This is a genomic window from Bacteroides muris (ex Afrizal et al. 2022), assembly GCF_004793475.1.
Lineage (GTDB): Bacteria > Bacteroidota > Bacteroidia > Bacteroidales > Bacteroidaceae > Bacteroides > Bacteroides muris.
Map to the genome: position 1 here is coordinate 1 of NZ_SRYZ01000012.1, position 87,244 is coordinate 87,244.

An 87,244-nucleotide genomic window follows, 5' to 3' on the forward strand; every position below is an offset into this window, starting at 1 on the left:
GCGTCCGGCTTATAATCCAAAATTCGATGTTTTCAAATTTTTGTCATGTACTTAAGAAAAATTTAAAAGACAATGCAATGATGCAGGAAATGAGTTTGCAGGACATGAAGGATGTAAACGGTGGACTTGTAGGAGTAATTTTCGGTTTAATTATAACTGATATCATAATGAATCCCAATAGTGCATGTGAAGCTTTAAAAGCCGGTTGGAATTCTTGGACAAAATAAAATAAATATCAACTTTAAATTAACATACAATGATGACAGAATTATCCAACCTAGAATTACAAGAAATAAACGGTGGCGAATTAAACGAACTTACAGAAGGACTTCTCTACGGTATAGCAAGGACAGCAGCCTTTTCTGTTTTCGAACTAGCAACTTTGTGCTTATTAACCTACCATAGTCTATAAAAACCATGATGAAACTATCTGCATCAAATGATGCAGATAGTATTCACCTATTAAAACCAAAAAGTTGTATGAAATTTTCACCAATATTAAGTATCGCATTTACTGCAACAATCTGTTTTATTACTAATAATATAATCCAACCATATCTATTAAAATATGGCACAAATGATTACTATAGTACATCTTTTATCAGTGGATTCACATTTACCTTCTCATTCGATTCTATACTCATCTTAGTATATAAAAAGAAAATAACGAACAACAAAAAGTTGATTTCATTATTAATCCCTTGTCTTCTCTTTCATTTTCCATTCTTTGAGATTTCCACAAATAACCTCATTAAATTATTAGGATGTTCAATAGCTACCATTGTAATCTTCATTTTATATAAGAAATATCCTAAATATTGAGTATTCTTCATCTCATATTATAACTCACAATACGAGAATTTAAATTATTATCATAGGATTAACAATCCTATTTACCCAGAATCACTTTTTTACATTTCTAAAAATGATATTAAAATTAGGCACTAATATTAGGTATTTCTTTCTATACTTCATTATGATGATTATCACAATTCTCCACAAAAATAGATATAAAACATTCATCTCTCAATAAACCTCAATTTTAACCTACAACTAACATTCCCCTAACATATCTTCTTCCTTTATCGGCCTACCTTTGCTCCATCAACAAGAACAAAAGTATTAACTCTTAAAGCAAGAAGATATGTCACTTTTACCGAACGAATGGATAGAAAACAGCATTGAAGTCTACAACTATCAGCACACCACCAAATCACAAGCCATCTATTGGGTAGTATTGGCAGCCGTTACCGCCGCCCTCATCTCCCTCCCCTTTATCTATATAGACATCTCCGTACAAGGCAACGGAGTGATACGCCCAGTAACGGAAAAGACGGAAATCAAAGCAGCCGTCACCGAACTGGTAGATTCCGTATACGTCCGCGAAGGGCAGCAAGTAAACAAAGGGGATATTCTGCTGCGATTCCGCACCAGCAATCCCGATTACAAGATTACTTATCAGACCAACTGCCTGAACGACTATGAAGCGCATCTGGCAGACCTCACCTATCTGTCACGCGGAGAGGTTCCTGCAAATTTCCGTTCTCCGGTGCGCCGACAAGAGTACGCCTACTTCACCAAACGGAAAAACGAACTGGAAACATCCCTCACTAAAGCCAAGAAGGAATACGAACGCGAAAAGATTCTGTTCAACAAAAAGCTGATTTCGGAAGAAGAATATGACAGCTACTACTTTCAATATCAAAGCCATCAGAATGAACTTGCCTCACTGATACAAAGCCAAATCAGTACTTGGCAAGCAGACCTGAACAGCTATCGCAACCAGTGCAACGAAATGAGCACCACACTGAAACAAGAGCAGAAGGACAAGGACATGTACATTGTACGCAGCCCGGTGGCAGGTACCGTAGACCAGTTCTCGGGCATCTACAAGGGCAGCAGCATTCAGGCAGGCCAGTCGCTTGCAGTAATCAGCCCCGACTCCACGCTGTGTACAGAAGTCTACGTAGCCCCACGAAACATAGGGTTCATGAGCATAGGCATGCCGGTGCATGTGCAAGTGGAATCTTTCAACTACAACGAGTGGGGAACTCTGCCGGGAAAGGTGAAAGACATATCATCGGACTTCCTGACCGATGCCCAAGGCAACTCCTTCTACAAGGTGAAATGTGAAATGGAGCGCGATTACCTGAAACGGAAAAACGGACGGATAGGCCGGTTGAAGAAGGGAATGACAGTCAGCGCCCATTTCATAGTGACACGCCGTTCGCTCTTCGACCTGCTATACCAGAAGATGGACGACTGGGCAAATCCGCGACAATATGAAAGCGAAAACATGATGGCAAGAAACAATTAAAAAAGGAAACAATTATGAGACTCAGAAAAGGAATCAAAATCAAACAACACGACATTACGGACTGCGGGGCTGCCTGCCTCGCCTCGGTATGTGCCTACTACGGGCTGCAATTTCCCGTGGCACGCATCCGTCAATACGCCTTCACCGACCAGAAGGGAACCAATGTGCTGGGAATGATAGAAGCAGCCACCAAGCTGGGGCTGTCTGCCAAAGGCGTACGCGCCGAGTTCGATGCATTGAAGGTGGTGCCCAAGCCCGCCATTGCCCATGTCGTAGTGAAAAAGGAGCTGCAACACTTCATCGTAATCTACAAGGTGACGGACACGCACATAGTCTACATGGACCCCGGAGACGGACAGATGCACAAAATGGACCATGAGGACTTCCTGATAGAGTGGACGGGAGTGCTCATCCTGATGGAACCGGAAGCAACCTTCAAAACCGGAAATGAGAAAACCGGCATGACGAAGAAATTCCTTTCGCTGATGGCACCGCACAAAAGCGTAATGCTGCAAGCCGTCTTCGGAGCACTTATCTACAGTATTCCGGGACTATCCACTTCCATTTACGTTGGGAAAATCACCGACTATGTACTGGTGGACAGAAACCTGAACCTGCTCAACCTCATGGGGGTCATCATGCTCGTCCTGCTGTTGCTGCGCACGTTCATCGGCGCCATGAAAAGCATCCTTGCCCTGAAAATCGGACAAAGGATTGATGCGGCGCTGATACTGGGCTATTACAAGCACCTGCTGACACTGCCCCAGCAGTTCTTCGACACCATGCGGGTGGGCGAAATCATATCGCGCGTGAACGATGCCGTAAAAATCCGCAACTTCATCAACAACGTATCGCTCGACCTGCTGGTCAACGTCATGATACTGCTGTTTTCCGTATGCCTGATGTTCGTCTACTCGTGGAAGCTAGCACTAATTACCCTGCTGGCCGCGCCTCTGTTCCTGGTGATATTCTACAGCTTCAACAAGCTGAACCGCAAATACCAGCGCCACATCATGGAGAGCAGTGCCGACCTGGAGGCCCAACTGGTAGAATCTCTCAACTCCATCTCCACCATCAAGCGCTTCGGCATCGAGGAATATGCCAACCTGAAAACGGAAACGCGCTTCGTACATCTGCTGAAGAACACTTACCGCAGCATCTACGGTTCCATCATGGCGCAAGGAGGCATACAGTTCGTATCAACCGGAATCACAATCGCCATCCTGTGGCTGGGCAGTGTGCTGGTCATCGACCAGGAGTTTACGCCGGGCACGCTGATGGTATTCTACTCGCTGGTAGGATACGTCATATCGCCCATCGGTTCACTGATTTCTTCCAACCAGACCATACAAGACGCACTGATTGCCGCCGACCGCCTTTTCCAAATCATGGACCTGGAACGCGAACAGAACGAGGAGCAGAAGATAGAACTGACCGAGGAGATGGTAGGAGACATCAGCTTTGAAAATGTCTGCTTCAGGTATGGTTCGCGCAAGGACATCTTCTCTGCACTGAACCTGACGATAGAGAAGGGAAAGATGACAGCCATCGTGGGTGAAAGCGGTTCCGGAAAAACCACACTGATGTCACTGCTGCAACATATCTACCCCATTCAAGGAGGACATATCCGCATCGGCAAGCATGACATCGCCGAAATAGACAACCGGAGCCTGCGCCAACGCATCGGCACCGTGCCCCAGCACATCGAGCTTTTCTCCGGAACCATCGCCGAAAACATTGCCGTAGGCGAACTGCATCCCAAGATGATACGGATAAAGGCCTTGATGGAAATGCTCGGACTGGAAGAGTTCATCGAACGCCAGCCCAAAGGCTACCAGACCCAAATCGGTGAGCACGGCGTGAACCTCTCAGGCGGCGAACGGCAACGGATTGCCATAGCACGTGCCTTGTACAAGAATCCGGAGATTATTATTCTGGACGAAGCAACCTCTTCGCTGGACAACATAGCCGAAAATCAGGTGAAAATAGTGATGCAGGTGATGAAGGATGCAGGCAAGACAGTTATCGTCATTGCCCATAGGCTGAGCACCGTGAAGCATGCCGACCGGATTATTGTGCTGCACAATGGTGAAGTAAAAGAGGAAGGGACACACGAGGAACTTTCGCAGAAAGACGGTTTATACCGCAAACTCTGGAAAGAACAGTTCGAAGTTCTTAAATAAAAACAAAAAACACAGATGGGTCCTATACTGCAAAGTTCTGCATATTTTTTGCAGTCGCACTGCAGAGCTGTTGCAGCACCACTGCATATGTGTTGCAGTCGCGCTGCATATATATTTGCAGTGTCACTGCAACAGCTCTGCAGTGCTACTGCAAAATATATACAGCAGCTTTGCAGTAACGTGATTGATTTCACCCGGTTATTGTTGCCAATTCCAGCACCCCTTCCGGCAAATATCCGCTGCGTATGCGCCATTCCTGGGGATAAAGATTATTGGCACGGTTACCTATATTCTTGACAAATCCTAGAGGTATCTGTTTGTAGGTGAGCAAGACAATGCCGCGCGGAGCAGTCTCCGAAAGGACAACAGCCTCCTTGCGCAGGTAGTTGATGGCTTGCCCGCGGCCTATCTCTTCGCGGGCAAAGGCATACGGATTCAGCGCTATACTCATGGCGAGCCCATGAGCAGGCATCCAGTCTTTTCCTTTCAACTCGGCAACATCCACCCCGGTCTGCACGATGCGGAGTGATGAGCGCAAAGCCGACAACTCGGAGAGATATTCTTTAGGGAAAGCACTGACGTTGTTGCCATTGACGATAAATTCATAATTGTCCGGAGCCGCAAGCCACTCACGCAGTGCCGAAAGCTGTTCTTTGGAAACACCCGGAGTTTTCGCTCCTTTTCCTTGGGGTTTTCTTCCTTTTTCCCGGGATTTCACCTGCCCGGCCCAGGTATTCCCGTCACTCACGCCCGGTTTGCGGAGAACTGCCAAAAAGAATCCTTCCCCTTTCGTCCGATGGGGCAGGAAACGATAGGCGGGAAAGTCCTCTCCCGACAATAGATTACCCGTAATATTCCAGTCAGCAGAGATTTCCAACGGCAATACTTCCGCCCCGAATTCATCCCGTATCCAACGGATGTTCTCTTCGTTTTCCTTTGTATTATAGGTACAAGTACTGTAGATGAGAATGCCTCCGGGCTTCAAGCAAGGCCAGATATCCGTAACGATGCGACGCTGGCGCTGCCAGCAGATTTCCACATTCTCCCCACTCCACTCACTTACCGCAACGGGGTCTTTACGGAACATCCCCTCACCGGAACAGGGGACATCTGTCAATACAACATCGAAGAAATCCGTCAACGAAGAAAAATCTGCCGGATCATTATTAGTGACCACCACACCGGAATCCCCCCACTTCGTAAGATTCTCCGCCAATATCTGCGAGCGGTTGCGGATTACCTCATTGGCCACCAACAGACTACCTGCAGGCAATACGCTACGGGCATGCGTGGATTTTCCGCCGGGAGCCGCACAGAGGTCAAGCATCACCACCGGCTCTTCGCCCACATTCTGCCTCAAAGCCTGCCCCACAAACATGGACGAGGCTTCTTGCACATAGTAGCAGCCTGCATGAAACAGCGGGTCAAAAGTGAATGTCAGCCGCTTGTCCAGATAGTATCCTGCAGCAGACCAAGGGACATGCTCAAAAGAGGAGCGAAAATGACCGAATGAAGATTCGGACAACTTATCTTCATTCAGTCGTATACTGACCGGCTGCTCCCCTTCCAGGGCGGCAGCCAGCTTTTCATATTCTTCCACACCCAAGAGGGCGCGTGTATAATCGGTGAAAGATGAGGGTAATTCCATGCTCTGAACTGTTTTTGCGAGGGCAAAGATAAAAGACAATAAGACATTTTCATTAAAAATATCGCCTTATTTCCGGTTTTCTGAAAAAAAGATACTCTCTTTGCAACTTTATAAAGGTGACGATACGTCTAACCAACAAAGAAACAAATTAAAAAGACCATAGATTATGAAACGTATCATTTTGGGATTAATACTTGCCGTGATGTTCTGCACACTGGTGCAAGGCGCAAACAGAACCGTAACAGAGAACGACGGCCAAGGAAACAAGAAAAGAGTCATCGAATTGAGAGACACTGTCATCAATGGAGAAACCGTAACAGACACACTCAGTGTCATGACTTATGAAAACGGTGTCGACAGTAGCGACACCCCGGAAAAATGGAGAACCCACCACAGCAACGGTATCGACTGGAACGGGTTCGACCTCGGAAGCAAGACCTCGGAAACCGTGATTGCTGTAACAGCCATCGTCTTTATATTCGGACTGCCGCTGTTCATCATATTTGTAGTATTCTTCTTCCGCTATAAAAACCGGAAAGCCAAGTACCGCCTGGCGGAACAAGCCCTGGCCAGCGGACAGCAACTACCAGAAAACTTCTTCAAAGAAGCCGCAGCAACAGACATCCGCAGCAAAGGCATCAACAACATATTCGTCGGCATCGGCCTGTTCATCTTCCTTTGGGCCATCACCGGAGAATTCGGTCTCGGATGTATCGGCCTATTGATTATGTTTACCGGTTTCGGACAATTGGTAATCTACTACACCCAGCAGAGCAAAGACAACAGTCCCTTCATCCATGTAGAGTACGACAAGAATAGCGGAAAAAGAAACGTGAAGGCGGGAAACACTGAAATCAGCTACTCCCCAAAAGACAACGAGGAAGAATGAGCCAGATGGGGGACATTTCGTTAGTCGCACAGGTCGTGGTGTTTCACAACACCAGAGCCTTCGACCAGTTGGTTAGGAAATACCAGTCGCCCGTGCGGCGATTCTTCCTGCACCAGACCTGCGGCGACAGCGAATTGAGTGACGACTTGGCACAAGATACATTTATCAAAGCCTATACAAACATCGCTTCGTTCAAAAATCTGTCCAGCTTCTCAACCTGGCTTTACCGTATTGCTTATAATGTTTTTTATGATTATATTCGCAGCCGGAAGGAAACGGACGATTTGGATACGTACCGGGTGGACGCTCAATACAGCACACTGCAGCAGGACGTGGGACAGCACATGGACATTTACCATGCCTTGGCCACACTGAGGGAAATGGAACGCACCTGCATCACGCTCTTCTACCTGGAAGACCAAAGCATCGAAAAGATTGCAGGTATCACCGGATGTCCGGCGGGAACGGTAAAAAGCCACCTCTCGCGGGCGAAAGACAAGATGGCTTCCTACTTAAAACAAAATGGTTATGATGGAAAATGATGATAAACTCCTGACTTCATTCTTTGCCGAACACCGGCAGGAGATAGCCGATAACGGATTCAGCCGCCGCGTTCTACGACATCTGCCCGGCCGCAGCCGTCACTTGGCACAGATATGGACAACATTCTGCTTTACACTGACCCTCGTGCTGTTCGTCGTCCTCGACGGAGTGCAACTGATACTGGACACCTTGCGCGAAACCTTCGATACTTCCATCCGGAGCGGAGCTTCGGAACTTGACCCCAAATCGTTAATCATTGCCGGAGTGGTATTGCTCTATTTCGGTTACCGCAAGATTGCATCTATGGCATAAATATATATCCATGCCCGGAGAAAGACAACCTCTGCTCTTCTAATAAAGTGGCTCTTATCTAATAAGGTAAGGGCCACGGCTTTTTCGTTAAATGAAAGAGCCATTGGTAAGGACTAATTTTTTTTAAACGAACAAACATATATCAACAAGAAATTGTATCTTTGCTCGCTCGGAAAACTAAATAAGAGGAGAAAGTTTTGAGAAAGATACCATTCATCATATTATTCGTTTTTTCTATTGTAAATATCGGAGCGCAAACAACAAGCGATTCCATTGTCATGAATTACTTGAAGGAAATGGGCGCTCCCGTTACTTATAACAATGAAGTGAAATTACTGATGACCGGTCATGACAAGTTCGTTGACCTCTTCGAGAATATCCGCCATGCCCGGCACCATATCCATCTGGAATACTTCAACTTCCGCAACGACTCCATAGCCAATGCCTTGTTCAGCCTTCTGGCAGAGAAGGTCAAGGAAGGGGTTGAAGTCCGCGCCATGTTTGATGCTTTCGGCAACTGGTCCAACAACCAGCCATTGAAAGAACGCCATCTGAAATTCATCTGCGCCCAAGGCATCGAAATCGTCAAGTTCGATCCTATCACTTTTCCCTGGGTGAATCATGCCATACACCGCGATCATCGGAAAATAGTAGTGATTGATGGCAAGATAGGTTATACCGGCGGCATGAATATCGCCGACTACTACATCAACGGATTACCCAAAATCGGTAAATGGCACGATATGCACATACATCTTGAAGGAGATGCCGTACGCTATCTGCAGGGCATCTTCCTGACCATGTGGAACCGGGAGACGGGAGAACACGTTGGAGGTCCCGCCTATTTTCCGGACATTCCGCAACTGCCCGACAGCATTGCCGAAGAAATAGCCATCGTAGACCGCACGCCACGCGAAACACCACGTTCCATCAGCCATGCATACGCAGCTTCCATACAAGCCGCACAGAAGAGTATCCGAATCGTGAATCCTTATTTCGTTCCGACCAAATCAATCCGCAAAGCAATCAAGAACGCACTGAAAAAAGGTACTGAAGTGGAAATCATGATACCTGCCGTGTCCGACATAGCCTTCACGCCGGATGCCTCATTCTACATAGCACACAAGCTGATGAAGAAAGGAGCCAAGATATATCTCTTCAACGGCGGCTTCCACCATTCCAAGATAATGACGGTAGACAGCACTTTCTGCACGGTGGGTACTGCCAATCTTAATAGCCGCAGCCTGCGCTATGACTACGAGACAAACGCTTTCATCTTCGACCCCAAGACCACCAATGAGCTGAATGCCATGTTCGAACGGGACGTGCAAAACAGTACGCTACTCACTCCCGAAGTCTGGAAAAAACGTTCCGGATGGAAGAAATTTGTAGGCTGGGTGGGAAACTTGATGACCCCCTTCCTCTAATTTCTAATTATTAATTATTAATCTTTGATTAATTCCCCTACCTTTGCGTTGGGATAAAAACAGAACAACATCATGAAACAATATTTAGACCTGCTGAACCGCGTACTGACCGAAGGCGTAGAGAAAAGCGACCGTACGGGTACCGGCACCATCAGCGTATTCGGACACCAAATGCGTTTCAACATAGACGAAGGCTTCCCCTGCCTTACTACCAAGAAGCTACATCTGAAATCAATCATATACGAACTGCTATGGTTCCTCCAAGGAAACACCAATGTGAAATATCTTCAAGACAACGGCGTACGTATCTGGAACGAATGGGCAGACGAAAACGGCGACCTGGGACATATCTACGGGTATCAATGGCGCTCTTGGCCGGACTATAAAGGGGGATTCATCGACCAAATCAGTGAAGCGGTCGAAACAATCAAGCATCATCCCGACTCACGCCGGATTATTGTCAGTGCATGGAATGTAGGCGATTTGAACAATATGAACCTCCCTCCCTGCCATGCCTTCTTCCAGTTCTATGTAGCCAATGGAAAACTGAGCCTGCAACTGTACCAGCGTAGTGCGGACATTTTCTTAGGAGTGCCTTTCAACATTGCCTCCTATGCCCTGCTCCTGCAAATGATGGCACAAGTCACCGGACTGAAAGCCGGAGATTTCATCCATACTTTAGGAGACGCCCACATCTATCTGAACCATTTGGAACAGGTAAAGCTACAACTATCTCGTGAACCGCGGGATTTGCCGCAGATGAGAATTAATCCGGATGTGAAAGACATCTTCGACTTCAAGTTCGAGGATTTCAAGCTGGTCAACTATAACCCGCATCCGCATATTGCAGGGAAAGTATCAGTATAAATCCTATAACAAGATAGAAAGAGAAAGGAATTCTACAGAGATATGATTAATATTATTGCCGCAGTAGATAGAAAGAGAGGCATCGGTTATCAGAACCGGTTGCTATTCTGGCTTCCCAATGATTTGAAGCGTTTCAAAGCTCTCACCACGGGAAATACCATCATCATGGGCCGAAAAACCTTTGAATCTCTCCCCAAAGGCGCGCTTCCCAACCGCCGCAACATTGTTCTGTCCACTCAAAAAGATTTGTTCTGTCCCGGTGCAGAAGTTTTCTCCTCACTGGAAGAAGCACTGAACAGTTGCCGGCCCGACGAACACGTCTACATCATCGGCGGTGCAAGCGTTTATCGTCAGGCACTCCCCTTTGCAGATGCCCTCTGCCTAACTGAAGTAGATGCAGAAGCTCCTCAAGTAGACGCCTACTTTCCCGAAATCAATCCGACTATATGGCAAGAAAAAAGCAGGGAGTCCCATCCCGTAGATGAGAAGCATCCCTGCCCTTATGCATTTATCGATTATATCCGCCGGTAGAATCAATCTTCTTCTTCTACCGTTATAGGCATCTGCCGCTTGATGGCTTCGTGGAAAGAAATCAAGGTTTCCGTACGCGCCAATCCCAGCGGCTGCAACTTATCATGTATGATGCTCAACAAATGATGGTTGTTGCGGGCATAAAGCTTTATGAACATATCATACTTGCCCGTCGTAAAATGACATTCCACAATCTCAGGGATAGCTTCCAATGCCCTCGTCACAGCATCAAAAGAAGCTGGATCCTTTAGATAGATACCGATATAGGCACATGTTTCGTATCCTATCTTCTCCGGATCAATCACATATTCAGAACCTTTCAATATACCTAAGTTTGTCAGCTTTTGAATGCGCTGATGGATGGCTGCACCCGATACATTACAAGCCCTGGCCACTTCAAGAAAAGGAATGCGTGCATTATCGGCTATAAGTTTTAAAATCTGTTCGTCTAAAGTATCCAATTGATGATGTCCCATTTCAAATTCTAATGATTAATAAATTACTATATCTCCCGCATACCTATACGGCAACATGCAAAGTTAGATATTTTTTCGCCAATAAAAAATACGGCTTATAACTTTTCTTGCAAAAAAAGAATAATGCCACATATCAGACCTTTCAAAATGCATATGCAAAATTCCATCTCGCACGACTGGAAAATTGCAGATGAGCTTTAAAGATATTATCTTTGTCTCATCAATAATAATGAACCATTATGAAAAAGTATTCCTTATTCCTATTATGCTTGATGGCGACAATATCCTTGCATGCTCAACGCTTTGCCGATTATTTTGCGGATAAGACCCTACGTGTCGACTATATCTTTACCGGAAATGCAGCCAAACAAGAAATATGCCTGGATGGTTTGTCTTGTCTCCCCTCTTGGGCAGGGAGAAAACATCATTTGTCTGAACTCCCCCTGCAAGGAAACGGGCAAATCATTATGCGAGATGCAGCCAATGGCAACGTAATCTACAAGACATCCTTTTCTTCACTCTTCCAGGAGTGGCTGGAAACAGATGAGGCCAAAGCCGTGACCAAAGGACTCGAAAACACCTTTCTCCTTCCCCATCCCCTGCGTCCTGCAGAAATAGAAATAACTCTTTTTGACCCACGTAGAAATGTACGGGCAAGCATGAAGCATACAGTCAATCCCGACGATATCCTGATACATCAGAAAGGAACTGCCCACATCACGCCACACAAATATCTGCTGCAAAGCGGCAATACGGATAAATGCATCGATGTCGCCATCCTTGCAGAAGGGTATACACCCGAAGAAATGTCTGTGTTCTACGAAGACGCCGCCATTGCCTGCGAAAGCCTGTTTGCCCACGAACCCTTCCGGTCCATGAAGAAGCGTTTCAATATCGTAGCCGTAGCCAGCCCCTCAGAAGACAGTGGAGTGAGCGTACCACGCCTCGGAGAATGGAAACGGACAGCATTCAACTCTCACTTCAGCACGTTCTATTCAGACCGGTATCTGACGACCTCACGCGTGAAATCCATGCACGATGCCCTGGCGGGAATACCATACGAACATATCATCATCCTTGCCAATACGGAAGAATACGGTGGTGGCGGAATCTATAATTCCTATACTCTTACCACCGCCCATCATCCCATGTTCCGCCCCGTTGTGGTGCATGAGTTCGGACATAGCTTTGGAGGACTGGCTGATGAATACTTCTATGACGATGATGTGATGACAGACACCTATCCTTTAGATGTGGAACCTTGGGAACAGAATATCAGCACAAGAATCGATTTCAGTTCCAAATGGGAAGATATGCTCGCACAAAAAACTCCCGTTCCCACTCCCACCTCTGAAAGTAAAACATACCGCGTAGGCGTATACGAAGGAGCAGGTTATTCTGCCAAAGGCATATACCGTCCGGCAGATAATTGCCGTATGCGTACCAATGAATACCCTACTTTCTGCCCTGTCTGCGAACGGGCCATCCGCCGCGTCATTGAATTTTACACAGAATAGAAACAAACTAAACTTAAAAAAATCATGATTAAGCTTCAACGCATTACTACAGCTGACACAGACCTATACAGCTACATGGAGGAATTAATGATTCAATCGTTCCCCTCGAAAGAATATCGGGAACTGGAAGAACTGCGCAAGTATACGGATACCAAAACGCACTTCTATAACAATATTATCTTTCATAACAACATGCCGGTAGGTCTCATTACTTATTGGGATTTCGGACATTTCCATTATATAGAGCATTTTGCTATTGCTCCTACACTACGTAACGGTGGGCACGGAAAAAGCGTACTAAACCATTTGTGTCAACTTTTAAAACACCCCATTATCCTGGAAGTGGAAATACCTGAGGAAGAGATGGCACAACGCCGCATCAACTTCTATCAACGGCAAGGATTCTCTTTATGGGAAGAGCCCTACCAACAGCCACCATATAAAGTAGGAGACAACTATCTTCCCATGCTCCTCATGGCTTATGGAAACCTGGAATGCGAAAAGGATTTTGATTCTGTGAAAGAATGTATTTATCGAGAAGTATATAATGTGAAATAACAATTCAACTACTGTCCAAAACGCTGCTTGCAGATTTGTAATCTTATATGCAGGCTTATTCAATTTTTGCTATCATACCCTGCAACAACAATCAGAAAAGCTTTCGTATAAAGTTTCACTCTTAAACTTCAAGTTTCTCTAAACAGTTATAATTTTAAAGACTTATATACTGAAAACAATAAAGGTCGTTTCATTCATCGAAACGACCTTTATCATATTCATTTAATCAACTTCTTACTGACGCGGTTGCGCAGAGTAGTTAATTTTCAACGCATAAGCTTGACGAAGTGCCTCTTTGATATCTGTCACGATACCCATTTTTGTATCTTGGTCAACCTTCAACGACACAGTCATCTGCGGTTGATCTTCTTCCTTCATACTAGCACGTTCACCAATAACGTAATCCTGAATATCAGCCACTTCAGCATAGCTGTCGTTCAACTGAATACGGCTTTCGTTACCTAATTTCTTACGAAACTCAGCAGTAGGTTTTCCTACATAGATAAACGTAACCAAAGACTTCTTTTCAAGTTTTTCCAATTCAGTGGCTTGCGGAACCTTAAACTCAACCTTCAATGTTACCTCACGCATCGTTGTTACAATCATAAAGAAGAACAACAAGGTGAAGATAAGGTCAGGCAGAGAAGAAGTGTTCAACGCAGGCATGCCACGTTTACCAGTCTTATTAAATTTTCCCATTACTTCTTTTCTCCGTACTTTTTAGGTTCAGCCTCAGAAATTCTCTGAGGATAAATTTCACGAATTGCATCCTGCTGTTCTACATCCAAGTCTGCATAATTCTTCTGCCACTTTTCCTGAGCCAATTCATCACGCAACTCATTATATGCTGCCACCAACTCATTCTGAACGGCCATATATGCCTTGTATGAAGAGGTGCGGTCACAACGCAAAGAAACCACATGATTTTCCGTTACCTGAACCGTACCAAAGAACTGTACATTCTTAGCCATCTTCTCGGGTTTGGCTTCATCGTTATACGGATTGGCAATGAATTCTTTTGCTTTCGCACGCAATTGCTCTACATTAATATAATCGTTACCACACATCAACTGGTCGTTCATATTCAAGAAGACCTGCAATACATTGCGTTCTTTTTTCTTCTGATCATCTACCTGTTGGTCTTTTTCCGGCGGAGGCGGCAAACGTCTTGCCAAACCACGGTCTGTGTCCATAGAAGTTGTAATCAAGAAGAAGATGAGCAGCAAGAATGCAATGTCCGCCGTAGAACTGGAGTTGACTTCGGGAACTTCTCTTTTCTTTTTTGCCATTATTCTTTTCTTTTATCAAAGATTCCCAAAAGAATCCTCTTATGTTAACTATTATGACAATTTCTTTTTAATACCACCCAATAGCATGCAAATGATAGCCAATACAAAGAGTGTATAAAGAGAATACAAGAACATATCAGTAGCCTGGGCCCAAAAACCTACGTTATCTGTACCACCATAGCTAATGATTTCCAACTTTTCGGGGCTACCCATACACCATGTAATGCCGAGAACAATGAGTGAACCAGCCAACACATAGAGAGAACCCATAGAAGCTTTCGGGTTACTAACCAAGAAATGGAAGAAGCTAACAACAGCTGCTACTGAAACAATAGCAAAGAGCGCATAAGTCAAGTACAACAATGCGTCCGTATAAGCCGGCTGCCACATTTCCGGGTCTACCCCCATTACTACTGCATCGCCTTGAGCGTCTCCACCGAAGAAGAACAAGCCAATTACCACCAAAATGACAGCAAACATGGCATACAGTATGTAGTATGAAATTTTATATGATAACTTAGCCATCTTAATTATTTTTTGTATTTCAAATCATATTTGATAACCATATCCAACAGGGTGATAGAAGAATCTTCCATTTCGCTTGTCAAAGCTTCAATCTTAGAAAGGATATAGTTGTAGAATACCTGCAGAACCAAAGCAGCAATCAAACCGAAGATAGTAGTAATCAAGGCAACCTTCATACCACCAGCAACAACCGTCGGAGAGATATCACCTACTTGTTGAATCTTATCAAATGCCTGCACCATACCGATTACAGTACCCATAAATCCCAAAGACGGAGACATAGCGATAAACAATGTAATCCAAGAGCAACCTTTTTCCAAGTATCCAGCTTGTACGCCACCATAAGATACTACAGACTTTTCTACCACATCGATGCCTTGATCAATTCTCATCAAGCCTTGATAGTAGATAGAAGCGATAGGACCCCTTGTGTTACGTGCGATGTCTTTAGCAGCTTCAACGTCACCTTTTTCCAAAGCAACTTCGATAGCAGCCATAAATTTCTTTGTATTAATTTCAGCTAAACTCAAATAGATGATACGTTCAATACAGAAAGCAAGACCGATAACCAAAGCGATAGCTACCAAACTCATGAAAGATGCGGTACCTTCAATAAACTTTGTTTTCAATTCCTTGTGAATACCACCTTCAACTTCTGCTACAGCAGGAGAAGCAGCATCGGCTGCAGAAGCCACTTGTTCTGTTTGTTCAGCCGCAGGAGCATCTTGAGCCTGAGCAAGTTGAGTTGAGCCAAATGTCAAGGCTCCCATCACAGCAACAATTGCAAATAACTTTTTCATTGTGTGTCTAATTTTTAAGATTAATTAATTAATTTATTTATTATAATTTGTTGTTTTATCTTCATTTTATCCCACTGCGGAGAGACGGGGATTCGAACCCCGGATACCCTTTAGGGGTATACACGCTTTCCAGGCGTGCCTCTTCAACCACTCGAGCATCTCTCCAATAAACGCCTTTTCCGAAATCGGGTGCAAATTACAAAAAAAATGCGAACCACAAGCGTTTTCAGCTACAAATGTATTCTTTTTTTTGTTGTTCTGCTTCATTCGACCCATTTTATATTAAATAAAATCTCAAAATTAATAAACTTTAAAATCTCAAAGAGCTTATTTGAGCATTCCGAACACTTTTAAAGCGTTATCAGAAGTTATCTGAGCCACCTTTTCAGGAGACTTCCCATAAATTCCGGCTACTTTTATCAAAGTATCCTTAACATATGCACTCTCATTCCTTTTACCCCGATTAGGAACCGGAGTCAGATAAGGAGAATCGGTTTCCAGCACGATACGTTCCAAAGGAATATTCTTTAAGACTTCGGGTAAAGTTGATTTCTTGAAAGTGACCACACCGTTTATTCCTATCATAAAATCTGCAAATTCCATTATCCTGAGAGCCTCCTCTGACGTCCCCGTAAAACTATGCAAGATACCTTTCAAAGGAGTCTGCCGATAGGGACTCAACACATTATATATATGGTCGAACGCTTCCCGGCAATGGAGCACTACCGGTAAATCGTATTCCAAAGCCCACTCAATCTGTCTGTCCAACGCCCTTTGCTGCTCTTTCAGGAAAGTCTTATCCCAATACAAGTCCATTCCAATCTCGCCAACCGCAACAAATTCGTTTGGAGAGGTCAGTTCCCGGGCCACTGTTTCCAACTCCTTTTCATAACCTGCATCCACAGATGTAGGATGTAGTCCAATCATTGGATAACAATATCCTTCATATTCACGACACACCCGAAGCATAGGCTCGATGGTGGTACTGTCGATATTGGGCATGAAGATATGTGTGACTCCTGCTTCACGGGCACGGTTCATTACTTGTGGCAAATCCTCTGCAAACTCTTCTAAAAAAAGGTGGGAATGTGAATCAATCAATCTCATTCTTCAACTGAATCTTTACGTTTTTCACCGGTACGGTAATAATAGATTATTCCATAATCACGACATAAATCCAAACGCTTCTCATTGGGAGTGACTTCCTCGAATCTCTTTTCAATTTGGTTCCATATATCAAGAATCAATCTATCGGCCTCTGCACGCATTGAAGCCAAGGCCTCCAAACTACGGGCTGTTAAAGATTGAAGATTCTTTTGCTTCTCATAACTATCCATAAAAATATCATAATGCACCCTCACTTTCGCAATCGTAGGGTTATAAATGGGAATACCCCCCTGGGATATACGCTTGTTCTCCCCATCCACGACTTTACGCCCCCACTCTGCCAAAGCAGCCTCTGTCGCTAAATCGGGCACATTATTGTTGCTTACATCCAAACCGTAATATTCCTTATGGGCAATGCGCACTTCAGAACGGATGACAGCTAAATTCAACACCTGGATAAAATGAGAGATATACAGACGGGCAGTCTTCACATTAGCCTGATGCTTACGTCCCGCTCGCGCCTGCCGTTCAAAGCATTCGGTATAATAAGCTTGCGCAGCTTCAAACTTTGGAAGAAAATTCCGTGCATCAGTCAACGCCTTCAAAGATACGGCCAAATCATACACATTACATATATCGCCCTTGACAACCACTGCTTTCAGTGCCCGTATTCTTGCTTGATCCGTATTAGGCAATCTTCTATAAGGCATTTTCTCCCGAATTAAAAGTTATACTTCCCGATGCATCAGGTTAGCTATCAGGTTCTTCAATTCTTCCTTCTTTTCATCCGCCACCTTCACAGCCAACAGACTTTCCATTGCGCGTTCACTGTACTCTTCCATTTTCTTTTCACATAGTTCCTTGACACCAATCCGGTCATACAGTTCCGTTACCGCAGCAATCTTCTCCTCCGGATTGAATGAAACAACACCCACCCAAGCATTCAAGCAATCCAACTGCCCCGCATCTGCATGCTCAAAAGCCTTTATCAGCATATAGGTCTTTTTATCGCACAAAATATCACCTCCTATATTCTTTCCAAAGACGGCAGCATCGCCATAAACATCCAAGAAATCATCTTTCAACTGAAAAGCGACACCCAAATTCATACCGAAATCATACAACCGCTCCGCATCTTCAGAAGAAGCCCCTCCCAAAAGAGCTCCAATCTTCAGACTTGCAGCCAACAATACCGAAGTTTTCAGACGAATCATTTCCAAATATTCCTCTGTCTTCACATCATTCCGATGTTCAAACTCCATATCCAGCTGCTGTCCTTCACAGATTTCCAGTGCAGTCAGGCTAAAGATATCCATCACCTCTTTCAAGTGTTCAACCGGACATTGAGCCATAAACTGATAAGCCAATACAAGCATTGCATCCCCCGAAAGGATGGCGGCATTGTCATTCCAAACCTTATGCACTGTCTCCTTACCACGGCGACGGTCTGCACGATCCATCAAGTCGTCATGCAAAAGAGTATAATTATGATACACTTCAATCCCCGTTGCAGGATTTAAAATACGAGTAATATCCTCCCGATACAAATTGTAGGCCATCAACATCAAAACCGGACGGATTCTTTTGCCACCCATGGACAACACATAGGTCACGGGAGCATATAAACCTTGAGGAGTACGGACAAACTGCAATTCTGCAATATGAGAATTTATTCTTTCTAAAAGCTCGGAGGCTGTAAACATGGCATTTTCAGAATTTAAGAAATAGCGGATAATGAAAAGAGGCTGCATTCCGGCAGCCTCTCTCCACTTATAGATATTTTATTACTGCAATCTAAACATTACAGGCACGGTATACTTAACGCGAACGGGTTTACCACGCTGCATACCGGGTTTCCACTTCGGCATACCCATAATCACGCGGACAGCTTCTTTGTCCAAATACGGGTCAACACCTCTCAGAACTTTAGCATCTACGATACTACCGTCCTTATTAACCACGAACTGTACAGTTACACGGCCTTGAGTTCCGTTTTCCTGTGCAATAGTAGGATATTTAATATTCTTGCTCAGATACTGCATCAAACCAGCCAGACCACCATTCGGGAATTCAGGCATCTGTTCTACCACCTCGAAAATAGTCTGTTCTTCCGGCTCTTCTTCTTCCACTGCTACGGGAACATATTTGATTTCCACAGCCTGATTCAATTCTTCAGAAGATACGATGGCGGTTTCTTCCACGTCGGCATCGTCCTCAACGATAGTCAACGTTTCTGCAATTGCAGGAGCTTCGGGAGGCGGAGGAGTGACCTGCTCCGGCTGTTCGGTAATAGGAATGATTTCCTCTTCAAATACTAAGTCGGCAATAGCCTGACTCGTGTCAATCTTGATGTCACGCTTTGTCCACTCGAACGCAACAAACATGAAAGCGAGCACGATTACATAACCGACAAGCAGCCAAGTCGACTTCTTACTCTCCAAGTCTGCCTTAGGTGATTTCTTAATTTCCATAATTTATAATATAATTTTAGTGTTTCTCATTTGGGTTTGGGGCAAATATAGTACTTTTCCCAATAATGTACATGCTCTGCTGCTTTTTTTTACACAACAGACGCTTCATTTTCATTTTTTTTAATCCTTCAAAAGCCTTCATGCGCTTTTGTGCCACAAATGTAACGAGATATTTTAAAAATACCGTATCTTTGGCAAGAATTTTAGATGAAATATTGAAATTTTCTGTTTTTCAAGTGTCATACCTATATAAAACTATAGTATAAAAGTCATGAAAAAGATAACAATAGCAATCGACGGCTTTTCCTCTTGCGGAAAAAGCACTATGGCCAAAGACCTCGCCCGCGAAATCGGCTACATATACATAGACAGCGGTGCCATGTATCGGGCAGTAACATTATATAGTATAGAGAATGGCATTTTCCAGAATGACCGCATAGATACCGAAAAACTGAAAAATCTAATAAAGGATATACATATTTCTTTCCGCCTGAATCCCGAAACCGGACGCCCGGACACCTACCTGAACGGCGTAAATGTAGAAAACAAAATCCGTACCATGGAAGTGTCTTCATGTGTCAGTCCCATCGCGACATTGGATTTCGTACGCGAAGCCATGGTGACACAGCAACAAGAGATGGGCAAGGCCAAGGGTATCGTTATGGACGGGCGAGACATCGGCACTACCGTTTTCCCGGATGCCGAGCTGAAAATTTTTGTAACCGCCACCCCCGAGATACGGGCACAACGCCGCTATGACGAACTGAAGGCCAAAGGAGAAGAAGCCAGCTTTGACGAAATTCTGGAAAATGTGAAACAACGGGACTATATTGACCAAAACCGGGAAGTAAGTCCGCTACGTAAGGCTTCTGACGCTTTATTGCTGGACAACAGCGACCTAACCATTTCCCAACAAAAAGAATGGCTGGCCGAACAATTCGAACGGGTTATAAAGGAAAAGAACTGAACCGGACATGGCAAAAGTAGAAATAGACGAAGAATCCGGCTTTTGTTTCGGAGTTGTCACCGCAATAAACAAGGCAGAAGAGGAACTGGCGAAAGGAGGAACCCTCTATTGTCTGGGAGACATCGTGCACAACAGCCGTGAAGTGGAACGCCTGAAGGCAATGGGGCTGATTACCATCAACCATGAGGAATTCAACCAACTCCATAACGCCAAGGTATTGCTACGTGCCCATGGAGAGCCCCCGGAAACCTACGACATTGCCCGTCGTAACAATATAGAAATCATTGACGCAACCTGTCCGGTCGTACTCCGCTTGCAAAAGAAGATAAAGCAAGAGTATGTTCGAGAAGACAGCCGAGACAAACAAATTGTCATCTATGGCAAAAACGGACACGCCGAAGTACTGGGACTGGTAGGGCAAACTACGGGAAAAGCCATCGTCGTCGAAAAGCAGGAAGAGGCAAGGAAACTGGATTTCAGCAAAGACATTCGTCTTTATTCCCAGACCACAAAGTCTCTGGACGGGTTTCAAAACATTGTGAAATACATAGAAAGGCATATCTCTCCGGAAGTTACTTTTGAATCATACGACACTATCTGCCGACAAGTAGCAAACCGGATTCCCAATATCCGAAAATTTGCCGCTTCCCATGATTTAATATTCTTTGTCAGCGGTAAAAAAAGTTCCAACGGCAAGATGTTGTTCAGCGAGTGCAAAAAAGTCAACGCCAACTCACACTTGATAGACAGCGCCGAAGAGATAGACAGCTCTTTGCTGGCAAATGCAAACTCTATAGGTGTCTGCGGAGCCACTTCCACCCCCAAATGGCTGATGGAAGAAATTTCAAAAGCCATAAAGTCAAAACTTAAATAACAGTTTATCATCCTTTTGGAACAGCAAATTAACGTAATTTATTAGTCACAGCCTCAGCTTTTTCGTATCTTTGCAAAAAGAAAAATAGTTCAAATCTATTTTTCATCATGATTATTAATACTAAACAAAAAGATTGTTATGGGAACAGTTAAGTGCATTGGTATCTTGACATCAGGAGGTGATGCTCCGGGAATGAACGCAGCCATACGTGCCGTGACGCGTTCGGCTATTTACAACGGACTTTCAGTTAAAGGTATATATAGAGGTTACAAAGGTTTGGTAACCGGTGAAATCAAAGAATTCAAAAGCCAAAATGTCAGTAACATCATCCAATTGGGCGGTACTATCCTGAAGACAGCTCGCTGCAAAGAGTTCACGACTCCTGAAGGTCGTCAGATTGCCTACGACAATATGAAGAAAGAAGGCATTGACGCATTGGTAGTCATCGGAGGAGACGGTTCGTTGACAGGTGCACGTGTTTTTGCACAAGAGTTTGACGTGCCTTGTATCGGGTTGCCGGGCACCATTGACAACGACCTTTATGGAACAGATACCACTATCGGCTACGACACCGCGCTGAACACTATACTGGATGCCGTGGACAAAATCCGTGATACAGCCACTTCCCATGAGCGCTTGTTTTTCGTAGAAGTCATGGGACGCGATGCCGGCTTCCTCGCTCTGAACGGCGCCATCGCCTCCGGAGCGGAAGCAGCCATCATTCCGGAATTCAGTACGGAAGTAGACCAACTGGAAGAATTCATCAAGAACGGTTTCCGGAAATCCAAGAACAGCAGTATCGTACTGGTAGCCGAGAGTGAACTGACCGGCGGTGCCATGCACTATGCAGAGCGTGTAAAGAACGAATATCCCCAATACGACGTACGCGTAACCATCCTCGGTCACCTGCAACGCGGTGGCAGCCCTACGGCGCACGACCGTATCCTTGCCAGCCGTCTGGGTGCTGCCGCCATCGACGCCATCATGGAAGGTCAGCGTAATGTCATGATAGGCATTGACCACGACGAAGTGGTATACGTTCCTTTCACGAAAGCCATCAAAAACGACAAACCCATAAAAAAAGACCTTGTAAACGTATTGAGAGAACTGTCTATCTGATGACAGCCAGTTCAGCTACTCCATAAATAGAGAAGGCGCCATATTCCGACATATGCGCCTTCTCTGTTTTTTACAACCATTTCTTCACTATATTTTCCGTTCTCTTCCACAGTTCTTCCATCTGCACATGCCGGGTGTACTTCTCCGAAAGAGACTTGGGACGGCAACTGGCATTCAATGTACCCGTACGCCTACCGGCATCCTCGTCCAGCAATAAGCCGACAGCCGTTGCAGCTCCCTTGCGGGGAGTACGGATAAAAGGTCTGAAAAGTATATCCGTCAGCGAATCAAACCACATATGCATGGTGATGATATTGGTAGACACAATCCCCGGGTCAGCCGCATTCACAACAATACCTTTGTGCTTGACGCGACTGGCCAAGTCGATGGTGAACAAAGTCAATGCCAGCTTCGTGTTGCTATATATAGGAATGCGCCAAAAGTCACCCTTTCTCCCCCGGAGGAAAAAATCCGGAAAGTCAAGACGACCGATGGCATACGTACAAGATACCATATTAACAATACGGCTCCCCTCGCCCATCAATGGCAGCAGCTTGCGGGTAAGCAGATAAGGCCCTACATAATTGACACTCACCGTCCGTTCCAGTCCGTCTTCGGTAATGCGGCGTTCCGTTTCCATGGTTCCGGCATTATTCATCAGCAACGCCAACGGCTCCCCCCGCTTCAACAGATGCTCTGCAAATGCAGCCACTGAAGCCAGAGATGCCAAATCAACGGAAGCAGTCTCAATACGCGGATTACCGGTTTCACGCATCAGCAGTTGCCGCTTGGGTTCGGCAGTCTGGGGGTCACGGCATGCCATGATGACCTGATAGCCGGCAGTTGCCACTGCGCGGGTGATTTCCATGCCCATGCCACCGTCTGCTCCGGTTATAACAGCTAAATTCATTCTAATAATTAAAAATTGAAAATTAATAACTGAAAATCAGCCTTTGGCTTCGATTCTCTCTATCTCCCTTTTCAGGCAGGGCGGAAGCTCCTCCTTCAAATGCTGATGACATGCCATCTCGACGGAATACATCCGGGCAATGCAATAATTACTATGCCGGCAGTTGCAACGTGCATTCTCTTCGGCACGCATGCGGTTGACGAAGCCCGGCTCATTGAGCAGAGCACGCGCCATTTGTACAGCCTCGAAGCCATCATCCAGCACCTCATCTATCTTGTTTCTGGAAACCAGGCCGCCCACATAAACCAACGGCATCTTCAAGGCGGCACGGAATTTCAAGGCATCCTCCAGAAAATAGGCTTCCTTAAACGGTACGCTCGGTATCATCCATTTTCCTACCATGCGTACACCGTATTTCAACCACCAGCAGGTCATGTAATGCGTCATGCTGCGGATAGGCATTTCGCCCCGCATGACATACATCGGCGCCCTACTGACGAACCCACCGCTCAAGACCAGCGCATGCGCTCCCGACTGCTCCAGCCTTCGGGCCACCTGCATCGTCTCGTCCAGCTCCATCCCTCCACGGAAACCGTCGCGCATGTTCATCTTCACCAGCACAGCCATATCACCGCCGGCAGCCTTCATCACTTCTTCCATCACCATGTCCATAAACCGCATACGGTTCTGCAACGAGCCTCCGAACTCGTCTTTCCGATGGTTGGTGGACGGGGACAAGAACTGGCTGATGAGATAGCCATGCCCTGCATGAATCTCTACAGAATCAAATCCGGCCTCCCGTGCCAGATTCACCGAACGTCCATAAGCACGCGCCATCTCCGGCAGCTCATCGGCACGAAGTCCGCGCACAAAAGTAGGAGAATAAAGATTGAAACCGGAAGATGCGCCGACGGGCATACAACCGCAAATGCTTTTATGGGACATGTTGCCACAGTGTCCCAACTGGATGCCTGCCGCAGCTCCCTCCGCATGTATGGCATCAGTCAGCCTACGGAGTCCGGGGATAATCTCAGGACGCATCCACAACTGGCGGTCAAAAGACAAGCCGCTCCGGGTAACTGCCGCATAGGCCACAGTAGTCATACCTACACCACCCGCCGCTACTGACCGATGATAGTCGAGCAACATGTCCGACGGAGCGTTTCCGGGACACATGCTCTCGAAAGCAGCCGAACGGATAGTACGGTTACGCAAAGTCAACGGTCCGAAAGTGACGGGAGTGAATAACTTGGATTCCATCGTTATGAGTTATGAGTTATGAGTTATAAATTGTTCATTTTTTCCATTAATAGAGGAAGGGGATGATGCGTTTGCGTTTTCCTACCGCCTCGTCACCAAACTCTTCCCGATAACGGCGGTGAATGGCATCGGCACGGGGAACAAGGTTGGCAAACGTCCACCAGACGAACACCCAGGCAGCGGAAGAGGCTGTGAGTATGGCAAACCCCGTCCATTCTACCAGTTCACCGAAGTAATTGGCAGAAGTGACATATCGGTAGAGTCCTTTTTCGGGAAGATAGTGCTTCGTATCACCCGGCTTACGCAGATGACGTATCACATAGTCGGAATGCAAATTAATAACCATACCTGCAAAAAACAGAACGATTCCCAACAAGGCATGAGGTTTCAGCAAATAGGCCCAGCCGTCGGCATACAAGCCTTCGGGAGCGAAATAGAACAAACCGCCCGCCTGCATCATCCCGTTCAAAAGGTTGAAGACGATTCCCATCGCCATAATCGCTACCGGCATCCGGCTTTTACCTTTCATCAAGAACGGGAAAATAAAGGCCCGCTGAAGATAGTGCAACTGAAACAGCAGGAAGAAGAAATATGCCGGCATGGCAAATCCTGCTCCACTCTTTCCCCACAGTCCAAACATGACGACGAATACCGGCGCTTCCATAAGCGCCCACGCCAGTTTATTATTGATGGAGATTCCCCACGAAGCGGTACGAAACATGCCATAGCCCGCTTCGACAAAATAGAGTGCAATAAAAACAACCGATGCCACAGCACTCATTACCCACAGAAATATCTGAAAAGTTTCCTGATTCATAGTTCTTTATTTATATGAAGCAAAGATAAAGAAAACTCATAACAAACAAATCGTTTTCTCCGGATAAAATTGTTTTTTCATGCAAAAACCGACGTTTTTCCCTTCCAAGGCAACAAAGTGAAATTGCAGTTAGCTGATTATCAGTTAGCTGCAATTTTATTTTGCTTAATTTGCACAACATTTGCACAACAGAATCTGAAAATTCCCCTCAAAATTCCTCGTCGTTCACCCCTATTCAACGACAAAAATTGATTTCACAATTTTTAACGCCATATCATTTACGGAACAGTGAACAAAGAGAGGCGGAAGTCAGTTGTAGATGTTGTGGTGACATTTCTCACGACCATAGCTGAGCGGAGGCTCTGCCGTGACGGTTGTGTTTAACCTAAAGCCACATTAAGCTCACAAAGGGCATTTTTAACATTTGACCTCGGATTCGGGGTCGAAATACTATTGCATAGCCCTAAAAGTGTACCTAACTTTGCAGCCGGAAAAGATGCGAAGGCATCGGGCGTGCGGGATATGACCCGACATTACGCCGTAATTCCGACCGCCGTTATTGGCATACCATTCTCGTTGCACCCCGATAACACACCAGTTATACATACACCAATGAAGCGACGAGATAGGAAATCCACACATGCGGATTATGCGAATTTGGAGATACGAAGAAATTTTTGTATCTTTATGTAACGATTGGAGGCAACGCACCTCAGTCAAAGCACGTTCAACATTATTTACCGGGCTTGGAACGATGCTCTTTGACGATGCTGCGCCCGAAAGAGTTGCATGAACAACTTACATCTCAGGCCGGATGAAAGGCATCCGGGAACACTATGAAAATGTAGCCGTAGGTGGCGGCCGGAACCGCCAGCCCTCAACTATCGCCCTAAGGAAGCGATGCTCAACGGGCTTAAATTCCTCAGTAAGCGGCAACTGAGACACATGACATACCTGTTCTCTGTGCGCGTCGCATGCACAGTAGGATGACTGTTATCAACCGAGACACGCCGGATTTTTTGGATTTAGTGGCGGCGATGGTTCAAGGACTGATTACAGCCGGACTCAAAGTATCTGATGCAGAAATTAGAAAGGATAGCATAGGGAAACGGGTATAAACTACCGAAAACCAACGAAGAAAGTGTGCGCTATGCCCATAGCGGGCAGCACACACGGCGCATATCCCACTGTCGGGCGGATAGCCCCTGCTGTCGGCCTATATCATAGGCGTCAGCGGACAGGGACAACTGCGCCCATGCCGGACATGACTGTTCGGCAGCAACGACTGTCGGCTCCAGCGAGAAAGAAGCCGACGGCCACTTCTATGTCCTTTTCGGGACCGTCATCGTGCCTCTTTATCCGTCGCCGGAGGTGTGATGATGCCAGACAGTCAGGCGATACAATCTTTCAAATTCATTCCCCCCAGATGAAACTGAACCTTTTTGACCTTCTTCAGGCGTCGATGTCCGACCCTGACTCTCCCAATATTCTCCTCACCGTCCATCTTTCTGACCTCCATCAGCTTGTTGTGGACACAATCGAAGCCACACGTGAGCGCATCCTCCCGTTGTATATGGATGCCGAAAAGGAGCGGCCCCTCACAAGGAAGGAAGTCGCCGAGCAGCTCGGAGTGTGCGAGACCACCGTATTCAACATGGCACGTGCCGGCAAACTGCGCTCATTCAAGGTGAACGGCAGTACCCGTTACAGCCAGCGAGACGTCAACGCAATTATTAATGCCAAAGCCACGAAACAATGAGCAAGCCTCAATCACTTGACAATTCTACCAAAGAGGACGAGCCGTTTATTGACCGCCAGCCTGACCAATTGACCAATCAGTCGACAGGGCAAGCGGAGCCGGAGGTGCCGACAGGGTCTGACAGCGTGATTGCACAGCAATCCTCAACGCAGAATATCAGCGTATTGCCCGTTGATGTCCTGCCTCCGAGATTGCAGGAAATCATAAACGAGGCAAATATCTGCCTCGGATTCCCGAAAGACTATCTCGCAGGGGCAATGCTGACGGCTATGGCCGCAGTTATCGGCAACACCCACACCGCCGAGATAATGCCCGGCTGGAAAGAATATGCCATTCTTTTCACAGCTCTTGTCGGAAGCCCCGGCACCAACAAGAGTCACCCGCTGAGTTTCGCCGTGCAACCGCTCATCGACTTCGATGCTGAACAGGCGGCGATATTCGGCGAGGCGATGAAACGTTACGAGGTGGCGATGGAACTCCCTCCGAAAGATAGAGCAGCCAAAGGCTACGACACAAATCCTGTCGAGCCGAAGCGAGTCCGCTTCACCATGCAGGATGTGACCCCGGAGGCCGTGCATCGCATCCTGTCGGAAAACCGCCGTAGCCTCGTGCTCGTTTCCGATGAGCTTGCCGGTTGGTTCAAGAACTTTAACCGCTACAACAACGGCTCGGAGTCCGAATTCTGGATGTCGGTGTTCAACCACAAGGCAGCCATGTCCGACCGAAAGAGCAGTCAGAGCGGCGTGTTCATCCGCAATCCGTTTCTCTGCGTCATCGGCACAATCCAGCCCAAGGTGCTGACCGAGCTTGCCGCCGGAAACCGCAACGCCAACGGCTTCATGGAGCGGATACTCTATGTATTCCCCTCCGTGCAGTCGAAAGTCAGATGGAACCGCGAGAGGAAATCTCCGTCATTCGACATCGCCGTAGCATGGAGTGAAATCCTGTCGAGACTTATCGGCATTGTCCCTGCCGTCGATTCCTGCGGAGAGATAATCCCGGAGGATGTGCCTTTCTCGCCGGAAGCCCTCGACCGCCTTTTCTCATGGCAGAACGAAGTGACCGACCGATGCAACGCCGAAGGAAGCGACACCCTTACCTCCATTGCGAGCAAGCTCGAAATATACGCAGTCAGGTTTTCTCTTTTGCTGGCACTCGCAGACCGGGCGTGTGGCGATGAGAAAAAACTGATTGATGCCGACACCGTGGAGCGCGCCATACGCCTAACGGAGTATTTCCGCGTGACCGCCGCAAAGGTGCAGGGCATCGTAAGCGAAGACGCTTTGACGGAGTTGCAGCTTGCCGTACTATCGGAACTGCCCCGCACGTTCACCACAGCCGAGGGCGTGGCGATCGCCGCAAAATGCGGTATGTCGGAGCGCAGTTTCAAGCGGTTCATCAAAGACCGCAAAGGCGTTCTGTTCGTCCATTCCGCCCACGGAAACTACACTAAATTATAAACATTCCCCCTTGGCATTATTGTCACTTTGGCATTTCCTACGGAGATGCCGACGCACCCCGACTGTGCCAAAATGACGAAAATGCCAAGGGGTAAATTCTCAAACAGAAGTCCCGTGAAACATCCTTTTTTCATCGAAGAAACCATTGCAGTAAGTGCAGTGGTTACAGCGGTGCACCACTGCTATGGCAGTGCAGTACCATCCGTGCAGTGGCGGCACGGAAATTACGCCATCCGGAAATTCCTTAGCTCATTAGGGAATTTTTCGAGCCGCATGGTCTGCCACCACGCTAAAAATGTCCCTACTGAGCCAATGGGGTCACCCCCTTTGGAAACCCCGATACATCTTTACGAGAAGCCGTACACTCCGATTGTTCCACAAGCAAACGCCCCTTGCCTATGAGTTACGCTGTACTCCACATCATGAAGGCAAGCGGCTCGTGCAATGCCATCGCCCGACACATCGAGCGAACCACGCAGCCCGACAACGCTCACTCCGAACTGCGCCATCTCAACCGGGATGATTTCATCAAATATCCCGATGGCGTTGACGGTCTGGGCGAGGCTATCCAGCACCGTCTCGACAATGCCGGACTGACGCGCAAGATTGGCAAGAATCAGGTGCTCGCCCTCAATGTGCTGATGACATCTGACGGCGATGCGTTGCGCCGCCTTGCTGACGAAGGTCGTCTTGACGAGTGGGCACAGGCGAGTGTCGGCTGGGCAAAACAGACTTTCGGCGAGGACAACGTTGTCGCCGCCCATCTCCACATGGACGAGCAGACGCCGCATCTCCAGTCACGGTCGTGCCGATAGTCACCGCCGAGAGAAAGAAGAAAGCGAGCGAGGCGAAAGCCAAGAAACGCTACCGCACCAAATCCAAGGACGGCCCCCGGCTTAGCGCCAACGACATAATGACCCGCGACAACCTTACCCGGTTTCAGGATACCTACGCCGAAGCGATGGAACATTTCGGGCTGGAACGAGGCATCCGTGGCTCCGAGGCCCGCCACGTTGACCAGCACGAATACTATCGCCAATGTCAAATCAGGAAGAAAGATTTGGAGCAGGATGTGGCCGGACTCTCCGCCGAGAAAAAGCAGCTCGATACCGAAAACCGGTCTTTGGAGAAACGTAAAGCTGAACTTGAACGTGGCAACCGCTGGATTGAAAAAACAATCATCGAATCCAAAGCTGCAAATAAGCAACTGACCGAAGAAAACGCCCAACTTACCAAGGATAAGAAATTGCTTGTTGAGTATAATTCGACACTGAAAGAGACTGTCGTTGGAATGATTGAGGAATACAAAGGTCTTGAAACATCGAAAGAAAAACTCTCAAGGGAAGTATCGGCTCTTGAAGCGTCTAAAATGTCAGTCGCTTATGATTCCGATTATACCGAATATAAGGCTGACATTGAGAAATTCTTCCCGGATGTCCCCGACCTGCTTAATTGGGCGAGATACTGCAAACATATCGGGTTCCCCGACAGCTTCACCCAACAAATAGTTGCGCAACAGCCCGTGCAGTTCAGAGGAAAGCTATATTCGCCGGAGCATAGCCAAAGTTATTCAACCGAGCATTCCGAGGCAAAACTTGAACGAGATCCCAAGGAAAAGCATCGTTTCATGCTGAAGATAGATGGCGTGAGCGTATTTCAATGGTTCCGCAATAAAGCCAAAGAGTTCCTTGCCAAACTCGGTATCAGGCTCAATGAACCGAAACGGGAACCATCGTTGGGCCGCTAGAACAATCGCCACCGGGAGTATACTTTCTCTCGGTGGCAATCGTTTTGATTTTGTGTCTATTAAAAGGGCAAATCAATTGGAGAAGGATTGTTCTGATTGCTCGATTGAGGCAAATACCAACCAGATATTTGCAAATAGCAACGTTCGTCAGACCATGCGCCTTTCCCATCGAACCAGTTGGCTAAAGAGAGCCTAACAATCGTTCCAGCCGGGATACTTGCAACAGGAGGCAAGAACCCTACATATTTAATTTTAAGGCCTCTATAAATATAATAATCTTTCTCAAATGATACCACATGAGTTAGACTTTCGTCCGACACCCAAAACTGCGTACTGAAACCAGGAACTTTATCCCTTGTAACGTATATCTTCGATTGTAAGCAACCATCGAAAGTTCCATTCAAGTGTCCCTTATAAAGGCGATTGCCAAGATTATGCGTCCTTACATAATTCACTATCCCGGAAATGCCTACATTGCCCAATTTTTTTATTGGAGATGTCTGCTTGTCTTCCACATGAGGGGCCTCTCTAACGTTCCATGCTGTTTCAACAGTCATTTCCCAGCGATCGCCAATTTCATATGGAACATCAGCGGTTAAGTTGCCGCCGCGCTCGTTGTGCAAGCGGATCAACTCACCGTTTTGTTCATTTATGCCACCGACACAAACGCCGTTAACCATTTTAGTTTTGGAAACGATAAGAACTGTTGCCATATCTTATAAGTTTATGATTTCACTATTTAGGATGGAGGCTAACTTTTGAGCCACTAAAGATCGATGACATGCAGACGCCTTTTCTTCTACACAGAAAAAGACAATATTCTTGGCCTCGCTGCTTATAAGCTCATTTGCTAATTTTTCAATATCAAACGGCTCTAATATATGCTTAAGATATTCAGATTTGAACACTGGGCCAAGAGTAGTTCTCTGTTTTTTAGATTCACCATTTGCTTTATCAGCATCTTTTTGCATTTGGCGAATCTCATTTGTTGGGGCAAGCTCCTTGATATATTTGTAATTAATACCGAGTCCTTGCAACTTTGCTTGCAGGTAATTGCTGTTCACATATTTATATTGAGAACCGCGAACACCTCGACGTTGACGAATATCGCAGAAGAGGTCTATATTATTATCTCGGAGTTTGTTAAAATATGACTCTTCAGTAGAATTATAAACTCCTATAGTAAAAATCTTAATCATAAGGGTTAAATGTTTCTTCTGTCGGTTCGGTTATATTTTTATATGATTTTCGAGACCTAAAATATGGAGGTTCACATTCTCCAAATAGATTACCGCCCGGTTCCCATAATCCTTTCGTCAGAGTCTTCATGATTTCTTCTTGACTAATTACTTTGTTAACCGCTACGATATGGTTCATAGAGATGTGGTATCCAAAATAAAGTTCCCTTCCTATAAGTTTACTACGGTGGCATTCCGAAGGATCAGATTCGCTACACATAATTGCCACTCGACAATTCTTAGAGTTTGCATCCACTAATCTATGCAATCCGGTTTTAAATGAAGGCTCCTCTGCCATCTTATGATAGTCAAAATAACCTTCCTCATCATAACATATGTCATTTGATGGGCGACCTCCGATGTAATCACCCATATAAATATATCTAATTCCTTCTTGTTGCAACCATCCGTCAATGATTCCATGATTAAATTGAGGAACCCATTTTGAGTATGGACTGGTTCTAACATCGACAAGGAAATGGATGTCAAAAGACCTAAGTTCTGAAAGGAACTCTTCTTGAGTCTTTTGACCATGACCTATCGAATATAGAGACGAAACTTCGTGCATTGTATCGAATTTTAATTTGTAAAATTAGCGATATTTATCTATATCACAAAACTCTAACGTATGTTATAGAGCATATATTGGACTAATTTTGAGAATTTTCTTCTTGTATGCTTCATAAAACGTTTATTTCACCTCTTCAGGCAGTGCGTTAAGTTGCTTATCAACCCGGTATCGGGGCTGATTGAAGGCGGCGCAGAGTAGCATGAAGAGGTCATGAAGTTCAAGCATTGAATAGTGTTCAACGGCACTACTGCCTACCTCATGGAGTCCGGTGGCATACATATTTACCTGCGCTTTGTTGGCGATGTCTATGTGGGTCTTGCGGCAGAGCTTGCTACTACCTACTGAATGCAGTGGCACACGGTTCATCGTGACTGTCGCCTCATCATACTGGTTAACCAGACGGTCAATCTTACAATACTCAAGGAGCTTCTTAATCTTGGCGTTGTATCCACTTTTGCCAGAGGCATATTTGAGAACGCCAAATTTGAAACCGGAGCGTTTGACGATGTCCAACGCAAACAGCATCAATGGCGTTTTCTTTTCCCGGCGGTCATTCTGCGTCTTCATTGTTTTCTTGGGGAGATATTGAACGTAGGGAATGCCGTCATCAGAAACTGCAACATTCGACATCGACAACTTCATAAAATCTCCGATACGACAACCGAGAGCACACTGAAGAAGAAAGGCATCTTTGGTTTCCTTCAAATTGTCGGGCACATCCGTTGCCATTATCTGTTGAACTTCCTCATAGCGGAGGAAGAAAGGATCATCATATTGTTCTCTCAAAGCCTCGTTCCTTCGTTTCTTGGTGAGACGCCTAAACGGAGATTTTAGAATCTCGTCATTTTCCTCCAGCTCATTGAAGAAAGCCTGCAATGCCCGGAGTTTCGCCGATGCCGTGTTGATACTCGCTTGCTTGGTCGGTATGGAGATCTTTTGCAGGCTTCCATATATCGCCTTATGCTTATCGACATATTTATATTCGTTGATAACGAACTCTCGGAATGCCAGTATATCTTCCGGAGTGAATTGGTTCGGTGTATAATGCGATTTCTTGAAAATGATAAGGTAACGTGAGAGTTTATCCCATACAATCTTATAAATCTTGGCTCTGCCCTCACTGACGGTGCCGTATGTTTTCAGACCGTCAATGTAGCGGTCGAAACGTGCCAACAGTGTTTCGATTTCCTCCGGATTGACTATATTGTATTTCTCCGGATTGAGAAGCATATCTATTCTCGCCTCAAAGTCGGTGGCGTCGAATTCAGGACATTCCTCTTTCAGTTGCTTATAGGCTTCGTGCATCGCATCAATCTCGCGTGTAATAGCGAGACGCAATTCCTCGTTATAGAGGCTGACACGAGGTCTTAGTGAGCCATCCATATCGAACTTCTTCAGATCGGCGAGGTCTGCCTCAATACTGCTCTTGTGAAAGAGCTGGACTTCTCGGCCCTCCGTAAGCCGGAAGCGAAGTCTTATTTTACCGCTCGTCTTGGTCGTGCGGAGGTAGAGAGTTATTCTTTCCATAGGTGGTTGTGCATTTCAAAATATCGTTGTGCAAGTATAACGTTTTTGCACAACCAAAAGTGCGTTGAATTAAATTCCTATGGATTTATTAACATTCAAAATAGTTGTAATACGCTGATTTTCATTGACAATCATATTCAAATTCATTTATAGCCGTACATAATTCTAAATCCTTCAAAGATTTAGCAGCAGAGATAGGAAAATCAAATCGTTCCTTCATGGAGTAAATATCGTTCCCTCACGGAGAAAAAATCGTTCCACCATGATGGAACGATTTTTTCTCCGTGAGGGAACGATTTAAAAGATACAACTTTAATTCTTACCGTTCCTTACCTACAATACGAACCATGCCAGGCAATCGGGTGAAGATTTCCTGCGGATGGCGGAATAGTTTAACTAAACAAAGCATTTTTTCCATTGAAAGCGAAGAATGACTACCTTTGCAGCCATGAAGGAACAAGATTCAAATAGTCCTATTATTCACCTCCAGCAGCAACAACTTTTGCTGCGCATGGAATACGAATACGAAAAAGAGGAATTCAAACGCCAAACCGAAAACATGGGGATTGCCCGGAAAGTGAGACGGGGACTTTGCTGGTATCCTGCCACTCCGGGACGAAGTTACTATAATTCACTGAATCAATTAGTAATAGAAATTACACACACAGAAAATACAGATATAGAACATAATTTTGAGTTCGGCCGTCCCATATGTTTTTTCCGCCAGTCTGCCGATGAGAAAATAACCTATATGAACTTCACCGCTACCGTAAGCTATGCCGACGAGACACGGATGGTAGCGATAATGCCCGGAGCCGGTGCCGTTATGGAAGTGCAGGAAGCAGACCACCTCGGCGTGCAACTTTATTTCGACGAAACATCCTATCGGACCATGTTCGAAGCCTTGGAAGATACGTTACGCTCCAAAGGCAGCCGCCTGGCCCAATTGCGGGACATATTGCTGGGAACCTCGAAAGCCGGTTTCCGAGAGCTCTATCCCGTACGGTTTCCCTGGCTGAACTCCACGCAGGAGACAGCTGTAAACAAAGTGCTGTGTGCCCGCGACGTGGCCATTGTGCACGGCCCTCCGGGAACCGGAAAAACTACCACCCTAGTAGAAGCCATCTACGAGACCCTGCACCGTGAACCGCAGGTACTGGTATGTGCCCAAAGCAATACTGCCGTCGACTGGATTTCGGAAAAACTGGTAGACCGCGGCGTCAATGTCCTGCGTATCGGCAATCCGACCCGTGTCAACGACAAGATGCTTTCCTTTACCTACGAGCGTCGTTTCGAGAATCATCCGCTTTATCCGGAACTGTGGAGCATCCGGAAAAACCTACGTGAACTGGGCAGCCGTGCCCGCCGCGGCAGTTATGACGAACGCGAAGGCGTGCGCAGTCGTATGAGCCGCTTGCGCGACCGCGCCACCACATTGGAAATACAAATCAACGCAGAACTTTTTGACAATGCACATGTCATTGCCTCCACACTGGTAAGCAGCAACCACCGATTGCTAGGCGGACGCCGTTTCGGTACTCTTTTCATTGATGAAGCGGCCCAGGCCTTAGAGGCCGCCTGCTGGATAGCTATCCGAAAGGTAGACCGCGTGGTGTTGGCGGGTGACCACTGCCAACTTCCGCCTACCATAAAATGCTACGAAGCCGCCCGTGGAGGTCTGGAACGGACATTGATGGAGAAAGTGGTGTCCAACAAGCCTGCCGTTGTCTCTTTGCTGAAAATGCAATACCGCATGCACGAGGAGATTATGAAATTTCCTTCCCAATGGTTTTACAATGGCGAATTGGAAGCCGCTCCCGAAGTGCGTTACCGGGGCATCCTGGACTGGGATACGCCTATCCATTGGATTGACACCTCCGAAATGGATTTCAAAGAAGAATTCGTGGGAGAGACTTTCGGGCGCATCAATAAGGCAGAAGCAGACCTGCTCCTGTCAGAATTGAAAATCTACATCAACCGTATCGGTGGCAGCCGCATCCTGGAAGAAAAAATAGACTTCGGTATCATCTCCCCTTACAAGGCACAAGTGCAATATCTTCGCAACAAGATAAAGACAGACGGTTCACTCAAACCTTATCACAGCCTGCTCACCGTGAATACGGTGGACGGCTTTCAGGGACAAGAACGCGATGTTATCTTCGTCAGCCTTGTCCGCGCCAACGAAGAAGGGCAGATAGGATTCCTGAATGATTTAAGGAGAATGAACGTAGCCATCACCCGGGCACGCATGAAACTGGTGATATTGGGAGAGGTAGAGACACTGAAACATCACGGTTTTTACCGGAAACTGTTGGAGTTTATTCAAAACACAGGAAATCAATGATAAAGAAATCCCCCTCCGGTATGAAACAACACCGAAGAGGGGATTTCACCTATTATATAAAGCTGATTAATTGTTTTCCGGACGAAGTTTACGAACCGTAACAGCAGTCTGCCACATTTCGCTTTCACGCAAGGCTTTCAATTCTGCATTCAGCTTCTCACGATAATCCGGCTTGGAGTTGCTGTCGATAGAAATCTGAGCTTCGTTGCCCGACTTCACGCTTGCATACAATTTCTGTACAACCGGCTTGACGGCATCGTGGAACGGAGTCATCCAATCCAGCGCACCACGCTGTGCCGTAGTAGAACAGTTGGCATACATCCAGTCCATACCATTCTTGGCAAACAATGGCATCAAAGATTGAGTCAACTCTTCCACAGTTTCATTGAATGCTTCAGAAGGAGTATGACCGTTTTCGCGCAATACTTCATACTGGGCCAACAGTAATCCCTGAATAGCCCCCATCAAAGAACCGCGTTCACCGGTCAGGTCGGAAGTGGCCTCGCGGATGAAAGTTGTCTCGAACAAATATCCCGAGCCGATACCGATACCCAGTGCAATCGTCTTGTCAAAAGCCTGGCCCGTAGCATCCTGATAGACGGCATATGATGAGTTCAAGCCACGCCCCTCAAGGAACATGGTACGGAGTGAAGTACCGGAACCTTTGGGAGCAACCATAATAACATCAATATCTTTAGGAGGAACCACACCAGTGCGGTCGTTCCAGGTAATAGCAAAACCATGAGAGAAGTAAAGAGCCTTTCCGGGAGTCAAGTAAGGTTTGATAATCGGCCATACAGACATTACAGCTGCATCAGACAACAGACACATGACGATAGTACCCTTCTGGCAAGCCTCTTCGATGCCAAACAAAGTCTCACCCGGCACCCATCCGTCAGCCACAGCCTTTTCGTATGTCTTGCCCGGACGTTGTCCTACAATCACATTGAAACCATTATCACGCAAGTTGCAAGCCTGACCCGGACCTTGTACGCCATAACCGATTACTGCAATTGTTTCATCTTTCAAAATCTCACGTGCTTTTTCCAAAGGAAATTCTTCGCGGGTCATTACATTCTCAATAACACCGCCAAAATTCAATTGTGCCATTTTTTGTTTTAATTTTTATTTGTGGCTTACGCCAACGTTGATAAACTTATTTATTTCTCTGTAAATATCACTTTAGAACGACAGACCACTTCGCTGCCATTCTTTTTCACCTCCACATCATAAACACCCTCACCGGCATCATCCATAAACAAAGTCAACTCATCTCCGTAATAGCTTTCGGCTACATATGCCATCTCAAAACGACGAATGCGCCTCTCCCTATACATCTCTATCGGAAACAAATCAAGGATGTGCTCGATGTAACGGATGCTGTTCACATGCCCGTTAATGTCAATATCACTGTATTTGGCCACCAAAGCAGCAGCCGGTTCTTTTGAGGCCACCTTTATCCGCGAAGGTTTTTCAATCGGGCAAGGCTCATTGCAAACATAATCTACAATGCTGCCACTATGAAGAGTCAACAAATCCGCCGGCTTACGGGTATTCATGCTAATCATCGCCCAAACGGAACGTGCGTATCCAATCTTCTTGCCCTCCTTATCAAGGATAGCGAAATTACGGTCTGTAAAAAGACGATAGACATTCTCCACCCAAGTCTGAATGGAAAAATCTTCGTATTGATAAGGCATTTCATCCAGTTCGACCGCCAAGCGTGACAATACCCAAGTGTAATTGTCCTCGTTTAGAGTCGCGATGCCAAAACCACGGTCGCTGGCATGGAAACCCGCACAATTCAACAAATGGTTGCCCAATACTCCCATTGTCAGCCGTCCGGTAAAGTCGACATGAAACGGTTCGGCAACAAACTTGTAGGTACCTATCTTATTGTTCTCGCTCATCATGATTCTTGGTGTTTACTTTGACGATATTTTGCTTCACGGTCCGCCAGATATTCATTGACACGCTCAAAGCAGCTGGTCGTAATGGCTACGCGACCCGAACGGACGAACTGAAGTACGCAATCCAACCGGCGCAACTCCTCATAAAGGTTGGTTATTTCCTCACTCATGCCATTCTTCTCTACAATAGCAAATACAGCATTCACCTCCACGATACGGGCATTGTACTTACGAATTACTTTGGACACCTCCGGTTTTTCTTCCAGCGTAGGGGTCGTTATCTTATAGAGGGCAATCTCGTGCTGATAGATTTCGTCATCCGTGAAATAATGAGCTTGCAACACATCTATTTTCTTGGTAATCTGCTTGGTCACCTTTTCAATGGTATCCTTGTCCGTCCAAGCAGTAATGGTATATTTATGCACCCCCTTGATGGAGGAGGCCGATACATTCAGACTCTCGATGTTTATCTGCCGACGAGTAAACACAGCCGTCACCTGATTCAGCAAACCGGCAAAGTTTTCCGAATGAACAATAATTGTATATAGTTTTTTATCCATAGATAGAGTAAATTCTTTAATTCCGCATGACTTCAGCATTCCAGCAACATCTGATTGACCGCCCCCCCCGGAGGCGTCATCGGCATCACATTCCCCTCTTCCTCCACACAAGCTTCGAGCAGAAACGGTCCGTCGGTTGCTATCATCTCGTCTATCGCCTTGGCCAGCTCCTCACGGGTCATTACCCTGCGTGCAGGAATATCGTACGCCGAAGCAATCTTCATATAATCCGGATTCATCATCGGAGTAAACGAATAACGACGATTGAAGAACATCGCCTGCCATTGACGAACATTGCCCAAGAAGTTATTGTTCAACAGAATCATCTTTACCGGAGCCTTTTGTTCCATGATGGTGCCCATTTCCTGCAGGTTCATCTGCAAGCCGCCGTCTCCCATGAATACGCATACCGTGCGGTCCGGACATCCAAAAGTGGCACCGATAGCAGCCGGAAGGCCGAAACCCATAGTACCCAGACCACCGGAAGTTACAATGCTACGATTCTTGCTGTATTTGAAATAGCGGGCAGACATCATCTGATTCTGACCGACATCGGTCACCAATACCGCCTCGTTATGGGTAGCCTCACTCACGGCACGCACCACCTCGCCCATGCTCAGTGCTTTTCCTACCGGATGTAACTCCGGACGGATTACTTTTTCCTCTTCCACTTCCTCGTATTGCCGGAAGCTGTCAATCCATTCCTGATGGTTGGCAGGTTTCAGCAATTGGGTAACGGCAGCCAGTGTTTCTTTGCAATCGCCCAGGACAGCAACATCGGTCTTTACATTCTTATCTATTTCGGCAGGGTCAATATCGAAATGGATAATCTTCGCCTGCTTGGCATATGTTTCCAATTTACCCGTCACGCGGTCATCAAAGCGCATGCCTACGGCGATAAGGACATCACATTTATTGGTATTGATATTGGGCCCCAGGTTACCGTGCATACCGAGCATTCCTTTGTTCAAAGGATGGTCAGTAGGCAAGGCGGAAAGTCCCAATAAAGTGCATCCTGCAGGCATCCCGGCTTTCTCAATGAAAGCACGGAGCTCTTGCTGGGCTTCTCCCAGCTCCACGCCTTGCCCTACCAGCACCAAAGGCCGTTCTGCACCATTTATTAATTCAGCGGCCTGCCGTATGGCCTCCGGCTTCATTTCGGGAACGGGAAGATAGCTACGGACATAATCCACTTTAGTAGGGGCATATCCAGTTTTCTCCACTTGAGCGTTCTTGGCAAAGTCCAGTACGACCGGTCCCGGACGTCCGCTCTTTGCCACATAGAAAGCACGTGCCACTGCCCAGGCCACATCTTCTGCACGACGAATCTGGTAACTCCATTTCGTGATAGGCTGAGTAATGCCTACCAAGTCCACTTCCTGAAACGCATCCGTACCCAGGAAGTTCGTCCCTACCTGGCCGGCAATGACAACGATAGGCGTACTGTCAATCATGGCATCTGCAATGCCCGTGATAGTATTGGTAGCACCCGGTCCACTGGTAACCAGACAAACGCCAACCTCGCCCGACACACGTGCAAAGCCTTGCGCCGCATGGGTTGCCCCTTGTTCATGGCGAACCAGGATATGGTTCAATTCCTTCCGGTGGTCGTATAAGGCATCAAATACCGGCATGATGCTCCCTCCCGGATAACCGAAAATGGTCTCTACTCCCTGATGCTTCAGAGAGCGCATCAATGCTTCTGCGCCTGTTATTAAGTTTTCCATCTATGCATTTACGATTTACAAATTACAAGTTTCAAATCAGTCTCACAGCACCTTTGTCGGCAGAGCTCACCATACAGGCATACGCTTTCAATGCTTTGGAGACTTCACGGTTGCGGGTTACCGGAGCCATAGGACGCGCAGCAAGCTCTTCATCCGTCAACTTCACATTGATAGAACGGTTCGGTATATCAATCTCGATAATATCCCCATCCTTAATCTTGCCGATATTACCACCGGCAGCCGCTTCGGGAGAAACATGTCCGATGCTCAGTCCGGAAGTACCGCCACTGAAACGCCCGTCGGTAATCAATGCACATTCCTTACCCAGATGGCGGGATTTGATATAAGAAGTAGGATAAAGCATCTCCTGCATACCCGGTCCGCCTTTCGGGCCCTCGTGAGTGATGACGACGACGTCTCCACTGACCACCTTTCCACCCAGAATACCGTCGCAAGCCGCATCTTGTGAGTCGAAAACCTTCGCCGGTCCCGTAAATTTCCAGATACTCTCGTCTACACCGGCAGTTTTGACAACGCAACCGTCCTGAGCTATATTTCCCTTCAAAACCGCCAGACCGCCATCCTTGCTGTATGCATGTTCCAAATCGCGGATACAACCGGTCGCACGGTCTGTATCGAGTTCCTGATAAGACGCATGTTGTGAACCAAGTACCAGATTGAACTTTCCGGCTGCCGCACTGGAGTATTTCTTGATTGCTTCTTTACATACATCAGGGCTGGTAATACTATACCGATTGATTGCCTCTGCCAACGTCATCCCATCCACACGGCGTACATTCGTATCTACCAGTCCGCCCTTGGCAAGCTCATCCATGATGGCAATGATGCCACCGGCACGGTTAACGTCCTGTACATGATACTTTTGGGTATTGGGGGCCACCTTGCATAAGCAGGGAGTCTTGCGGGAGAGCATGTCAATGTCGTCCATCTTAAAATCTGTTCCGGCTTCGTGAGCCACAGCCAGCAAATGAAGTACCGTATTAGTAGACCCCCCCATAGCAATATCCAGGGTCATGGCATTCAAAAATGCCTCGCGGGTAGCAATACTGCGCGGGAGTACGCTCTCATCCCCCTCTTCATAATATCTAAAGGCATTCTCTACAATCAACTTGGCTGCATCCTCAAACAGTTTCTTGCGATTTTCGTGAGTGGCTACAATCGTGCCGTTACCTGGCAGTGCCAATCCAATCGCTTCATTCAGGCAGTTCATGGAATTAGCGGTAAACATACCTGAGCAGCATCCGCAAGTGGGGCAGGCATGTTGCTCAATCTGTGCCACCTCTTTATCGCCCACACTTTCATCAGCAGATTTAATCATGGCATCAATCAAATCCAAATGTTGTCCGTTCCATTCCCCGGCTTCCATCGGACCGCCTGAAACAAATACAGTCGGCATATTCAGCCTCATAGCCGCCATCAGCATCCCCGGAGTAATCTTGTCACAGTTACTGATGCAAACCATAGCATCTGCCTTATGGGCATTTACCATATACTCCACACTATCGGCAATAATATCCCTTGAAGGCAGGGAATAAAGCATACCGTCGTGCCCCATAGCGATACCGTCGTCAATGGCAATCGTATTGAACTCCGCAGCAAAACATCCCAGCTTTTCAATCTCCCCCTTTACAAGCTGGCCTATTTCGTGCAGGTGCACATGCCCGGGGACGAATTGTGTAAACGAATTGACTATAGCGATAATGGGCTTACCCATCTGTTCTTTCTTCATACCATTGGCCGTCCACAATGCACGAGCTCCCGCCATGCGGCGACCTTGTGTGCTGAACGAGCTGCGTAACTGATGCTTCATCTTCAAATCTCCTTTTAATGAAAAAGCCTCTCCCACCATAGTGAGAAAGGCTTAATAAATTATCTTCTAACGTACAAATACATACATAACCTTTCTCACGCTCTTGATGCCACCACCACGACGCGAATAATATGCAGGACTGCCAGGTTAATAGATGTATGCAAATTCATAACTTAATTCTTCTTTTTTGATTCAAACGTGCTGCAAAGGTAAGGGCTTTTTTATAATATCCAAACAAATTAAAGAAAAAAATGAGATAAACATAAACAATCGTAAGGAAAATAGCCTTCAATCGTAAATATCGAAACCAAACATATACATAATACAACAAAGCCAAGGAGAACTTATCAACCTATTACCTCACGGCATCGACTGACAACTCCTTGGCTTATTTACTTGCTACAAAATTAAACTTTATATATTAATCGGGTTAGAAAGAATTGATTATTCAGCCCATTCTTTGGCTCCTTGCTCCCTCAGTTTGGCGGTGAAAGCTGCAGTCTTTTCTTCTGCCGCCTTCTCATCTTCAGGAATTGTATAAACAACATGTCCATAGAAAACATTCCCAGTTCGGCAAGGCTACACCGTTCAGCCAAATCATACAAATAAAAAATAATTCATCATACAATTTCATTCAAAGACTTACCAACTCCCATGTTCTTTTTTGTGTTCAAAGAAGTCCGCTTCGCGGTTACATTCCCCGCGATACTCCCATTCCATCTCATCCACATATTCTCTACCTTGCCAAGTGACAACAGCCCGCAACACATTCTTGCCGTCGTTCAGCAACACCTTGTCAAAGACATAATGCACATCAGTATATCCTTTCCGAATACCCGATAATTCCCGGTCATTGAGATATACCTTGGGAGTGCCGATATTGGAATACACAGTAACGGAAGTTTCTTTTCTCTCACGCAGCACATTCCGGCGTTGCGTCATGTAAAGCACCGGTTCCTTGCTCCAATTGGCCTTATACCAAAAATAAGAATCTTTTTTAATTTTACGGTCGAAAGTCATCATCCCCTTCATGTTGCGCGCATCTACACTGCCTCTTTTCGAAGTAGGAACCGCAAAGTCGAACATATTCCACAAATAGGAAGCGGTGATATAGGGATGCTTCGCAATAATGCTCCATTGATATTCATGGGTCTTGGTCTGGAACGTTTCCGGATAGAAAGGGCTTGTCCAGTTCAGGGCATCACCCAAGATTTCCGTCTGGTGGGCGATATTGGCATCCGCGCCATACTCCGTCAACATCAGGCGTTGCCAAGGATACTCTTTTTCCATCTTCTCTATCCAAGGTTTTATATCCTGTATTTTCCTTTCGTACCAGCCGAAATAACGATTCATGCCTTGTATATCCGCATTTTGATTGACCGGATGACCGACGTTACCATAACCGTTCACCGATACGGTATAACGATCAGGGTCTTCCAGCTTGCAAAGGTCGTGGACGGATTGCGTAAGAGCCGCCGTATAACCATGTGGATGATAGACTTCATTATGAATGCCCCACACATAAATGGAAGGGTGATTGAAACTCTGGCGTACCAGTTCACGCATCTGCTGATGCGCATTGTCCCACTCTTGTCCGGTCACCCGGTTGACAAAAGGAATCTCCGCCCAAATAACCAGTCCCAACGTATCACAACGTGAATAAATATAATCAGACTGCTGATAGTGCGCAAAACGGACGGTAGTCGCTCCGATATCCATAATCTGTGCCAAATCAAAATCATGCTCTTTGTTGGTCAAGGCACTGCCCAGTCCCCACCAATCCTGATGACGGGTCACACCGTACATGGGATATTTCTTTCCATTCAAGAAAAATCCCTTGCCTGCCACCACCTCATACTTACGAAGTCCCAACGGCTGGACAACCTCGTCCAGCACACGTCCGTTCTGCAAAAGGCGTGAAACGACCTTATAGAGATAAGGATCTTCACGTCCCTGCCACAAATGAGGATTGCTCAACTTAAATTGTGAGGAATAACTTTGCACTCCCTGTGGAGTCAGTTCAAAAGCCTGATTATGCTTTTTCACCAACTTGCCGCTTCCATCGTAAATGACGTTCTCCAAAACCAACGGTACGGGAGCCAGCGTTGCGTTATCCACCTTCACTTTTACATTCACTTCGGCAGACTGTTTCGATACATTCTTCTGGGTGATATATACACCGGACGAAGCACAGTCATTGACAACAATGCCGCAAGGTTCCGTTATCACCAGCCATACAGGACGGTAAATCCCTCCGTAAACACCAAACAGAACATGATTGACAGGAATAACATCAGGACGTGCCGTATTATCGGCTTTTACTATAATTTCATTCTCCTCGCCGAACTTAACCTGCGAGCCAATCTCACATACAAAGGCGGAATAAGCCCCCTTGTGCGTTCCAGTCAAGTAGCCGTTGACGTAGACTTCCGCACATGAACCCACTCCCTCGAAACGAAGGAAGAGACGCTTGCCCTTCATGCTTTCGGGAAAGATGCACTTTTTCCGGTAATACCCCACTCCTTCATAAAAGGCGGATACCTTCTTCTGCATGTCGTCTGCATTCCAAGTATGAGGAAGGGTCACTTCCTGCCAGCCGGCATTCCACTTCACGGCAGCCTGCATGGCTTCTTTGGAGAACGGGCCTTTCTTAAATTCCCAACCGTCATTGAATAGCGTCACTTCACGGGCACTCATTTTGCAGAAGCTGCCGACCAGGAATATAAAGATATAAACAATAGATAAACGTTTCTTCATCATTTCAATCATCACCGATTTATTTCTCCGACATTTTATAAATCTGGCATCCCGACAACAAGAATGCTCCTACTCCATATACTTCGGTCATGTCCCTCGTCACTTTGCGCGGGTCGGCACCGATAGGCTGCACATAGCCCAGTTTACCATCCGGCTCCACAGCATCAACCAATGCTTTCCATCCCTTCTTGATGACAGGCATGAATGCCTTCTTATCAAGCAGACCTTCATTCACACCATAGGCAAGAGCGTAAACAATGAAGCCCGTGGCGCTTGTTTCCGGAGAAGGATAAGAGGCGGGGTCAAGCAAACTGGCGTGCCAATAACCATCCGGACTCTGCAAACCAGCCACGCGAGTGGCCAATTCTACAAATAGTTCCTGATAGAAAGCGCGCGAAGGCTCCTCTTTGGGAAGCACCTGCAAAATTTCGGCCAATCCTCCCAGCACCCAACCGTTGCCACGTCCCCAAAACACTTTCTTGCCATTGGCTTCGCGTTTATCAAAATACCGACGGTCGCGGTAAAACAATCGTTCCTCCTTGTCATATAAATGGTCGTAGGTAGCCTTGTACTCTTTGTTCAAAAAATCCAGATAACGTTTGTCCTTGGTCAACGCATACAATTTGGCATATACGGGGGGGCCATAAACAAAGCATCGCACCAAGACCAACGATCCAGAGTTTCCAATTTGCCATAATCCAGTTCCAATGCAACTTCAGCCGGATTTTCCACCACCCAGTTGGCACGCGCCATTACGGGAGCAATCATCTTCTTATTGCCATATTTAGAATAAAGGTCGATAAAAGGCTGTCCTACGGCAATAAAGTCAGCATGATACATCCACTTCCCTACCTGGAAATGATTACGCTTTCCAATGCGGAGCAACCATTGGAAATAAGAGTCGTCAGCATCTTCCTTCTCTGTCAGTTCGGCCCAGTCCACCATGCCCATATACAAAGCTGCATGCGTCCAGTCCAAGTCGTCATGTTCCGCCCCTTTATTAGGATTGGCTATCTGCCAGTCGGCCACACGCTTCATTACGGATTTCACGGCAACCTTGTCAAAAACTCTCCAAGCATCCGCCTCTACTGCATACAGCAAGAAGAGAGATATTAAAAGAAACAACTTCCTCATCATAGAAAATATAAAAATTAAAAGTTAGAAATCATGTCTGCAAGCAACAAATCACGTCAACGCTTCGCGATACTTATCGGCAGCATTGGTGTTATCTTCTATTTGCAATTTGATGACAAAAGGGGCACCGGAATCTTTTGCAGGCATATCCACATTATATTCATTGCGAGCGGTTTCTTTCACACCAACTTCCTTGCCATTCAATACCACAGCTTTCGTTATCTTAACATCTTTCGGTGTTTTCACCACCAGATGCCTTGAATAGGGAGAATTGAAAACAACCATATATACTTCTTTGCCTTTACGGGTATAATACCCCCAAGCCTGCTTGTCCCAGCCCGCATAGTCGCAGCCATAGATGCACTCACCGTTGACGCTCATCCAGCGTCCGACGGCATCGGCCAGTTCTTTCTCCTCCGAACGAAAATCACCATCGGGTTGAGGACCGAAATTCACAACCATATTTCCACCCATGGAAACAGCATGTACAATGCGCTCGAGCACCTCCAAAGGAGTCTTGACATAACTCAAGGACCAGTCTTTGTGATATCCCCACTGATTCTCGGGCACCGTCATACATGCCTCCCAATCCCAGCGGGTCACCTTCAGGTCCTTCACCGGATCGGACAAGCGACGCTCATAAGCAGACTCATAATCTCCCATCAGGTGTCCGTTACTGTCGAAATGGCGTTTGCCATAGTCATCGGCACGCAGACGGCTGTTGACCGTCACGCCCGGCAACATTTCTTTCAGCATCTGTTCTACATGAGCCGTCCACCAGCCGTTCTTCTTGATGCTGGCATCCCATGTACCGTCAAACCAGAAATCCTTCACCGTAGGATAACGAGTGGCAAGTTCTTTCAGCTGATTGTCCGTGAATTCCAGAAAGCGGGCAAAAGCAATCTCATCTTCTTCCGACTTGATGTCATACCGATAATCCGGATGACTCCAGTCCAATACCGAGAAATAGAAATGCACATCAATGCCTTCGTCATTGTAGGCTTTAACCATTTCTCCCAATATATCTTTTTTATAAGGTGTTTGTGCTACCGTATATTGTGTATATTTACTTGGCCAGAGGCAGAACCCCTCATGGTGCTTCGTTGTAATCTTGACATACTTCACGCCCATCTTTTTCGCCATCTTCGCCCAAGCTTTCGGATTAAACCTCGTAGGATTCCATTGTTCCATGAGTTTAAGCCATTCGTCTGCCGGAACCTTGGCCCACGCTTTCAGCCATTCGGCGGCACCTCCATACATTTCTCCGTTCCATTCACCACCGGGAATGGCATAAAGCCCCCAATGGATGAAAGCTCCCAGACGATTGTCGCGGAATCTTTTCATATCCGCATCCTGGCGTTTCCCCAGACGCTCGGCACCATACTTCAATGAAATTTCCTGCTCAGCAGGCAAAAGACGCGGTTGCACTTGGGCGGTCGTCACTCCGGCTCCTGCCAACAATAAAAACATAACAAATGGTCGTAAAATTCTTTTCATGCTATCAAGTTTAAAAAGTCTTCGCAAAGGAAGGCCTTTCCACTCGCAGCATCTTGCTCTATTCGTTATTTCTTTTATCCAAATTGCTCTTATCCCTTCTTTTTATGCTTATTAGCAAAAGACGTAGGAGTTTCGCCAAATACTTTTTTGAATGAGTTTGTAAAATAGGCCTGGCTCTCGATGCCTACTTGAATCATTATCTCACGCATGGTCATGTTCTCTTCTATAATCAGTTTCGCCGCCTTGCGCAACCGGCAGTTCAACACAAATTCCACGACCGATTTTCCTGTCAGGCTTTTCACTTTCGTATAAAGCTTGCTCCGGCTCATCATCAGTTCTTCCGCTATCAGGTTCACATCCATGTCCGACCTGTCCATGTGCCCGTCTATAAATGCCACCAGTTGCTTCAAGAACTTATTGTCTTGTTCATTGGTTGCCAGCTCACCGCTGTCCGCATAATAGTTTTTGGCATAATGCTCCTTCAGTTGCTGCCGATTTTTAAATACATTTTGTATCGAAAGCTTCAGATAAGTCAAGTCTATCGGTTTTTCAAAATAGAGGTCCGCACCGGAATCCGCTCCCTCAATCTTACTCTCCAGACTGGTCTTTGCCGTTAACAGAATCACCGGAATGTGCGAAGTATTCACATTACTTTTGATGTCATTGCATAAAGATACTCCGTCCTTGCGCGGCATCATGATATCGCTTATCACCAGATCGAACTCCAAATCTTCCATCAGTTTCAGTGCCTCGACACCGTCACCCGCCTGCATCACTTGGAATTCGTCCGACAAGGCTTCCGCAATGAGCACTCTCAAATCCGTGTTGTCCTCTACAATCAGGATTTTCCGGGCACTCGGAGGCACAGTCTCCGATTCCGGCTCCTTCGTGTCTTCCTGAGTTTCGCTTGCCTCAGGCAAGAATGCGGGGGATTCGGACATACCACCTAACTTCCGTCGGGCAAAATCCGACTCGCCGAACACACTGCTATCCATGGGAAGACAAACCACCATATCCGTCCCCTTCTCCCGTTCACTATAAATGGATACGCACCCTTTCTGCAACAACACCAGGCTTTTCACCAGCGCCAGCCCGATACCCGTTCCCAAATGCGAATCGGCATTCACGGTGTTCACCTTGTAGAATCTCTCGAACACGCTGCTGATCGACTCACCCGAAATGCCTACACCCGTGTCGCTCACCACGATGGAGAAAGCATCCTCCATGCAGTCGCCCACCTTGTAGTGCCCAGTCCACTGCGATGCAAACTTTTGGCCGCGTTTGGTCATCAACACGATATTCCCTCCGTCGCGCGTGTATTTGAAAGCATTGTTCAGCAAGTTCATCACGATTTTCTCCACCACATTCTTGTCCGCATATACCTCTGCAGGCAATGTGTCGTCACACTCTATCCTGAAACTAATTCTCCGCTCGGCAGCATAATCCATAAAATCGCCCGCAATACCTTTCACGAAACTGTTCACGTCTATCTGTTCCAATTCCAACTTCATCATCCCGTTCTCCACGGTTCGGAAGTCCATCAGTTCGTTTACCAAGTTCAACAGCCGTTGCACGTTTCCATTCAGTATACGGTAATAATACTCTTTCAGGCCCTCGCGCCTCAGTTTGTCCAAAGCGGCCATAATCAGCGACAGCGGAGTGCGGAAATCATGTGATATGTTGGTAAAGAAGCGCAACTGTGCCTGATGTATCTGTTCCTTCTTCTCCCGTTCCACATTTTCCTGATAGAGCATCATCTTCAAGCGCTTCTTCTCGGCATAGTGCCTGAAAACCACATACGCCATGCCAAGCAATGCCAATGCATAACAGAAATAGGCAGGCACGCTTAGCCAAGGAGCCCTGCGCCTCACTACCTTGATGACTGTAGGTTCACCCCACACACCATCGTTGTTTGCAGCGCATACTTCAAAGAAATAGGTTCCTGCCACCACTTTGGAGTACATCACCGTGCGCTGCCTTGCATCCACTGTAATCCAACCGTCGTTATATCCCTTCAGCCTATACCTGAACATGTTTTTCTCCGGAATCTGGTAATTATCCGCCGAAAATTCAAAACCGAAGTTCGATTCATCGTAATCCAACATGATGGTATGGAACGAGTCGCTCACGCCATACTTGGGATGGACCGGCTCATGATCCACAAAAAATTCCGATATGACTGCCCGCGGCTTGTAACGGTTATAGGATATACGTGCGGGGTCTACCACCGTAAACCCATTGGTACCTCCGAAATAGAGTTTGCCGTCCTTACCCTTCAATACAGCCAACGGATAATATACCTGCCCTTGTGTATTCTCACGTTTATCGAACTTCATCAGACGTTCACTCGCCGTATCATAACAACATAGCCCGTCGTCCGTTCCCATCCACACTTTGCCATCGCTGTAACAGATACTGTAAATGGAATATACATCCCGCTGCAGTGCATCTTTCATCGGGATGAATTCCAAGGTGTTGGTGTCGAACTTTATCAGACCGTTACCGATAGTTCCTATCCAGATATTCCCATTGTCATCCAGACAGAAAGTGAACAGCCCCAAATATTCGGAATCTCCCGGCTGCACTTTTCTTATCTCCCCGGTCAGTGTGTCAACCCGATAAAGCGCTTCGTTACTGATGGCCCACAATGTCCGTTCGCCCTGCTTCAGAATATCAAACAGATAATCGTAATTTCCCACACTGTCCAGACTGATGTGTTTGAACATCTTTTCCTTGAAAGAAAAATAAGAAATCTTCGGTGCCGGATACTGATAAGCTACCCACAGCCCCGAATCTCCTTCGAGCACCGTCTTGCGCACATCATTCACCAACAATTCTCCTGCCCCGTCGCGACCACGTTTATAATGGGCTGTTTCCCTGCGTCCACCGTCAAACACCTCAATACCGCCTCTGAACATCGAGACCCAAAGATTGCGTCCTCCGTCCATCATCAACGATTTAATATTGTTGGACACCACGTTTTGTCCGTCTGCCAGCAATCGGAACTCGCCTGTCCGCTTGTCCATCCGGTTCACGCCTCCGCCTTCGGTACCTATCCACAGATAATCTTCGTCTTCGGCAAAGGCACTGACCGGTGCATAGTTCAAGCCGCTGCTTCCGGCGAGATAGGAACGAAAAGCATTTCCTTCCTCCATATCCACGTAGCAAAGTTTTCCCGAATAAGTTCCTATCCATACATTGCCTTGCCTGTCTTCATAAATCTTCCATACGGAATTGTTAGGCAGGCTGAAAGCATCTGTTGTCGAATGTTTGTATTCCATCATTGCGCCGGTGGCAGAGTCGAAGATGTAGAGTCCTTCCATAGTACCCAGCCAGACTTTTCCTTTGCGGTCTACATAAAACTCCCTGAGTCCGTTCTCCTCACATCCGGTAAAGGCTTTGCTGTGTTCTTCTATCTCAAACGACGACAAGTCAATCTTATAGAGCCCTTCTTTATCCACATACACCCACATTTTTCCTGCCCGCGCCCGCGCAAAGCGGATGTTTCCCCCCTTACCGGGCAGCCGCATGCAAAAGCTAAAGTGATTTTCCGCTTCGTTGTATCTGTACACCTGCCTATAGACGAATGTATACACATCTTTGTTGTGCACACAAAAAGCCGGATTAACATATGTCGCTTTCTTCCCGTCATATTCGGGTATCCGGATTTCACCGGTAATAGTATCAGGCAATCCGTAGAGATTATCCCGCCTCACCCAAAGCCTATCCCTGCCATCTATCTTCAACAAAGTGACGTTCCCGAACACGCGCTCGAACTTATCCGATATCCTATCATGTCGATATAACCCGTTGTTGGTATTCACATAAAGATTACCTTTCTCATCCGAATCCATACCGATGAATATCCATCGCTTCGTCGGAGCTATTTCTGCAAAACGAGGGTAATACTTCTTATACTTGTAGCCGTCAAAACGGTATAGTTCATAGTCCATCATTACCCATACAAAACCATCCTTATCCTGCTCTATTGATTTGACCCCATCGTAATAAAAGCCGCCATCGGGCGAGAGTGTCCTGAACTTATAATTTTCTGCGGCATTTACTGCCATCCATGTACAGATAAAGAAACACAGTACAACTAAAGTTCTGTTTTTCATAATGATATTTTCCGATTAAATATAATAAGCCATTCAAATGCGGGACTAAAGGTAATAAAAATCATTGAATGCCATCCTATTTAATAAAGAACAAAAAAGCGGAAGGAATTTTCATTTGAAAATCTTTCGCTTAACAAATCATACATACGCAGACCTTTTCTCTTTTCAGATGCCTGTATCTACCGGATTTTCATCGGGAAACAACGGACTGTAAAGCACCGTACGTTTCAGTACCTGCAACTGCCCGTCCTTCACAAACTCCTCTCCGCGCTCAGCCAGATGCTTCACCATCTCGCCGCGCATCTCGCGCAACCGTGCAGCGTATTTCTTCTCTTTCGCCACATTCCTCAGCTCCTGCGGGTCCTTCGTCAGGTCGAACAGCTCTTCCTCGCCCGTATGGAAACGCCATACGTACTTGATTTTTCCATCGGTCAGCGCACACCAATAATTATCGGGGCTATAGCACGTGGAGTGCTCCAGATCTATGTACTTGCGCCACCCGTTGTTTCCGCCTTTCATCAGTGTTGCCAGCGAGCGTCCGTCCATGTCTTCAGGCACCTTGCCTCCTGCCATGTCGAGGAAAGTGGGCAGCAGGTCTCTCAGTTCTACCGGAGCCTCCACCTTAGCGCCCTTCTCGAAGCCGCACGCCGCAGGCCACTTCACGATGTAGGGCACATGCGCCGATCCCTCATAGGGATAGGTCTTGCGCCAGTGGTGATGATCGCCCAGCATATCTCCATGATCCGACACATAACAGATAAGTGCGTTGTCGTACATGCCTTTCTCTTTCAGTGTCCGAACCACCTTTCCTATCTCTTCGTCCACAAACGTCACATTGGCATAGTAGTACCTGCGCGACTCTTTGGCATACTCCTCGCCGAAATTGCCGAAAGCAGCGTCCTTCTCGGCCGTAGCCACGTCACGGGGCGAGGCATACTCCTTGTCCTTGCACCATTCGCCTACGGCAGGTGCAGGCACATCCTTTCCTTCATACTGCTCCATCAGCCTCTGCGGCGGGTCGTACGGACTGTGCGGACGTGCAAAGGAGACTTTCAGGAAGAGCGGTTCACCGCTTCCCTTGTCATAGTTTCGTATCATCTCGCATGCCATCTGTCCGGTCCATGCCGTGGGGTGAAGTTCTTCAGGCAGGCGATACAGACCACCTCCGTGCGCGTTCCATCCGATACCCGTGGCATCCGGATCTCTTCCGGGTGCCTGCATCTGGAACCACAGGCGGTAATCGCTCACGAAATCGTCACTCTCCACACGTCCGCTCTCGTCCACCAGCGTGCCGTGGAAACCGTGCAGGGCTTTCTGTGGAAACCAGTGCATCTTGCCGATGCCGAAGGTGAAATAGCCCAGCTCTTTCAGCATCGCAGGCATCTCATACCGATAGCAGCTGCCCACCCGGCCGTAGCCCAGCATACCGTGATGCCAGGGCGAGAATCCGGTGAGCAGCCCTGCGCGTGCCGGCGTGCTGCTCGGTGTGGAGGAGTAGCCGTTCATGAAGAGAGTTCCATCGTGCGCCAGTGCATCCATGTTGGGGGTAACTACTGCATGATTTCCCATGCAGTTCATGGCATCGCCCCGGTGTTGGTCGGCAACGATAAGGACGATGTGGGGCTTATCTGCCTGCACATCGGCTTGCTTTGCGTTCTCTGCCTTGTTTTGAGCAGCCGCCGTTCCGGCGGCTGTCAGGAGCAGGCTGCTCCATAAAGTGTATTTTTCCATTATACGATTACTGTTCTCTTTTCTTATTCGTAGCCCATAAATTCCATTTTCTTCCGGCAAAGAAGAATCTTTTATTTCGCATGGCAAAACTTTTACCTTGCTTTTTAACGTCAGTTCAATAGATGTCACTTGGCAGGATATATGTCTACGATATCCTTGCGATCGGTAGAGAAATTATATGGTGAAGGAACCACTTCTTCGATGGTCCTCTCTTCACCGCCCCTTGTCTGTGCGCTTTGCGCATTTCCATACATACCGGCTACTTTCTTCACCACGTCTATAGTGACTTCATCAATCGGATTGGTTTTCGTTACAAGCACACCTGTTGATGCTACATTCTGTACGTTGTTCTCTTCAATTGCATTTTCGCAGGAATACATCAGCATTCCCAATAAAAGCAGCAAAAAATAAAATCTGTTTTTCATGATATTCTTAAAGTTATTAAACTAGACAAAGCAACAATCGGAACTGACCCAAAAGCTACTACTTCAAGCCAATCCCGAATTATTATAATCTATTCAGTATAATTTGTTTGAAATTCTTCCAGTTCCTCTGCCGTCATCTTCCGATATACAACATAGGTGTAAAATTTAGTACCATCCGCATTCACTCCCATACACTCCAACAACCTCAATGTCTTATCATCCACTGATAAAATCTGCATGTATAAATCCCTTTCATTTTCGGACTTCAAAATAATCTTGTTTCGTTCTTCCAAGTAATCATAAGCATATCTATGAGATAAACGTGGTGCATCTGGCATAATAATCCGAGAAAACACCTTAACAGTTGTCATACTTTCAAAGAAAAGATGATGCGGACTTCCTCCATCCATAACTTCATAAAAATTTTCTTTTTGCCATTTGCCATCAGCCGTTATTTCATGCGTGGAAACATGTTTCCAACCATTGTTGAGTACAAGCGATTCAAATTTCTCTGTCGACAACGAACGAGCCGAAGAATCATAACACTCTCCATTCTCATCAAAATTAAACAATAGCTCATAATCACCACAAGATAAGACAAATAGTAAGAATAAAGAGAAACACAACAATTCTATAATTTTAAACCTTTTCATAATAGGAACTATAATATAAAAATTCAATTCATTTTAGCACTATAAATAACATTACATTCTATTATTTTATTGAGTAGAACATACAAGATAAATCCCTAATAAAAAACTAACCTATCCTGCACTTTTTAGTTATCGAAAGACATAATCGGGACTAACTTAGAAACTACACCTTCAAGTCAATCCCGATTTCAAAGCTATCCTAATCTAAAGTCTTTTTGACCTCATTTCTTATCTTTATCTTCTTGTCCTGTCGGCCATCCCGGATTCTGCCCAAGGTCAAGATTCTTGCTGATAACAGAAATAGGAATTGGACGCAAATAATCCTTGTTTGGGTTGAATGAACGACGTGATGTTGCATAATTCGTATTTTCGTAAACATCAATGTATTGTTTTCCATCTTCAGCTTTGAATACGAAAATAGGATTCAACCCGGCACCTTCCGTACCACCTTTCGTTATAGCACCATCATAACGTGGATCTGCAAAGTCGGAATCTTCCAGACGCATCCCCAATACACGCTCTTTCAATTTGTCACCCCATGCCCAACGCATCAAGTCCTGATAACGCAAATATTCGAAGCTCAACTCTACACGACGTTCACGACGGATTTCTACCAGCAAGGAAGAAATGCCATATCCGGCATATTTCGGATCCATCTCCGGATTCACTGTCAAATGAGGCATATTAACACGATCACGCAAAACGTTGATTGTCTTGTCAAGTACATCTTGAGTACAAGCACCCAATTCTGCTTTAGCTTCTGCATAATTCAACAAAACTTCGGCATAACGGAACAAAGGATAGTCGTGTGTTTCTTCGTTGAATCCTTTTTTATCTTGTTCACGAATGTAATATTTGATGGGATGATAACCAGTCAACGTAGGCCACCCGTTCATATTACCGATACGTGGGAAAGTACGCTTGGCATGTGCGGCATCTTCAAACAAAGCAGCAGCAGCGGCATTACCCGGAGCCAAGAATGTCTGACTCAGGCGCGGGTCACGATTAGTGAACTCCTCCTCTGGAGTATCGTTGCTGTAGTCGTGGCTCAAAGCTACCGGTCTCGCCACTCCATCGGCATCCACACAAAGGAAATCATCCACAAAATCTTTGGTTCCACCATTGCGCAAGTTCAGCGCATAGCCACAAATACGGTGACGTTTCAATCCAGATTCGTACTTTCTATAGAAAATAACCTCTTTGTTAGGATCCAAATCGTCTGTAGTAAACAGGGCCGTATAATCTTTTGCCGGATTACCTGTGTCATAAATTTCGTAACCCATACCCATCAGCTCTTCACAAGCACTTACGCACGCATTCAAGAACTCAGCCTCATCACCCAATTTATGATATTTCCGGTAAGTACCCTCATACAAACCAATACGGGCCTTCAAAGCCAAAGCAGCTCCTTTTGTCAGACGATTATCCCCCCATTTTTCAGCAGGCAAATAAGAACAAGCAGTATTAATATCATCCAAAACCTGCTTCATCACTTCTTTGCGCGAAGTACGAGGGCCATACAATTCCTCAACATCATCAGTCCCCAAAGAATGTGTAATTAAAGGTACATCGCCATAAGTCTGCACCATATACAGATAAAACCATGCACGGAAGAACAAGGCTTCACCTGCATAACGCTGTCTCACGGTTTCCGAAAGGCTTGTTGCCCGATTATAATTTTCTAAGAACACATTGATACGACGCAACAATCCCCATGACCAGCTACCATAACTTGGATTTCCTGACGGTTGATTCTCAATACCTGCCGCTACAGCAGCAGCCCATGTCTGACTACCATCCATCGTCGCAAAATTATCAGACATAGCCTCCATAGAATAAGGACCTGTTATTTTCACAGAATAAGAATCACTATGGAAACCTACCATAAATTTGTAAGTGCCATTGCTTGCCGCTTCATTATAAATACCATTTGCATAAGCTTTCAAATCTGCTTCGCTCTTCCAATACATGGCATCATTCAAGTTGTTTGTCGGCGTGCGTTCCAAGAAAGAGTCGTTACATGCAGTCATAGTCAACGCGACCATACCTACTACCATATATTTTCCTATTGTCTTTTTCATCACTAAGTTACTTTTTTAGAATGTCAGATTAACACCAAATGAATACGTTCTCATAAAAGGATAAAGCATTGAGCCTTCTCCACGGGCAGATTCCGGGTCGTAAGGACCTTTAACCTTGGTAAATTCAAACAAGTTCTCACCACTCACATAGACAGAAGCATGAGCCAAACAGATTTTGCTAATCCACTGTTTCGGTAAGTTCCAACCGAAAGTCAAGTTTTTCATTCTCATATAAGCAGCATTCTGCAAATAGCGGTCTGTTTTTACCCGGTTTCGTTTATCTGTAGAGCGTACTATCGGAAGATAGGCATTCGGATTTTCCGGTGTCCAAGAATCGGTCACATGCCATTTCTGTGCATTGTAATATTGCGTTGCTGCCGGCCAGAAAGCCTCACCTCCGGGCCAAAAATCACGTTTGCCCACACCTTGCATAAACATATTCAGATAAAAGTGCTTATAAGTCAGATTAGCAGTAACACCATATTGATAACGCGGAGTAGTGTTACCGATAATCTTCAAGTCACCATGATCATTCAGAGTACGGGCACCCGGACTGATTATTTCATCTTGCCCTTTTCCTGTTCCGGGGTTCTGGTTCTTGATTTTAATGTCACCTGCCCCCCACAGCACATTTGAGACTTGGCTCTGATTCCACCAATTAGCAGCTTCCTCATCACTTTGGAACAAGCCCTCAGTTTCATAGCCCCAAATTTCACCAATCTTATGACCTACATAATAGGTATCAATAGAGTTAGTTGGATTATTATATTTTGTTACTTCTGCCTGAGAGTCGGACAGTACAAAACCAAGTTCGTAACCGAAATTTTTTCCGATACGGTCTTTCCAATTGATAGAAAGTTCCCATCCGCGAGTCTTCAATTCTGCAGAGTTGGCAGGAGGAGCAGTCGTACCCAATACATCCGGATAAGTAGCCTTAATCAACATATCCGAAGTAGTACGCACATAATAATCATAGCTCATATTCAGACGTTGATTGAACAAGCTCATATCCAAGCCCACGTTCACTGTTTTCACTTTTTCCCAAGTCAGGTCAGCACTTACCAAGTTACCGGGATTGATAGTAGTGGCATATTCGTTTCCAAACAACCAATACTGAGAAGTTCCATTACTCATAAAAGGAATGTACGGATAATACTTTGTATTTCCACTCCAGCTTGTTGAGGTAATCATCTGGTTACCCAGTTCACCATACGTAGCACGTATTTTCAAGTTATCCAGCCAAGAGCGTGTACCCTCCATGAAAGCTTCCTCACTGATACGCCATGCGACCGAAACGGAAGGCAAGAATACGAAACGGTTATCAGACGGGAACCGGGAAGTACCGTCATAGCGACCGTTCACCTCAAACAGATAGCGGTCGTTATAAATATAGTTCACGCGGAAGAAACCTCCACGCAAAGCCCATTCATAGCCATCCTGAGCTACCGTATGTATACCGGAACCCAAGCTCAACGAAGGCAGGTTTTCATTCAAGATGTCATTACGCTGGCCACTGAAAGTGGAGTATTTGGTAAGTTCCTGATTGAAACCAATCATTGCTTTCAGATAATGCTTCTCTGCGAATGTTCTCTCATAATCCGTATAAGCATTGAAAGAGTAATAACTTGTATTGTAATTCATCATCTTGTAATAGTTCGTACTTGTATTTCCATAGGTCGTATTGAACGAACCATCAAAAAATGCAATGGGCTTGGAATGATCAGAAGCTTTTTGGTAATTCAGATTGTAGTTGAAATCAACATGTGCATTCCAACCCTTCAGGATGCTCAGGTCGGCACTTGCTGTCAGCCAAATGTCGTGCTTGTCGGATTTCTTTCTACCACCGTTCTTCAAAAGAGAATAAGCATTGTTTTCCATATACATGCCTTCAAACTTATCCAACTCGGGATAACGGGCATCTTTCTGCCAAGCCTGGATAAACTCTGTGGGTTGGCTGTAAACGACACGTGCCCATACATCTTTGTTATTGTAAGAGATAGGTTTATCTGATGTGCTGTAATTATACAACGCCTTAAAACCCAACTTCAACCACTTCGTTGTCTGATTTTCTACATTCAGACGTGTATTCAGCCGTTTAAAATTGTCGTCACCGACCTTGTACAAGCCGTCTTGGTTCAAATAACCTACTGATGTATAAAAACGAGTTTTTTCGTTACCTCCAGAGATGTTCAAGTTATGACGTTGCGTGGGAGCTACCTTTTTGACCATCAAATCTTTAAAATCCGAGTAACCATAGTAATAAAGCTGTCCGTCAATCACCTCGTATTCAGGATTATTTTTCGGGTCAGCCTCGTATGCCTTCATCTTGTCAATAGTTTCTTGCTTATACTTTGTCAGCACACTTCCGTTGATACAAGCCTGATTCATCCACTCGGCAAACTGCGATTGGCTGTCGATGAATTCCGGCATGATGGACGGTTTGGCAAAAGAGAAGTTACCGGTATAGTTCACTGTAACTTTCTCTGCTTTCTGCGGGCTCTTGGTAGTGACCAATACCACACCGAACGCAGCACGCACACCATAGATGGCTGATGCGGCGGCATCTTTCAATACAGTTACGTTCGCAATATCATTGGGGTTCACCAAATCAAGACTCATCTCCACACCATCTACCAGCACCAGCGGGCTACCACCGTTGATAGAAGTCGTACCACGCACATTGAGCGAAGCAGCTTGTCCCGGCTCACCACTTGTATTCGTAATCTGCAAGTTAGGAATGGTACCCTGCAAAGCGCTTGCAGTACTTGTGATAGGTCTTGATTCAAGCACTTTCGAGTCAATCTGGCCAACGGCACCTGTCAAGTTCACCTTCTTCTGCGAACCATAACCCACTACCACCACTTCTTCCAAAGCCTTGGCGTCCTCGCTCAACTTCACATTGAAAGTAGTCTGTCCGGCCACTTTAATCTCCTGGGTCACATATCCGATGAAAGATACCTGCAACACGGCACCTTCGGGCACGTTTGTCAGCGTAAAGTTACCATCTATATCGGTAATCACACCGTTGGTAGTTCCCTTCACCAAAACATTGGCACCCGGCACCGGACCGAAGTTGTCCGTCACCACACCTTTCACGGTCTTGCCGGTCTGCGCCACAACCTGCACAGCATCCGCATCCGAAAGGTTTTCACTACCCACGGGAGCCGCCATCACGCTTGCACCCGAAAGCGTGCAAAACGCTGCACAGAACAGCACCCTTCTTGAGAAATCAAAAGACACTTTTTTCATTTTCAATTAGATTAGTTAATAAATAATATATTATATAATGTATGTTTTTCATTTTGTCTTTTCCACTTCTAATGTTACCTTTGCCAATCATGCTTTCTCATTCACTTTCTGCAATTCACATCTTTCTTCATGTTTAAGGCAAAATTAACGTTGCAAATCTACGGCTATTATAATACGACGCTTTATCCTTTTTATCATTTCTTTTACTCAAATTCAAAAAAGCCACATAATCACCTATATACCAACATATTGAAAACACACTTAATATCAATTTCAAAGTACGATTCCCTACCGGATTCCCTTTCAATTATCAATAAAAGCCATACCTTTGCATACGCAGTCTTCACACGAATACACATTATATAATATATCATAAAAACAATTCAAATGAAAAACCGTATTCTAACCTTCGCAATCCTATTGCTTGCATGGCTTGCTACAAACAGCCAACTACGGGCGCAGCAACCGGCACCCGCCAACTCCTCCCAAGGAGACAACGAGTATCAACTCCTTATGAAAAAAATCAGACAAGACTTCGCTATCAATCCTCCGGCAAAAGAGATAGAAGAAGCGCTGAAAACCTACAATGAAGCCGACGGCTCCTTCACCGACGTGGACTATGCGAGCATACAGCGTACAAACTGGCCGCCCTTGCTGCACATAGAGCGACTGTATGATTTCGCATTCGCCTATACCACCCCCGGAAACAGCTATTACGGAAATGAAGCCCTCTTCGACAAGATAGTGAAAGGCCTGGAGTACTGGTACGAACGGAATCCGTGGTGCCACAACTGGTGGTACAACCAGATTGCCGAACCCCAACGCTTGGGTATCATGCTGATTCAGCTGCGCACCGGCAAGAAACAGATTCCCGCCGAACTGGAAACCAAGACTCTGGACCGCGTACGCAAGGACGGAGGCCATCCCGCCAAATGGACCGGAGCGAACCGCACCGACATTGCCTTGCACTGGATATATCGCGCCTGCCTCACCCAAAACGAAGAAGACCTCGCCCTGGCTCTGGACAACGTCTACAATCCCATTGTATATACCACCAAAGAGGGATTCCAGCATGACAACTCTTACTTCCAGCACGGACGGCAGCTCTACATCGGCGGCTACGGAGACGAAATCCTGAAAGGCATCACCCAAGTGGCCATGTACACCCGAGGTACCCGCTTCGCCATCCCCCAAGAGAAACTGGCACTGCTGAGCAAATTCATGCGCGAAACGTATTATGCTACCATCCGGGGCCGTCACATGCTGTTCGATGTACTGGGCCGTGGCGTGAGCCGCCCAAAAATTACCGACAAGTCGCACACTGCGCTCTTTGCCCGCCGCATGGCTCAACTGGACACTGCACACACTGACGAGTACAAGGCTATCATCGTCCGCCTCGAAGGAAAAGAGAATGCCGACTATGCCCTCAGCCCGAAACATACGCACTACTACCGTGCCGACTATACCCTGCACGTACGCCCGCACTACACCTTTGACGTACGCATGGTGTCTACCCGCACTGCACGCTGTGAATACGGCAACGGCGAGAACCTGAAGACTTACTTCATGTCCGACGGATGCACCAATATCACCACTACCGGAGACGAATATTTCAATATCTTCCCCGTATGGAACTGGACACGCATACCCGGCACCACCGCCCCGCAGCTCTCTCCCATCCCCATGGCTCCCAATGACTGGCAGATGCCCGGTACTTCCACTTTCGCCGGCGGCGTGTCGGACAGCCTTTATGGCGTATCGGCCTACGCATACAGCGACACTCTGACCGGTGTGCACACGGCTGCCCGCAAGGCCTGGTTCTTCTTCGACAATGAAGTGGTATGCCTCGGCACGGACATCCGCTCCACCGCCTCGGCCGAAGTGAATACTACCGTCAACCAATGCCTGACGGCACAAGACAAGCCGGTTCTGGTGCGTTCCGGCAAAATCGTTACGCCCCAGAAAGCATCCGCAGCCCACTACCGCTCTCCGCAGTGGGTGCTCCACAACGATGTGGCCTATCTCTTCCCGGACGGCGGGCAGATATCCGTATCCAAGCAGACACAAAGCGGCACATGGTATGATATCAACCATACCGCTCCTAAAGATAGCGTACACCAGGATGTCTTCACTTTGAACTTCGACCACGGCATGCAGCCTTCGGGAGCCACATACGCCTACATCGTGGTACCCGGCAAGCACACTGCCGATGAAGTGGAGGAATACAGGAAGCACTGCCCCGTCAGCATCGTCAGCAATACCCCCGAAATGCAGGTGGTACGCAACAAGGAATTGAAGCTGTGGGGAATGGTGTTCTACACTGCAGGCACGTTCAAGCATAAAGAGCTTCAAATAACCGTAGACCATCCTTGCACACTCCTCGTCAAAGAAGACGGCAGCTTCCACATTGCCGACCCGGGCCAGACGCAGGAAGACATCCAAGTCAGCCTCCGCCTGCCAGCGTCGAGCAAGAAGACGGCAACCTTCCGTTGCAGCTTCAAGGAGAGCGGCATTCGGGCAGGGGCTACAAAGGCGTATCGTGCCAAGTTCTGAGACAGAACGTCTGACCAAGGTCACCGCTTCGCCTGACCTTGGTCATCCTTTACCGCATCCTTCACACATTCACCTTTTCCCCAAATCGTCCTATCTATCGGTTTTCCCGGTGAAACCTCTTTTCTTCACACTGCTGCAACCTGCAGGTATTCCCGCAGTTATCATACGGATTACGTAATTATCCTTGACTACGCATCTATTCCTCTCAGCATAATAATCTATAAATCAGCATATAACCACTGCAAAAATCTGCAATTGTTTTGCAGTGGCACTGCAACCTATTTGCAGTGACGCTGCAACTATATTTGCAGTGACGCTGCAACCTATTCACAGTAATGCTGCAACCTATTCACAGTAATGCTGCAACCTGTTCACAATAATGCTGCAACCTGTTCACAGTAATGCTGCGACCTATTCACAGTGAAATCATGTATAAAAAACGAACGATAAGAAGAAGCATTCAAGGCGATGCTTCTGCATTATTGCGCATGGATATAAGGATTTTTACTACAAAAACAAGCGATAAACAGTATTTCTTAAATGAAAAAGCCGTGGTACCGGACTGAAAAAGTCCGGTACACATTCATTCAGTCACGCAAAATATTCGTATCTTCGCCAACTGATAAATAAACATCTAACAAAATCAAGAGAATGGAAACAGTAGAAAACAAGTACATCACCGTAGCCTACAAGCTATACACGATAGAAAACGGAGAAAAAGAATTCACCGAAGAAGCTCCCGCCGAACATCCCTTCCAGTTTATCTCCGGACTGGGACTGACGCTTGAGCCTTTTGAAGCGCAAATAAAAGATTTGCAAAGTGGTGACAAGTTCGATTTCATCATTCCTGCCGCCGAAGCATACGGTGAATATGATGAAGACCACGTCATCGACCTGCCCAAAGAAATTTTTGTCATCGACGGAAAATTCGACAGCGAACGCATCGTGGAAGGAGCGGTAGTCCCCTTGATGACCAATGAAGGACAACGCATAAACGGAAGCGTGGTAGAAGTGAAAGAAGATGTCGTGGTGATGGACATGAATCACCCGCTGGCAGGTTGCGACCTGAATTTTACGGGTGAAGTAGTGACAAACCGTCCTGCCACCAACGAAGAGGTATCGGAACTGATACGAATGGCAAGCGGTGGTTGCGGTTGCGGCAGCTGCGGAGGAGATTGCGGAGGCGGAGACTGCGGCGATGACTGCGGATGCGGAGGATGCCACTAATGATTCCTTAAAGACTGAATACAAACTCAAAGCCTATTTCAAACAAAACATCACCCCCTGCCTTACATTACTGTGGCAGGGGGTGATATTTTTGGAAAAATATACGCTTATTTCGTAACCATCATTTACTTGTCATGATTTCGAGCACAAGCTTGTCTGTTTCGTTCATGCCTTTGGAGCCTATCTTTGTCAGATTGCGGATACTCCGATCCACATCCTCATCAATAATACCTTCCACGGAAGTTACACAACGGTTTTCCATGGCCATGATGGCCGAAAGCACTGCGGTGGAAACCCCGGTGGTGACTTTCAATGCACAACTGGGTTTGGCACCATCACAAATCATTCCGGTAAGATTGGCAATCATATTCTGAACTGCGTATGACACCTGCTCGTATGCACCGCCCATCAGCCAAGTGATGCCACAGCTGGAACCGGTAGCAGCAACCACACAACCGCATAAGGCGGACAAACGTCCCAAACTCTGCTTGATATAAATCACTGTCAAATGGCTCAACATAAGGGCACGGACAATCTCTTCCTCCGATTTTCCGTTTTCCTCGGCATAAATCAGGACTGGCAACGTAGCGGATATACCTTGGTTACCGCTGCCGGAATTACTCATCACCGGAATCATGGCACCTGCCATACGGGCGTCGCACGCACCCGAAGTATAAGAAAGGATATGTGAAAAGACACTGTCGCCCATCACACGATGTTCGTACGTGCCACGAAGGATTTTTCCCAGGCCATGCCCGTAATTGCCCTCGAAAGAACGCTCGGCGGCGGCCTTGTTCAGACGGGCAGTTTCGAGAATAAAACGGATTTCGTCCAGCGGGGCGGTCAATGCGAAGTCATAGACTTTACGGAGAGACAAATCCAAAGTATTCCCCTCTGCTTCCGTGCTTGCGACAGCTTGCTTATTCAACAACACTTCGCTGTTGCGCGCCACATATATAAAGGTAGTATGCCCGCCGGCAATGATGGCGGTCGCCTTATCTCCTCCGGCCTCGCAACACACTTCTATATAGAGTTTCTCTTCTATATCGTTTTTTAAGGATATATGAATACGCTTTTCGTCAATAAAACGCTTTCCTGCCTCCACTGCTTCCGGCGTACTGTCTTTCAAGACTTCCAACTGATATTCGGACTTGCCTATCAAAGCGCCCAACGCCACGGCAATGGGCAGTCCAATCATTCCCGTACCCGGAATGCCTACGCCCATCGCATTCTTCAAGATATTGGCACTTAAAAGCACCGTTACTTTCTCCGGGCGCTTGTTCAATACTTCCGCAGCTTTCGCCACACATAACGCCACTGCAATAGGTTCTGTACAACCAATAGCAGGAATTACTTCACGCTTGACCAATGAGATGATTTGCTGTCGTTCTGTCTCCGTCATATCCGTCTTAATTATTTAATTATCGATACTGCAAATGTAGAAAAAAAACTAAAATAAAAAGAGACCGAACTCCTATTTTACAACAGAGTTCGGTCTCTTCAAGAAAAACACGGATGTATTATTTGAAACAGTTATCTCATTTCACAAAGTTCAATCCAAGTTCCATCTCATTTGTTTTGGCAAACACTTCCGGTGCTTGTTCCAATATAGCTTCTACAACACCTGCAAACATAGCGAAGTCCGGATTACTTGTAGCAGCTTCTTTAATGGCGGCTACAATTTCTTCATTCTCTAATAAAGACAACAGAATATCAATAAGTTTCGATCCCAACTCTTTGTCAATATAAACAGCCAGTTCATTGCCTTCTTCATTAACCGAATAGCCCAAAGGAATTCCGCTGGAAAGCATCGGAATCAATTCCATCAATTTAGGCAGCACAACCGGAAGGACAGTTTCCATATCCAGCCCCTTGGTAGTCATTTTCTGCACAGCACCTATGATGGCATCCACATTCAAGTATAAATACAGTTTCTCATTTTTCACCGCATACTGTACCATATTCAACGGAGAATTCTGGAATTTTGGTGAAACTATATCGGCCACATCAGAATAAGAAGCTACAATATTGCCATCTTCCCTGAAAGTAACGCTCTGCAACAAACAAGACAATATCTCATTCACTCCCATCTTTTTGTCTCCTACCGGTATAATACCCATGGCAGACATCAAAGTGATAAACTCACCCGGTTGAAGTTCAACAGGCTGAGCACCAGGAAAAGGGAACAGAACTACAGAGAACGGTTTCTCCGAGTTCCAAACAACATGCAACGGATTTTTCACCGCATAAGGGTCATAAGAGAAAAGATTCCATGTGTTTCCAGCCAACGCATTGTCACCGGCCAACTTTACTTCCAAGGCCAAATCCAATTTGCCTTTCTCTACAGCACCTTCATATTTCATGCTATAATTATCGGCAACATGTTCACCTGCAAAAGTATATCCACCTTCTGCCGGTTGCAAAGCCGCTGAAAACGTAACCTTAGGTTCGCCCGGTATCACGCCCGGATTTACCAGTCCGGATGCCATAGTCTCTTTAGTCAACGCAATATCAGCACCTTCCAATGTAATGTCGGCACTTTTCCCATCTGCCGTATAGAAAGTGACCTTCTTTCCCAAAAGCACTTCACCACCATAAGTAAGTTCCAGCTCCGACGATACATAAGGAGCATTTACTTCCGGAAGTGACTTAACTTCATCGTCATCATCACTACAAGCCGTAAACAAACTCATTGAACAAATCAATGCAAACAAATAAAATAAATTCTTTTTCATACTTTTAAGAATACTTGTTTAGTTAATAAAAGGCTTCCCTAGAAGCCATCAATTTCCTATTTTAAAATCAAGAGTGCAAAGTAACACCTTTTAAGGTTACAGTACAAGGTCTTTTCTAAAAAAAGGATGTTCTATTTTTAATGCTCTCCATATTTAAATGCAGCAACGGTGGTAGTATTAATCACGGCTCTTCATTTGAAGGGTTCATTCAAAAGAGTCAGAGAAATTATCGAGAATCGCTCCCTCTTCATTGTTGCTCTGCCAAAGAACGGCAATCCTGCCACAGGACATAAGTTTCCCGCCCAATAGACATTTGCAAAAAAGTTGCAAGATACATATAATAAAGTTCTTAAGTATTTGTTGTAAAAATGCCAAAGACATGTCGCAAGTTCTATCCCAAGCCTTGGGATAGACATGCCCAACCTTGGAACGCATATCCCCAACTTTGGGACACCTATCCGCAAGCTTGGTTTTCACTTCTTTATCGCATGTGCCCTCAACTCCCTTAAATGAAAGCCATGCAGTCTTAATGCAAAAAAATGCTTTTCATTCAAACGAATCCCAAAAAAAGTTGTTACCTTTATAAAGTGAAAAGTATTTTCATAAGAGAGATATTGGCGCATGAGCCTCATATATAAACCTTTAAAGCATTTGATATGTTCAACTCATTTGGAAATATTCTCCGCCTTACCAGTTTTGGGGAATCGCACGGTAAGGGTGTGGGAGGAGTTATAGACGGATTCCCTGCAGGAATAGTCATTGATATGGATTTCGTCCAGGCAGAGCTCGACCGACGCCGCCCCGGACAGTCACGTATCACTACCGCCCGGAAAGAAGGTGATAAAGTGGAGTTCCTCTCCGGCATCTTCGAAGGAAAATCCACGGGCTGCCCCATAGGATTCATCGTGTGGAACCAAAACCAGCATTCCGACGATTACAATAATCTGAAAGAAGTCTATCGCCCTTCACATGCCGACTATACTTATAAGGTGAAATACGGCATCCGTGACCACCGGGGGGGAGGACGCTCATCCGCCCGCGAAACAATCTCGCGTGTAGTGGCGGGTGCCCTGGCCAAATTGGCACTAAAACAGTTGGGCATACACATCACAGCGTACACCTCACAAGTAGGCCCCATCCGCCTTGAAGAAAACTATACCGCATACAATCTCGACCTGATAGAGACCAATCCGGTCCGCTGCCCCGACCCGGCGAAAGCGAAAGAAATGGAAGAACTCATCTTCAAGATAAAGGAAGAAGGAGATACCATCGGAGGAGTGGTGACCTGTGTCGTCAAAGGATGCCCCATCGGACTGGGACAACCCGTATTCGGCAAGCTCCATGCGGCACTCGGAGCAGCCATGCTCAGCATCAATGCAGCAAAAGCATTCGAGTATGGGGACGGTTTCAAGGGATTAAAGCAGAAAGGCTCGGAGCAGAATGATGTGTTCTACAATAACAACGGACGTATCGAGACCCGCACCAACCATTCGGGCGGCATACAAGGCGGAATCAGCAACGGACAAGACATCTATTTCCGCGTAGCCTTCAAACCCGTGGCAACCGTACTGATGGAACAACACACCGTGAACATTGACGGTGTAGACACCACCCTGAAAGCCCGCGGACGCCATGACCCGTGCGTGTTGCCACGCGCAGTACCCATCGTGGAAGCAATGACAGCAATGACATTGCTGGATTATTACCTGATTGACAGAACAACACAACTATAATATTCACCCATGGAAATAAAGAAATACATCACCGAGAACGAGCCTAAGATGCTGGAAGACTTGTTCAGCCTCATCCGTATTCCAAGCATCAGTGCCAAACCCGAACATCACGACGACATGCTTGCCTGCGCCGAACGTTGGGCACAGTTGTTGCTCGAAGCCGGAGCGGACGAAGCCCTCGTAATGCCCTCCAAAGGCAACCCGATTGTTTTCGGACAGAAAATCGTAGACCCGAACGCCAAGACCGTATTGGTATATGCACACTACGACGTGATGCCTGCCGAACCTCTGGAACTTTGGAACAGCAAACCGTTTGAACCCGAAATACGCGACGGACACATCTGGGCGCGTGGTGCAGATGATGACAAAGGGCAGTCTTTCATACAAGTGAAAGCGTTTGAATACCTCGTACGCAACGGACTGCTGCAAACCAACGTAAAATTCATCTTCGAAGGAGAAGAAGAAATCGGTTCACCCAGCTTGGAAAGCTTTTGCCAGGAGCACAAAGAGTTGCTGAAAGCAGACGTCATTCTGGTTTCGGACACCAGCATGCTTGGCGCCGACCTGCCTTCACTGACTACCGGGCTTCGCGGACTGGCCTATTGGGAAATAGAGGTGACCGGCCCCAACCGCGACCTGCACAGCGGTCACTTCGGCGGTGCCGTTGCCAACCCCATCAATGTGCTTTGCCAGATAATCAGCCAAGTGACGGATGCAGAGGGACGTATCACCGTACCGGGCTTTTACGACGATGTGGAAGAAGTTCCCCAAGCCGAGCGCGACATGATAGCCCGCATTCCTTTCGACGAAGAGAAATACAAAAAGGCCATCAATGTAAAAGCACTTTTCGGAGAGAAAGGCTACAGTACGCTGGAACGCAACAGTTGCCGCCCTTCTTTCGATGTATGCGGCATCTGGGGCGGATATACGGGTGAAGGGTCCAAGACAGTGCTCCCATCCAAGGCATATGCCAAGGTGTCCTGCCGATTGGTTCCCCACCAAGACCACCATAAAATATCCAAACTGTTTGCCGACTACATCTTAGACATAGCACCGGATTCGGTGCAGGTGAAAGTCACTCCGATGCACGGAGGACAAGGATACGTATGTCCCATCACCCTGCCCGCCTACCAAGCCGCCGAAAAAGGTTTTAAAAAAGCCTTCGGAAAGAAACCGCTGGCAGTGCGCCGGGGTGGAAGTATTCCCATTATCTCCACCTTCGAACAAGTGCTGGGTATCAAAACCGTTTTGATGGGCTTCGGATTGGAATCGAATGCCATCCACTCACCTAATGAGAATATACCGTTGGACATCTTCCGTAAAGGAATAGAAGCCGTTGTCGAATTCTACCTCAATTACAAATAAAATAAGAAAATCAGGATGAAAGACTTCCAAATTCAGGCTATCGGACTGATGTCCGGTACCTCCCTTGACGGGCTGGACGTATGTTGCTGCACTTTCCGGCGGCAAGCCGGAAAATGGTCTTTCCATATAGACTGTGCGAAAGGCTATAGCTATCCCGACGCCATGAAGCAGATATTGGGTACCGGTGCACAGACAATGAGTGCTTTGGAGTTCATCACTTTCCACAGCTCCTATGGAAAGTTTCTCGGTGAACGTGTCAACGAGTTCATGCAGGAATTTGGAGTCCGCCCCGATGTTATAGCCTCCCACGGACATACTATCTTCCATGAGCCACATAAGAGAGTCATGTACCAGATAGGCGACGGAGCCGCCATTGCCGCCGAAACCCGTATACCTACCGTTTCGGATTTCCGGCGACTGGACATCATGCTGGGTGGGCAGGGTGCTCCACTCGTACCCATTGGCGACCGGTTGCTTTTTGCCGACTATAACTTTTGTTTGAATATCGGCGGCTTCTCCAACATTTCATTCGAGCAAGACGGACGGCGTATCGCTTTCGATATCAGCCCGGTGAATTACGTCATCAACCATTACTGCCGGCAAATAGGATTGGAGTTTGACCGCGACGGCAAGATAGCGCGGCAAGGAAACATCTGCCAGGAACTGCTGGACGAACTGAACGGAATGGACTTCTACCATCAGTCCGGACCGAAATCTTTGGGACGAGAGTGGGTGGAAACGCTGGTATATCCCATGCTCGAGCGTTATGGCCTGAGTTTGGAAGACATGCTTCGCACGTTCTATGAACATGCAGCCTGGCAAATATCGCGCGTCATCAGCATCCATCCGCTTCCCGGTGGCAACTGCAAACTGCTGATTACCGGTGGAGGGGCTTTCAATAAATTCCTGATAGAACGGATAGGAGCACTCTGCCCGTGCGAAATAGTCATTCCCGACCGACAAATCATAGAGTACAAGGAAGCCCTAATCTTCGCTTTCCTGGGTGCCCTCTATATAGCGGACGAACCCGGATGCCTCGCCTCGGTGACGGGAGCTACGACAGATAATATCGGGGGAATGCTGTTTAAAATATAGTCCATTTTACCATTATGGGAATATCCCAACTGGGGTGCATAGCAGAAAACGAACCATAAACTACGGGTGACGGGCTACAAAGCCACGAATAACCAAGATATCAGCCCTATTCAAACGGCTTGCGGAATGTACATCCGGATTTCCATTCGGAACAACCGTAAGCCGTTTTCCCCTTGATAACAGTACCTTTTCCGCAAAGCGGACAAGTCTGACCGACGAAATCGTCAGCTTGTACGGAAGCCTCCGTACTTGAAGTTGCCACAGTGCCCGAAGCCTGCTCCGTCTTTTTGCCTGCGGCGGCAGACTTTCTCGGTGCTCTTTTCTTCGGCTCCTTTTTCGGTTTATCGGCAGCCTCTGCCTTGGCAGAAGCCTTACTGCTCTTTTCGGGAGCAGGCGCTTGGATGGTGATGTGGCGGTTGCTGTTATCAGAAAGTACACTCATCACGACCTCCGATACCATCTGTTTCAGTTCTTCCAAGAATTGTCCGGCATTGTAAGTCCGTTTTTCAATCTCACGCAGTTTCTTTTCCCAAATACCAGTCAGTTCCGCCGATTTCAACAGCTCCTCATGGATAATCTGTATCAGCTCCACACCGGTAGGAGTGGCTATCAGATTCTTCTTTTCCTTGCGGATATAGTTCCGCTTGAACAGTGTCTCGATGATGGCTGCACGGGTAGACGGACGACCGATGCCGTTTTCCTTCAGCGCATCACGCAGCTCGTCGTTATCCACCAGCTTGCCCGCTGTCTCCATAGCACGCAGCAGGGTGGCTTCCGTATAAGGCCGGGGCGGCTGCGTCCACTTCTCATACAAATCGGGGACATGCGGCCCGCTTTCTCCTTTCACAAAAGCCGGAAGCACACCCTCCTCTTCTCCCTTCTCCTCTCTCTCCTCCTGCGATTGTGCCGAGGGAGTGCCGAAAATAACACGCCAACCCGGTTCCAGAATCTGCTTGCCGGTGGCCTTGAACTCGATGCTTTCTACCTCGCCAAATACGGTGGTAGTGGCAAACTTACAATCGGGGTAGAATACAGCAATGAAACGGCGTGCTATCAAATCGAATACACGACGCTCCATATCCGTCAGATTCTGCGGATGCTGGCCGGTAGGAATAATGGCATGGTGATCTGTCACCTTGGAGTTATCGAAAACCTTTTTGGATTTCAACAATGCAGTTCCTGCCAAAGGGGCTGTAAATGTCTCGTAATCGCGCAGACCTTTCAAAATTCCGGGGCATTTGGGATAGATATCATCACTCAAATAGGTAGTGTCTACACGTGGATAGGTAGCCACTTTCTTCTCATACAAGGACTGGATAATTTTCAGCGTTTCATCAGCGGAATAGGCAAATTTCTTGTTACATTCCACTTGCAAAGAAGTCAAGTCAAACAAGCGGAGCGGTGCCTCCCTCCCCTCCTTCTTGGTGACACTTGTCACTGTAAAAGGAGAATTCTTAATCTGCGCCAGCAAAGCAAGCCCACGCTCGTGGTCGGTAATGGGGTCGATACCTCGATTCTCTTCTTCTTTTTTAGGTTTCTTGCCGGCAGCTATGGCCTCTTTCTGCTTCTCGGCTTCCAGTACCAGCTCCTCCTCGCTTTTCCGGATAATGGCAGAGAAAGTAGTATCTCGATAGACGGTTTTCAGCTCCCAGTATTGCTTGGGAACAAAATGCTGTATTTCCAACTGACGGTTTACAATCAGTGCCAGTGTCGGCGTCTGCACACGGCCGATAGAAAGTACTTGTCGGTTCTGCCCATACTTCATGGTGTAGAGGCGGGTGGCATTCATCCCCAGCAACCAGTCGCCAATGGCACGAGAGAGTCCGGCTTCGTACAAAGGCTGGAAATCCGACGCATCGCGCAGCTTGGCAAAGCCCTCGCGGATAGCCTCTTCCGTCAATGAAGAAATCCAAAGGCGTTTCACCGGGCAACGCGCCCCAGCCTTCTGCATCACCCAGCGCTGTATCAATTCTCCCTCCTGCCCGGCATCACCGCAGTTTATTATCATATCGGCATGTTGCATAAGGTTCTCTATCGTATGGAACTGGCGTTCGTATGTGGGATTGCTAATCAGCTTAATGCCGAAACGGGGAGGTATCATGGGCAGACTTCCCAAACTCCATGACTTCCAATTAGGGGTATATTCATGCGGCTCCTTCAACGTACAAAGATGACCGAATGTCCAGGTCACCTGGTATCCGTTTCCTTCGATGTATCCGTCTTTCTTTTCTCTCGCTCCCAGTACATCAGCTATGTCACGCGCCACAGAGGGCTTTTCGGCAATACAAACTATCATTTATTTCATCTTTTAAGGAGGCAAAGATAGTGCAAACAAGCTGAAAAAAGAAAATTTGCACAGAATTGATGGTCAAATAAACAATCTGCACCCGCACAATGAGTAGAAACCATCCTGAAGAATCTTTCAAGCAACAGCTATCTGGCAACCAAAGGAAGCAATCAGGGATTTGTACTGATGCACTCCACCGGCTCACTGCCCCACGGTTCGGAGATAGACGTACCACTAAACTATGCAGACTATTATTATCTCGAAGCTTTGCAAAGATACCAAAACTTAAATAAGTAATCAGATTGTTTGGCAGGGATGAATCCGTTACCAATGCTTGATGCGGAGGTAGCGGATTTTTTTGTTTCATAAAAAAAAGGGGAAGAAACGAAAGATACGGACATAAAAAAAGGAGTACCGCTGTACTCCAACCTTTGTTAACCTTAAATCTAATACTATGAAAAACACATTGCAAAGATACGGACTTCTGATAAATCTGCAAATTATCCAAGAGAAAAGACATGTTTTATAACACAGATTAAGAAAAAAGGACGGATATGCAAACGCACACCGTCCTTTTTTAACATTTAACATGTCGGATTATTCTTCATCCAACAAGATTTCCAATATCTGGCAAGCAGCCTTGGCAACCGGAGTGCCGGGGCCGAAGATGGCAGCTACGCCTGCCTTGTAAAGGAAGTCATAGTCTTGTGCGGGGATTACACCACCGGCAATCACTACGATGTCCTCACGTCCCAACTTCTTGAGTTCTTCGATAATCTGCGGAACCAATGTCTTGTGTCCGGCAGCCAATGAAGAAACTCCCACTACATGAACGTCGTTCTCGACCGCTTCGCGGGCAGCCTCGGCAGGTGTCTGGAACAAAGGTCCCATATCCACGTCGAAGCCACAGTCGGCATAACCGGTTGCAACAACCTTGGCACCGCGGTCGTGACCGTCCTGCCCCATCTTGGCTACCATGATACGAGGCTGACGTCCCTCTTTCTTGGCAAACTTCTCCGCCAATTCACAAGCACGGTGGAAGTCGCTGTCATTCTTACTTTCTGATGAATACACGCCTGATATAGTTCTGATTACTGCTTTATAACGTCCTACAATCTTTTCGCACGCGTAAGAGATTTCTCCCAAAGTGGCACGCACGCGAGCCGCCTCTACTGCCAGCTCCAGCAAGTTCCCCTCTTTCGTTTCCACACACTTCGTGATGGCCTCCAAAGCCTTCTGCACTGCTGCCTCGTCACGTCCCTCCTTCAAAGTCTTCAAGTTGGCAATCTGCTCCTGGCGAACAGCCGTATTGTCGATTTCAAGAATATCAATCGGAGCTTCTTTCTCCAGACGATACTTGTTCACGCCGACAATGGTCTGCGAACCGCTGTCGATACGGGCTTGCGTACGTGCAGCAGCCTCTTCGATACGCATCTTGGGAATACCGGTTTCGATGGCTTTTGCCATACCGCCCAGCTTCTCTACCTCCTGAATCAGCTCCCAAGCCTTGTGAGCCAGCTCATTAGTCAGACTCTCCACATAATAAGAACCTCCCCATGGGTCTACATTCTTGCAAATGTAAGTTTCTTCCTGAATATAAATCTGCGTATTACGTGCAATACGTGCAGAGAAATCCGTCGGCAAAGCAATAGCCTCGTCAAGAGCGTTGGTATGCAATGACTGGGTATGTCCCAATGCAGCAGCCATCGCCTCGATACAAGTACGGCCCACATTGTTGAACGGGTCTTGCTCTGTCAATGACCAACCGGAAGTCTGGGAGTGCGTACGCAAAGCCAGCGACTTCGGATTCTTCGGGTTGAACTGCTTCACAATTTTTGCCCACAACATACGCGCGGCACGCATCTTGGCAATTTCCATGAAATGGTTCGTCCCGATGGCCCAGAAGAAAGAGAGACGCGGTGCGAAGGCATCGATGTCAATGCCTGCGGCAACACCGGCACGGAGATATTCCAGACCGTCAGCCAACGTATAAGCCAATTCAATATCCGCCGTAGCACCGGCTTCCTGCATGTGATAACCGGAGATGGAAATAGAATTGAACTTAGGCATCTTCCGGGAAGTATATTCAAAGATGTCGGAGATAATCTTCATAGAGAATGCAGGCGGATAAATATAGGTATTACGCACCATGAATTCCTTCAAGATATCGTTTTGGATAGTACCTGCCATTTCCTCCAGCTTGGCACCTTGCTCCAGACCTGCATTGATATAGAATGCCATGACGGGAAGCACAGCACCGTTCATAGTCATAGATACAGACATCTTGTTCAAAGGAATACCGTCGAACAACACCTTCATGTTTTCCAGTGAGCAGATGGATACACCCGCCTTGCCGACATCACCCACTACGCGTTCGTGGTCGGGGTCGTAACCACGGTGAGTGGCCAGGTCGAAAGCCACGGACAAACCTTTCTGTCCGGATGCCAGATTACGGCGGTAGAAGGCATTTGATTCTTCGGCTGTGGAAAAACCAGCATACTGACGGATGGTCCAGGGACGCAACGTATACATCACAGAGTACGGGCCGCGTAAATAAGGAGGAAGTCCGGCTGCATAGTCAAGATGCTCCATCCCTTCGAGGTCTTCTTTTGTATAAACAGGCTTCACTTCAATGTGTTCCGGCGTTTTCCAATCAGCGTGGATGCCGTTAGCCTTTTGCCACTCAGCACCGTTGACGGGCTGGAAAGCGGCATATATATCTAAGTTTTTAAAATCTTTTCTCATCTTACTTCAAAAGTTTAGCGTTGTATTCCTTTAATGTTTCCAGCACGTTGACACGGACATGGATAAAGTTCTCGATACCGGCAGCCTTCAGGTCGTCCATGCAGGCAGGAGCACCGGCTACGATAAACATGGCACGACCGTTCAGAGCCTTGAAGGCAGGAACAGCATATTCCGCATATTCATCATCACTGGAGCACAATACCACAATATCCGCCTTGGCAGACATAGCAGCTTCCATACCTTCTTCTACAGTAGAGAAGCCGAGATTGTCCACAACTTCATATCCCGCACAGGCCAGGAAGTTGCAAGAATACTGTGCACGTGCCTGACGCATGGCCAGATTGCCGATAGTCAGCATAAACGCTTTCGGACGTTTGCCGGAAGCCTCCGTTTCAAGACGCAACGCTTCAAATTCACTGGCAGCACGGTCAAAGTTCAGTGTCGGAACATCTTTTTCGCACGTATGTCCGCCGCCGCAACAGCAAGTAGCCTCAACCGGTTTCTTATCTCCGGCCTTTTCAGTGAAATTAGGGAACTGGTTAGTACCCAACAGCACTTCCTTGCGCTTGGCAACTGCGGCATGACGCGCCTTGTTGCTCTCGTTTACGGCAGCCTGCACTTTTCCGGCTTTTACAGAAGCATAGAAACCACCGTCTTCTTCTACAGCGAGGAAGAGTTCCCAGGCTTGCTTGGCAATAGAGACGGTCAGGTTCTCGATATAATAGGAACCTGCAGCCGGGTCAATAACCTTATCGAAGTGCGATTCTTCTTTCAGCAACAATTGTTGGTTACGCGCCATACGCTCAGAGAACTCATTAGGAGCATCATATGCCTTGTCGAACGGAGTAACCGTCATCGAGTCAACGCCGGCAAGGGCTGCACTCATCGCCTCAGTCTGCGTACGCAACAAGTTTACGTGTGCGTCAAACAGAGTCAGGTTGAATGAAGAAGTTTCCGCATGAATCTTCATCTTGGCAGCACAGCGGCATTCGTTTTTCTCGCCCTTATTTTCACAGTCACGCAGACATTCAGGGCTGTAGGAAGCTACAATATTCGCCCACAGCATACGCGCAGCGCGGAATTTGGCTATTTCAAGGAAGTAATTGGAGCTGATACCGAAATTGAACTTAATCTTCTTGGCTACCATTGCGGCAGGCAGGCCGGCATCGACCAACTGATTCATATATTCATTACCCCAAGCCAAAGCATAGCCCAGTTCCTGGAAGATATAAGAACCTGCATTGTTTAATGTCAATGCATTCACATTCAGTACACGGTATTTCGGCAGGGAAGCGGTAGCCTCGAGCAGCGCCTTGGCCGTTGCCACCATATCACCTTTCTCTTTACCTTTGGCCAGCATCTTGTTGAAGTAGTCATAGTTGATGGAGCCCTGCAACTTCGTCAAGTCATAATCCTTTTTCCGGAAATAAGCGACAAGAAGTTCCGCAAGTTCCACCACATGCCCCTGGCAGGTAGAGAAGTTCAACTCGACACATTCCGCGCAGATATCTTTCAACAAGGTTTCAATATACTCCGCACTCAGTTCCTTGGCCTTTACATGGAAGGAAAGTGAATCCACGCCTTTATTCAAAATGTCCAATGCCTTGACATTAGCCTCTTTGGGGCATTGCACTTTGATTTCCTGACGAACAAGCCATTCATTGTTGTCTTTCTTGGTACCTCTGAGATAAGGGAACTCGCCGGGAAGGGCATCTGTCGTCTTTAAACCTTCGAGATCTTCCATACGGTAGAAAGGTTTCACCTTAAATCCTTCGTTTGTCTTCCAAACGAGCTTCTTCTCGAAATCCGCCCCTTTCAGGTCTGCGGTAACTTTCTCCATCCACTGTTCGGTGGAAACGGGAGAAAAGTCGGAGAAGAGTTTTTCTTTACTGTCTGCCATAGTTTATTTAAAATTAAAATAGATGAATACTATTCATTTTGTCATCAAGAGACTTGCAAATATAAGGAAATACTTAGAACAAAATATTTTTTTAGGGAAAATTGCACTTGCCGGTGACTTTATGCCTATACTGATTTTGAGCATTTGCCGGACGGACACCATACTTTTGCAAAGCTGATATGGCAAAAAGTGCCACAAAGCTTTTGCCACCTCCTTTTTATTAAGTAATTTTGCGCGAATTTTAAACAACGACATATTAATAGGTACAATGAATTGGTTAGAAAGTTTGCTATGGGACCCTTCATCTGTCGCTCACATCGTTTGTTTGTATGCATTCGTAATATCTGTGGGCGTATTGCTGGGTAAGATTAAAATTTTCGGGGTATCGTTGGGAGTTACATTTGTTCTCTTCGCAGGTATCTTGATGGGGCATTTTGGTTTCACGGGCGAAACACACATCCTGCATTTCATCCGCGAGTTTGGTTTGATTCTGTTTGTATTCTGCATCGGCTTGCAGGTCGGTCCATCCTTTTTCTCCTCCTTCAAGAAGGGAGGTATGCGGCTCAACGCACTGGCCGTAGGCATCGTCCTGCTGAACATTACTGTGGCATTGAGCATCTACTTCCTTGACGGCAGCATCGACCTGCCCATGATGGTCGGCATCCTCTACGGTGCCGTGACCAACACTCCCGGACTCGGTGCCGCCAACGAAGCGCTGAATCAGCTTCACTACACGGGCGACCCTATTGCGCTGGGTTATGCCTGCGCCTACCCCCTCGGTGTAGTAGGCATCATCGGCTCCATCATCGCCATCCGCTACATTTGCCGGGTCAACCTCAAGAAAGACGAAGAGGAGCTCAGCAGTCAGGAAGCCGACAATAAGCACCAGCCACACATCATGAGCCTCGAAGTCCGCAACGAGTCCATCTCCGGAAAGACGCTTATCCAGGTAAAGGAATTCCTCGGACGTGCTTTTGTCTGCTCACGCATACGCCACGAAGGCCACGTCAGCATTCCCGACCACAAGACCATCTTCCATACGGGCGACCAAATCTTCATCGTCTGCTCCGAAGAAGACGCCGAAGCTGTAAAAGCTTTCATCGGCAAGGAAATACAAATGGACTGGGAAAAGCAAGACACCCCGATGGTATCGCGCCGCATCCTGGTAACGAAATCGGAAATCAACGGCAAGAAGCTGGGCGACATGCACTTCCGCAGCATGTATGGCGTAAACATCACCCGTATCAACCGCTCGGGTATGGACCTCTTTGCCGATCCTAATCTGGTGCTGCAAGTGGGCGACCGCGTGATGGTAGTAGGCCAGCAGGATGCCGTAGAGCGTGTAGCACGCGTGCTGGGCAACCAGTTGAAACGTTTGGATACTCCGAATATTGTAACTATTTTCGTGGGAATCTTCTTGGGAATCTTGCTGGGTAGCCTGCCTATCGCATTCCCGGGTATGCCGACACCGGTAAAACTGGGTCTGGCAGGTGGACCGCTGGTAGTAGCCATTCTCATCGGCCGTTTCGGCCACAAAATGCATCTTGTGACGTACACCACCATGAGTGCCAACTTGATGTTGCGCGAAATCGGTATCGTGCTTTTCCTTGCCAGTGTCGGCATAGAGGCCGGTGAGCATTTTGTGCAGACGGTAGTGGAAGGCAACGGATTGCTATACGTAGGCTACGGATTCTTGATAACCGTCATTCCTTTGTTGGTAATCGGCATGATAGCCCGTTTCTACTGCAAGGTGAACTATTTTACTTTGATGGGATTGATTGCAGGTAGCAATACAGACCCTCCCGCACTGGCTTACTCCAACCAGACGGCAGGCAACGACGCTCCGGCAGTGGGCTACTCTACGGTATATCCGTTGACCATGTTCCTGCGTATTCTGGCAGGGCAGATGATATTGCTGACAATGATGTGATGACACCCATTCACTGAAGAACAAGAAAGGCTGCGCAATGTTGGTTTAAACCCGACTGCGCAGCCTTTTATCTTTCATCTCTCTCCGGAGATTCCTAAAGTCTCAGCTTCTTCTTGACGAACTCTTCTATAAAGTCCACTGTAGCATCAATACCCAATACGGAAGAATCGACACACAAGTGGTATGTTTCGGCAGCCCCCCATTTCTTGTAGCTATAATAATTATAGTATTCGGCACGCTTCTTATCCGCTTTGTTCATCATTTCTTCCGCTTCATGTTCAGAAATGGAATGAATCTGGCAGAGGCGTTTGACGCGCTCCTCATTGGAGCAGGAAATAAAAACATTGACACAGCGTGGATTGTCCCGCAGAATATAGTCGGCACAACGCCCCACAAACAGGCAGGACTTCTCCTCCGCCAACCTGCGTATCACATCGCTTTGCACTTTGAACAGAGCATCATTGCTCAGGCAATTCGTGACCGGGATAGCCCCGTCGCTGACAAAAGGGAAACGCATGCCGAAGAGTCCTCCGATAATGCCTTGCGAGGCTTTCTCATCAGCTTTTTCAAAAAACTCACAACACAGTCCACTCTCCTCGGAAGCCAGCCTGATCAGCTCCTTGTCATAAAAATCAATACCCAGACAGGCAGCCAGCTTCTCGCCTATTTCCCGTCCGCCACTACCAAGCTGACGGCCTATATTGACTATAAAATTATTATCCATACACTTGTTCATCTATTGGTTTGCCGATAGCAAATATAAATATTCTTACGGAATATCTGCAGAAAGCATAAGAAAATTTCATATCAACGTGCCGCAGCCGCCTTAAACTTGCGGAATTGGCAAACCAGCATCACCAGCGCTATCAAACTTGCCAGCAAGTCGGAAACCGGCATACTATACCACACCCCTGCCACTCCGAAGAATCGAGGCAGAATGAGCAGGCAAGGAAGCAGAATCAGCATCTGCCGGGTAAGGGAAAGGAATATCGCCTTACCCGCCATGCCTATGCTCTGGAAAAAGTTGGAAGTCACCATCTGGAAACCGATAATGGGAAAGAACATGACCGTAATACGCAATCCCGCAGCCGAAAGTTCCGTCAGTTCCGCATCCGATGTAAAGATGCTCACCACAAGGTCCGGAAGCAGCATGCCTACCAGAAAGCCGAAAGTGGTCACCGCCGTGGCATAGACTATGGTCAGTTTCAGCACCTTGTTCACCCGTCCATACAGCTTCGCCCCGAAATTATATCCGGCAATGGGCTGCATCCCCTGGTTCAATCCCATCACAATCATCACGACGATGAAGACCAGACGGTTCACTATGCCGAAAGCCCCGATGGCCAAGTCACCGCCATGTTTCTTCAGTCCCTGATTGATGAGAATCACAATGAAGCAGGCAGCCAGGTTCATCAGGAAAGGAGACATGCCGATAGCCAGCGAATCGAATACAATCTTACGTTTCAGACGGAATATCCCCCGATGAAAATGCAACAGTTCATCCTTGTTGCTGAACAGCCTGAACTGCCATGCCAGCGACAGCACCTGTGCCACAATGGTAGCAACGGCAGCCCCCCGGATGCCCCAACCGAAACCATAAATAAATACCGGGTCAAGAACCGTATTGACAACCACCGTAGCAACGGTGGCATACATCGCCTTCTGCGGATGTCCGGAAGAGCGCAGCACTGCATTCAGCCCCAGATAGAGGTGCGTAACGGCATTTCCCAAAAGAATAATCTGCATATAATCCCTGGCATAGCCTATCGTCTGGTCACTGCCTCCGAAGAAATAGAGAATCGAATCGAGAAAGAGCATGACAATGACAGTGAAGGCCACTCCCAGCACCACGTTCAGAACAAAAACATTGCCCAGCACACGCTGTGCCGTGTCATAATCCTTCTGCCCCAGTTTGACGGAAATCAGTGTGGAAGCCCCCACACCCACCAGCGAGCCGAAAGCCGCAGCCAGATTCATCAGCGGGAAAGTCAGCGCCAATCCCGAAATAGCCATCGTGCCCACTCCGTGGCCGATGAAGATGCTGTCTACCATATTATACAAAGAAGATGCGGTCATTGCGATGATTGCCGGAACGGCATATTGCATCAAGAGTTTTCCTATACTTTCCGTTCCCAGCGCCGTGGGAGTCTTTTGTCCTGCCATATACTATACCTATTTACTTTTTACAGAGCACAAAAGTACTCAATTTTCGGAAAGCGAGCAAGCAATCGGCCAACCATTAGTGAAGAGGCAATTGAAAGCCGGACAAGTCCTTTGCTCATATAGGAGGAAAAGAGGCAAGCCCCTTATCACAAAGTATATCTTCAGCCTGAAGATTTACATATTCAACCTTAAGATATAAATCTGCAACTTAAAGATGTAAATATCCAGCCTGAAGATAAAGTTTAAAACCGGGCCGAAACATCCCTGCAAGCAGACTGAACCTGCCTCATCCCTTATATCATACCGCCTCACAGCAAATACCCGACACGCCAAGGCATGACTCTTTCATTCAAGGGAGCCGGAATTGCTATAACCCCAACAATACCAGTGGCTTTTAACTCCCGAGCACGAAAGACGACAACTACTTCCAGCCCCCTTTAACTCCCTTAAATGAAAGAACCGCGACGGCGCAGAGTGCTTTATTTAATAAAAAGATTCGCTATCTGAAAAATGTTTCGTATTTTTGTACCCAAATTGAGTGAAATATAGCGAAATGAACGTATTAGAACTAAGTGAACAGGAAATCATTCGTCGCAACAGCATGAATGAACTTCGCGCGATGGGCATCGAGCCTTATCCCGCAGCAGAGTATGTAACAAATGCTTTCTCTACCGATATTAAAACTGAATTCAAAGACGATGCAGAGCCTCGCCAAGTGTCCGTTGCCGGACGTATCATGAGCCGCCGCATCATGGGCAAAGCATCCTTCATCGAATTGCAGGACTCCAAAGGGCGCATCCAGGTATACATCACCCGCGATGACATCTGTCCGGACGAGAACAAGGAGATGTACAACACCGTGTTCAAACGTTTGCTCGACTTAGGCGACTTTATCGGCATCGAAGGATTCGTATTCCGTACCCAGATGGGCGAAATCAGCATCCATGCCAAGAAGCTGACCGTACTTGCAAAGAGCATCAAGCCCCTGCCTATCGTGAAATATAAGGACGGCGTGGCTTACGACTCTTTCGAAGACCCCGAACTCCGCTACCGCCAGCGCTATGTAGACCTTATCGTGAACGACGGTGTAAAAGAAAAATTCCTGAAGCGTGCCGCTGTCATCAAGACCATGCGTGCCGTACTGGACGAAGCCGGCTACACGGAAGTGGAGACCCCGATTCTTCAATCTATCCCCGGTGGAGCAAGCGCCCGCCCCTTCATCACCCACCACAACTCACTGGACATGGACCTCTACCTGCGCATCGCTACCGAACTGTATCTGAAGCGACTGATTGTGGGCGGATTCGAAGGCGTATACGAAATAGGCAAGAACTTCCGTAACGAGGGTATGGACAAGAACCACAACCCGGAATTCACCTGCATGGAACTGTACGTACAGTACAAGGACTATAACTGGATGATGAGCTTTACGGAGAAATTGCTGGAACGTATCTGCATCGCCGTGAACGGATGTACAGAGACCGAAATAGACGGCAAGACCATCAGCTTCAAAGCCCCTTACCGCCGTCTGCCCATTCTGGAAGCCATCAAGGAAAAAACCGGCCATGACCTGGAAGGCAAGAGCGAGGACGAAATCCGCCAGGTGTGCAAGGAACTGAACATGGAGATTGACGACACCATGGGCAAGGGTAAGCTGATTGATGAAATCTTCGGCGAATTCTGCGAAGGAACTTTCATACAGCCCACCTTCATCACCGACTATCCCGTAGAGATGAGTCCGCTGACCAAGATGCACCGCAGCAAACCGGGGCTGACCGAACGCTTCGAACTGATGGTGAACGGCAAGGAACTTGCCAATGCCTACAGCGAGCTGAATGACCCGATAGACCAGGAAGAACGTTTCAAAGACCAGTTGCGCTTAAGTGAAAAGGGAGACGACGAGGCCATGTTCATCGACCAGGATTTCCTGAAAGCATTGCAATACGGTATGCCTCCCACGTCGGGCATCGGTATCGGTATCGACCGCCTGACGATGTTGATGACGGGTGAATCATTCATCCAGGAAGTGCTTTTCTTCCCGCAGATGCGTCCGGAGAAAGTTACCCCCAAAGACGCTCCCGCACGATACACAGAACTGGGTATACCCGAAGATTGGGTGGCTGTGATTCAGAAGGCCGGCTACAACCAGGTGAGCGACATGAAAGATGTGAATCCGCAAAAACTCCACATGGACATCTGCGGCATCAACAAGAAATATAAATTGGAATTGACAAACCCGACCGTAAACGAAGTTGCTGACTGGGTCGGAAGAATTAAGAATTAAAAATTAAAGAATTAAATAGGCAAAATTAAAGATAGGAGGAAGGTGAAGGCACTAACTTCACCCCCTTTTAATTTTTAGTTTTTAATTATTAATTTCGATATGAAACTACCCGGTAAGATAGCCATCATGGGCGGAGGAAGTTGGGCTACAGCCATTGCAAAAATGGTTCTGTCGCAAGCAGAGTCGATAAACTGGTATATGCGGCGAGACGACCGTATCGCCGACTTCAAACGACTTGGCCATAACCCTGCCTACCTGACGGGCGTCAAATTTGATACCAAGCGCATCAACTTCAACTCCAACATCAATGATGTCGTGAAAGAATCCGATACGCTCATCTTCGTTACACCTTCCCCTTATCTGAAGGCTCATCTGAAGAAGCTGAAGACCAAGATTAAGGATAAATTCATCATCACCGCCATCAAAGGCATCGTACCCGATGACAACATGATTGTATCGGAGTATTTCACTAAGGAATATGGCGTCCCGGCTGAGAATATCGCAGTATTGGCAGGTCCCTGCCATGCGGAAGAAGTGGCTCTGGAACGCCTTTCTTATTTGACCATTGCCTGTCCCGACACCGACAAGGCCTACACCATTGCCCGCAAACTGGCCAGTTCATTCATCAAGACATCCGTCAGCAACGATGTTGCCGGCATTGAATACAGTTCGGTACTGAAGAATGTATATGCCATTGCAGCCGGTATCTGCAGTGGCCTGAAATATGGAGACAACTTTCAGGCCGTACTCATGTCCAATGCCGTACAAGAAATGAACAGATTCCTGCAAACGGTACATCCGTTGAACAGAAACGTGAATGATTCCGTTTATTTAGGCGACCTGCTGGTGACGGGATATTCCAATTTCAGCCGTAACCGCACATTCGGTACGATGATTGGCAAGGGCTACTCCGTGAAAAGCGCACAGATTGAAATGGAAATGATTGCTGAGGGATATTACGGTACAAAATGCATCAAGGAAATCAACAAGCATTATCATGTCAACATGCCTATTGTAGATGCAGTATACAACATTCTGTATGAGCGTATCTCGCCGACAATTGAAATCAAGCTGCTTACCGACTCATTCCGGTAAGTGCGAAAAAAAAAATTAAACGAAATACTGAATTTAAAACCTAGAATATTATGATTAGTTTGAACATTGAAAAGACTCTTGGATTCATCTCCAAAGAAAATGTTTTCGCCTATGAAGCCCAAGTAAAGGCTGCACAGGAAGCATTAGAGAATGGTACCGGTAAGGGCAACGACTTCTTGGGCTGGCTGCACCTCCCCTCCTCCATTACTAAAGAGCACCTGGCCGACCTGAAGGCTACCGCACAAACATTGCGTGACAACTGCGAGGTAGTAGTAGTTGCCGGTATTGGCGGAAGTTACCTCGGTGCACGTGCGGTGATAGAGGCTTTGTCAAACAGCTTCACCTGGTTGCAAGACAAGAAAACGGCTCCGGTCATTCTGTATGCAGGACACAATATCGGTGAAGATTATCTATATGAACTTACCGAATACTTGAAAGACAAGAAATTCGGTGTTATCAATATCTCCAAATCCGGTACTACCACCGAAACAGCCCTAGCCTTCCGTCTGCTGAAAAAGCAATGCGAAGACCAACGCGGCAAGGAGATGGCAAAGAAGGTAATCGTTGCCATCACCGATGCCAAGAAAGGTGCTGCCCGCGTGACGGCAGACAACGAAGGCTACAAATCCTTCATCATCCCCGATAACGTAGGCGGACGTTTCTCCGTACTGACTCCGGTAGGCTTGTTGCCCATCGCAATAGCCGGTTTCGACATTGAGAAACTGGTTGCAGGTGCAGTCGGGATGGAAAAGACCTGCGGAAAAGATGTTCCGTTTGCAGAAAACCCCGCTGCCATCTATGCGGCCACGCGTAATGAACTATACAAGAATGGCAAGAAGATTGAAATCCTCGTCAACTACAACCCCAAACTGCACTACGTAAGCGAATGGTGGAAGCAGCTTTACGGTGAATCCGAAGGTAAGGAAAACAAGGGTATCTTCCCTGCTGCCGTAGACTTCTCTACCGACCTGCACTCCATGGGACAATGGATTCAGGAAGGCGAACGTACCATCTACGAAACTGTCATCTCCGTAGAGAAGACACAGCACTCCTTGCAGGTACCTTCGGATGAAGCGAATCTTGACGGACTGAACTTCCTGGCAGGCAAGCACGTGGACGAAGTGAACAAGATGGCCGAATTGGGAACACAGCTTGCCCACGTTGACGGCGGTGTGCCCAACATGCGCATCGTTATCCCTGCGCTGAATGAAGAAAGCATCGGAGGTCTGCTCTACTTCTTTGAAATAGCTTGCGGCATCAGCGGTTATATTCTGGGAGTCAATCCGTTCAACCAACCGGGTGTGGAAGCATACAAGAAGAATATGTTCGCACTGCTGAACAAGCCCGGCTACGAAGAAGAGTCCAAAGCTATCCAGGCAAGACTTTGATAAATCAAGAATAGAGAGTTGAGAATTAAGAAATGGCTTTGCAACAAGCGCAATGAAAAGCTGTTTCTCTATTCTCAACTCTCTATTTATTTACCCCGCATTTCTTAATTGTTAATTTTCAATCCTCAATCTACCAAGTGTTCGAAAACTCTATCGCCCGTTATCTGGAAAAGCACGGGCACTCCAACATCCAATTGAAAGCAGTTCTTTTTGACATGGACGGTGTACTGTTCAACTCCATGCCCTATCATGCCGACGCCTGGCATAAAGTAATGGAACGCCATGGCCTGCACTTGAGCCGTGAAGAGGCATACATGCACGAGGGACGTACCGGAGCCTCCACCATCAACATCGTTTATCAACGCCAGTATGGCAAGGATGCCACTCCCGAGATGATAGAAAGCATCTATGCGGAGAAAAGTGCCGAATTCAGTACCCACCCGGAACCGGAACGTATGCCGGGTGCTTGGGAAGTGCTGCAAAAGGTAAAAGCGGCAGGACTGATTCCGGTACTTGTCACCGGTTCGGGCCAGCACTCCCTGCTGAACCGTCTTGCCCACAACTTCCCCGGAATGTTTCAGCACAATCACATGGTGACCGCCTTTGATGTGAAATACGGGAAGCCTCATCCTGAGCCTTATCTGATGGGACTGGAAAAAGCCGGAGTACAAGCCAACGAAGCTATAGTTGTAGAAAATGCACCTATCGGAGTACAAGCCGGAACAGCTGCCGGCATATTCACTGTGGCGGTCAATACCGGTCCGCTGGACAAGCAGGTATTACTGGATGCCGGAGCAGATTTATTGTTTCCGTCCATGCAGGCGCTTTGTGACAACTGGGAAAGGTTGCAAACCGCATTAGATGCCAGCAATAGCCTCTACCATAAAAATTAATAAGGCTTTTCCCAATTCTTTCCAAATTCTCTTCCTATCTTTACAATGCAGAAAACAAATAAAGTATTTATTTTTAGTAGATGACAAAAATTAAATATATGCTGTTAAACATTTAATTTTCAAGT

General features: G+C 46.9%; 67 protein-coding genes, 1 tRNA gene and 3 pseudogenes. 30 read left to right on the top strand and 41 right to left on the bottom strand.

Annotated features, from left to right (window positions below; genetic code table 11):
* The 3 genes from E5355_RS07285 to E5355_RS07295 all read left to right on the top strand — a co-directional run.
* Positions 1 to 227: hypothetical protein (locus E5355_RS07285; RefSeq protein ID WP_210434522.1), on the top strand; the 227-nt coding region annotated here is incomplete at its 5' end.
* Positions 228 to 1,144: 917 nt separating this feature from the next.
* Positions 1,145 to 2,317: an HlyD family secretion protein gene (locus E5355_RS07290; RefSeq protein ID WP_136009794.1), complete on the top strand. Its 1,173-nt coding sequence runs from the start codon at positions 1,145 to 1,147 to the stop codon at positions 2,315 to 2,317.
* 14 nt (positions 2,318 to 2,331) lie between these two features.
* Positions 2,332 to 4,500, top strand: a complete 2,169-nt coding sequence (locus E5355_RS07295; protein ID WP_136009795.1) for a peptidase domain-containing ABC transporter — start codon at positions 2,332 to 2,334, stop codon at positions 4,498 to 4,500.
* 190 nt (positions 4,501 to 4,690) lie between these two features.
* Here E5355_RS07295 and E5355_RS07300 read toward each other — a convergent pair whose 3' ends face one another.
* Positions 4,691 to 6,148 carry a methyltransferase RsmF C-terminal domain-like protein gene (locus E5355_RS07300; RefSeq protein ID WP_136009796.1) on the bottom strand — a complete coding sequence of 486 codons (1,458 nt, stop codon included), beginning with the start codon at positions 6,146 to 6,148 and terminating at the stop codon, positions 4,691 to 4,693.
* 166 nt (positions 6,149 to 6,314) lie between these two features.
* Here E5355_RS07300 and E5355_RS07305 point away from each other — a divergent pair, with 166 nt between their 5' ends.
* From E5355_RS07305 to E5355_RS07330, 6 genes are all read left to right on the top strand, one after another.
* Positions 6,315 to 7,037 carry a DUF6249 domain-containing protein gene (locus E5355_RS07305; RefSeq protein ID WP_246866904.1) on the top strand — a complete coding sequence of 241 codons (723 nt, stop codon included), beginning with the start codon at positions 6,315 to 6,317 and terminating at the stop codon, positions 7,035 to 7,037.
* Positions 7,034 to 7,579 (top strand): RNA polymerase sigma factor, encoded by a 546-nt coding sequence (locus E5355_RS07310; RefSeq protein WP_136009797.1) that lies wholly within the window; start codon positions 7,034 to 7,036, stop codon positions 7,577 to 7,579. Before E5355_RS07305 ends, E5355_RS07310 begins: the two co-directional genes overlap by 4 nt.
* Positions 7,566 to 7,892, top strand: a complete 327-nt coding sequence (locus E5355_RS07315; RefSeq protein ID WP_136009798.1) for a DUF5056 domain-containing protein — start codon at positions 7,566 to 7,568, stop codon at positions 7,890 to 7,892. The genes E5355_RS07310 and E5355_RS07315 overlap by 14 nt, the downstream gene beginning before the upstream one ends.
* Before the next feature lie 278 nt (positions 7,893 to 8,170).
* Positions 8,171 to 9,319, top strand: coding sequence for a cardiolipin synthase (cls, locus tag E5355_RS07320; RefSeq protein ID WP_136009799.1), 1,149 nt, complete (start codon positions 8,171 to 8,173; stop codon positions 9,317 to 9,319).
* 72 nt (positions 9,320 to 9,391) lie between these two features.
* Positions 9,392 to 10,186: a thymidylate synthase gene (locus tag E5355_RS07325; protein ID WP_136009800.1), complete on the top strand. Its 795-nt coding sequence runs from the start codon at positions 9,392 to 9,394 to the stop codon at positions 10,184 to 10,186.
* Positions 10,187 to 10,228: 42 nt separating this feature from the next.
* Positions 10,229 to 10,717, top strand: coding sequence for a dihydrofolate reductase (locus E5355_RS07330; RefSeq protein WP_136009801.1), 489 nt, complete (start codon positions 10,229 to 10,231; stop codon positions 10,715 to 10,717).
* A 2-nt stretch (positions 10,718 to 10,719) separates the two neighbouring features.
* Here the strand turns inward: E5355_RS07330 and E5355_RS07335 are convergent, their stop codons facing one another.
* Positions 10,720 to 11,193, bottom strand: coding sequence for an Lrp/AsnC family transcriptional regulator (locus E5355_RS07335; RefSeq protein WP_136009802.1), 474 nt, complete (start codon positions 11,191 to 11,193; stop codon positions 10,720 to 10,722).
* Positions 11,194 to 11,432: 239 nt separating this feature from the next.
* Between E5355_RS07335 and E5355_RS07345 the strand changes: the two genes are divergently transcribed.
* Together E5355_RS07345 and E5355_RS07350 are read left to right on the top strand one after the other, a co-directional pair.
* A complete protein-coding gene (locus E5355_RS07345; RefSeq protein WP_136009803.1) occupies positions 11,433 to 12,710 on the top strand; it encodes an IgA Peptidase M64 in 1,278 nt (425 codons plus the stop codon).
* Between the two features lie 24 nt (positions 12,711 to 12,734).
* Complete coding sequence (locus tag E5355_RS07350; protein WP_136009804.1) at positions 12,735 to 13,268, top strand: GNAT family N-acetyltransferase; 534 nt, start codon at positions 12,735 to 12,737, stop codon at positions 13,266 to 13,268.
* Between the two features lie 234 nt (positions 13,269 to 13,502).
* Here E5355_RS07350 and E5355_RS07355 read toward each other — a convergent pair whose 3' ends face one another.
* From E5355_RS07355 to E5355_RS07395, 9 genes are all read right to left on the bottom strand, one after another.
* Positions 13,503 to 13,967 carry an ExbD/TolR family protein gene (locus E5355_RS07355; protein WP_136009805.1) on the bottom strand — a complete coding sequence of 155 codons (465 nt, stop codon included), beginning with the start codon at positions 13,965 to 13,967 and terminating at the stop codon, positions 13,503 to 13,505.
* A complete protein-coding gene (locus E5355_RS07360) occupies positions 13,967 to 14,557 on the bottom strand; it encodes an ExbD/TolR family protein (protein WP_136009806.1) in 591 nt (196 codons plus the stop codon). Before E5355_RS07360 ends, E5355_RS07355 begins: the two co-directional genes overlap by 1 nt.
* A gap of 51 nt (positions 14,558 to 14,608) precedes the next feature.
* Positions 14,609 to 15,082, bottom strand: a complete 474-nt coding sequence (locus E5355_RS07365) for a hypothetical protein (protein WP_136009807.1) — start codon at positions 15,080 to 15,082, stop codon at positions 14,609 to 14,611.
* Between the two features lie 5 nt (positions 15,083 to 15,087).
* Positions 15,088 to 15,882, bottom strand: a complete 795-nt coding sequence (locus tag E5355_RS07370) for a MotA/TolQ/ExbB proton channel family protein (protein ID WP_136009808.1) — start codon at positions 15,880 to 15,882, stop codon at positions 15,088 to 15,090.
* Positions 15,883 to 15,959: 77 nt separating this feature from the next.
* Positions 15,960 to 16,047, bottom strand: a tRNA-Ser gene (locus E5355_RS07375).
* 162 nt (positions 16,048 to 16,209) lie between these two features.
* On the bottom strand, positions 16,210 to 16,989 hold the full coding sequence (locus E5355_RS07380) for a TatD family hydrolase (protein WP_136009809.1): 780 nt from the start codon (positions 16,987 to 16,989) through the stop codon (positions 16,210 to 16,212).
* Positions 16,986 to 17,699 carry a hypothetical protein gene (locus tag E5355_RS07385; RefSeq protein WP_136009810.1) on the bottom strand — a complete coding sequence of 238 codons (714 nt, stop codon included), beginning with the start codon at positions 17,697 to 17,699 and terminating at the stop codon, positions 16,986 to 16,988. The genes E5355_RS07380 and E5355_RS07385 overlap by 4 nt, the downstream gene beginning before the upstream one ends.
* Before the next feature lie 18 nt (positions 17,700 to 17,717).
* Positions 17,718 to 18,692, bottom strand: coding sequence for a polyprenyl synthetase family protein (locus E5355_RS07390; RefSeq protein WP_136009811.1), 975 nt, complete (start codon positions 18,690 to 18,692; stop codon positions 17,718 to 17,720).
* An 81-nt stretch (positions 18,693 to 18,773) separates the two neighbouring features.
* Positions 18,774 to 19,460, bottom strand: coding sequence for an energy transducer TonB (locus E5355_RS07395; protein ID WP_136009812.1), 687 nt, complete (start codon positions 19,458 to 19,460; stop codon positions 18,774 to 18,776).
* A gap of 271 nt (positions 19,461 to 19,731) precedes the next feature.
* On the opposite strand from E5355_RS07395, the gene cmk reads away from it, so the two are divergent.
* The 3 genes from cmk to pfkA all read left to right on the top strand — a co-directional run bounded on the left by cmk (position 19,732) and on the right by pfkA (position 22,420).
* Positions 19,732 to 20,427: a (d)CMP kinase gene (cmk, locus tag E5355_RS07400; protein WP_136009813.1), complete on the top strand. Its 696-nt coding sequence runs from the start codon at positions 19,732 to 19,734 to the stop codon at positions 20,425 to 20,427.
* Between the two features lie 7 nt (positions 20,428 to 20,434).
* Positions 20,435 to 21,301, top strand: coding sequence for a 4-hydroxy-3-methylbut-2-enyl diphosphate reductase (locus E5355_RS07405; RefSeq protein ID WP_136009814.1), 867 nt, complete (start codon positions 20,435 to 20,437; stop codon positions 21,299 to 21,301).
* 138 nt (positions 21,302 to 21,439) lie between these two features.
* Complete coding sequence (pfkA, locus tag E5355_RS07410; RefSeq protein ID WP_136009815.1) at positions 21,440 to 22,420, top strand: 6-phosphofructokinase; 981 nt, start codon at positions 21,440 to 21,442, stop codon at positions 22,418 to 22,420.
* 70 nt (positions 22,421 to 22,490) lie between these two features.
* Here pfkA and E5355_RS07415 read toward each other — a convergent pair whose 3' ends face one another.
* The 3 genes from E5355_RS07415 to E5355_RS07425 are packed head-to-tail and all read right to left on the bottom strand — an operon-like array spanning position 22,491 to position 25,407.
* The gene (locus E5355_RS07415; protein ID WP_136009816.1) at positions 22,491 to 23,330 is read right to left on the bottom strand and encodes an SDR family oxidoreductase; all 840 of its coding nucleotides are present in this window, start codon (positions 23,328 to 23,330) and stop codon (positions 22,491 to 22,493) included.
* Positions 23,331 to 23,366: 36 nt separating this feature from the next.
* Positions 23,367 to 24,590: an NADH:flavin oxidoreductase gene (locus E5355_RS07420; RefSeq protein WP_136009817.1), complete on the bottom strand. Its 1,224-nt coding sequence runs from the start codon at positions 24,588 to 24,590 to the stop codon at positions 23,367 to 23,369.
* 46 nt (positions 24,591 to 24,636) lie between these two features.
* Positions 24,637 to 25,407 (bottom strand): DUF1295 domain-containing protein, encoded by a 771-nt coding sequence (locus tag E5355_RS07425; protein WP_136009818.1) that lies wholly within the window; start codon positions 25,405 to 25,407, stop codon positions 24,637 to 24,639.
* 1,150 nt (positions 25,408 to 26,557) lie between these two features.
* Between E5355_RS07425 and E5355_RS07430 the strand changes: the two genes are divergently transcribed.
* Positions 26,558 to 27,166, top strand: a complete 609-nt coding sequence (locus E5355_RS07430) for a helix-turn-helix domain-containing protein (RefSeq protein ID WP_246866905.1) — start codon at positions 26,558 to 26,560, stop codon at positions 27,164 to 27,166.
* A 143-nt stretch (positions 27,167 to 27,309) separates the two neighbouring features.
* Here E5355_RS07430 and E5355_RS19820 read toward each other — a convergent pair whose 3' ends face one another.
* A complete protein-coding gene (locus E5355_RS19820; protein WP_246866907.1) occupies positions 27,310 to 27,567 on the bottom strand; it encodes a hypothetical protein in 258 nt (85 codons plus the stop codon).
* On the opposite strand from E5355_RS19820, the gene E5355_RS07435 reads away from it, so the two are divergent.
* The 3 genes from E5355_RS07435 (at position 27,448) to E5355_RS07445 (ending at position 30,373) form a co-directional block, all read left to right on the top strand.
* Positions 27,448 to 28,626, top strand: coding sequence for a DUF3987 domain-containing protein (locus tag E5355_RS07435; protein ID WP_246866906.1), 1,179 nt, complete (start codon positions 27,448 to 27,450; stop codon positions 28,624 to 28,626). The two genes, E5355_RS19820 and E5355_RS07435, sit on opposite strands and share 120 nt — an antisense overlap.
* A 398-nt stretch (positions 28,627 to 29,024) precedes the next feature.
* Complete coding sequence (mobV, locus tag E5355_RS07440) at positions 29,025 to 29,441, top strand: MobV family relaxase (RefSeq protein WP_136009821.1); 417 nt, start codon at positions 29,025 to 29,027, stop codon at positions 29,439 to 29,441.
* Positions 29,432 to 30,373: a plasmid recombination protein gene (locus E5355_RS07445; protein ID WP_136009822.1), complete on the top strand. Its 942-nt coding sequence runs from the start codon at positions 29,432 to 29,434 to the stop codon at positions 30,371 to 30,373. Before mobV ends, E5355_RS07445 begins: the two co-directional genes overlap by 10 nt.
* A gap of 59 nt (positions 30,374 to 30,432) precedes the next feature.
* Here the strand turns inward: E5355_RS07445 and E5355_RS07450 are convergent, their stop codons facing one another.
* The 4 genes from E5355_RS07450 to E5355_RS07465 all read right to left on the bottom strand — a co-directional run bounded on the left by E5355_RS07450 (position 30,433) and on the right by E5355_RS07465 (position 33,709).
* Positions 30,433 to 31,086, bottom strand: a complete 654-nt coding sequence (locus E5355_RS07450) for a dual OB domain-containing protein (RefSeq protein ID WP_136009823.1) — start codon at positions 31,084 to 31,086, stop codon at positions 30,433 to 30,435.
* A gap of 3 nt (positions 31,087 to 31,089) precedes the next feature.
* Positions 31,090 to 31,572 carry a DUF488 domain-containing protein gene (locus tag E5355_RS07455; protein WP_136009824.1) on the bottom strand — a complete coding sequence of 161 codons (483 nt, stop codon included), beginning with the start codon at positions 31,570 to 31,572 and terminating at the stop codon, positions 31,090 to 31,092.
* Entirely contained in the window at positions 31,565 to 32,179 is a 615-nt protein-coding gene (locus E5355_RS07460) for a DUF488 family protein (RefSeq protein ID WP_136009825.1), read from the bottom strand. Before E5355_RS07460 ends, E5355_RS07455 begins: the two co-directional genes overlap by 8 nt.
* A 123-nt stretch (positions 32,180 to 32,302) precedes the next feature.
* On the bottom strand, positions 32,303 to 33,709 hold the full coding sequence (locus E5355_RS07465) for a hypothetical protein (protein ID WP_136009826.1): 1,407 nt from the start codon (positions 33,707 to 33,709) through the stop codon (positions 32,303 to 32,305).
* 448 nt (positions 33,710 to 34,157) lie between these two features.
* Here E5355_RS07465 and E5355_RS07470 point away from each other — a divergent pair, with 448 nt between their 5' ends.
* A complete protein-coding gene (locus tag E5355_RS07470) occupies positions 34,158 to 36,053 on the top strand; it encodes an AAA domain-containing protein (protein ID WP_136009855.1) in 1,896 nt (631 codons plus the stop codon).
* 66 nt (positions 36,054 to 36,119) lie between these two features.
* Here the strand turns inward: E5355_RS07470 and ilvC are convergent, their stop codons facing one another.
* The 15 genes and pseudogenes from ilvC to E5355_RS07540 all read right to left on the bottom strand — a co-directional run bounded on the left by ilvC (position 36,120) and on the right by E5355_RS07540 (position 59,726).
* The gene (gene ilvC / locus E5355_RS07475; RefSeq protein WP_136009827.1) at positions 36,120 to 37,163 is read right to left on the bottom strand and encodes a ketol-acid reductoisomerase; all 1,044 of its coding nucleotides are present in this window, start codon (positions 37,161 to 37,163) and stop codon (positions 36,120 to 36,122) included.
* A 50-nt stretch (positions 37,164 to 37,213) separates the two neighbouring features.
* Complete coding sequence (locus E5355_RS07480; protein WP_136009856.1) at positions 37,214 to 37,963, bottom strand: acyl-[acyl-carrier-protein] thioesterase; 750 nt, start codon at positions 37,961 to 37,963, stop codon at positions 37,214 to 37,216.
* Positions 37,963 to 38,523 (bottom strand): acetolactate synthase small subunit, encoded by a 561-nt coding sequence (gene ilvN, locus E5355_RS07485; protein WP_136009828.1) that lies wholly within the window; start codon positions 38,521 to 38,523, stop codon positions 37,963 to 37,965. Before ilvN ends, E5355_RS07480 begins: the two co-directional genes overlap by 1 nt.
* 32 nt (positions 38,524 to 38,555) lie before the next feature.
* On the bottom strand, positions 38,556 to 40,250 hold the full coding sequence (gene ilvB / locus E5355_RS07490; protein ID WP_136009829.1) for a biosynthetic-type acetolactate synthase large subunit: 1,695 nt from the start codon (positions 40,248 to 40,250) through the stop codon (positions 38,556 to 38,558).
* Positions 40,251 to 40,281: 31 nt separating this feature from the next.
* A complete protein-coding gene (gene ilvD, locus E5355_RS07495) occupies positions 40,282 to 42,081 on the bottom strand; it encodes a dihydroxy-acid dehydratase (RefSeq protein ID WP_136009830.1) in 1,800 nt (599 codons plus the stop codon).
* Positions 42,082 to 42,525: 444 nt separating this feature from the next.
* Positions 42,526 to 42,686 (bottom strand): annotated as a pseudogene (locus tag E5355_RS19825) (glycosyl hydrolase); the annotation flags it as partial.
* 37 nt (positions 42,687 to 42,723) lie between these two features.
* Positions 42,724 to 44,838 carry a glycoside hydrolase family 2 protein gene (locus E5355_RS07500; protein ID WP_136009857.1) on the bottom strand — a complete coding sequence of 705 codons (2,115 nt, stop codon included), beginning with the start codon at positions 44,836 to 44,838 and terminating at the stop codon, positions 42,724 to 42,726.
* 19 nt (positions 44,839 to 44,857) lie between these two features.
* Positions 44,858 to 45,972: pseudogene (locus tag E5355_RS07505) on the bottom strand (glycoside hydrolase family 88/105 protein).
* 51 nt (positions 45,973 to 46,023) lie between these two features.
* A complete protein-coding gene (locus E5355_RS07510) occupies positions 46,024 to 47,442 on the bottom strand; it encodes an alpha-L-fucosidase (RefSeq protein ID WP_370281993.1) in 1,419 nt (472 codons plus the stop codon).
* Between the two features lie 116 nt (positions 47,443 to 47,558).
* Positions 47,559 to 51,587, bottom strand: a complete 4,029-nt coding sequence (locus tag E5355_RS07515) for a hybrid sensor histidine kinase/response regulator transcription factor (RefSeq protein WP_136009832.1) — start codon at positions 51,585 to 51,587, stop codon at positions 47,559 to 47,561.
* Positions 51,588 to 51,752: 165 nt separating this feature from the next.
* Positions 51,753 to 53,318, bottom strand: coding sequence for an arylsulfatase (locus E5355_RS07520; protein ID WP_136009833.1), 1,566 nt, complete (start codon positions 53,316 to 53,318; stop codon positions 51,753 to 51,755).
* 125 nt (positions 53,319 to 53,443) lie between these two features.
* The gene (locus tag E5355_RS07525) at positions 53,444 to 53,743 is read right to left on the bottom strand and encodes a hypothetical protein (RefSeq protein WP_136009834.1); all 300 of its coding nucleotides are present in this window, start codon (positions 53,741 to 53,743) and stop codon (positions 53,444 to 53,446) included.
* Between the two features lie 89 nt (positions 53,744 to 53,832).
* A complete protein-coding gene (locus E5355_RS07530; RefSeq protein ID WP_136009835.1) occupies positions 53,833 to 54,396 on the bottom strand; it encodes a hypothetical protein in 564 nt (187 codons plus the stop codon).
* A 221-nt stretch (positions 54,397 to 54,617) separates the two neighbouring features.
* On the bottom strand, positions 54,618 to 56,477 hold the full coding sequence (locus tag E5355_RS07535; protein ID WP_136009836.1) for a RagB/SusD family nutrient uptake outer membrane protein: 1,860 nt from the start codon (positions 56,475 to 56,477) through the stop codon (positions 54,618 to 54,620).
* Positions 56,478 to 56,492: 15 nt separating this feature from the next.
* Positions 56,493 to 59,726: a SusC/RagA family TonB-linked outer membrane protein gene (locus tag E5355_RS07540; RefSeq protein ID WP_136009837.1), complete on the bottom strand. Its 3,234-nt coding sequence runs from the start codon at positions 59,724 to 59,726 to the stop codon at positions 56,493 to 56,495.
* Between the two features lie 387 nt (positions 59,727 to 60,113).
* On the opposite strand from E5355_RS07540, the gene E5355_RS07545 reads away from it, so the two are divergent.
* Entirely contained in the window at positions 60,114 to 62,279 is a 2,166-nt protein-coding gene (locus tag E5355_RS07545; protein ID WP_136009838.1) for a polysaccharide lyase 8 family protein, read from the top strand.
* Positions 62,280 to 62,930: 651 nt separating this feature from the next.
* Positions 62,931 to 63,506 carry an FKBP-type peptidyl-prolyl cis-trans isomerase gene (locus E5355_RS07550; RefSeq protein WP_136009839.1) on the top strand — a complete coding sequence of 192 codons (576 nt, stop codon included), beginning with the start codon at positions 62,931 to 62,933 and terminating at the stop codon, positions 63,504 to 63,506.
* A 121-nt stretch (positions 63,507 to 63,627) separates the two neighbouring features.
* Here the strand turns inward: E5355_RS07550 and E5355_RS07555 are convergent, their stop codons facing one another.
* Together E5355_RS07555 and E5355_RS07560 are read right to left on the bottom strand one after the other, a co-directional pair.
* Positions 63,628 to 64,908, bottom strand: a complete 1,281-nt coding sequence (locus tag E5355_RS07555; protein WP_136009840.1) for a serine dehydratase subunit alpha family protein — start codon at positions 64,906 to 64,908, stop codon at positions 63,628 to 63,630.
* Positions 64,909 to 65,044: 136 nt separating this feature from the next.
* Positions 65,045 to 66,241 (bottom strand): DUF4925 domain-containing protein, encoded by a 1,197-nt coding sequence (locus E5355_RS07560; protein WP_136009841.1) that lies wholly within the window; start codon positions 66,239 to 66,241, stop codon positions 65,045 to 65,047.
* 656 nt (positions 66,242 to 66,897) lie between these two features.
* Between E5355_RS07560 and aroC the strand changes: the two genes are divergently transcribed.
* Genes aroC through E5355_RS07575 form a run of 3 tightly spaced genes read left to right on the top strand, consistent with a single transcriptional unit; the run spans position 66,898 to position 70,434 of the window.
* The gene (aroC, locus tag E5355_RS07565) at positions 66,898 to 67,974 is read left to right on the top strand and encodes a chorismate synthase (RefSeq protein ID WP_136009842.1); all 1,077 of its coding nucleotides are present in this window, start codon (positions 66,898 to 66,900) and stop codon (positions 67,972 to 67,974) included.
* Between the two features lie 9 nt (positions 67,975 to 67,983).
* Positions 67,984 to 69,339 (top strand): dipeptidase, encoded by a 1,356-nt coding sequence (locus E5355_RS07570; RefSeq protein ID WP_136009843.1) that lies wholly within the window; start codon positions 67,984 to 67,986, stop codon positions 69,337 to 69,339.
* 15 nt (positions 69,340 to 69,354) lie between these two features.
* Positions 69,355 to 70,434, top strand: a complete 1,080-nt coding sequence (locus tag E5355_RS07575) for an anhydro-N-acetylmuramic acid kinase (protein WP_136009844.1) — start codon at positions 69,355 to 69,357, stop codon at positions 70,432 to 70,434.
* A gap of 106 nt (positions 70,435 to 70,540) precedes the next feature.
* Here E5355_RS07575 and E5355_RS07580 read toward each other — a convergent pair whose 3' ends face one another.
* On the bottom strand, positions 70,541 to 72,730 hold the full coding sequence (locus E5355_RS07580; protein WP_136009845.1) for a DNA topoisomerase 3: 2,190 nt from the start codon (positions 72,728 to 72,730) through the stop codon (positions 70,541 to 70,543).
* Between the two features lie 105 nt (positions 72,731 to 72,835).
* Here E5355_RS07580 and E5355_RS19830 point away from each other — a divergent pair.
* Positions 72,836 to 73,018: pseudogene (locus E5355_RS19830) on the top strand (glucuronyl hydrolase); the annotation flags it as partial.
* A gap of 300 nt (positions 73,019 to 73,318) precedes the next feature.
* Here the strand turns inward: E5355_RS19830 and scpA are convergent.
* Both scpA and mutA read right to left on the bottom strand, forming a co-directional pair.
* The gene (scpA, locus tag E5355_RS07590; RefSeq protein ID WP_136009846.1) at positions 73,319 to 75,466 is read right to left on the bottom strand and encodes a methylmalonyl-CoA mutase; all 2,148 of its coding nucleotides are present in this window, start codon (positions 75,464 to 75,466) and stop codon (positions 73,319 to 73,321) included.
* A 1-nt stretch (position 75,467) separates the two neighbouring features.
* Positions 75,468 to 77,366 carry a methylmalonyl-CoA mutase small subunit gene (mutA, locus tag E5355_RS07595; protein ID WP_136009847.1) on the bottom strand — a complete coding sequence of 633 codons (1,899 nt, stop codon included), beginning with the start codon at positions 77,364 to 77,366 and terminating at the stop codon, positions 75,468 to 75,470.
* Between the two features lie 268 nt (positions 77,367 to 77,634).
* Here mutA and E5355_RS07600 point away from each other — a divergent pair, with 268 nt between their 5' ends.
* Positions 77,635 to 79,296, top strand: a complete 1,662-nt coding sequence (locus E5355_RS07600) for a putative transporter (RefSeq protein WP_136009848.1) — start codon at positions 77,635 to 77,637, stop codon at positions 79,294 to 79,296.
* A gap of 94 nt (positions 79,297 to 79,390) precedes the next feature.
* On the opposite strand, the gene E5355_RS07605 is transcribed toward E5355_RS07600, so the two are convergent.
* Both E5355_RS07605 and E5355_RS07610 read right to left on the bottom strand, forming a co-directional pair.
* Entirely contained in the window at positions 79,391 to 80,020 is a 630-nt protein-coding gene (locus E5355_RS07605; protein WP_136009849.1) for an AAA family ATPase, read from the bottom strand.
* 83 nt (positions 80,021 to 80,103) lie between these two features.
* On the bottom strand, positions 80,104 to 81,459 hold the full coding sequence (locus E5355_RS07610; RefSeq protein ID WP_136009850.1) for an MATE family efflux transporter: 1,356 nt from the start codon (positions 81,457 to 81,459) through the stop codon (positions 80,104 to 80,106).
* Between the two features lie 553 nt (positions 81,460 to 82,012).
* On the opposite strand from E5355_RS07610, the gene lysS reads away from it, so the two are divergent.
* The 4 genes from lysS to E5355_RS07630 all read left to right on the top strand — a co-directional run bounded on the left by lysS (position 82,013) and on the right by E5355_RS07630 (position 87,119).
* The gene (gene lysS / locus E5355_RS07615) at positions 82,013 to 83,743 is read left to right on the top strand and encodes a lysine--tRNA ligase (protein WP_136009851.1); all 1,731 of its coding nucleotides are present in this window, start codon (positions 82,013 to 82,015) and stop codon (positions 83,741 to 83,743) included.
* Between the two features lie 99 nt (positions 83,744 to 83,842).
* A complete protein-coding gene (locus E5355_RS07620) occupies positions 83,843 to 84,838 on the top strand; it encodes an NAD(P)H-dependent glycerol-3-phosphate dehydrogenase (protein ID WP_136009852.1) in 996 nt (331 codons plus the stop codon).
* Between the two features lie 50 nt (positions 84,839 to 84,888).
* Positions 84,889 to 86,226, top strand: a complete 1,338-nt coding sequence (locus E5355_RS07625) for a glucose-6-phosphate isomerase (RefSeq protein ID WP_136009853.1) — start codon at positions 84,889 to 84,891, stop codon at positions 86,224 to 86,226.
* A 137-nt stretch (positions 86,227 to 86,363) separates the two neighbouring features.
* Complete coding sequence (locus E5355_RS07630; RefSeq protein WP_136009854.1) at positions 86,364 to 87,119, top strand: HAD family hydrolase; 756 nt, start codon at positions 86,364 to 86,366, stop codon at positions 87,117 to 87,119.
* Positions 87,120 to 87,244: the final 125 nt, after the last annotated feature.

Coding starts and splice junctions, on each gene's coding strand:
- cls (WP_136009799.1), top strand. CDS start 8,171: ATGAATTACTTGAAGGAAATGGGCGCTCCCGTTACTTATAACAATGAA.
- E5355_RS07510 (WP_370281993.1), bottom strand. CDS start 47,442: ATGTTTTTATTGTTGGCAGGAGCCGGAGTGACGACCGCCCAAGTGCAA.
- E5355_RS07535 (WP_136009836.1), bottom strand. CDS start 56,477: ATGAAAAAGACAATAGGAAAATATATGGTAGTAGGTATGGTCGCGTTG.
- E5355_RS07460 (WP_136009825.1), bottom strand. CDS start 32,179: ATGCACGAAGTTTCGTCTCTATATTCGATAGGTCATGGTCAAAAGACT.
- aroC (WP_136009842.1), top strand. CDS start 66,898: ATGTTCAACTCATTTGGAAATATTCTCCGCCTTACCAGTTTTGGGGAA.
- ilvB (WP_136009829.1), bottom strand. CDS start 40,250: ATGGAAAACTTAATAACAGGCGCAGAAGCATTGATGCGCTCTCTGAAG.
- E5355_RS07395 (WP_136009812.1), bottom strand. CDS start 19,460: ATGGAAATTAAGAAATCACCTAAGGCAGACTTGGAGAGTAAGAAGTCG.
- E5355_RS07405 (WP_136009814.1), top strand. CDS start 20,435: ATGGCAAAAGTAGAAATAGACGAAGAATCCGGCTTTTGTTTCGGAGTT.
- mobV (WP_136009821.1), top strand. CDS start 29,025: ATGAGTTACGCTGTACTCCACATCATGAAGGCAAGCGGCTCGTGCAAT.
- E5355_RS07530 (WP_136009835.1), bottom strand. CDS start 54,396: ATGAAAAGGTTTAAAATTATAGAATTGTTGTGTTTCTCTTTATTCTTA.
- E5355_RS07310 (WP_136009797.1), top strand. CDS start 7,034: ATGAGCCAGATGGGGGACATTTCGTTAGTCGCACAGGTCGTGGTGTTT.
- E5355_RS07455 (WP_136009824.1), bottom strand. CDS start 31,572: ATGATTAAGATTTTTACTATAGGAGTTTATAATTCTACTGAAGAGTCA.
- E5355_RS07620 (WP_136009852.1), top strand. CDS start 83,843: ATGAAACTACCCGGTAAGATAGCCATCATGGGCGGAGGAAGTTGGGCT.
- ilvC (WP_136009827.1), bottom strand. CDS start 37,163: ATGGCACAATTGAATTTTGGCGGTGTTATTGAGAATGTAATGACCCGC.
- E5355_RS07430 (WP_246866905.1), top strand. CDS start 26,558: ATGCCCATAGCGGGCAGCACACACGGCGCATATCCCACTGTCGGGCGG.
- E5355_RS07520 (WP_136009833.1), bottom strand. CDS start 53,318: ATGGAAAAATACACTTTATGGAGCAGCCTGCTCCTGACAGCCGCCGGA.
- pfkA (WP_136009815.1), top strand. CDS start 21,440: ATGGGAACAGTTAAGTGCATTGGTATCTTGACATCAGGAGGTGATGCT.
- E5355_RS07515 (WP_136009832.1), bottom strand. CDS start 51,587: ATGAAAAACAGAACTTTAGTTGTACTGTGTTTCTTTATCTGTACATGG.
- E5355_RS07380 (WP_136009809.1), bottom strand. CDS start 16,989: ATGAGATTGATTGATTCACATTCCCACCTTTTTTTAGAAGAGTTTGCA.
- E5355_RS07540 (WP_136009837.1), bottom strand. CDS start 59,726: ATGAAAAAAGTGTCTTTTGATTTCTCAAGAAGGGTGCTGTTCTGTGCA.
- ilvN (WP_136009828.1), bottom strand. CDS start 38,523: ATGGATAAAAAACTATATACAATTATTGTTCATTCGGAAAACTTTGCC.
- E5355_RS07315 (WP_136009798.1), top strand. CDS start 7,566: ATGATGGAAAATGATGATAAACTCCTGACTTCATTCTTTGCCGAACAC.
- E5355_RS07525 (WP_136009834.1), bottom strand. CDS start 53,743: ATGAAAAACAGATTTTATTTTTTGCTGCTTTTATTGGGAATGCTGATG.
- mutA (WP_136009847.1), bottom strand. CDS start 77,366: ATGGCAGACAGTAAAGAAAAACTCTTCTCCGACTTTTCTCCCGTTTCC.
- E5355_RS07360 (WP_136009806.1), bottom strand. CDS start 14,557: ATGGCAAAAAAGAAAAGAGAAGTTCCCGAAGTCAACTCCAGTTCTACG.
- E5355_RS07470 (WP_136009855.1), top strand. CDS start 34,158: ATGAAGGAACAAGATTCAAATAGTCCTATTATTCACCTCCAGCAGCAA.
- E5355_RS07390 (WP_136009811.1), bottom strand. CDS start 18,692: ATGTTTACAGCCTCCGAGCTTTTAGAAAGAATAAATTCTCATATTGCA.
- E5355_RS07550 (WP_136009839.1), top strand. CDS start 62,931: ATGGAAACAGTAGAAAACAAGTACATCACCGTAGCCTACAAGCTATAC.
- E5355_RS07305 (WP_246866904.1), top strand. CDS start 6,315: ATGAAACGTATCATTTTGGGATTAATACTTGCCGTGATGTTCTGCACA.
- E5355_RS07365 (WP_136009807.1), bottom strand. CDS start 15,082: ATGGCTAAGTTATCATATAAAATTTCATACTACATACTGTATGCCATG.
- E5355_RS07420 (WP_136009817.1), bottom strand. CDS start 24,590: ATGGAATCCAAGTTATTCACTCCCGTCACTTTCGGACCGTTGACTTTG.
- cmk (WP_136009813.1), top strand. CDS start 19,732: ATGAAAAAGATAACAATAGCAATCGACGGCTTTTCCTCTTGCGGAAAA.
- E5355_RS07295 (WP_136009795.1), top strand. CDS start 2,332: ATGAGACTCAGAAAAGGAATCAAAATCAAACAACACGACATTACGGAC.
- E5355_RS07425 (WP_136009818.1), bottom strand. CDS start 25,407: ATGAATCAGGAAACTTTTCAGATATTTCTGTGGGTAATGAGTGCTGTG.
- E5355_RS07415 (WP_136009816.1), bottom strand. CDS start 23,330: ATGAATTTAGCTGTTATAACCGGAGCAGACGGTGGCATGGGCATGGAA.
- E5355_RS07625 (WP_136009853.1), top strand. CDS start 84,889: ATGATTAGTTTGAACATTGAAAAGACTCTTGGATTCATCTCCAAAGAA.
- ilvD (WP_136009830.1), bottom strand. CDS start 42,081: ATGAAGCATCAGTTACGCAGCTCGTTCAGCACACAAGGTCGCCGCATG.
- E5355_RS07575 (WP_136009844.1), top strand. CDS start 69,355: ATGAAAGACTTCCAAATTCAGGCTATCGGACTGATGTCCGGTACCTCC.
- E5355_RS07480 (WP_136009856.1), bottom strand. CDS start 37,963: ATGAGCGAGAACAATAAGATAGGTACCTACAAGTTTGTTGCCGAACCG.
- E5355_RS07605 (WP_136009849.1), bottom strand. CDS start 80,020: ATGGATAATAATTTTATAGTCAATATAGGCCGTCAGCTTGGTAGTGGC.
- E5355_RS07600 (WP_136009848.1), top strand. CDS start 77,635: ATGAATTGGTTAGAAAGTTTGCTATGGGACCCTTCATCTGTCGCTCAC.
- E5355_RS07335 (WP_136009802.1), bottom strand. CDS start 11,193: ATGGGACATCATCAATTGGATACTTTAGACGAACAGATTTTAAAACTT.
- E5355_RS07580 (WP_136009845.1), bottom strand. CDS start 72,730: ATGATAGTTTGTATTGCCGAAAAGCCCTCTGTGGCGCGTGACATAGCT.
- E5355_RS07555 (WP_136009840.1), bottom strand. CDS start 64,908: ATGACGGAGACAGAACGACAGCAAATCATCTCATTGGTCAAGCGTGAA.
- E5355_RS07350 (WP_136009804.1), top strand. CDS start 12,735: ATGATTAAGCTTCAACGCATTACTACAGCTGACACAGACCTATACAGC.
- E5355_RS07370 (WP_136009808.1), bottom strand. CDS start 15,882: ATGAAAAAGTTATTTGCAATTGTTGCTGTGATGGGAGCCTTGACATTT.
- E5355_RS07385 (WP_136009810.1), bottom strand. CDS start 17,699: ATGCCTTATAGAAGATTGCCTAATACGGATCAAGCAAGAATACGGGCA.
- E5355_RS07355 (WP_136009805.1), bottom strand. CDS start 13,967: ATGGGAAAATTTAATAAGACTGGTAAACGTGGCATGCCTGCGTTGAAC.
- E5355_RS07610 (WP_136009850.1), bottom strand. CDS start 81,459: ATGGCAGGACAAAAGACTCCCACGGCGCTGGGAACGGAAAGTATAGGA.
- E5355_RS07450 (WP_136009823.1), bottom strand. CDS start 31,086: ATGGCAACAGTTCTTATCGTTTCCAAAACTAAAATGGTTAACGGCGTT.
- lysS (WP_136009851.1), top strand. CDS start 82,013: ATGAACGTATTAGAACTAAGTGAACAGGAAATCATTCGTCGCAACAGC.
- E5355_RS07300 (WP_136009796.1), bottom strand. CDS start 6,148: ATGGAATTACCCTCATCTTTCACCGATTATACACGCGCCCTCTTGGGT.
- E5355_RS07560 (WP_136009841.1), bottom strand. CDS start 66,241: ATGAAAAAGAATTTATTTTATTTGTTTGCATTGATTTGTTCAATGAGT.
- E5355_RS07465 (WP_136009826.1), bottom strand. CDS start 33,709: ATGGAAAGAATAACTCTCTACCTCCGCACGACCAAGACGAGCGGTAAA.
- E5355_RS07325 (WP_136009800.1), top strand. CDS start 9,392: ATGAAACAATATTTAGACCTGCTGAACCGCGTACTGACCGAAGGCGTA.
- E5355_RS07345 (WP_136009803.1), top strand. CDS start 11,433: ATGAAAAAGTATTCCTTATTCCTATTATGCTTGATGGCGACAATATCC.
- scpA (WP_136009846.1), bottom strand. CDS start 75,466: ATGAGAAAAGATTTTAAAAACTTAGATATATATGCCGCTTTCCAGCCC.
- E5355_RS07290 (WP_136009794.1), top strand. CDS start 1,145: ATGTCACTTTTACCGAACGAATGGATAGAAAACAGCATTGAAGTCTAC.
- E5355_RS07330 (WP_136009801.1), top strand. CDS start 10,229: ATGATTAATATTATTGCCGCAGTAGATAGAAAGAGAGGCATCGGTTAT.
- E5355_RS07545 (WP_136009838.1), top strand. CDS start 60,114: ATGAAAAACCGTATTCTAACCTTCGCAATCCTATTGCTTGCATGGCTT.
- E5355_RS07500 (WP_136009857.1), bottom strand. CDS start 44,838: ATGAAGAAACGTTTATCTATTGTTTATATCTTTATATTCCTGGTCGGC.
- E5355_RS07570 (WP_136009843.1), top strand. CDS start 67,984: ATGGAAATAAAGAAATACATCACCGAGAACGAGCCTAAGATGCTGGAA.